This is a genomic window from Pseudomonas sp. NBRC 100443 (assembly GCF_030268185.1).
Taxonomy (GTDB): domain Bacteria; phylum Pseudomonadota; class Gammaproteobacteria; order Pseudomonadales; family Pseudomonadaceae; genus Pseudomonas; species Pseudomonas citronellolis.
In genome coordinates this window covers 1-113,200 of sequence record NZ_BSQE01000012.1, presented here as the reverse complement: position 1 = coordinate 113,200, position 113,200 = coordinate 1, and the positions used below count along the sequence as shown (strand labels likewise).

Here is a 113,200-nt window from a genome sequence, read left to right as displayed (position 1 = left end):
CCCGCGCCAGCTTCGAGCGCTTCAGCGTGCTCATGAGCCGCATCCCCGGCCTGAAGATGGACATGGTCCTCAACCCGCCGACCACCACCGATGGCGGCGCCGTGCTGGAGATGCTCGGCAGGCACGAGATGGTCACCACCGGCGCCGACTTCGACTCGCGCCACGGCAACCCGCGCGGGCTGTTCAACGCCACCCTGGCCTCTCTGCTGGGCCGCGGCGAACAACTGCAGTTCAGCTACCTCTACCCGCCCGGCGACGACAAGGAGCACTACCGCGCCTGGAACTACAGCCAGTTGCTGGGCGACAACGGCCTGCAACTGATGGCCGGCTACAGCCACTACAACGCCAGCCTGGAAGACCGCGTGGTGATCGGCCCGCTGCAGTACGCGCGCAAGCGCGAGAACGAAAGGGTCAGCGCCGGCCTGGGCATCCCCGTGCTGCTGCGCCGCGACCTGACCTGGGACGTCAACCTGCGCGCCTACACGGTCGACGACAGCAGCCGCTACGACCTGCTGGCGCCGGCCACGCCCTACAGCGTGAAGCTGCGCAGCAAGTTGCGCGTGGTGGGCGTCGATACCCTGGTCCAGCAGTTCGCCGAGAAGCAGGCGCGCGCCGGCAGCCTGGCCGTCTACAAGGGCCTGAACGCCTTCGACGCGCAGAGCACCGCGCCGGCGAAGAAGGACTTCACCCGCGTGCTCGGCTTCGGCGCCCAGCAGAACCAGTTCGGCGAACGCATGCAGGGCGTGGCCAACGTCAGCTTCCAGTGGGCCCACGACAGCCTGCCGGACTCCGAGCAGATCACCTACGGCGGCGCCAACTTCGGCCGCGGCTACCCGGACGACCAGGCCACCGGCGACAAGGGCTGGGGCGCCTCCTACGAGGTGAACTACTCGTTCCTCTGGCAGAACAGGTGGATGAACCAGCTGCAGCCCTACCTGGTGGTGGACGGCGCGCGCACCCACTACAACGCCGACGGCCAGCCCGGCGCCAAGCTCGGTTCCGGCGCCGTCGGGGTGCGTTTCTCCAACCGCAAGCAGTACGTGCTGGGGGTGGAAGTGGCCAAGCCGTTCGCCGACCGCGCCATCGACAACGACGAGCGCAGCCCGCGGCTGAACCTGACGCTCAGCTACCAGCTCCCCTGAAAGGACGCCCCGCCGCTACTGCGCGGGGCGCAGCGCGTCGATGTAGACGCCCAGGTCGTAGCCCAGGTCGCCCTGCAGGGCCTTGGCGCGCTTTTTCAGCCCGCGTGGTTCCAGGCTCTGCTCGACGTCGGCGGGCACGAAGACGATCACGTTGCCCTCCGGCACCGGGCATTCCAGGTAGTGGCGGTGGAAGCGCCCGCGCAGCAGGGCCGCGCCCAGCGGCCGGCCGTCGTCGGTGCTCCACTGGTTGATGATCAGCCAGCCGCCGGGGCGCAGCTTGTCGCGGCAGGCGCCGAGGAAGTCCCAGCCCAGGTGCGCCGGCGCGGGGCCTGTGTCGGTGTAGAGGTCGAGGAAGATCAGGTCGGCCGGCGCGCAGTTGCCCAGCTCCTCCACAGCATCGCCGATGCGCAACCGCAGGCGCGGCTCGTCCACCAGGCCCAGGTGCTCGCGGGCCAGGCGCGGGATCGCCGGGCGCAGCTCGACGGCCTCCGCCTCGTCCAGCGCCAGGTGCTTCAGGCAGGCCTGGGTCAGGCTGCCGGCGCCGAAGCCGAGGAACAGCGCGCGGCGCGGCGCGGGATGGCACAGCGCGCCCAGCAGCATGGCGCGGGAATAGTCGTACTCCAGCCAGGCCGGGTCGCCGATGCGCACGCAGCTCTGCTCCACCTCCTCGCCGAACTCCAGGTAGCGGTAGCCGCCCTGCTCCACCACGCGGATCACCCCGTAGGCGTCGCGCTCCTCGGCTATCAGCAGGTCCTCGCTCATGCCCGGCGCCCCCGGCCACGGCGACGGCGACGGGCGCCAGCGCACGGCCGGCGATGCGGAAGGGTATTGGAAGGCAGGCTCTGGTACACGCGGGCTCTCCGCAGGGCAAGGACGGCGACGGCCGCGGGCTCATGGAAGGCGAAGGATACCAGCCCCGCCGCGCTGAAGGTGGCCGCGCCCGGTGTTACCATGGGCGACTACCCGCCATTGCCCCGCGAGCCCCCGATGAGCCAGACCTGGAGCCCCGACAGCTGGAGAAGCCGCCCCATCCAGCAGCAACCCGCCTACCCCGACGCCGCGCGCCTGCAGCAGGTCGAGCAGAGCCTCGCCAGCTACCCGCCGCTGGTGTTCGCCGGCGAGGCCCGCGAGTTGCGCCGGCAGTTCGCCGAGGTCACCGCCGGGCGCGCCTTCCTGCTGCAGGGCGGCGACTGCGCCGAGAGCTTCGCCGAGTTCTCCGCGGCGAAGATCCGCGACACCTTCAAGGTGCTGCTGCAGATGGCGGTGGTCATGACCTTCGCCGCCGGCTGCCCGGTGGTGAAGGTCGGGCGCATGGCCGGGCAGTTCGCCAAGCCGCGCTCCTGCGGCGAGGAAACCGTGGGCGACCTGACCCTGCCGGCCTACCGCGGCGACATCGTCAACGGCATCGGCTTCGACGAGGCCAACCGCGTGCCGGACCCGCAGCGCCTGCTGCAGGCCTACCACCAGTCCACCGCCACCCTCAACCTGCTGCGCGCCTTCGCCCAGGGCGGCTTCGCCGACCTCCACGAAGTGCACCAGTGGAACCTCGACTTCATCGCCAACTCGGCGCTGGCGGAGAAGTACAGCCAGCTCGCCGGGCGCATCGACGAAACCCTCGCCTTCATGCGCGCCTGCGGCCTGGACACGGCCCCGCAACTGCGCGAGGTGAGCTTCTTCACCGCCCACGAGGCGCTGCTGCTGAACTACGAGGAAGCCTTCATCCGCCGCGACAGCCTGACCGGCGGCTGGTACGACTGCTCGGCGCACATGCTCTGGATCGGCGACCGCACCCGCCAGTTGGACGGCGCCCACGTCGAGATGCTGCGCGGGGTGGGCAACCCCATCGGCGTCAAGGTCGGGCCGAGCATGGGCGACGAGGAGCTGCTGCGGCTGATCGACATCCTCAACCCGGACAACGACCCCGGCCGCCTCAACCTGATCGTGCGCATGGGCGCCGACAAGGTCGGCGACGGCCTGCCGCGGCTGATCCGCACCGTGCAGCGCGAAGGCCGCCAGGTGCTGTGGAGCTGCGACCCGATGCACGGCAACACCATCAAGGCCTCCAGCGGCTACAAGACCCGCGACTTCGCGCGCATCCTCGCCGAGGTGCGGCAGTTCTTCGAGGTGCACAAGGCCGAGGGCAGCCACGCCGGCGGCATCCACATCGAGATGACCGGACAGAACGTCACCGAGTGCATCGGCGGCGCGCGGCCGATCACCGAGGCCGGGCTCAGCGACCGCTACCACACCCACTGCGACCCGCGGCTGAACGCCGACCAGTCGCTGGAGCTGGCCTTCCTCATCGCCGAGACGCTGAAGCAGGCGCGGCGCTGAGCCGACGAACGGCGCCCGCGCGGCGGGCGCCGGTTCAGACGCGCAGGTCCATGCCCTCGCGGAGGAAGCGCGGGGCGATGTAGCGGTCGTAATGGGCCTCGGAAAGCAGGAAGAACTCGCGGTCGATGGCATCGCGCAGCTCCGGCAGCGGCCGCTCGCGGAACTCCGGCAGCAGGGCCACGCCGTAGGCATCGAGGTTCTGGATCAGCCGCGAGCCGCGGGCGATCAGCTGGTAGGCCCAGCAGTACGGCGACTGCTCGGGGACGAAGCGGATCTGCCGCTGTTCCAGCTGGGCGCGCAGCCGCGGCGCGTCGAACACCTCCAGCTTGGCCACCATCACCTGCACCAGCAGCACCTCCAGGCGCTTCCACACCGCGCGCTTCTCCTCCTCGCCGTACAGGTTCCAGTTCACCACCTCGTGGTGGAAACGCTTGCAGCCACGGCACACGAGGTCGCCGTAGACGGTGGAACAGAGGCCGACACAGGGGGTCTTGATGCGCTGGGAGGACATGGGCGGAACAGCTTCTTGAGGCATAAGGCAGTGCGGCATCTTAGCCCTTTGTCTAGGCAATATCACCCTTGCCCGCCCAGCATTGCCGCTTACTTTCGGCAATGAATTCCAGTAGAATCGGCCCGCCTTTCACAAGGCGCAATGCCCGTTCGAAGCTGTTTTCAAAGCGTCACGAAGCACAGATTCCGGCAGCCGCGCGGTCTGGGCGCCCCCCTCAAGCGCCCAGTCCCCCTCGTCCCAGGCCCTCCGGCGTAAAACTTTGAAAACAGCTTCTGTCTGGAGGCTGCCGGTGCCGTCGTAGGTCCGTGGATTACCGTCCACCATGCCTGACGAATGGATCGGCGAGGTCTCCTGGATACGCGTCCCACGGGACCACTGATGAGGGAAATACTGTGCTTGAAGCCTACCGCAAACACGTAGAAGAGCGTGCCGCCCAGGGTGTCGTGCCCCAGCCGCTGAACGCCGAACAGACCGCCGGTCTGGTCGAACTCCTGAAGAACCCGCCGGCCGGCGAAGAAGAATTCCTCCTCGACCTGATCACCAACCGCGTCCCGCCGGGCGTGGACGAGGCCGCCTACGTCAAGGCCGGCTTCCTCTCCGCCGTCGCCAAGGGCGAAGCCACCTCCCCGCTGCTCAGCAAGGCCCGCGCCGTCGAGCTGCTGGGCACCATGCAGGGCGGCTACAACATCGCCACCCTGGTCGAACTGCTGGACAGCGCCGAGCTGGCCGAAGTCGCCGCCGCGCAACTGAAGCACACCCTGCTGATGTTCGACGCCTTCCACGACGTTTCCGAGCGCGCCAAGAAAGGCAACGCCGCCGCCAAGGCCGTGCTGCAGTCCTGGGCCGACGGCGAGTGGTTCCAGGCCCGCCCGGCGGTTGCCGAGAAGATCACCCTGACCGTGTTCAAGGTGCCCGGCGAAACCAACACCGACGACCTGTCCCCGGCCCCCGACGCCTGGTCGCGCCCGGACATCCCGCTGCACGCCCTGGCCATGCTGAAGATGGCCCGCGACGGCATCGAGCCGGTACAACCCGGCGCCGTCGGCCCGCTGAAGCAGATCGAAGCGGTCAAGGCCAAGGGCTTCCCGGTCGCCTACGTCGGCGACGTGGTCGGCACCGGTTCGTCCCGCAAGTCCGCCACCAACTCGGTGCTGTGGTTCTTCGGCGACGACATCCCCTACGTGCCGAACAAGCGCGCAGGCGGCTTCTGCTTCGGCACCAAGATCGCCCCGATCTTCTACAACACCATGGAAGACGCCGGCGCCCTGCCGATCGAGTTCGACTGCACCAACCTGGCCATGGGCGACGTCATCGACGTGTACCCCTACGAAGGCAAGGTCGTGCGTCATGACAGCGGCGAACTGGTCACCACCTTCGAGCTGAAGACCCCGGTTCTGCTCGACGAAGTCCGCGCCGGCGGCCGTATCCCGCTGATCGTCGGCCGTGGCCTGACCGAGAAGGCCCGCGCCGAACTGGGCCTGGCCCCGTCCGAGCTGTTCAAGAAGCCCGAAGCCCCCGCCGACAGCGGCAAGGGCTACACCCTGGCGCAGAAGATGGTCGGTCGCGCCTGCGGCCTGCCGGAAGGCAAGGGCGTGCGTCCGGGCACCTACTGCGAACCGAAGATGACCACCGTCGGTTCCCAGGACACCACCGGCCCGATGACCCGCGACGAGCTGAAGGACCTGGCCTGCCTGGGCTTCTCCGCCGACCTGGTGATGCAGTCCTTCTGCCACACCGCAGCCTATCCGAAGCCGATCGACGTCAAGACCCACCATACCCTGCCGGACTTCATCATGACCCGCGGCGGCGTGTCCCTGCGTCCGGGCGACGGCATCATCCACAGCTGGCTGAACCGCATGCTGCTGCCCGACACCGTCGGCACCGGCGGCGACTCGCACACCCGCTTCCCGATCGGCATCAGCTTCCCGGCAGGTTCCGGCCTTGTGGCCTTCGCCGCCGCCACCGGCGTAATGCCGCTGGACATGCCCGAATCGGTCCTGGTGCGCTTCAAGGGCAAGCTGCAACCGGGCATCACCCTGCGTGACCTGGTCCACGCCATCCCCTACTACGCCATCCAGCAGGGCCTGCTGACCGTCGAGAAGAAAGGCAAGAAGAACATCTTCTCCGGCCGCATCCTCGAGATCGAAGGCCTCAACGACCTGACCGTCGAGCAAGCCTTCGAGCTGTCCGACGCCTCGGCCGAACGTTCCGCCGCCGGTTGCACCATCAAGCTGCCGGAACAGGCCATCGCCGAATACCTGAAGTCGAACATCACCCTGCTGCGCTGGATGATCGGCGAAGGCTACGGCGACGCCCGCACCCTGGAGCGCCGCGCGCAAGCGATGGAAGCCTGGCTGGCCAACCCGCAACTGCTGGAAGCCGACAAGGACGCCGAATACGCCGCGGTCATCGAGATCGACCTGGCCGACGTCAAGGAGCCGGTGCTCTGCGCCCCGAACGACCCGGACGACGCCCGCCTGCTGTCCAGCGTGCAAGGCCGCAAGATCGACGAGGTGTTCATCGGTTCGTGCATGACCAACATCGGTCACTTCCGCGCCGCCGGCAAGCTGCTGGACAAGGTCAAGGGCGGCATTCCGACCCGCCTGTGGCTGGCCCCGCCGACCAAGATGGACGCCCACCAGCTGACCGAGGAAGGCTACTACGGCATCTACGGCAAGGCTGGCGCGCGCATGGAAATGCCGGGCTGCTCGCTGTGCATGGGTAACCAGGCGCGCGTACAGACCGGTTCCACCGTGGTCTCCACCTCCACCCGTAACTTCCCGAACCGCCTGGGCGATTCCACCGACGTGTTCCTGGCGTCGGCGGAGCTGGCCGCCGTGGCTTCGATCATCGGCAAGCTGCCGACCGTCGAGGAGTACATGGCCTACGCGAAGGACATCGACAGCATGTCTGCCGATATCTACCGCTACCTGAGCTTCGACCAGATCGCCGAGTTCAAGGAAGCCGCTGCGAACGCCAAGATTCCGGTCGTTCAAGCCTAAGCCTTTCGGCGTGAGGAAAGCCCTGGCCGGTACGGCGGGGCTTTGAAAGGAATGCCGTTTCTTCCCCTGGGAGAAACGGCATTTTTTATTTGGGCTCCAGGCGCCTATGGCGTTATCTGCCGAATCGCGGGCGTAGGAGCAACTGTCTTGCAAGCCGCGCCGAGGGGCTCTTCGTAGGATGGGTTGAGCTTGCGATACCCATGCGGTGGCGCTGATGGGTATCGCTTCGCTCAACACCATCCTACGGGTCTCGTGCTTGCCGGCCACGCCGGACACCCCGGTGGCATGAACACCCCCAGGCATCCGATTCCCCTTGCACCCCGGCGCCGCCCGCTGCACCCTGTGCCCCCGGCAAAGCACCGACCCGCACCATGACCGACACGCCCGACCCCACCCGTTGCCCCCTCTGCGGCCAGCGCAACAGCTGCAGCCAGGCCGACCCGGACGCCGACGGGACGCTCTGCTGGTGCTTCCAGACGCGCATCGACCCCGCCGCCCTGGCCCGCGTCCCGCCACAACTGCTCGACCGCGCCTGCCTGTGCCCGCGCTGCGCGCAGAGCCTGCCGCCCGACGACGAACCCGCCTGATGCGCCTGGACCGCTTCCTCACCAACCTGCCCCGCTTCAGCCGCCAGGACGCGCGCCTGCTGCTGGCCGCAGGGCGCCTGAAGGTGGACGGCGCAGTGGTCCGCGACGGCCGCCACGAGGTGCGCGAATTCAGCCGTGTGGAGCTGGACGGCGAGGTGCTGCAGGCCGGCCGCCCGGCGCGCTACTTCATGCTGCACAAGCCCGCCGGCTGCGTCAGCGCCACCCGCGACCCGGAGCACCGCACCGTGCTCGACCTGCTCGACGAACCGGACAAGCACGAACTGCACATCGGCGGGCGGCTGGACTTCAACACCACCGGCCTGCTGCTGATCACCAACGACGGCCAGTGGTCGAGGCGCATGACCCTGCCCGGGCGCAAACTGCCCAAGGTCTACTACGTGGAGACCGAGCAGCCGATCGAGGCGCACTACGCCGAAGTCTTCGCCCGCGGCCTGTACTTCCGCTACGAGGACCTCACCACCCTCCCCGCGCAGCTGGAGATCCTCGCACCGCGGGCGGCGCGCCTGACCCTCCATGAAGGCCGCTACCACCAGGTCAAGCGCATGTTCGGGCACTTCCAGAACAAGGTCACCCGCCTGCACCGCGAACGCATGGGCGGCCTGGCCCTGGACCCGCAGCTGGCGCCGGGCCAGTACCGCGCCCTGAGCGCCGCCGAGCTGGCCGCGCTGGGCTGAGGCCTGCCGTCCGGCATCGCGAATTGCAGGGGCGGCTCGGCCCCGACTAAGCTGCGAGGACGCCCGCGCATCGAAGGAATACGATGAAGATCCTGTCTTTCGCCCTGCTGCTGTTCAGCCTGGTCGCCCTCCCCGTCGAGGCCAACTCCAGCCACGCCTCGCCGCTCAACGACCTGCAGGCGGCGCTGAAGAAGCTCAAGCCCGGGCAGTTCCTCTGGTACCCGGAGATTTCCCCGCAGGGCCCGGTCACGGTGGTGGTCAGCCTCACCGAGCAGCGCGCCTACGTGTACCGCAACGGCATCGCCATCGGCGTGGCCACGGTCAGCACCGGCAAGCGCGGCAAGGAAACCCCCACCGGCGTGTTCACCATCCTGCAGAAGAAGGTGGAATACCACTCCGACCTGTACGACAGCGCGCCCATGCCCTACATGCAGCGCCTGACCTGGGACGGCATCGCCCTGCACGCCGGCAACCTGCCCGGCTACCCCGCCTCCCACGGCTGCATCCGCCTGCCCATGGCCTTCGCCAAGAAGCTCTACGAGGTCACCGGCTTCAGCAACACCACGGTGATCATCTCCGACGCCAGGAGCTCGCCGGTGGAGGTCTACCACCCCGGCCTGCTCGCCCCGCAGGTGAGCGAAGGCAAGGCCAGCGGCCCGGCCAGCCCGGCGGTGGAACCCTACTGGAGCGACCCGGGCGAAAGCCTCGGGCCGATCTCGGTGCTGATCAGCCGCGCCGACCGCCGCGCCTACGTGTACCGCGGCGGCACCCAGATCGGCAGCGCCCCGGTGGCCCTCGACAACCCCGGCGCGCGCACCGGCGTGGCGGCCTTCTCGCTGCTGGAGCGGCCCACCCCGGAACAGCTGGCCAGTCCTAGCCCGAACCTGCGCTGGAGCGCGGTGCAGGTGAGCAACCCGCAGGCCGGCCTGACCCCCGCCGAACAGCTCGGCCAGTTCAGCATGGACGCGCACTTCCTGCACTCGCTGCTGCTGGCCATGGATGTCGGCAGCACCCTGGTCATCACCGACCTGCCGTCCAGCCGCGAGACGCGCAGCAACCCCGACTTCACGGTGATCACCACCAACGACCGACAAGCGGTACCGGCACCGGTCAAAAAATGAGCGAGAATCCCCCTAATTTCGCGCACTTGCATGCGCAATCGAAAACAGACCTTAGGAAGTGACAAAGGGGGGAACGGCGCCATGCCGTCCATATCCACCGTCTGGGGGAAACTCCGGCCGCTGCTCGCCGTGGGCGCGCTCTACGCGCTCGGCAGCAGCCTCGCCCAAGCGGCGCTGCCCAGCGCCGAGGAACTCCACCGCCTGGCCCCGGCCACCAACCTGCAGGCCCTGCGCCTGGCGCTCAGCGCCTACCAGTGCGCCAACGCCGCGCAACTGGGCGGGCGCGACGAACTGCTGACCGTCATCGACTACTCCAAGGCCTCGCGCGACAAGCGCCTGTGGGTGTTCGACCTGCAGCGGCGCAAGCTGCTGTTCGAGGAGTGGGTGGCCCACGGCAAGAACAGCGGCGACGACCTCGCCACCTCGTTCTCCAACCGCCCGAACAGCTACCAGTCGTCCATCGGCCTGTACCAGACCGGCCAGACCTACCGCGGCAAGCACGGCCGCTCGCTGCGCCTGCTGGGCCTGGAACCGGGCTTCAACGACAACAGCGAAGAGCGCGCCATCGTCATGCACGCGGCGGCCTATGCCGATCCCAAGGTGGTCCCCGGCCTCGGCCGCCTGGGCCGCAGCCAGGGCTGCCCGGCGGTGCGCCCGCAGGTGGCGCAGAAGCTGATCGACACCCTGCAGAAAGGCAGCTACGTGTTCGCCTACTACCCGCAGCAGGAATGGCTGAGCAACTCGCAGTTCCTCGCCGGCGCCAGCTGCAGCGTGGCCAAGGCACAGAACCTGGGGCGCAGCGCCACCCTGGCCAAGCGCTGAAGCGCTTTTCGTAGGATGGGTTGAGCTTGCGTTACCCATGCGGTCATGGTGATGGGTATCGCTTCGCTCAACCCATCCTACGGGCTTCTCCGCGATGGCCGGAGGTTCCGGCGCGGTTCGCGGATAAGATCCGCTCCTACGCTGCCCCACCCGCGCCATTCCCATGTAGGAGCGCGCCCTGCGCGCGATTTCGCGGGCAGGGCCCGCTCCTACAGGTTGCCGGGAAGCACGGTATTCCTCCCCCGTAGGAGCGGACCTTGTCCGCGATAGCCGGACGTCCCGGCGCGGTTCGCGGATAAGATCCGCTCCTACGCTGCCCCACCTACGCCATTCCATGTAGGAGCGCGCCCTGCGCGCGATTTCGCGGGCAGGGCCCGCCTACAGGTTGCCGGGAAACACGGTATTCCTCCCCCGTAGGAGCGGACCTTGTCCGCGATAGCCGGAATTCCCGGCGCGGTTCGCGGATAAGATCCGCTCCTACGCCGCCCCACCCACGCCATTCCATGTAGGAGCGCGCCCTGCGCGCGATTCGCGGGCAGGGCCCGCTCCTACAGGGCCTGCACCGGGAAAAACAAACGGGGGCCGAAGCCCCCGTTTTTTACCTGACGCGCATTGCGCTCACTGCGCCGTCGCGTCCTGGCTGCCCGGGTTGACGATCACCGTGGTGGTGATGCCCGCCGCCAGCAGCACGCCTTCCGGCACTTCGTCGATGTGGATGCGCACCGGCACGCGCTGGGCCAGGCGCACCCAGTTGAAGGTCGGGTTGACGTCGGCGACCAGCTCGCGGCTTTCCGGGTTGTCGCGGTCGTAGATGGCGCGGGCGATGCTTTCCACGTGGCCCTTCAGGCGCTGGCCGCTCATCAGCTGCAGCTCGGCCGGGTCGCCCACGGCGATGTGCGGCAGCTTGGTTTCCTCGAAGTAGCCGTAGACCCAGTAGGAATTCTCGTCGACCACCGCCATCTTCGCCTCGCCAGCGCGGGCGTAGTCGCCGCGGTGCACGTTGAGGTTGGTCACGTAACCGTCCACCGAGGCGCGCACCTGGGTGCGCTCCAGGTTCAGCTTGGCGGCGTCCAGCGCGGCCAGGGCCTGCTGGTAGTCGGCCTCGGCGGCGGCGGCGGTGTTGCTGGCATCGTCCAGGCTCTCGCGGGACACCACTTCGTTGTCCATGGCGGCGCGGCGCCTGGCGTTGAGCTGGCGCATCTTCAGCGTGGCCAGGCGCGAGGCGACCTGGGCCTCGGCCTGCTTCACGGCGATGCGGTAGTGGTCGGGGTCGATCTGCATCAGCAGGTCGCCCTTCTTCACCTGTTGGTTGTCGCGCACCGGCACCTCGACCACCACGCCGGACACGTCCGGGGCGACGTTGATGATGTCGGCGCGCACGCGGCCATCGCGGGTCCAGGGGGTGTCCATGTAGTTCACCCAGAGGGTGCGGCCGATGAACACGGCGACCACCAGGATGATCAGGGTCGCCAGCAGGCTGAAGACGGATTTCAAGGTCATGGGTAACTGGCTCGTTATCGGTAGACGGTCAGGGACAGGCCGCCGAACAGGCAGGCGAACAGGCACACGCGGAACAGCGCCGGGTGCCAGGTGAAGCGGTACAGGCCGATGGAGGCGAAGACGCGGTCGATGCCCCAGCAGATCACCGCCGCGACCACGAAGAGCACGGTGAGGGTCGGCATGTAGACGCCGTGGAAGGCGATTTCCCGCGGCAGGTCGTCAAGCAGCATGGCTGGCGGTTCCTTGGCTGGCATCACGCAGCGGCGACTGCGGGTCGAGCAGCGTGGTGCGGATGAAGTGCAGGTAGCTGACCACCCGGCGCAGGGGCGAACTCTCGAAGTCCGGCGCGCACGGCTCCTCGGTGGCCTTGGTGGTGAGGATGGCATGTTCCACGGCGGCCAGGGCGCGCTCGCGGTTGGCCTCGCCCGGCTGCACGAACAGGCGGATCAGCGCGCGGCCCATGCTGCGGATGGCCTGGCGCCAGGGCATGGCCTCGGCGTAGCAGGGCTCGTCGGGCAGCCGCTCCTGCTCTTCGCGCAGCTCGATGATCGAGTGGCCCACTTCCAGCACCAGGAACATCCAGCGCAGCAGGCTGCGCTGCACGTCCGGGCGGCGCGCGGCGAGGCCGTAGGCCTGGTTCATCAGGTCGCGGGTGGCGCTCTCGAAGGTCGCGCCCAGGCCGGCGAGCCTGCCGCTGATGGCTTGCACCACGCGCATCCGCAGGTCCTTCTCCAGGCGCCGCCAGAGCCAGGCCGCGGTGGGCGGCAGGAGCACGCCGACCAGCACCGCCGCGGCGCCCTGCGAAAGCACCAGGGCGATGTACTCGTTGAGGGTGCGGCCGGCGTCGTAGACGGTCATGTTGGCCGGGATGGCGCCGAAGCAGAAGAAGATCAGCAGGCCCATGCCGTAGCCGGCGTAGGCCGGTTTCACCGAGAGGTAGGCGCCGATCACGAACACCGGGGCGATGGCCACGCACAACAGCGGGAAGCCGTCCAGGTGGGGGAACACGAAGTAGGTCTCGGCGAAACCCAGGATGGCGGCGAAGAAGGTGCCCACGGCCATCTGCGCGGCCATCTTCGAGGGGTCCGGCGCGGCCGAGACCAGCGCCGCGACGGCGGCGGCGTTGAGCACGAAGGTGCTGCCGCTGGGCCAGGCGGTCTCGATCCAGAACACCCCGAACAGCAGCACCATCACCGCGGTGCGGCCGCCGGCCACCAGCGCGCCGACCAGGTTGGCCTTGGGCGAGAAACCGAACTTCCAGTTCTCCCGCTCGTGGCGGTGCTCGGCCAGCGAGGCATGCGTCAGGGTGTAGTCGTGCAGGTCGGCGACCAGCCGGTAGAGCAGCTCGCCGGCGGTGTTGAAGTCCAGCCGCTCGGAAACGTCCTCGACCTTCTCGCGCAGCCCGGCGCGGGCCTCGCGGATGCGCTGCATCATGTCCTGGCGCTGCGCCGCGATCTGCTCGGCGAGCACCGCCGCGTCGCTGTCGGTGAGCGGCTTGCCCTTCCACGGCTGGAGCATTTCCCGCAGCAGTTCCAGGCACGGCTCCAGGGCCTCCAGCACGCGCTGGCTGTCCTGGCCGCGCAGGCGTTCGAGCAACTGGTGCAGGGCGTGGTAGCGCGTGGTCAGCACCATGAACTCATTGTTCAGCCGCGCCAGGCGGCCGCCGCGCAGGCGCATGTGCGGGTCTTCGAACATGGTCGCGGTGCGCAGCGTCTCCAGGCCCACGGCCTGGGACACGAAGTTGACGTTGGCCGCCTCGAAGCGCTGGCGCTGGCCGCCGCCGAGGTTGTCGAGGACGAACCAGGCGAAGGCGCCGAAGCGCTGGTAGAGGGCGTTGCGCATGGCCGCGGCGGAGGTCTGCGGCAGCACCACGGCGCTGACCACGGTCGAGCAGAGGATGCCCAGGCTGATCTCCAGCACCCGCCACACCGCCGACATGAAGGCGGCTTCCGGGTGCTGGGTGGCGGGCAGGCCGATCAGCGTCGCGGTGTAGCCGGCCAGCACGCAGGCGTAGGAACGGAAGTCGCGGTAGCGCGCGGCGCCGGCGGTGCAGGCGCCGACCCACAGCGCCACCACCAGCAGGAACAGCACCCGCTCCTGGGCGAACACGGCGATCAGCGCCACCATCACCGTCAGCCCCACCAGGGAGCCGAGGATGCGGTAGAAGCTCTTGGCGAACACCTGGCCGCTCTGCGGCTGCATCACGATGAACACGGTGATGGTCGCGGTGCTCGGCTGCGGCAGCTCCAGGCGCATGGCCAGCCACAGGGTGAGCATGGCGGCGGTCAACACCTTGGCGACGTAGACCCAGGTCACGCCGTCGCTGCGCGCCCACTCGAAGAAGGCGCGGCGCACCTCCTCCAGCGGCGAGCGACTCGGCAAGGCTTGGCTGCTGGCCATCTCAGCGCTCGCTCAGCGGCCGCACGGAGACGGTCTCGGGGACCATCCTGTGCTCGCCCGGCGCGTCCTTGGCCGCCATCAGGCCGCCGCCCAGGGCCACCACCAGGCCGGCGTGGGTTTCCAGGCGCGCGGCCTGCACCTGCTGCAGGGTCAGCTGCTGCTGGAACAGGCGGGTCTGGGCGTTGAGCACGTTGAGGTAGTCGGTCAGGCCGCCGCGGTAGGCCTTGGTGGCGATGTCGTAGGTCTTCTGCGCGGAGGCCACCGCCTGCTCGGCGAGGCTCTGCTGCTTCTCCATCGAGTGGGTGCGGATCAGTTGGTCGGAAACGCCCTTGAGCGCCCGCACCAGGGTCTGGTTGTACTGCGCCACGGCGGCGTCGTAGCCGGCCGACTCCTGGCCCAGCTGGGCGCGGCGGCGGCCGCCGTCGAAGATCGGCAGGGAAATCGCCGGGCCCGCGCTGTAGGTGAACTTGCGCGCGGTGATGAACTCCAGCATGCCGCCACCGACGGCGCTGTAGCCCAGGCTGGCGATCAGGTCGACGTTGGGATAGAACTCGGCGCGGGCCACGTCCACGCCCTTGGCCTGGGCGGCGACCTTCCAGCGCATGGCGACCACGTCCGGACGGCGGCCGACCAATTCCAGCGGCAGCGCGCTGGGCAGCCCCGGCTGCTTCGCCAGGGCCAGCTTCGGCCGTACCAGCGCGGCGCCGGCGCCCGGGCCCTTGCCGGCCAGGGCGGCGATCTGGTTGCGCGACAGGGCGATGGCTTCCTCGATGGCGTCGATCTTGCGCTTGGTCTCCGGCAGCGGCACCTCGGCCTCGCTGACCTCGAACTGGGTGCCCAGGCCCCCGGCCAGGCGGCGCTGGGCCAGGGAGAGAATCTGCTGCTGCTGTTCCAGCATGGCCTCGGCGATGTCCAGCTCGGCGTATTGCAGCGACATCTGGATGTAGGCGCGGACGAGGTTGCTCTCCAGCTCCAGTTGGGCCATGCGCGCCTCGGCGGCGGTCATGTAGGCCACGTTCATGTAGCGCTCGGTGTTGCTGCGCTCGCGGCCCCAGAGGTCTAGGTTGTAGGAGAAGCCCAGGGAAGCGTTGTTGTTCCAGCTGGTGGTGTCGGCCAGGTCGCCCGGGCCGTAGAAGTAGTCGGTGGGCCACTTGTGACGGGTCAGCGAAGCATCCGCGCTGACCTGCGGCGACTCGGCGGACTCGGCCACCCCGGCCATGGACAGCGCCATGCGCACCCGCGCCTCGGCCTCGGAAAGGCTCGGGCTGTTGTCCAGGGCGGTTTGCACCCAGGTGTTCAACTGCGGGTCGCCAAAGGCGCGCCACCACTGCTCGGCCGGCCACTTCGCATCGCGGTTGGCGGACTGGATGGCGGCATCGGTGGCCAGTTGGTCATTGCCCAGGCGCTGTTCCTGCGGGGCGATGCCATGGGTACTGATGCAACCGGCAATTGTTGAGAAAACGACAAAGGAGCCGACGAACGCCAGTCCTTTCACGAGGTGACGCGACACGGTTGAGGATCCTGGAGGGTGAGCTTGCTGTTTCAGCGTAGAGGATGCCGAAGAAACCATTCGGGCGAGTAAATTCTAGGGAGACGCGGCGAAACGGATAAGACGGCCAATTTGTGAATCTTTATTACCGATAATGAAATAATGTGGCCGGATGTCTCATGTGACAATAAGCCACCCTGTCGCTCCCGAGGGCTCCGAATGGACACTCTGCAAACCATGCGCGCGTTCGTCTGCGTGGCCGAGACCGGCAGCTTCACCGCCGCGGCCCAGCAGCTGGGCACCACCACCGCCTACGTCTCGCGCGCCGTGGCCAACCTGGAAACCCACCTGCGCGCGCGCCTGCTCAACCGCACCACCCGGCGCATCGCGCTGACCGAGGCGGGCCAGCGCTACCTGCTGCGCTGCGAGCAGATCCTCGCCTACGTCGAGGAGGCCGAAGCCGAGGCCGGCGACGCCCACGCCCGCCCCGCCGGGCGCCTGCGCGTGCATTCGATGACCGGCATCGGCCAGCACTACGTGATCCGCGCCATCGCCGGCTACCGCCAGCAGCACCCGGAAGTCAGCTTCGAACTGACCATGGCCAACCGCGTGCCCGACCTGCTCGACGAAGGCTTCGACGTGGCCATCGTGGTCGCCACCGAGCTGCCCGACTCCGGCCTGGTGTCGCAGCGCATCGGCGAGACCTACAGCATCCTCTGCGCCTCGCCCTCCTACATAGAGGCCCGCGGCGCGCCGCGCACCCCCAGCGACCTGGTCAACCACGACTGCCTGCGCCTGGTCAGCCCGGTGCTGGCCCTGGACAAGTGGCTGTTCGACGGCCCCAACGGCCAGGAAATGATCACCGTCGGCCCGCCGACCTTCCAGGTCAACGTCGGCGACGCCATGACCGAGGCCATCCGCTGCGGCATGGGCATAGGCGCGCTGCCGGTCTACTCGGCGCTGGAAGGCCTGGAGGACGGCTCGCTGGTGCGCGTGCTGCCGCACCACAAGCTGCAGCTGCTCAACGTCTACGCCCTATACCCGTCACGGCAGTACCTGGACGCCAAGATCAAGACCTGGGTCGGCTACCTGCGCGAGAACCTGCCCGGCGTGCTGCAGGCCGACGAGGCCGGTATGGCCCGCCCGCACCTAGCCTAGCCCGCGCCCGCGCGGCCGCGGCTTCGGCCGCGCGATAACCGCCCCGCATCCTCGCCGCCGGGGCCGCCGGGCTTGCCAAGGGCGGTGGCGGGGATGCTAGGGTTGCGCTCCCGTCTGTCAGTCGTTGCCTTCCCCACCATGAAAAAGAACGTCTTCGTCTTCAGCCGCCTGGCGCCCGAACACCTCGAACGCCTGCGCGCGCAATTCAACGTCACCGTGCTCGACCCGAAACTGGGTGACGTCGACGCCCAGTTCGCCGCCGCCCTGCCCCAGGCCCACGGCATGATTGGCGTCGGCCGACCGCTGGGCGAGAAGCAGCTGGCCCAGGCCGGGCAGCTGGAAGTCATCTCCAGCGTCTCGGTGGGCTACGACAACTACGACCTGGCCTACCTGAACCAGCGCGGTATCGCCCTGACCAACACCCCGGACGTGCTCACCGAAACCACCGCCGACCTCGGCTTCGCCCTGATCATGGCCGCCGCCCGGCGCACCACCGAGCTGGACGCCTGGACCAAGGCCGGGCAGTGGAAGCGCACCGTGGACGCGCCGCTGTTCGGCGTCGACGTGCACGGCAAGAAGCTCGGCATCCTCGGCCTGGGCCGCATCGGCGCGGCCATCGCCCGCCGCGGCCGCTTCGGCTTCAACATGGACGTGCTCTACCACGGCAACAACCGCAAGCCGGAGCTGGAGCAGGAACTGGGCGCGCGCTACTGCGGCTTCGACGAACTGCTCGGCGAGGCCGACTTCGTCTGCGTGGTGGTGCCGCTGTCCGACGCCACCCGCAAGCTGATCGGCAAGCGCGAGCTGGAGCTGATGAAGCCCAGCGCCATTCTGGTCAACATCGCCCGCGGCCAGGTGATCGACGAAGCGGCGCTGGTAGAAGCGCTGCAGGAAAAACGCATCCTCGCCGCCGGCCTGGACGTCTACGAGAAGGAACCCCTGGCCGAATCGCCGCTGTTCGCCCTGCCCAACGCGGTGACCCTGCCGCACATCGGCTCGGCCACCCACGAAACGCGTCTGGCCATGGCCGAATGCGCCCTGGAGAACTTCGAGACGGCGCTGCGCGGCGAGCGGCCGAAGAACCTGGTCAACCCGCAGGTGTGGAAGGGCTGATCGCGGACGAAGTCCGCTCCTACAGGCCACACCGGGGTGCTCTTCGTAGGATGGTGTTGAGCGAAGCGATACCCATCGCCGCGCATGGGTTTCGCAAGCTCAACCCATCCTACGAAGAGCCACCTGCCCCGCCGCAACCGGCTTCGGCTTGCGGAACACCAGCACGTTGCCGGCCATCACCAGCGCCAGCCCGGCCAGGGCCGGCGCGCTCCACTGGTAGCCCTCCATGAACGCCGAGACGTTCAGCGCCACCACCGGGAACAGCACGGTGCAGTAGGCCGCGCGCTCCGGCCCCATGCGCCCGACCAGGGTCAGGTAGGCGGTGAAGCCGATCACCGAGCCGGGGATCGCCAGGTACAACAGCGAACCGACGTAGCGCGCGCTGCCGTCGAAGGTGAAGGGCACGCCCTGCACCAGGCAGATCGCCAGCAGGATCAGTGCGCCGTAGAGCATGCCCCAGGCGTTGGTGCTCAGCGGCCGCAGCCCGGCCTTCTGCTGCAGGCTGGAGAGCAGGTTGCCGGCGGAGAAGCACAGCGTGCCCAGCAGGGCCAGGCCCAGGCCGTAGAAGGTCTCGCGGCTGGCGGCGTGGCCGGTCAGCTCCGGCCAGAACAGCAGGGCCAGGCCGAGCAGCCCCAGGGCGCCGCCGCCGGCGACGTTCGGCGCGATGCGCTGGCCGAAGAAGATACGCGCATTCAGCGCGTTCCACAGGGTGGCGGTGGAGAACACCACGGCGATCAGCCCGCTGGGGATCCACTGGCTGGCGGTGTAGAAGCACAGGAAGTTCACGCAGAACAGGCACAGGCCCTGGGCCAGGCACAGCGCCTGGCCACGCCGGCCCAGCGGCTGCAGGCGGCGGCTGAGCAGGAGAATGGCGAACAGCACCAGCGCCGCCAGGGCGAAGCGGTAGGCGATGGACAGCGGGATGGCCACCGCCCCCACCTGCAATTTGATGGCGATCCAGGTGGTGCCCCAGATGAGCACGGTGAGCAGGTAGAGCGACAGGTTCATGGCTGGCCTCCGGTCATGGGAGGCCAGTGTCCGCCCGCGCGCCCGGGCGCCGCTTGCAGATTCTTGCGCTTATTGCGACAACCGGGCTGGCAACGCGCGCGGGCGCGGGTAGAGTGGAGGCCTGAAGGAGTCGCCCCATGTCCGCCATCGAACAGCTGCAGGTCTTCCAGTCCATGAACAGTTCGCCCAACGCCCGTCTGGAGCGTTGCGCCGAGCTGGGCGACGGCCTGTCCGCGGCCATGTGGAGCAACCGCCACGACGCCCGCGACTACCTCAGCCCCGACCACCACACGCTGTCCTGCTACCTGGCCGGCGGCACCGGCACCTTCCGCCGCGGCGCCCCCGGCGCCAAGGGCGCGCCGGACAAGCTGTGCATCATGCCGGCCGGCGAGGAAGCCTCGTGGATCGTCAACGGCGACATCCGCCTGGCGCACCTGTACTTCAGCCCGGAACGCTTCGCCCTGGGCTGCGTGCAGCTGCTCGACCGCGAACCGCGCGAGCTGCGGCTGCGCGAACACACCTTTCTCGACGACCCGCAGCAGGCCGCGCGCTTCCGCCAACTGGTGCAACTGGACTGGAACGAGCCGGGCGAGCGCCTGCACACCAGCAGCCTGGCCCAGGCCATCGTCGACCATGCCCTGCTCACCCAGGTCGGCCGCCGCGACGGCCTGCGCCTGAAAGGCGGCCTGGCCCCGGCCCTGCGTCGGCGGCTGTGCGACTACATCGAGCAGAACCTCGCCGAGCCACTCAGCCTGGGCGAGTTGGCAGCACTGGCGGCGCTTTCGGAATACCACTTCGCGCGCATGTTCCGCGAAAGCTTCGGCATGCCGCCGCACCAGTACGTGCTGGCCAGGCGCCTGGCCCGCGCCTGCGAACTGCTGCGCCAGGGCAGCCTGGCGCTGAGCGAGGTGGCCCTGGCCTGCGGCTTCTCCAGCGCCAGCCACTTCGCCAACCGCTTCCGCGCGGCGCTGGGGGCTACGCCGGGGGAATACCGCGCGGCGTTCAACAGCTGAGCGACGGGGCTTTTCGTAGGAGCGAGGGGGACGCCTAGTTCTTGCTCGCGAATGGGGCTTATCCTGGCGTTATTGGTGTTTGGATGAACTCCGTCCCCTCTCCCCAGCCCTCTCCCTGAAGGGAGAGGGGGCTGTCCGTGCCGAGAGAAGGCTAGGTTTCAGCCGGTAGCTTTCGATGCTGCCGGCTAACGCCATAACATCAAACCCTGCCCAACGGTCCCCTCTCCCTTCAGGGAGAGGGTTAGGGAGAGGGAGCGGAGCCAAGCCCAGGCATCCAAGTAACCGGGAGGCCCCATTCGCGAGCAAGCTCGCTCCTACGAAAAGCCCATCCCCCCAGCAATCACCCCAAAACTGCCAACACCCCGCCCACCAGCGGCACCCCCGCCGCAGCCGGCAGCGCCAGGCGCGGCAGCCAGGCCAGCAGGGCCACCAGGGTGGTGGTGGCGAGCATCAGCAGGCAGGCCCAGTAGACCAGGCCCAGCTCGATGCCCAGCAGGTGGATGCAGTAGGCCAGCGCTAGCCCGCCGTCCACCAGCGCCACGCCGCGCAGCAGGCGCACGCGGGCCTCGCTGGGCGCGCGGCCGAACAGCTCGCGATGGTGGCGGGCGAGGCCCAGGCAGGCGGCGGTCATCGCCAGCAGGTTGAGACCGAAGACCAGCAGCATCAGGCGTACTCCCCTTCCACCCGTTCACGGCGGCGCGCCTTGGCTTCGGGCGCCGGCGGGCGGCCCAGGCGCCAGGCCAGGGCGGCGCACAGCGCGCCGGTGAGCAGCAGCGCCAGGTCGATACCGGCGAGCAACCAATCGCCACGGGCCAGGCTGCTGGTCAGGCGGCCCGGCTCGGGGCCGAACAGCCCCAGCAGCGGCAGGCCCAGGGCCAGCACGGCGGCGACCAGCGCCTGCTCGCGGGCGGTGCGGCCGCTGCCCTGGCGCCACGCCGCGTGCAGCAGCGCCAGCAACCAGACCACCACGAAGCTGGTGATTTCCCAGCGATCGCGCTGGGCCAGTTCCGGCGGCAGCAGGCGCGAGGCCGCCAGCAATCCCAGGCTGGCCAGCGGCAGGCCGCCGCAGACCGCGGCATTGAGCGTGCGCACCAGGCCCAGGCCGGCGCTGCCGCGGGCCTCGCGCTTGGCCACCCAGACCTGCAGGCCGCCGAAGATCATCCCGCAGCCGACCAGGCCCAGCAGCAGGTAGAGGATGCGCACCAGGGTGCCGCCGAACTGCGCCATGTGCAGCCCGGTCAGCCAGGCGTAGGTCTTGTAGCCATTGCCGTAGGGCGGCTGCACGTGCAACAGCGCGCCGGTGGCGGCGTCGAAGGAAACGGTGCGCTGGTCGTTGACCATGCCGCGGTCCACGGCCCGGCGGATCTGCACCATGGACGAGGCGTCGTTGGGGTGTTCGAGGTTGATCCAGCCCACCCGGCTGTCGTCGCCCCACTGCTCGCGGGCGCGCTCGACCATGCGCGAGATCGGCTTCGGCGGCTTGGCCGGGCGGCCCAGCTCCTCGCGGTCGAAGGCGTGCTGCACCTCGTGTTCGAAGCGCTCGAAGTCGCCCTTGTAGGCGACCTTGATGCCGGCCTGCATGTACAGGGTGATGAAGATCACCAGCCCGGTGTAGGCCAGCAGCACGTGGAACGGCAGGCCGATCACCCCCAGCACGTTGTGCGCGTCGAGCCAGCTGCGCTGGCGCGCCGCCTTCGGCCGCAGGGTGAAGAAGTCCTTGAAGATGCGCCGGTGGACGATCACCCCGCTGACCAGCGCCACCAGCATGAACATCCCGGCGATACCGACGATGTAGATGCCCGGGGTGCCGGCGTGCAGGGTGTAGTGCAGCTCGAAGAAGAAGCCGCCGCCGACGGTCTTCGGCAGTTCCTCGCCGGTCTGGGCGTCGATCAGGAAGGAGCGGAAGGCGCTGAGGTCGCTGGGCACCCAGCCGGCGGTCCAGTAGGGCCCGCGCTCGGTCGGCGGCAGCATCCAGTAGGCATGGGCCTTGGGCGCGCGCTCGACCAGGGCGGCGTGGACCTGGTCCACGCCCACCGCCGGCTGCTGCGCCTCGTGCAGTTGCGGCAGCATCCAGCGCGTCAGCTCCGGCTCGAAGCACGACAGGCTGCCGGAGAAGATCACCACGAACAGCAGCCAGCTGACCAGCAGGCCGCTCCAGGTATGCAGTCCGGACATCGACTGGCGCAGGCTCATGGGCGCACTCCGAAGTCGTGGGGCAGGAACGCGGCCAGCGCCAGCAGCGCGCTCAGCGCCAGCGGCACCAGGCAGGCGCGCCAGGTGCTGCGGGCGGCGAACACGTAGAGGATGGCCACCACCCAGACCATGAAGCAGCCCAGGCTGGCGAAGGCCACGCGGTCGGCGCGGGCCAGCGGCAGGTAGACGCTGAGGAAGGCGGTGCTGGTGTAGGCCAGGGCATAGCTGCCGAACAATGCGGCCAGGATGCGCGCGCTGAGTTGCGCGCCGAAGCGGCCCTTGCTGCTCATGGGCGTACCTCGGGCTGGAACGGCGGGAATCCGGACGGGTGCATGGCTGTGCTCACCTGCTGACAGAAGTTCACCCCGAACAGGGGTGGGCAAAAGCGGAAATTTATATGAAATGCGTTCGCATTTGAAAGAGATACGCAAGAACGGATGTGAATAATCCCGCGCCTCTTCCCCACCATCAGGGCATCCCAGGCCGGGCGTAGGCGCTGTGGCTGAGCGCGCCCGAGGCCGGCAGGAAGTTGTCCTGGGCGCAGCACAAGCGGGATTGCACAGAGGCCGTACGACCGTGGAAAACCTGCAGAAAAAAATCAGAAAAGTTTTCAGCGCCCCCGCCGGGCCTTTTCCATGGCCCGTTCGAGCAGTTGGAAGACCCGCGGCGACTGGCACTGGGCGACGTTGAAGCGCAGGAAGTCCGGCGCGTTCTGGCCCAGGCTGAAGACGTTGCCCGGCGCCAGCACCATGCCCTGCTCCAGCGCCGCGCGGGACACCGCGGCGGCATCCAGAGCGCCGGGTAGCCGCGCCCAGACGAACACCCCGCCGCGCGGCTCCAGCCAGGGCTGCAGGCCCAGGCCGCGCAGGCGCGCCAGGGTGTCGCCCATGGCGTCGGCCAGGCGCACGCGCAGGCTTTCTATATGCCGGCGGTAGCCGCCCTTGCGCAGCAGTTCGTGGAGCAGCTCGGCGTTGAACGGGCTGTTGCCGAAGGACGTGGCCAGCTTCAGGTCCACCAGTTGCTCGCACCACTGCGGTCGCGCCGCGATGTAGCCGCAGCGCACCGAGGCGGACAGCGTCTTGGAGAAGCTGCCGACCTGGATCACCCGCTGCAGGCCGTCGAAGGCGGACAGCCGCGGCGCCTGCTCGTGCTCGAAGTCGGCGAAGATGTCGTCCTCGACTATCAGCAGGTCATGGGCCTCGGCCAGCTTCAGCAGGCGGTGCGCCACCAGCGGCGAGAGCTGCGCGCCGGTGGGGTTGTGGAAGGCCGAGTTGGTGATGTACAGGCGCGGCCGGTGGCGCTGCAGGAGGCCGGCCAGGGCCTCGATGTCCGGCCCCTGCGGCGTGTAGGGCACGCCGATGGCCACCGCGCGATGGGCGCGCAGCAGGGCCTGGAAGTTGAAGTAGCCGGGGTCGTCCACCAGCACCTCGTCGCCGGGCTCCAGCAGGAAGCGGCAGACCAGGTCGATGGCGTGGGTGCCTCCGTCGGTGAGCACGATCTGCTGCGCGCCGACCTGCAGGCCGTAGTCGCCCAGGCGCCGCGCCAGCTGCTCACGCAGGCCGGCGTGGCCGTAGGGGCGGCCGTATTCCAGCAGGCTCGACTGCGGCTCGCGGGCCAGTTGGCGCAGGGCGCGGCGCAGCTCGTCCTCCGGCAGCCAGGACGGCGGCAGCCAGCCGCAGCCGGGCTTGAGCGAATCCTCGGCGGCTTCCAGCGCCTGGCGCGAGATCCACAGCGGGTCGATGCTGCGGTCCAGCGCCGGGCCGATCTCGGCCAGCGACAGCGGCGGCAGCCGGCCGCAGACGTAGAAGCCGGAACCGCGCCGGGCGGCGATCAGCCCCTCGGCGGCAAGGCGCTCGTAGGCCTCCACCACGGTGCTCTTGGACACCTCCAGGCTCTGCGCCAGCGCGCGGATCGACGGCAGCCGCTCGCCCGGCACCAGGCTGCGCGCCGCCAGGCGTTCGCGCACCTGGCGCATCACCCCGTCCACCCGTGTCACGGCCATGGCCACCTCGACTGTACCGATAAAAATCCAGGACAGTTTGTTCGAATTGTACTGATCTGTCACTGGCCGCCCGCCCTTCCCGGCGCCACCATCGAGACTCCCCTCTGCTCTTGGCGAATGCTCGATGAATGCTTCTTTAGGCGGTTGGTTCAGCGGTTTCCTCGGCGTGCTCATCTTCAGCGGCTCGCTGCCGGCCACGCGGGTGGCGGTGGGCAGCTTCGAACCGACCTTCCTCACCCTGGCCCGGGCCAGCATCGCCGGGCTGCTGGCCGCGGCCATCCTCTTCGTGCTGCGCCAGCGCCGCCCGGCGCGCCAGGACATCCCGGCGCTGCTGGTGGTGGCCCTGGGCGTGGTGGTCGGCTTCCCGCTGCTCACCGCCCTGGCCCTGCGCCACGTCAGCTCGGCCCACGCCATCGTCTTCGTCGGCCTGCTGCCGCTGGCCACCGCCAGCTTCGCCGTGCTGCGCGCCGGCGAGCGGCCGCGCCCGGCGTTCTGGGCGTTCTCGCTGCTCGGCAGCGCGGCGGTGGCCGGCTACGCGCTGAGCCAGGGCGGCGCCGGCAGCCTGATGGGCGATGTGCTGATGCTGGCGGCCATCCTCGCCTGCGGCCTGGGCTACGCCGAGGGCGCGCGGCTGTCGCGGCACCTGGGCAGCTGGCAGGTGATCTGCTGGGTGCTGGTGCTGTCGTTGCCGCTGATGCTGCCACTGACCCTGTGGACCTGGCCGGCCGACCTCGCCGCGGCCAGCCTGCCGGCCTGGCTGAGCCTGGGCTACGTGTCGCTGTTCAGCATGCTCATCGGCTTCTTCTTCTGGTACCACGGCCTGGCCCGCGGCGGCATCGCCGCGGTGGGCCAGCTGCAGCTGCTGCAACCCTTCTTCGGCCTGGCCCTGGCCGGCCTGCTGCTGCACGAGCAGGTCAGCCCGCTGATGGCCGTCTCGACCCTGGCGGTGGTGGCCTGCGTGGCGGGGGCGCGGCACTTCGCCCGCTGAGCCGCCTGTGGCAGCGCGTCGCGGGAAATAGGGGTATCATCGGGCGTTTGTGTATTTCCCCGGGCTTGCCGGAAGGAACCTCCGATGACCCCACCCGCCGAGCCGCCCGCGGCGCCCGCCGACCTGGCGCCGCGCCCGCGCCTGACCCTGGGTAGCCACGTGCACAGCGGCTTCGACCTGCGCAGCGGGCGCATGCAGAACATCGCCCGGCACCGCGCCGCGCTGGCCTTCCTGTACGCCGGCATGCCCGTCTCGGGGCCGATCAACCCGCGCACCGGCAGCGAGCTGCGGGTGTTCCGCGACGACCGCATCGTCCGCCTCAGCCGCCAGCCCGAGCGCGAGCAGCAACTACGCCAGCAACTGCGCCAGTTCGGCTTCAAGCCGGCGATGCGCCGCAGCGACGCCCTGGAGGAAAGCGCCGGGGAAATGTTCGAGCTGCCCGACGACGCCACCTGGCAACAGTTCATGCGCGAGGGCCTGCCGCAGTTGCGCGAGCTCGGCTGGGACGTGGACGTGCGCCCGGAGTTCGTCTTCGACCTGACGCCCATCGAGAACTGGTACGCCGAGATCGAGGAGACCGACGACCGCCAGTGGTTCGACCTGGAACTGGGCATCGAGGTCGACGGCCGCCGCATCAGCCTGCTGCCGGCGCTGATCGAGCTGATCCGGCGCATGCCGGCGCTGCTCGACCCGCAGGCCCTGGCCCGCCACCCCGACGACGAGCAACTGGTGCTGCGCCTGGACGCCGGGCGCAACCCGGTGCACAGCTGGCAGACCGCCTCGGAGCGGCCGCTGCGGGTGGCCCTGCCCTTCGGCAAGCTCAAGCCGCTGCTGGGCACCCTGTCGGAGTTCTACCTGGGCGACCAGGCGCCGGTGCGCCGCCTGCGCATGGGCGCGCCGGACGCCGCGCGGCTCTCCGAGCTGGAAGAGCTGCCGCTGCGCTGGCAGGGCGGCGACGAGTTGCGCGAGATCGCCCTGCGCCTGCGCGACTACCGCGCCCAGCCGGCGCCGCTGCCCGAGGGCCTGCGCGCCGAGCTGCGCGCCTACCAGCACGAGGGCCTGAGCTGGATGCAGACGCTGCGCGCGGTGGGCGCCAGCGGCATCCTCGCCGACGACATGGGCCTGGGCAAGACGCTGCAATCCCTGGCCCACGTGCTGCTGGAGAAGCAGGCCGGGCGCCTCAACGCGCCGGCCCTGGTGGTGATGCCCACCAGCCTGATCCCCAACTGGCTGGACGAGGCCGAGCGCTTCACCCCCGGCCTGCGCGTGCTGGCCCTGCACGGCGCGGGCCGGCGGCGCGACTTCGCGAAGATCGAGGAGCACGACCTCATCCTCACCACCTACGCCCTGCTCCCGCGCGATGCGGAAAAGCTCGGCAAGCACGCCTACCACCTGCTGATCCTCGACGAGGCGCAGAACATCAAGAACGCCGGCACCAAGGCGGCCCAGGCCGCGCGCCAGCTGAACGCGCGGCACCGCCTGTGCCTGACCGGCACGCCGCTGGAGAACCACCTGGGCGAGCTCTGGTCGCTGTTCCACTTCCTGCTGCCCGGCTGGCTGGGCGACGCCAAGCAGTTCGCCCAGCACTACCGCACGCCCATCGAGCGCCACGGCGACCAGGCGCGCCTGGCCCACCTGGCCGCGCGCATCCGCCCCTTCCTGCTGCGCCGCACCAAGGAGCAGGTGGCCTCGGAGCTGCCGCCCAAGAGCGAGTTCATCCAGCACATCGAGCTCAGCGAGGCCCAGCGCGACCTCTACGAGACGGTGCGCCTGGCCCTGGACCGCAAGGTCCGCGACGAAATCGCCCGCCGCGGCCTGGCGCGCAGCCGCATCATCATCCTCGAGGCGCTGCTCAAGCTGCGCCAGGTGTGCTGCGACATCCGCCTGGTGCAAAAGGACGCCCCGCCACCCAGCGGCCGCGCCAAGGCAGTGACCTCGGGCAAGCTGGAATACCTGCTGGACATGCTCGAGGAACTGCTCGCCGAAGGCCGCCGCGTGCTGCTGTTCTCGCAGTTCACCTCGATGCTCGCGCTGGTCGGCGAGGCCCTGCAGCAACGCGGCATCGACTACGCCCTGCTGACCGGCGACAGCCGCGACCGCCGCCAGCCGGTGGAAGACTTCCAGCAGGGCCGCGTACCGCTGTTCCTGATCAGCCTGAAGGCCGGCGGCGTGGGCCTGAACCTGACCGCGGCGGACACGGTGATCCACTACGACCCCTGGTGGAACCCGGCCGCCGAGAACCAGGCCAGCGACCGCGCCTACCGCATCGGCCAGGACAAGCCGGTGTTCGTCTACAAACTGATCGCCCGCGGCACGGTGGAAGAGAAGATCCAGTTGCTGCAGCGGGAGAAGGCCGCGCTGGCGGCCGGCATCCTAGAAGGCGCGGGAACGGATTGGCAGCTGGACGATGCCGATATCGACGCGCTGTTCGCGCCTTTGCCGAAGGCGGTTTGAGGAGGTTCGTGGGGCGGTCTGTAGGAGCGAGCTTGCTCGCGAATGGGCGTATCCCTTTGGCCACTGTTTCTGGGGCCAACTCCGCTCCCTCTCCCTAACCCTCTCCCTGAAGGGAGAGGGGACCGTTCGGAGCGCTTTGGTATTCCTGAGTCAGCCGGCAATCTCGGGCTATCCGGCTGAAACTGACCTTCCCGCTGGCACGGACAAGCCCCCTCTCCCTTCAGGGAGAGGGCTGGGGAGAGGGCGCTCTTGAACCCAGCACCTATGCCACCGGCAAACGCCAATTCGCGAGCAAGCTCGCTCCTACGAAAGCCCCCTACAACTGCGCCACATGCCCCGCCGTCTGATGCGCCCGCAGGTAAGGCAACACCGCCGCCAGCAACGGTGCCTTGAACGCCTCCTGGAAACGGTGGGCCATCCCCGGAATCAGCTTCAACTCCGCCCCGTGGATATGCGCCGCCACATGCACCCCATGCATCACTGGCAACAACGGATCGGCGGTGCCATGGATGACCAGGGTAGGCACATTCAAACGGTTGAGCAGGTCGACCCGGCTGGGCTCGGCGAGGATCGCCAGCATCTGCCTTTGCACGCCCTCGGGGTTGAAGGCGCGGTCGTAGGATTGCGCCGCCTGCTGCAGCAGTTGCTCGCGGTCGTCCTTCACCTCCGGGCTGCCCAGGGCGGCGAGCAGGTCGGCCTGCTGCTCGATGGCTTGTTCGCGGCTGCCGGCCTCGCGCCGGGCCAGAAGTTTCAGCAGGCTGTCGCTGGGCGCCGGCAGGCCCTCGGCGCCGGAACTGGTCATCACCAGGATCAGGCTGAGCACCCGCTGCGGCGCAAGGTCGGCGACGTGCTGGGCGATCATCCCGCCCATGCTCGCGCCCAGCACGTGGGCCTGCTCGACGTGCAGCCCGTCCAGCAGGCGCAGGGCATCCCAGGCCATGTCGGTGAGGCTGTAGGGCGCGCTGACCGGCAGGCCCAGGCGGTAGCGGATCACCTCGTAGGTGAGGTTGGCGCCGGGCGTGGGCACGCGCCAGGCGCTCAGGCCGACGTCGCGGTTGTCGTAGCGGATGACGCGGAAGCCCTGCTGGCAGAGGGTCTGCACCACTTCGTCGGGCCAGTGGATGAGCTGGCCGCCCAGGCCCATGATCAGCAGCAGCGTCGGGTCCTTCGGCGAGCCTATGCTCTGGTAGGCCAGGCGCACGTCGCCCAGGTCCAGGGTGTCGGTGGGCACCCGTGGGTCGCAACGATCGCCGGCAAAGGCAGTGAGGGGCGCCAGGCACGACAGTGCCAGCGCCAGTAGAAACGCACGCATGTGAAAATCCGGAATGCAGAACCCCAGTGAAAGCCGATTCTGATGAATTTCCGTGCATCGCCCTGCCACACAACCGTGACACTTTGATGAAAGGCGCCGAGCGGTCGCCGCCAGCCTGACCGGCGTCATGGCACGGGCGCGGCCGGCCCGGCATGGTTCCAGGGAAGCAGTCGTTCGCCAAGGGGCGCCCATGAGCTATCCGATCCTGCTGGTCCTGCATCTGCTGGCCGCCATCGCCTTCGTCGGCACCGTGTTCTTCGAGGTGCTGATTCTCGAACGGGTGCGCCGCCATGTGCCGGCAGACGCTCTGCGCGCCGTGGAACGCGCCCTCGGCCAGCGCCTGCGGCGGGTGATGCCCTGGGTGATCCTGACGCTCTTCGGCAGCGGCCTGGGCATGCTGAAACTGCGCTACCTGCCGCTGCTGGCCCATCCGCTGGACTCGCCCTTCGCCACCCTGCTGAGCCTGAAGCTGCTGCTGGCCGCCAGCGTGCTCTGCCACTTCTTCTGCGCCATGTACCTGATGCACAGCGGCGGGATGACCGGACGGCGCTCGCGGATCATCCACTACAGCGTCTTCGCCCACGTCCTGGGCATAGTGCTGCTGGCCAAGGGCATGTTCTACCTGAGCTGGTAGATCGGCGGCGGCACGGGCGGGTCGACAGCCGGCCGCACATGAGACAAACTCAATCCAGTTTCGGATGTAATCAAGTTTTACTCATGTTGGAAGCGGCGCCATGCTCGAGATTCGTCACCTGAAAACCCTCCACGCCCTGCGTGAAGCCGACAGTCTGGTGGAAGCCGCCGAACGCCTGCACCTGACCCAGTCCGCCCTGTCCCACCAGTTCAAGGAACTGGAGGACCGCCTGGGCCTGTCGCTGTTCATCCGCAAGACCAAGCCGGTGCGTTTCACCAGCGCCGGCCTGCGCCTGCTGCAGCTGGCCGACGCCATCCTGCCGCAGCTGCGCACCGCCGAACGCGATCTGTCCCGCCTGGCCGGCGGCACCGCCGGGCGCCTGCACATGGCCATCGAATGCCACAGCTGCTTCCAGTGGCTGATGCCGACCATCGACCAGTTCCGCGACGCCTGGCCGGAGGTGGAGCTGGACCTGGCCTCGGGCTTCTCCTTCGCCCCGCTGCCGGCCCTGGCCCGCGGCGACCTCGACCTGGTGGTGACCTCCGACCCGGTGGACATCGCCGGCATCACCTACGTGCCGCTGTTCACCTACGAGGCGCTGCTGGCGGTGGACAACCAGCACGCGCTGGCCGGCAAGCCCTACATAGTGCCGGAAGACCTGGCCAGCCAGACGCTGATCACCTACCCCATCGAGCGCGACCGCCTGGACATCTTCACCCGCTTCCTGGAACCGGCCGACGTCGAGCCGGCCCAGGTGCGCACCTCGGAGCTTACGGTGATGATGATGCAACTGGTGGCCTCCGGCCGCGGCGTGTGCAGCCTGCCCAACTGGGCGCTGCACGAATACAGCTCGCGCGGCTACGTGACGGCCAAGCGCCTGGGCGAGAAGGGCCTGTACTGCACGCTCTACGCGGCCATCCGCGCGGACATGCTGGATGCGCCCTTCATGCGCGACTTCCTGCTGACGGCCAAGGACACCTCCTTCGCCACCCTGGAGGGGGTCAGCGCGGCGAAGGGGTGAAGTCGCGAACAGCGCTTGCGCTGGCCCGAAGGGGAATAACCCAGTGGCTTGGGGGCTCGGTGTAGCGCGCCGCTCCGAGTCTGCGGAGATTTTTTGTTTCGCCCCCTCGGGCGAGTCCCTTTTGTCAATCGCCACAAAAGGAACCAAAAAGGCTTGCCCCGACATACGGGCCCGATGGAGCCGGGCTACCCTCGCGAATTCCCCCGCCACGGAGGCCCGCCCCGAGGGTACGTCCCTGTAGCCCATCGGGGCTCTCGCGACATCCATGTCGCATGACCTCCTGAGCGCCGGTTTCTCTCGGCCTTCTGAAGGGGCGTTTCGGAGTGCGCGGATGTTTCTCTGGAAGTCCCAAGAGCAAACGCGCTTTTGCTTTTCGTAGGAGCGAGCTTGCTCGCGAACCCTGGGCTCCCGCGTTCGCGGGAATGACGGGGTGGGGGTTAGGCGTTTCAGGATGACTCAGGATTCTCCGGCCACTCCGAACAGCCCCCTCTCCCGCTTGCGGGAGAGGGCTGGGGAGAGGGCGCTCTTTGTAGAGCCCCAACCCCTGCCCCAACCCCGTCGGAAATCCGTAGGGCGGATAACGCCTACGGCGTTATCCGCCGAATCGCGGGCAGGGCCCGCTCCTACACCTTTCCCGCCGCCTTGGCGTGTTCCGCGTGCCATTGCGCGTCCCGTTCGGCGATCTTGGCGAAGGAGGGCCGCGCGGTGACTTTCGCGATGTAGCGCTCGATGGCCGGGGTCTTCGGCACTATGCCGAAGTGCGTGGTCCAGGCCAGCGCCGAGCCCCAGAGCACGTCCGCCGCGGTGAAGCGTTCGCCGAGCAGGTAGGGCCCCTTCTGCAGCTGCTCGTCGATGACCTTCATCACCGTCTCGAAATCGCCATAGGGGCTGCGCGCCTGGGGCGCCGGCTCGCGGCCCAGGGAACGGTCGGTCACCGCCGGCTCGAAGCTGGAGCCGTAGAACACCAGCCAGCGCAGGTAGGGCCCGCGCAGCGGGTCGCCGATGGCCGGCGCCAGTCCGGCTTCCGGGTACAGGTCGGCGAGGTAGATGTAGACGGCGCCCTGCTCGGTCACCAGCGCCTCGCCATGGCGGATGGCCGGGACCTTGCCCATCGGGTTGATCGCCAGGTAGGCCGGCTGGCGCTGCTCGCCGGCCTGCATGTTGAGCAGGTGCAGGTCGTAGTCGGCGCCCAGTTCCTCCAGCAGCGCCAGGGTGCCGGAGGAACGGGTTTGCGGGGAGTGGTAGAAAGTGATGCGACGGTCGCTCATGGTGCTTGCCTCTGCCAATGACGGGTCGGCCCAAAAGCATAGACCGCTCGCAGCGGAACGGCGCCATCGCCTGGCGCTGGTCCCCCACGTGGGCAAAACCGCCGGAAAGACTCAGCCGCGGACGATGCCGCGCCGGTACAGGGCCTCGATGGTCTCCGGCGCCAGGCCCAGCTCCGCGAGCACCTCGCGGGTGTTCCCGCCCAGGGCCGGCGGCGCGCTGCGGTAGCTGGCCGGGGTGCGCGAGAGCTTCACCGGCGAGGCGATGCCGCGGTAGTCGCCCAGCTGCACCACCAGGCCGCGATGCGCGGTGTGCGGGTGTTCGACCACGCGGTCCACCGTGGCGATGGCGCCGCAGGGCACGCCCAGGCGGATCAGCCGTTCGGCCAGCTCGCGGCCGTCGTGGGCCGCCAGGTGGCCTTCCAGCGCCTGCTTGAGCGCTTCGCGGTTGACCGAGCGCTGGCCGTTGTCGGCGAAGCGCGGGTCCTCCAGCAGCTCGCCGGCGCCCAGGTATTCGCACAGCCTGGCGAACTGGCGGTCGTTGCCCACGGCGAGGAAGATCGGCTCGCCGCCGGTGCGGTAGCTGTCGTAGGGGGCGATGTTCGGGTGGGCGTTGCCGGTGCGCTGCGGCGTGCGGCCGGAGGCGAAGTGGTTCGGCAGGTGCGGGTGCAGTAGCGAGATGCCGCAGTCGTACAGGGCGATGTCCACCGACTGCCCGCGCCCGCTGCGTTCGCGCTCGTGCAGCGCCAGCAGGATGCCGGCCACGGCGTTCAGCCCGGTGACCATGTCGACGATCGGCAGGCCGATGCGCAGCGGCCCGCCCTCGGCCTCGCCGTTCACGCTCATCAGCCCGGCCATGGCCTGGATCGCCGCGTCGTAGCCCGGCAGCCCGCCCAGCGGGCCGTCGGCGCCGAAGCCGGATACCGCGCAGTGGATCAGCCGCGGGAAGCGCGCGCTCAGCACCTCGGTGTAACCGATGCCCCAGCGCGCCAGGGTGCCGGGCTTGAAGTTCTCGATCAGCACGTCGGCGCCTTCCAGCAGTTGCAGCAGCAACTCGATGCCCTCGGGCCTGGACAGGTCGACGGCGATGCCCTTCTTGTTGCGGTTGACGCCGCGGAAATAGGAAGCCGTGTCGCCCTCGAAGGGCGGGCCCCAGCCGCGCGTCTCGTCGCCGCCCAGGGGCTCCAGCTTGATCACCTCCGCGCCATGGTCGGCCAGGGCCTGGGAGCAGTAGGGGCCGCCCAGCACGCGGCTCAGGTCGATGACTTTCAGGCCACGCAGGGCACCGGTCTCGGGGTTCATGGCAGCTCTCTCTTGTCGATTCTTGTCGGTTGCGGGAAGTCAGGCCGGCAGTAGCTGCATGGCTTCGTCCAGGCTCATCTCGCCCTCGTCGAGCAGCCGGGCCAGCAGCGGCGCCCCGGCTTGCAGGCCCAGCGGGTCGCGCGGCAGCAGCTTGTGCTGCAGCACCAGGTGGGCCAGGGCCAGGCGCCGGCGGTCGTTGGCCTGGCGGCCGGCTTCCCAGGCCATGAAGATGGCGCTGGCGATGTGGTAGAGCGCGCTGCCGGCCTGGCGCACCTGCTCGTCCTGGCGCGCCTCGGCCACGTCGGCCATGAGTGCCACGCTGCGCTCCAGCAACGCCTCGAAGCCGGCGCGGCTGGCCTCCGGCAGGCCGCTCCCGGCCAGCAGGCTGCGCAGGTACCGGTGCAGCGGCTCCAGGGCCTGTTCGCGGGTGACGGCGCGGGCGATGTCCAGCGCGACTATGTTGCTGGTGCCTTCCCAGATGGAGCCCAGGTGGGCGTCGCGGACCAGGCGCGCGTCGCTCCATTCCTCGATGTAGCCCACCCCGCCGCGCACTTCCATGGCGTCGCCGGTGACGCGCCGCGCATCGCGGCAGGCGCGGAACTTGATCAGCGGGGTGAGGATGCGCACGCACTTCTGCGCCGCTGCGTCGCCGCCGTCGGCGCGCGGCAGCAGGGTGGCGATCTGCATGAACATGGAGCGCGCCTGCTCGGCCGGCAGCATCAGCTTCAGCAGCTGTTTCTGCATCAGCGGCATGTCGATCAGGTGCTTGCCGAAGGCGCGGCGGTGGCGGGCGATGAACAGCGCCTCGCTCAGCGCCCGGCGCATCAGGCCGGCGGCGCGCACGCCGTTGGACAGGCGCGACATGTTGACCATGTCGGCCATCTGCTGGAAGCCGCGGCCGACCTCGCCGATCAGGTAGGCGCTGGCGCCTTCCAGGCAGATTTCGCCACTGGCCATGGAGCGGCTGCCCAGCTTGTCCTTCAGGCGCAGGATGCGGTAGGCGTTGCGCGAGCCGTCCGGGCGGTGCTTGGGCAGCAGGAACAGGGTCACGCCCTTCATGCCCTCGGGCGCGCCTTCGGGGCGGGCCAGGACCATGGCCAGGTCGGCGTCGGGGTTGGAGCAGAACCACTTGTCGCCGTACAGCTTCCACTCCCCGTCCTCTTGCCGCGCCAGGGTGCGGGTGCGGGCGACGTCGGAGCCGGCGGCCTGTTCGGTCATGAACATGGCGCCCTGGAACAGCCTGTCGAAGTCCCGCGAGGCCAGGGACGGCAGGTAGCGCTCCACCAGCTCCGGCGCGCCGAACTTGCGCAGGGTGCGGGTCAGCGAGTCGGTCATGCTGACCGGGCAGCACAGGCCGAACTCGGCCTGCACGAACAGGTAGGTCAGCGCGTACTTCACCAGCGGCGGCGCGCCGTCCGGGCGGTGGCTCATGGAGGCCAGGCCCAGTTCCGAATAGGCCACGCGCTCCAGGGCAACGTAGTCCGGGTGCTTGCGGATGCTCTGCAGGTCCTCGCCGCGGCGGGTGCGCGGCGCCAGCTGCGGCGGGTTCCTGTCCGCCGACAGGGCCAGCACGTCCAGTTCGTCGCCGGCGCGGGCGCCGAGGCGTTCGAGGGTGTCGCGCCACTGCGCCAGCACCTCCGGCGGCAGGTACACCTCCAGCAGGCGCTGCAGCGAGGGGTCGCAGGCATACAGGTTGATGCCGCGGCTGTCGGGGATGTTCAGGGCGTCTTCGGGGCGGACTTCAGGCATGGCGGTCATGGCGCGTCTCCGGGTCTTGTTCTGGCGCCGAGACTAGGAGTGCCTGACGATAAGTATCCAATACAATAAAAATCATCCACGATAAGAAAAACAAATCGTAGAAACCCGGATGCCCTGCCATGGACCTCAAGCAACTGCGCTACTTCATCGCCGTCGCCGAGGAGCTGCATTTCGGCCGCGCCGCCGCGCGCCTGTTCATCTCCCAGCCGGCGCTGAGCTTCGACATCAAGAAGCTGGAGGAGCAACTGGGCATCCAGCTGCTGGTGCGCAACAACAAGTCGGTGAAGCTGACCAACGCCGGCCAGGTGCTGCTCGACGAGGCGCGCAGCCTGTTGCTGCAGGCCGAGAAGGTGAAGCGCCTGACGCTGCTCTCCGCCGAGGGCGCGGTGGGCCAGCTGCGCGTGGGCTTCGTCAATTCCATGCTCTACCGCGGCCTGCCGCGGGCCATGGCGCGCTTCGAGGCGGAGCAGCCGAACATGGAGGTGCTGCTGATGGAGATGAACACCTCGGAACAGGCCCTGGCGCTGCAACGCGGGCAGATCGACATCGGCTTCGTGCACTGGGCCAGGCTGCCGGCCGGGATCGCCTCCGAATGCCTGGTCGCCGACCCCTTCCTCTGCTGCGTACCGGCCGGCCACCGCCTGGCCGGGCAGGCGCGCATCGACCTCGCCGAGCTGCGCGACGAGGGCTTCATCCTCTTCCCGCGCAGCCTGTCGCCGCACTACCACGACCTGATCATCGCCCGCTGCGTGGACGCCGGCTTCAGCCCGCACATCCGCCACGAGGCGCGGCTGTGGCAGACCATCGCGGCCATGGTCGGCCTGGGCATGGGCGTGGCCCTGCTGCCGCAGACGCTGTGCCTGGCCTGGAAGAACCAGGTGCGCTACCTGGAGATCGAGCAGAGCGGCGCGCGCTCGGAAATCCACGCCATCCTCGCCGCGCAGGACGCGCCCCATGCGGCCCGGGCCTTCCTGGCCACGCTCAAGGCCTGCCTGGACGAGGGCGTCGATACGCAATCGCTTATCGCACCATAAGATTAAAAAACTATTGATCCGCAGGGGCGCCGCATAGACTCCGAGCCAACCCGGGGCAACACCGACGCACGCCAGTCGCCACCCCGCGCCCTCCCCCGGAGGGCGCGCGCGGGGCCTGCGCGTCGGCGACCAGAACAACAACAATAAGCAGGACCCGCCCATGCCCAGCACGCCCTCCTCCGCAGACGCAGCGCTGCACCGCAAGGCCCGCAAGGCCGGCATCGCCTCCTTCATCGGCACCACCATCGAGTGGTACGACTTCTACATCTACGGCCTGGCCGCCGCCCTGGTGTTCGGCAAGGTGTTCTTCCCGCCGGACATGGACCCGGGCCTGGCCACGCTGCTGTCCTTCGTCACCCTCTGGTCCGGCTTCGTCGCCCGCCCGCTGGGCGGCATCATCTTCGGCCACCTGGGCGACCGGATCGGGCGCAAGAACACCCTGGTGATCACCCTGATCATGATGGGCATCGCCACCACCTGCATCGGCCTGCTGCCGGTCTACGCGCAGATCGGCCTGTGGGCGCCCGTCGCCCTGGTGGCATTGCGGGTGATCCAGGGCGTCGCCGTGGGCGGCGAATGGGGCGGCGCCATCCTCATCGCCAGCGAAAGCGCGCCCAAGGGCAAGGGCATCCTCTACGCCGCCTTCGCCCAGCAGGGCTCGCCCACCGGCAACCTGCTGGCGACCCTGGTGTTCTTCGCCCTCAGCGCCCTGCCCATGCCGGACTTCATGCTCTGGGGCTGGCGCATCCCGTTCCTGATCTCCGCGGCGCTGGTGATCGTCGGCATGGTCATCCGCCTGAAGCTGGAAGAGTCCGAGGACATGAAGCGCCTGCTGCAACAGAAGAAGACCGTGAAGCTGCCGCTGGTGGAAGTGCTGCGCGAGCACTGGCTGATCGTGCTGCTCGGCGCCGGGGTGCTGCCGATCATCCACGTCACCTACTTCAAGAGCACCTTCGCCCTGTCCTGGGCCACCAAGACCCTCGGCTACAGCCAGGGCACCTTCCTCAGCATCATCGTCATCGCCCTGGTGGTGCAGTTCTTCAGCCAGCCGTTCGGCGCGCTGCTGGCCTCGCGCATCGACATGCGCAAGGCGGCCTGCCTGATGGTGCTGCCGGAGTTCATCCTGATGCCGGCGATGTTCTTCGCCGTGGAAACCAACGTCTACTGGATAGCCGCCGTGGGCATGTGCCTGGCCACGGTGCCCCATGCGATGTTCTACGGCGCGGTGGGCGGCATCCTCGCCCGCACCTTCCCCGCGCGGGTGCGCTACACCGGGCTGTCGCTGGCCTACCAGCTGTGCTCGCTGCTGGTGGGCGGCGGCACGCCGGTGCTGGCGCAGTGGATCCTCAACAGCACCGGCAGCATTGTCGGCGTGGCCATCGCCTCGGGGCTCTACGCCCTGGTCTCGCTTGCCTGCACCCTGGCGCTGCTGCGCATCACCGGCTTCCGGGCCGGCGAGCTGTCCAGCGCCGAACGCGCCGACGCCCGCGAACTGGCCGCGGGCGCCGCGGCGGAGCCCGACGCACCCGAGCGCGGCCGGCCGTTGCCCACCGGCCCGCACCCGGCCTGAATCAGGCTTCCTCGAAGTGCATCTCCGGCGGCTGCTGACGGAAGCCGCCGGTGAGCACGGCCAGGTACAGCACCCCGGCGGTGAGCCAGGCCAGGCCCAGGTAGATGGCCAGGTGGTCGAGGCTGGCCATCAGCCACAGGTCGGCGACCAGGCCGATCAGCGGGAAGGCCAGGAACAGCACCGCGCCGCGCAGGCCGCGTTCGCCGCGGGCGATCCAGTAGTGGAAGATCACCGACAGGTTGACCAGGCTGAAGGCCAGGAAGGCACCGAAGTTGATGAACGAGGTGGAGGTGGTCACGTCCATCTCCAGCGCCAGCAGGGCCACCACGCCGCACAGCACGATGCTGCCCACCGGGGTGCCGAAGCGTTCGCTCAGGGTGCCGAAGAAGGCCTTGGGCAGCACGCCGTCGCGGCCCATGGCGAACAGCAGGCGTGAGGCGCTGGCCTGGGCCGACAGTCCGGAGGTGAACTGGCCGACGATCAGGCCGATGAGGAAGAGGCTGACGAACAGGTCGCCGCCGATGTTGCGGGCGATCTCGTAGGCGGCCGAGTCGGCGTTCTGGAACTCGGTGGACGGGTGCGCGAGCTGCACGAAGTAGCTGGCGGCGATGAAGATGAAGCCGCCGATCAGGGTGATCAGCAGGATGGCGCGCGGGATGTTCTTGCGCGGCTCGTGGGTTTCCTCGGTCAGGGTGCTGACCGCGTCGAAGCCCAGGAACGAATAGCAGGCGATGGCCGCGCCGCTCATGATCAGCGGCAGCTGCACGCCTTCCTTGAAGAAGGGTTCCAGCGACCACAACGGCTTGCTGGCGTCACCCAGCACGTAGTGCACCGCCAGCAGCACGAAGGCCGCCAGCACCAGGAACTGCACCAGCATCAGCACGCTGTTGACGTTCTTCGCCAGGCGCAGGCCAATGACGTTGATGCCGGTGGTCACGCCGATGAAGGCCAGCACCCACAGCGCCTGGGGCACCGCCGGGAAGGCCGAGTGCAGGTAGGCCGCGCCGATCAGCCAGATGGCCATGGGCAGGAACAGGTAGTCCAGCAGCACGCCCCAGCCGGCGAGGAAGCCCAGCTTGGGGCTGATGGACTTGCGCACGTAGGTGTAGGCCGAGCCGGCCACCGGGAAGGCGGCGGCCATGCGCCCGTAGCTGAGGGCGGTGAAGAGCATCGCCACCGAGGCCACGAGGTAGGCCGCGGGCACCACGCCGCCGGTGGTGTCGGCGAGGATGCCGAAGGTGCCGAGGACGATGATGGGGGTCATGTAGGCGATGCCGAACAGCACCACCGAACCCAGCGAGAGGGTGCGCTTGAGTCGAGCCATTGAGTGCTTACTCCGAGTTGTGTTTGTTATGGCAGAGTCGAAATCGACGCGTGCAAAGGCGGCGCCCCTCACCCGGGAGCCGCCTGGCGGGAGGGATGCTGCCGCCGGTACTTCTTGGCTGGATCGTTGGCGCGGCCCTGCGCCTTCCGGGGCTCAGCCCGGAATCAGCAACTCGCGCAGGCCGTCGGCGTGCTCGCGCGTCTCGCCGGGCAGCACGAAGCGGCGCTCGGCGATGTAGCTGTAGTCGCGGCGCGCCTGCTGCAGGCGCGCCAGGTCCAGTTCCACGCGCATCCGGCATTCCTCGCGGCCGGCCTCGCAGAGCAGTTGGCCGAAGGGGTCGACCACTGCGCTGCCGCCGGCGAACACCAGGCCGCCGTCGCCTTCGCCGACGCGGTTCACCATCACCGCATAGGCCTGGTTCTCCATGGCCCGGCCGGTGATCGCGGTGCGGTGGGTGGGGCCGTAGGGGTCCATGTTGCCGTTGGTCACCAGGATCAGCTCGGCGCCCAGTTGGCCGAGGGCGCGGGCGCTTTCCGGGAACTCGATGTCGAAGCAGATCAGGATGCCCACCCGCACGCCCTTGAACAGCGCGGTGGCGTAGCGGTCGCCGGGGGTGAAGATGCCGCGGTCGGAGGCCCACAGGTGGGTCTTGCGGTACTTCAGGGCGATGCCCTCGGGGGTGACCAGCAGCGTGGTGTTGTAGAAGCGGCCGTCGTCGCCGGCCTCGGCGATGCCCACCACCACGGCGACGTCGAGCTCCCGCGCGGCCTGCTGCACGGCGCGCACGCTGGGGCCGTCCAGCGGCTCGGCCAGGCGGGCGACGTTGTCCTCGGTGGGGAAGCCCATCAGCTGGGTCTCGGGGAACACCACCAGGTCGGTATCCGCGGCGCAGGCGCGGATCGCCGCCAGGGTACGCCCGAGGTTGTAGGCGGTGTCGCCGTCGCGGCCGGCCAGTTGGACGAGTTCGACCTTCATTGCAGCTCCTGTCGTTCTTGTTGCGGGCTCGTTCGCCGCGCGGGGTGGATCGGCCATCCTGGCGGGAAACATGACCGCCCGGCGCAAAAGGGTCAGAATGCGCGCCGGGCCGGTGCAAGGCATTCACCGAGTATGCAGTTCGCCATCGTGCCCGGGTAATTACGCCCACGTGGTAACCCAACAGGGGTAGAGGCATGAACCTTACGCTGCAGGACATCGCCTGGCACCGCTCGGTCGGGCAACTGATCGAGACGCTGGACAAGCCCAACTTCTGGCTCGCCCTGGTGCGCCTGCTGAACGAGTATGTGCCATTCGACAGCTGGGTGGCGCTGCTCTTCAGCAACGGCCGCCCGCAAGTGTTCGCCGAATGCCCGGGCGAGGACGGCGGCCCCGACCCGCTGTTCCAGGACTACCTCAAGGGCCTGTACCTGCTCGACCCCTTCTACATCGCCAGCCGCGAGGCCCCGGGCAGCGGCCTGCTGCGCCTGGCCGACGTGGCCCCGGAATGCTTCGAGCAGACCGACTACTACCAGCGCTACTTCCGCCTCAACGTGGTGGCCGACGAGGTGCAGTTCAACGTGCAGCTCGACGCCGAGCGCACCCTGTGCCTGTCCCTGGGCAGCAAGGGCCGCTTCAGCGCCGAACAGGCCGCCCTGCTCGACCTGCTGCGCCCCTGGGTGGCCGGCCTGATGCGCCAGCGCATGGCCTTCGAACGCGAACTGCTGGAACAGGCCACCCCACCGGCGCCGCGCTGGCAGAGCCGCCTGGAAGAAACCGTGGAACGCCTGGAAACCCCGCTGACCGCACGCGAGCTGGAAGTGGGCCGGCTGATGCTCAGCGGCTGCTCCAGCAAGGAGATAGCGCGCAAGCTGGCGATCTCGGCGGAGACGGTGAAGGTGCACCGCAAGCACATGTACAGCAAGCTGGGGATCAAGTCGCAGTCGGAGTTGTTTTCGTTGTTCCTGCAGGCGCAGGGGTAAGGGGAGTTCGTAGGGCGTCGCCGGGCTTCGGTGCATAGGCCGGCGGCGGATAACCGCGAACGGTTATGCGCCCTACTACCTGCCGGCTGACGCTGCGTTATCCACCCACGCCGAACAGCCCCCTCTCCCTCCGGGAGAGGGCAACGGGACTTCGCCGACACTCCACTGCCAGCCCCGTACTCCGCTCCCCCACCCTAACCCTCCCCCGCAAGCGGGAGAGGGGACCGTTCGGCGTGAAGCGCAATCACCAAGCTCCCTGAAACCCTGTGCAAGGATCTGGCTTCCGGCGTTCGCGGGAGTGGCGTGGTGGAAGGATAACTCCGGATTCTCCATCCGCTCCGGACAGCCCCCTCTCCCTCCGGGAGAGGGCTGGGGTGAGGGCAATGGACTTCGCCGACACTCCACTGCCAACCCCGTACTCCGCTCCCCCACCCTAACCCTCCCCCGCAAGCGGGAGAGGGGACCGTTCGGCGTGAAGCGAAACCACCAAGCTCCCTGAACCCTGTGCAAGGCTCTGGCTTCCGGCGTTCGCGGGAGTGGCGTGGTGGAAGGATAACTCCGGATTCTCCATCCGCTCCGAACAGCCCCCTCTCCCTTCAGGGAGAGGGTTGGGGAGAGGGAGCTCTTGAACCCGACACCCCCAAACCACCAACCAGCCCCAATCGACCATCCCCCCAAACAGGTCCATGCTTGAACACAGGAGGACCACAACCATGACCCTCAGCGTCTTCGACATGTTCAAGCCCGGCGTCGGCCCATCCAGCTCGCACACCGTCGGCCCCATGCGCGCCACCCGCGAGTTCGTCGAGCGTCTGCGCGCGGCCAACCTGCTGACCCGCGTGGCGCGCGTGGAGGTCAACCTCTACGGCTCGCTCAGCGCCACCGGCAAGGGCCACGCCACCGACCGCGCCTGCCTGATCGGCCTGCTCGGCATCGACCCGGCGGACGCCGACCCCGCCGCCCTGGCGCCGCTGGTGGACGCCATCTTCGCCGAACACAGCCTGGCCCTGGACGGCGAGCACGTCATCGACTTCAGCCCCGGCCGCGACCTGGTGTTCCACGACGGCAGCCTGCCGGCCCACCCCAACGGCATGCGCCTGCGCGCCCTGGACGCCGCCGGCCACCTGCTGGCCGAGCGCACCTGCTACTCGGTGGGCGGCGGCTTCGTGGTCGACGAGGCCGACTTCAACACCGACCGCGCCCTGCCCGACAACCCCATGCCCTACCCCTTCCACAGCGCCGAGGAACTGCTGCGGCTGTGCCATGCCCACGGCTTCCGGCGCATCAGCGACCTGATGTGGGCCAACGAGCTGAGCCTGCGCAGCGAAGAACAGATCCACGCGGGCCTGGCGCACATCTGGGCGGAAATGCAGGCCTGCGTGCGCCGCGGCCTGGAGACCGAGGGCACCCTGCCCGGCGGCCTCAGGGTGCGCCGCCGCGCGCCCATGCTCTACCGCCGCCTGAACGAGGCCGGCAGCGGCAACCTGATCGCCAGCACCCTGGGCGCCATGGACTGGGTGGACCTCTGGGCCCTGGCGGTGAACGAGGAGAACGCCGCCGGCGGCCGCGTGGTCACCGCCCCCACCAACGGCGCGGCCGGCATAGTCCCGGCGGTGCTGCACTACTACGCCCACTACCAGGCCGACGCGCCCATGGACGCCATCGAGCGCTACCTGCTGACCGCCGCCGCCGTCGGCATCCTGTGCAAGCTCAACGCCTCCATCTCCGGCGCCGAGGTGGGCTGCCAGGGCGAGGTCGGCTCGGCCTGCGCCATGGCCGCGGCGGGCCTGGCCGAAGTGCTGGGCGGCAGCCTGGAACAGGTGGAGAACGCCGCCGAAATCGGCCTGGAACACAACCTCGGGCTGACCTGCGACCCGGTCGCAGGGCTGGTCCAGGTGCCCTGCATCGAGCGCAACGCCATGGCCTCGCTCAAGGCCATCAACGCCGCCCAGCTGGCCCTGCGCGGCGACGGCCAGCACCTGGTGTCGCTGGACAAGGCCATCGACACCCTGCGCGACACCGGCCGCGACATGATGGACAAGTACAAGGAGACCTCGAAGGGCGGCCTGGCGGTGAACGTGATCGCCTGCTGAGCACGACCGCCTGGTCGGAAATCGGACAAAACACCATTAACCATCTAGTTAATTAGCTTGCTAAGGGTATAATTCGCACTCCCACACTGCGAGATTCCCGGCATGAGACAAGCACAGCGCGCCTCTGGCGCCAGCACCTTCATTCTGGTCGGCCTGGGGGTGGTCATCGCCCTCCTCGGCCTCGCCCTGGCCGCCGGCGGCGCCCGCCTGGCCAGCCTGGGCGGTTCCTGGTACTTCCTCATCGGCGGCCTGGCCATGGCCCTGTCCGGCGTCCTGCTGGCGCTGCGCAAGCCGGCCGGCGCCTGGCTGTTCGCCGCCTTCCTGGCGGGCACCGCCCTCTGGGCCCTGGCCGACGCCGGGCTGGCTTTCTGGCCGCTGTTCTCGCGGCTGTTCATGTTCGGCGCCATCGGCCTGGCAGTGGCGCTGGTCTACCCCATGCTGGTGCGCGCCTCCGGCGGCGTCGGCGGGCGCGGTGCCTATGGCGTGGCCGCGGTGCTCGCCGTGCTGCTGGCGGTGGCCGCCGGCAACATGTTCGTCGCCCACCCCAGCGTCGCCCCCACAGGCGACGGCCCGGGGCTGACGCCGGTGGACCCGGCCCACGCGCAGAAGGACTGGACCCACTACGGCAACACCGAGGGCGGCAGCCGCTTCGCCGCGCTGGACCAGATCAACCGCGGCAATGTCGACAAGCTCAAGGTGGCCTGGACCTACCACACCGGTGACGTGGCCGAGAGCGACGGCAACGGCGCCGAGGACCAGCTCACCCCGCTGCAGGTCGGCGACAAGGTGTTCATCTGTACCCCGCACAACGACCTGATCGCACTGGACGCCGACACCGGCAAGCAGCTGTGGAAGAACCAGATCAACGCGCAGTCCAAGGTCTGGCAGCGCTGCCGCGGCCTGGCCTACTTCGACGCGACCAAGACCGTCGCCCAGCCCACCCAGCCCAACAGCACGCCGGTCACCACCGTCAGCGTGCCGGCCGGCGCCAATTGCCAGCGCCGCCTGCTGACCAACACCATCGACGCCCGCCTGATTGCCGTGGACGCCGACACCGGCGCCTTCTGCCAGGGCTTCGGCAACGACGGCCAGGTGGACCTCAAGGCCGGCCTGGGCGACGTGCCCGACTCCTACTACCAGCTCAGCTCCGCGCCGCTGATGGCCGGCACCACCGTAGTGGTCGGCGGGCGCGTGGCGGACAACGTCCAGACCGACATGCCCGGCGGCGTGATCCGCGGCTTCGACGTCATCAGCGGGCAGATGCGCTGGGCCTTCGACCCGGGCAACCCGCAGGACAAGCAGGCCCCGGCGCCGGGCAGCACCTACGTGCGCAGCACCCCCAACAGCTGGGCGCCGATGTCCTACGACGCGGCGATGAACACCGTGTTCCTGCCCATGGGCAGCTCCTCCACCGACATCTACGGCGTGGAGCGCACCAAGCTCGACCACACCTACGGCGCCTCGATCCTCGCCGTGGACGCCACCACCGGCGCCGAGAAGTGGGTGTTCCAGACCGTGCACAACGACCTCTGGGACTTCGACCTGCCCATGCAGCCGAGCCTGGTGGACTTCCCCGTGGCCGACGGCAAGCGCGTGCCGGCCGTGGTGATCGGCACCAAGGCTGGGCAGATCTACGTGCTCGACCGCGCCACCGGCAAGCCGCTGACCCAGGTCGACGAAGTGCCGGTGAAAGCCGCCAACATCCCCAACGAGCCCTACTCGCCGACGCAGCCGAAGTCGGTGGGCATGCCGCAGATAGGCGCGCAGACCCTCACCGAGTCGGACATGTGGGGCGCCACGCCTTATGACCAGCTGCTGTGCCGCATCGACTTCAAGAAGATGCGCTACGACGGCCTGTACACCGCGCCGGGCACCGACCTCTCGCTGAGCTTCCCCGGCTCCCTGGGCGGCATGAACTGGGGCAGCATCTCCACTGACCCGGTGCACGGCTTCATCTTCGTCAACGACATGCGCCTGGGCCTGTGGGTGCAGATGGTCCCCTCGGCCAACAAGGGCCAGGCCGCTTCCGGCGGCGAGGCGCTGAACACCGGCATGGGCGCGGTGCCGCTCAAGGGCACGCCCTACGCGGTGAACAAGAACCGCTTCCTCTCGGTGGCCGGCATCCCCTGCCAGGCGCCGCCCTTCGGCACCCTCAGCGCCATCGACCTGAAGACCCGCAAGGTCGCCTGGCAGGTGCCGGTGGGCACGGTCGAGGACACCGGCCCGCTGGGCATCCGCATGCACCTGCCGATCCCCATCGGTCTGCCGACCCTCGGCGGCACCCTGTCCACCCAGGGCGGCCTGGTGTTCATCGCCGGCACCCAGGACTTCTACCTGCGCGCCTACGACAGCGGCAACGGCAAGGAAATCTGGAAGGCCCGCCTGCCCGTGGGCAGCCAGGGCGGCCCGATGACCTACGTCTCGCCCAGGACCGGCAAGCAGTACATCGTGGTCACCGCCGGCGGCGCCCGCCAGTCGCCGGACCGCGGCGACTACGTGATGGCTTACGCCCTGCCCTGAACCCCGCGCCCTGAACCCCCCGCCCGCCACTCCGGCGGGCGCCCTCTTCCGGCGCGGCCCAGGGCCGCGCCTCCCCTTATCCGGTAAGTGTTCCGTCATGCGATTCCCCTCCACCTCCCTGCGCCTGCTGCTGGGCGCCACCTGCCTCACCCCGTCCCTGGCCCTGGCCGACGACCCGCTCGAACGCTCGACCCTCAGCGGCGACTGGGGCGGCCTGCGCCACGAACTGGACGACCAGGGCATCCGCTTCACCGGCGAATACAGCGGCGAGACCGTGTACAACGCCGACGGCGGCCTCAAGCGCTCGGCGCGCTACTCGCAGAACCTCAAGCTCGGCGTGCGCTTCGACTTGGGCAAGCTGTACGGCCTGGACAACGGCGGCCTGGTGCAACTGACCGTGAACGACCGCCGCGGCAACGACGGCTCCGGCGACCTGGTCGGCAACCGCCTGCCCGTGCAGGAAAACTACGGCGGCCTCTACACCCGCCTCACCGAACTGAGCTACGAGCGCAGCCTGTTCACCCCGGCGCTGGACGTGAAGCTCGGCTACATGGCCATGGGCAACGACCTCGGCGGCCTGGACAGCGGCATCCTCTGCAACTTCATGAACGCCGGTTTCTGCGGCCACCCGCTGAACATGTCCGGCGGCAGCGGCTGGAGCAACTACCCCAACGCGCACCTGGGCGTGCGCCTGAAATACAGCTTCTCGCCGGCCTGGCAGCTGCGCGTGGCGGCCTTCAACGTCGACCCCGAGAGCAACGGCAATTCCAGCCGCGCCTGGCACCTCACGCCCAAGCACAGCACCGGCACCGTGGTGCCCATCGAACTGGTCTACAAGCGCCTCGACGAACTGCCCGGCGAATACAAGCTGGGCTGGTACTACGACAGCTCCGACGCCCAGCGCATCGGCAGCGACGAGAAGGTCGCCGGGCGCGGCGGCCACTATCTGCTCGCCGACCAGGCCGTGTGGCACGCGCCGGGTCGCCCGGGGCAGAGCCTGCACCTCTTCGGCCAGGCCTCGGTGGCCAGCTCGGCGGCCTCGCCCTTCACCAAGTGGTACAGCGCAGGCGTAGTGCTCTACCAGCCCTTCGCCGGCCGCCCACGCGACACCCTCGCCCTGGGTTTCGGCCGCGCCGTGCCCAACCCGCGCAGCCGCGAAGTGCAGGAAGACAACGCCCTGGCCAACGGCCAAGCCTACCCCGAGCTGGACAACGCCGAACGCCTGGTCGAACTGAGCTACGGCTTCCAGGCCACGCCCTGGCTGCTGCTGCGCCCGGACGTGCAATACGTGATCGAGCCGGGCGCCTTCTCCGGGCAAAGCATCGACAACGCCCTGGTCTTCGGCCTGCAGGTCAAGGCCACGCTCTGATCCCCGCCGCCGACCGCCAGCGAACGGCGGTCGGCGCACCAATATTGCAGTTCGCGGCACAAGCTTTCTCAGCGACAGAAAATATCATTAGCTTGCTTTCTTTTTTCCCCGCTTCGGGCTAAGTTCGGCCTCGCAAGCCTTCCACAGCATAAGAATCCGCCCGCAACGCCCAGCCCATTGACCTCCGCCCGAGCGCAGCGGCGCAACGCCTGCCATGCTCAATGGCGGTCCGCTGCGCCATGCCGGCAGCCCACCCCCGTGATCAAGCCCGACGACTGGAGATTCCATGAACCTGTCGCTGCTAAGCCGTTACGCCTTCTTCGCCGCCTGTGTGCTCTTCACCCTGTTCAGCCTGCCCTTCCTCGGGCACGACTGGGTCTGGCCCTTCACCCTGGTGACCCTCGCCCTCAGCCTGCTGGGTGTGTTCGACCTGCTGCAGGCGCCCCACGCCGTAAGGCGCAACTACCCCATCCTCGGCAACATCCGCTACCTGGTCGAAGGCATCCGCCCGGAAATCCGCCAGTACCTGCTCGAAGGCGACCGCGAGGCCCTGCCCTTCTCCCGCGCCCAGCGCGGCCTGGTGTACGCCCGCGCCAAGCAGGAAACCGCCGACAAGCCCTTCGGCACCCTCATCGACGTCTATGAATCCGGCTTCGAATTCATCGCCCACTCCATCCGCCCGGCGCCGCTGGCCGACCCCAGCACCTTCCGCGTGATGGTCGGCGGGCCGGAGTGCAAGCAGCCCTACTCCATCTCGGTGTTCAACATCTCCGCCATGAGCTTCGGCGCCCTCAGCGCCAACGCCATCCGCGCGCTGAACAAGGGCGCGCGCATGGGCAACTTCATCCACGACACCGGCGAAGGCAGCATCAGCCCCTACCACCGCGAGTACGGCGGCGACCTGACCTGGGAACTGGGCAGCGGCTACTTCGGCTGCCGCGGCGACGACGGCCGCTTCGACGCCGAGCGCTTCGCCGCCCAGGCCGCCAGCCCGCAGGTGAAGATGATCGAAATCAAGCTCAGCCAGGGCGCCAAGCCCGGCCACGGCGGCATCCTGCCGAAGGAGAAGCTCACCGCCGAAATCGCCGCCACCCGCGGCGTGCCCATGGGCCAGGACTGCGTGTCGCCCTCCAGCCACAGCGAATTCAGCACGCCCAAGGAACTGCTCGACTTCATCGTCCGCCTGCGCGAACTCTCCGGCGGCAAACCGGTGGGCTTCAAGCTGTGCATCGGCCACCCCTGGGAATTCATGGGCATCGCCAAGGCCATGCACGAAACCGGCATCCTCCCCGACTTCATCGTGGTCGACGGCAAGGAAGGCGGCACCGGCGCCGCCCCGGTGGAATTCGTCGACCACATGGGCCTGCCGATGCGCGAAGGCCTGCTGTTCGTGCACAACACCCTGGTCGGCCTGAACCTGCGCGACAAGATCCGCGTCGGCGCCAGCGGCAAGGTGGTCAGCGCCTTCGACATCGCCAGCGTACTGGCCATGGGCGCCGACTGGGCCAACTCCGCCCGCGGCTTCATGTTCGCCATCGGCTGCATCCAGAGCCAGAGCTGCCACACCAACAAATGCCCCACCGGCGTGGCCACCCAGGACCCACTGCGCCAACGCGCCCTGGTAGTGCCGGACAAGGCCGAACGCGTCTACAACTTCCACCGCAACACCCTGAAAGCCCTGGCCGAAATGCTAGCGGCCGCCGGCCTGCGCCACCCCTCGGAAGTGGAAGCCAAACACCTGGTGCGCCGAGTGTCGTCCAGCGAAATCCGCCTGTTCGCCCACCTGCACTACTTCCTCAAGCCGGGCGAACTGCTCAGCGGCAATATCGAAGGGGAGTTCTACGAGCGCATGTGGCGCATGGCGCGCAGTGACAGCTTCGAGGCCAATGGGGCCTGATCCTGAGGAGATCGGCAGAGCGAACAGGTCGGTGGCCGGTAGCTATTGGCCAGGAGCAGATTGCCTATCCAAAATTCTCGCCCCAGCCGCCGCCCTGTTCCGTCCGATTGACAGCCCCGCGGCAACTCCCTAACGTTGCCTCGCCGCCCAACCTGGGCGGTACGGGATTGGCGTCCCGTACTCGGTAGGCGCAGGAGACTTTGTCCTGCGCCTGGCACGGCTGCACCCGCGTTATGGGAGGGCCGTGTGGGGCATCTTCGGATGCGCCGGTCCGAGTCCGGTACGCCAACCTGCACGGTCCGCCCACCCTGATTGGCGTCAGGGCGCGGAAAACCAGCCTACTCGGAGATTTTCCCATGCATATCGCATCCGCTGTTCTACCCCACCCTCTCAAGAACACCGCCCCGTCGGAGCTTTACGACGCTGCCCAATCCCGCCAATCGGCCCTGGTCAATCTGCTGCGCCTGCTGGCCGGCGCGCCGGACCTGGGTTCGCCCGCCGAGGATGTGCTGGACGGCGCCTTCTGCGCGCTGGAGTACCTGGCGGCCGATGCCGAGCGGTTGTATGCCGCCGCTGAGGAACGCGGCCGGGCGTAAGGGGCGTGACGTGAAGCGCTATCCGCCAGGAGTGGGTGGCGCTTCAATCCCGTAGGCGCAACTGTCGTGCTGACTGCGCCGAGGCGCTCTTCGTAGGATGGGTTGAGTTTGCGAAACCCATGCGGTCATGGCGATGGGTATCGCTTCGCTCAACCCATCCTACGAGGTCCAGTGTTTGCTGAAGCTCGCTCCTACGAGAAGCCGTGCGTCCTGAGACCGAGCGGACCTTGTCCGCGATAGCCGGACTCACCGGCGCGATTCGCGGATGAGATCCACTCCTACGGGCGGCCACACACCGAGCCTCTTGTAGGAGCGCGCCCTGCGCGCGAATCCCGGGCGCGTACAAAAAGCCGCATTACTGCACCAGCTTGTGTGTCGACCTCCCAAACCAGGAAGACCAGAAGCTGGACGGTGAGCCAGTAGCGCGCCATCAGGTTGACCACGGTGTAGTCGTCCTGCCCCACGCGGCTGTTGTAGCGGCTGAAGTACAGCGAGTTGCTGGAATTCCAGCTGGCACCGCCGCCCAGGGTCAGGCGGTTCCAGTCGCCGGTCAGTATGAGGGTGAGCTTTTCGGCGGTAGCGGTGGGCTGAAGATTGCCGTAAGGGGACGGTGGTTATCGGCCAGGAGCGGACAAGCCCTTTCGTGTGGCGTCTTCAGTGATCTACCTCAACACTGGCCAGGTTCGAATCCCGCAAAGTGCCTTTTTCACTCCCCTGGAGAACCCTCATGTTTCCCGAGTTCCGCGAAAAGATTTCTCGCCTCAAGACCGAGGATCCGCATTTTGCAAAGCTCTTCCATAGCCACAACGAGCTCGACCAGGAGATCAAGAACATGGAAGCGGGCATCACTCCCGCAACCCACGACACCATCGAGTCGCTGAAGAAGCAGAAGCTGCAGCTCAAGGACGATCTCTACGAAATTCTGCGCAAGAAAGATGGCTGCCAATGCGGACATGGCTGCGGCGGTTGACTAGCCCCGGGGCATAGATCCCGGCCTTCGATGCAACGCCGTTGAATCAGGCCTACGACCACAGGCCCCGACTACCACAACAGTTCGCCGATGATGGAACCCCTGCTACTAGCTGGGGTTTCATCATTTCAGCCCCTGCCCTACCTGCGGCACAACGCCGTTGAATTGATCCTGCCAAGGTCCCCTACCTCGTCTTCTTCGGATACCAGGTCACCACGTAGTAGCCAAACCACCGGTTGAATCCACAGCCGGAAGCAAACCTTTCATGAGTAGAAAATCGAACCCTTGAACCACTATGACAGAGCAGCCCAGTGCGTCCTGTTGCTCGAGTTTTCGCAGGCTCCAAAACTGGGTTCGTGGCTTTCTGGCTCGTTGATTTCTACACGTTGAGCGGCAGCTTTCGGCCAGGAGCGGACGGTCTCCAGCCATCGTAGAATTCATTCAGAGAAGAGACTCCAAGGAAGACGACATGACACTCGCCAAGGGCGATACCGTAAGGCTGATGGAGGTTGACCAATCTTCGGCTGTTTTCTCTGACTGGTTGAACACACGGACGCCAGCGTCTGGCGATATTGCTGTCGTCGAAGAAACCTGGGATTCCAAAGATGGCCGCACTGTCCGCTTGCTCTGCGAGCCGCGTGCAGGCTTTCTCGAGTGGCGAGCCACGTTTCGGGAAGCCAAGTTGGTCTACGAGGTTCTTGCGACCAACATCAGTGACGCGACTCCATGACTAACCCCTCCGTCCGCCATGGGTCGGTAGCGGCCCTTGGTCGAAGGCAGCAATCGGCCAGGGGCGGACGCTCACGATGGCCAGAATTTGAGGGTAGGAGGAACCCACGAAACTAAAAGCTATTCAACTTAACGCCTCGCAGACGTTGCGAGGCAAGACATGCATATCCGCTTGAATCGTTACCCGAACAAGGTCGAATTGATCTACACGGACGCTCACAGGCCTAATGGCCTCGATCACCTCAAGGAACAGAGCCCTATGTATGCCCGCTTTATCTTGGTCACGGTCGCCCTCATCCTCAGCGGATGCACTGCCAACCAGTACGACAACAGCAAACCCCTGGACCCAACTCAAGCCGTCATAGTTGGCCGCATCGCCGAAGGTTTCCTCACGCAACCGCACGGTCTGCAGATAGACATCCAACGTCAGGGCGAGCCCGCCACACGTATCCAGCTCAGGACCCTCGGCAACAACAAAGACGTCCACGGCCGTTTCGTTCTGGGCGAACACTTCATGTACCAGGTTCCACCAGGTACCTATGAAGTCACCGGTTGGCAGTACCAGTACTACGCTGGCAAGTCGATGGCCAGGCGCACCGCCGACCGTTTCACCGTCAAGGCTGGAGAAGTAGCTTACATCGGCAACTACACCGCTAATTCCCTGAGCTACTGTCTGACCCGCAACAGCCAGTTGGAGCCGGCCGTGGAGCCTTTGGTGAAGAAGTTCCCGATACTCAAAGACCGCCCCATCAACAACGTCGCCGAGAGCGTCCCCTTCGCCCCCTGGCCCACGTCTGATGCCCGTGACGATGGCAAAGGCCTCTGCAACTTCTGATCGAGTAGCCCCCCACGATGATCAAGCACTTCCTGGCCGCTGTAGCGGTCGCCACCTCCCTCCTCCTCGCCGGCTGCAGCACTTCCAACTTGGAGGGGCGCCCATTCTTCGACACACTCGAAGCGCCACGCGCCGACCAGGCCACCCTGTACTTCTACCGAGTCATGCCCACCATCGCAGCCAAGGTCCCGGCAACCATCACCGTCAACGGCAACACCGCCGGCGAACTGCTAGGTGGAAGCTATTTCGTCACCCACCTGCCAGCTGGCAAGTACCACATCAAGTCGTCAACCTCGCCCCTGCTTGCAAGCCGGGACAATAGCGCTTTCGATCTGCAGGTTGAGAGTGGCAAGACCTACTTCATCGCCGACCAGGAAAACACAGAGCCCTTCAAAGCCGACGGCCAGTTGCTTGGATTGGAGTCCCACGCCAACTACCAGCGTAGCCCGTTCTATTTCCGTTACGCCCTGGTAACCCAAGATGAAGCACTGCGCGCGCTTAAGTGGTGTCAGAAAAGTACACCGGTGCGCTGAGGTTGAAACTCGGGCTACTACAGCGAACGGATGGAACTCAGATAGTCTCCGGTGGCAGGCCCAAGAAATTGGGTCTTTAGGCCGCAACATGAGCGTCCGCAATGGGTCGGTAGCTGTCGCTGACAGATAACGGCCATCGGAGGTGAACTCAAGGGATGAAAGCGAAAGCTGGTGTCATTTCGACGCGATGGACGAGCATCATCTGTACATATGGCAATCTTGGTTTGGGCAGCAAGGCCTGAGCCATCTAATCTCCTGAGAAACATCATCGTTAAGGGTTTGCGCGGAGGCGTAGCTATGGATGGCCAACTTGGATGGTCCTTCAAGGAATTCTTGGCGGGTACCCAACCTCTATGGAAGTCGTTCTGGCTCTTCTACTTGCCATGCATGGCATTAGGAGTGGGGACTACAGCCCTGATACTCGCTTTCTGGGGAGCTACTGAGCAGGGAATACAGGCCCTGGTGTGGCTCTTCACTATGCCTGTATCCATTGGGCCGCCTGTTGTAGCGATTTCCTCGCTTTTGCCTCTCACACTAGCGTTGGCTGCGGGATCGATTGGGGTGTGGAGATGCGCGCCAAATGCTAGTACCAAAACTACTTCGACCATTGCTCGCTACGTCATAGTGCTTATAGCGGCCTGGACACTCCTAAAGATCACACGGGCAGCATACGGATTGATGCACATTTGGTGAGACGATCATCAAGACCTCCTTCATCATCGTCAGCCTCCACCCAATAGCGGCCTTTCAAGTTAGGCGCTCGGTTCACTCGATGCGAAGTAGACGAATAGCCAGAAGGGGATGACGACTCACATTGCCAACAAGCTGGTACAGCATCTAGCTTGACGGAAGGCTGGCAGGCTGAGAACTTGCTGGCGAACACACAATGGGACGGACTCTCATGTCGCATAAAGACCTCGAAGCCAAGAAGAGGCACCATTATGTCTGGGCGAAGTACCTGACCCGCTGGGGCAATGGGGCGCAGAAGGTTTTCTACACCACGAAAACTGGAAAAATTGCCCTCGACAGCGTACGTGCGATAGTTGCCGACAACTATTTTTACAAGACCACAACGCTTACCAGCAAGCATATTGAAGTAATCAAAGGTTTTTCCCGGAAAAGCCCCGACCATCTTCAACAACTGCACATGTCCTACCTTAATGACTTCCTGAAGATGCAGCACACTGAGACGATCTACCAAAATTCTGGCATTCAGAATCAGGAAGTCGAGCGTCATATCCATGCGGCGAAGTGCAATCTACTCGAAAATCTACACGCGTCCCACGAAAGAGAGGTGCTCCCAGTATTAGCTGCGTTGGCTGATGAACAGCTCGATATATTGCAGGATAAAAAATATATGGCCGGGTTTATGGCGTTCTTCGGTCAGCAGATATCCCGCACGAAGACCTTTCGAGATGGTGCTATCCAGGCTCTATCTAGGCGCACCGCCCTTGAAGTTGAAGTGGCCGACGCAATGGCGCACGCGTGGTGGTTTCTGAGTTACATGTTCGGAATGAATATCGGATCAAGCCTTTACGTAGATCGCCACAATGCTAGGCACGCATTATTGATAAATGATACTAACTTTCCTTTCATCACGTCCGATCAACCTGTTGTGAATGTACACTCGTGTGTTTCAGAGACTGTATTCGGCGCACCTAAAAATGCAGACTTCTTTTACCCAATTTCACCGCGAATTGCCTACATCATCTGCGATTCCGAACGGTTCACTCCGGGAAAAAATGAGGTTGATGAGGCTGCTGTCGTGGAACTCAATTCCAAAGTGGCTGCCCAAGCTATGGTGCATATCATCGGCAATACCGATAGTGCGATTCGTCCCTTCAAGATGCACATCGCGCGGCGATACCAGAAAGCACCTGGTGGCCATGGGATGGACTGATTGACCAAGCCGAACGACACAGTTTGCTGCGATGTCCTCTCGAACATCTAAGACCCAAATATAGGTAAACAGCCTTGGTGGTCCGCTTTGGGTCGGAAGCAGCCCCTCGCCAAAAGCAGTTATCGGTCACAAACAGCCTGGTAGATAGAGAGATTTACTTTTCTACCCTCGAATAACTCCTCAGCTAACCACCGCGGCCCCTCCCTGGACCGCTATCCCGCAGAACGTGGAACGAAGCCTCAGTCCCGCGCCAACACCGCCCTGACCGCCCGCAACAACACCGCATCAGCATCAGCCGCCGCACCCTGCGAACGCCAAGCCACATGCTGATCCGGCCGCACCAGCAGGCATCCCTCCTCGTCGATCTCCCGCAGCCGCGCCCAGTCGCCGTAGCTGTCTTCGTAATCGAGGCCCAGGCCGATACGGCGCACCGCCAGGTCGATACCCAGCTCGCGCCCCAGCGTCTCGGCAGCCCGGCACCAGGCATCGCCGCCGTGGCCGGTGAGCAGGGTCAGGCGGCCCTGGCCGCAGAGGTCGAGGGTGGACAGCTTGCGTCCGGCGGTGTCGTGCAGCCAGGCGTGCGGCAGGTGGGCGCCGGGCCAGGTGGTGGGGTGGTAGTAGAGTTCGCGGTCGCGGGTGTAGGCCGGTTCTTCGCTGCCGTCGGCGAGTACCGCGCCGCTGCCATAGCGCTGCCCCAGTTCCACGCCGTGGCAGCTGAACTGGTAGTGCTGCAGCTGGATGGCCTTTTCCAGGGCGGCGCGGCGTTCGCGGCCCAGCGGGCTGTCGGCGCTCAGTTCGTGCAGGCTGTTCCAGCCCTCGGCCTCGCTCTGGCCCGGCTTGAAGCCCAGGGCGTTGGAGATCGGCAGCATGTTGCGCACGCTTTCCATGGCCCGGTCCACCACCTGGCGGCCGACGGGCTGGCGCTCGGCGGAGTAACTGTCCAGCAGCCCGGGGCCGGCCTGGCCCTTGAGCACCAGGGCCAGTTTCCAGGCCAGGTTGTAGGCATCCTGCACCGAGGTGTTGGTACCCAGGCCGTTGGCCGGCGGGTGGCGGTGCACGGCGTCGCCGCAGCAGAACACCCGGCCCTCGGCATAGCGCTGGGCGACCACGTGGTTGATCTGCCACTTGCTGGTGGCCAGGATCTCCACCGGGATGTCGGCATCGCCGATCACCCGCCGCGCCCGCTCGATCACCGCGGCCTCGCCGAGGTCCGGCTCGCCCTGGGCGGGGTCGTACATGAACAGCATCACCCATTCGTTCCACGGGCGGACGCAGATGAAGGTGCCGCTGCCGACCCAGTAGTCGTTGCCCGGCTGGACCATCCAGTAGAGCACGCCCGGGCGGCTCTCGCAGTAGCGGCGCAGGTCGGCGCGCAGCCAGACGTTCACCGCGCAGCCCAGGCCCATCTCGCCTTCCAGGGGGATACCGAGCAGTTCCATCACCCGGCTGCGGGCGCCGTCGGCGCCGATCATGTACTGGGCGCGCACGGTGAATTCGCGCCCGGTGCCGCGGTCGAGAATGCGCGCGGTGACGCCCTCCCCGTCCTGGGTGAAGTCCAGCAGTTCGTTGTTGAAGCGCATCTCGCTGCCCGCGCGCAGGGCCTCGTTGGCGAGGATCGGCTCCATCAGGTGCTGGGGGATGTTGCACATGGCCGAGGGGCTGGCCAGCTCATAGTCGGACTTGCGCTCGATGGCGTTGCCCCAGGTGAGCAGGCGGCCCAGCTCCTGGCCGCTGAAGCTGGTGGCCCAGACGTTGTTGGCCATCAGTTCGTGGGGGCTGGCGGCGGCCACCACCTGCGCCTCGACGCCCGCGTCGCGGAACACCTCCATGGTGCGCTGGTTGGTGATGTGCGCACGCGGGCTGTTGGCGGTCCAGCGGTACTTGTTGACCAGCAGGTTGCGGATGCCATAGCGCGACAGCAGCAGCGAAGCCGTCAGGCCGGAGGGGCCGCCGCCGACGATCAGGACCGGGACTTCGATGACATGGGAGATGTTTTGCGGGTTCATGAGCGTGACTCCGTACTCTTGTTCTTGAAATCGGAAAGGTGCCCGCCAGGACGGGCGCACAGGCCTGGGCCCAATTCACGGAGCGCGGACAAGCCGAACCCGTGCCGCCTGCCCTGGCTGCCGGCAAATACGAAGGGAATGCGGACCGGGAGCGACGCGTGCCGGTCCCGGTGTCGAAGCTGAAACGGCCCGGGGCCGGGGCCTCCAGCGCTCTCGACGTAGCCGACGGCAGTCACGGTAATTCCGCAACGATGTTGCCGGTAGTCGCGCCAAATGGCCTTCAGCGTTCCATTATGTGAACGCTGGACGGCGGCAAGCACGGGTGCATTCAAACGCACCCGCGCGTTGATCGTTGGAGACACGTGCAACAAGGGCAGGCATGTCCATGCAGCAGCCCCCTCTCCTCCCTGAAAGGCCCGACCTTGACCCACCGGACATGCGGTATTGCGAATCCTTCTCGCCTAAATGTAATATTATTACATTACACACAGGAGGCACCATGAAACCAGGCATCCACCCCGAGTACCGCCCCGTGCTGTTCCACGACACGGCCGCCGACGTGTTCTACCTGATCCGCTCCACCGCGCAGACGGACAAGACCCACACCTACGTCGACGGCAACACCTACCCCTACATGACCCTGGACGTGTCCAGCGCCTCGCACCCGGTCTACACCGGCGAGCAGCGCAAGACCAAGGCCGAGGGCCGCGTGGCCGGCTTCAACAAGCGCTTTGCCGGGTTCGTCGGCAACAAGGGGGCGTGATGAAAGTTCTCGCCTCGCTGAAGAAGGCCAAGCTGCGCCACCGCGATTGCCAGGTGGTGAAACGGCGCGGCCGGCTGTACGTGATCTGCAAGTCCAACCCGCGCTTCAAGTGCGTACAGGGCCGGCCGAAGCCGAAGGTCCGGCATTGAGCCTGACCTGCAATCACAGGCGGTGACCGAACCGAAGCCTGGTTCGGCGCCGCCGCCTCGCCTCTTGGCCAAGACGTCTTTTCCTGGACGGTTCAGCGACATCTGCGACAAGCGCATGGCCTCCTTCTGTCCTGGGTCCTTCATGCGCCATCACGTGATTCCGTCACGCATATGAACAGCGGGTTGTCGAGAATGACACTCGTGAGGCTCATCGCTGAAGGGAAAAAGCCGGGGCGATCGATCGTTTGCCACCGAAGATGACCTCCGCTCCAGCGGCCTTCGCGACAGCGATCTGCTACGCCGCGCGAGCAGACCGGCTGGAAAGACGCACATATCGACACCTCCGGTCTTTACCCCTGGCGTGATTCGGACAAGCGCAACCTGGTCATCGGCATACCCGCGACCAAGGCATCGCAGGCCATCAACGAGTCGAGGCTGCAGTACGACGAATACGTGGTGCCTGCAAACAAACCTCTGATCGCCGCCTTCGCAACCGGCGGAGGCGCTTACAGCTGCTGGCCCAAACCCATCCTCTTCACCCCCGAGCCCGGACACGACTACGAACTCCAGCTGGAAATGCTCAAGATCAGCACTTTCAAGAGCGGCTGCGTGATCCGCGCTCGCAAGCTGAGCAACGTCGGCACCACCACCCTCGAACGCCCCGTGCTTCAGGATCTCTGCGTCAAAAGCGTCGACGGCACCTTCCGCACGGTCGGCCTGCAGGAGCAATTGGAGAAGATCCGGCAGAATGCCAAATCCGCGAACTAGCGCATCGGTCCCTGCTGGCATCCAGCAAGGTGGTTCACCATCCAGGTCTTGAGCTCATGTAGGCTACGCCATCAATGCCCCCGTCCCTGGCCGCCGAGCGGAGCGTTCTGCCAGTCACGACCGACAGAGAGCGGCCAGAAGTTAAGATGTGCATTGTGGCCGAACTCCGATCTGCTTCGGGGGCTCGGCGTCGCCAGTTAGACCGTAGAACCCAGCCAAGAAGGAACCCGCCTCCATGGCCTCCCCAGACAAACAGAAGAAGCGTGCCCGACGGGCCAAAGCCAAGGCCAAGCAGAACCGCATGGGCAAGTCGAAAGCCCATGTCGTCCATCCGCTTCTGGCCAATCCACTGATCAACGAGCCGTTCGAGGATTTCGATCTCGACTTGAGCGCCTTCGACTTCGAGAACATCGAGGAGAACGGCTTCGACCCGGCATATTTCAGCGATCTGTTCCAGGCCATGGAAGACGCCGAGGACATCAGCCTGCTCGCCATGTGCCTGGTGTTCCTGCAATACCCGCTGCTGCAGCTGGTGATCGCCGAGGAGCCGGAAGAGGCTGCGACCGATTTCATCATAGGCCTGCTGATCGTCTATCGCTCGATCCTCCACGGCGAAGACGAAGACACGGCATTGGCCTGGGTCGAAAGCGAGGCCTTCCAGCGTGCCTATAACGAAGCGTCGGTGATCCTGCAGAAGAAAAGCGCAAGCGCTTAAAGGACATCGGCGATCCTCCCGGACAGGCCCGCACGCCGAGCCGACAGCCACCCACTGAAGCGAGAATGACTATCAATTATCGTTCACGCTTCCTGGGTGGGAGGTCGTGGCTTGAGCAAGAATCAGATGGGGCTGTTGTACATGGAGCACAACAGCTGGCTGAAGGGTTGGCTGTACGGTCGCCTGGGCTGCACCAGCCAGGCGGCCGACCTGGCCCAGGGCACCTTCCCGCGCCTGGATGATCAGAATCAGCTGAACCACCTGGGTGATCGACCCGGACACCCAGACCGCGGATGCGGCGCGCTACTCGTACTACGAGCGCATCAAGACACTCGGCCTGGACAGCTTCGTCACCGCGCCCTTCCAGTTCGCCGGCCGCACCCACGAATTCACCCTCGGCGGCGAATACCAGCACCTGGACAAGGCCTTCACCTACGGCTCGGTGGACCTCGACGGCGATGGCTACGCCGACGAGCTGCCGATCGGCATCGATGGGGCCAACGACCTGCCCCGCCTGAATCTCCTTGGCCAGGCAGGGGCGCTGAAACGGCCCAGTCTATCACCGGTTGCGCAGAGCATCCGACCGCAAGGCCCCGCCGCAACCGTGGTTCGGCAGCAGGCCGTGCCACCGGGGCGTTCGGCGTGGCCGGTGAGTCCCATCGCGGACGGGGAACGTAAGAGCCACTCGCCGAGGCGCTCTTCGTAGGATGGGTTGAGCCTGCGAAACCCATGCTGCCATTGGTGATGGGTATCGCTTCGCTCAACCCATCCTACGGGGGGTAGGCGCAGGCTCTTGCCTGCAGCCTGCTGGAGCATGCGCTGCTCTTCGTAGGGGCGGGCCCTGCCCGCGATTCGCGCGCAGGGCGCGCTCCTACAGGGGAATGGCGCGGGTGGGGCTACGTAGCGGATCTCATCCGCGAACCGCGCCGATACCTCCGGCTATCGCGGACAAGGTCCGCTCCTACGGGGGAGGAATGCCGTGCCTCCCGGCTACCTTGTAGGAGCGGACTCCGTCCGCGATTCGGCGGATAACGCCATCTTTGGCACGGAGGGCCTCAACGCCGGCTCAGCGCCAGCCGCGCGGCGAACAGGAGAAAGACCGTGCCCGTCGTCCTGTCCATCCACTTGATGACCTTTTCGCGACGCAACACCCCCGCCAGCGGCCGCGTCGCGCCGATGAGGGCCAGCGACCAGAGCAGACCTATCGCCACATGGATGCCGACCAGGCCGAAGGTCCAGGCCACCAGGGGCTGGCCCTGCGGGATGAACTGGGGCAGGAACGAGACGTAGAAGACACCGACCTTGGGGTTCAGCAGGTTGCCCAGCATGCCCTTGAGGAACCAGTTGGTTTCCGCCCTGCCCCGGGTTTCGACTGACGCCAGGCTATGCCGCGGCCGCAGCAGCAGGTTCAACCCGAGCCATGCCAGGTAGGCGGCGCCGCAGTACTTCAGCGCGTTGAAGGCCAACTCGGACACGGCGATCAACGCGCCCAGCCCGAAAGCGACGGCGGCGCCCCACAGCAGGCAGCCGGCGTTGATCCCCAGCGCGGCGCGCAGCCCTTCGCGCTTGCCTTCCACCGCGGCCGTCCGGAGCACCAGGGCGGTATCCAGGCCGGGAGTCAGCGCCAGCAATGTGGCAGCGAAGGTAAAGGCAAGCAGGCTGTCGGCGGTGGACATGGGCATTCGGGACCAGAGGGTGGTGTGCGCGCACATTAGCACAGGCGCGCCGCTGGCAAGTTCCAGGCGCCGTGCGGAACGCAGCCCCCACGAAATCCCCCCGGAAATCGGCTATCGTCCCGAGGTCGCTCACATGACCGCAGGGACCGAACCCACATGCACATCGTCATCCCCGACGACTACCAACACGCCATCCAGACGCTCGACTGCTTCGCCCGCCTGGCCGGGCACGAGGTCACCCTGATCCACGACCTGGGCCCGGCGTCGCCGGACGAGCTGGCGACGCGGTTCGCCGACGCCGACGCCCTGGTGCTCACCCGCGAACGCACACGCATCGATGCCGCGCTGCTCGACAGGCTGCCGAAGCTCAAGCTGATCAGCCAGACGGGCAAGGTCTCGGGCCATCTCGACCTCGACGCCTGCACCGAACGCGGCATCGTCGTGACCGAAGGCCGCGGCTCGCCCGTGGCGCCCGCCGAACTGGCCTGGGCGCTCATCCTCGATGCGCGCCGGCAGCTGGTACCGGCCATCGAAGCGTTCAAGGCGGGCCACTGGCAGGTCAATGTGGGCCAGGCACTGGCCGGGCAAACGCTGGGCATCTGGGGCTACGGCAAGATCGGACAGCGCCTGGCGCGCTACGCCCGGGCGTTCGACATGCCGGTGCTGGTCTGGGGCAGCGAAGGCAGCCGGGCGGCCGCCACGGCCGACGGCCATCAGGCAGCGACCTCTCGCGAAGCCTTCTTCGCCGAAGCGGACATCCTCAGCCTCAACCTGCGCCTGTCCGAAAACACTCGCCATGGCGTCACCCTCGCCGACCTCACGCGGATGAAAAGCAGCGCCCTGCTGGTGAACATCAGCCGCGCCGAGCTGATCGCCCCCGGCGCATTGCTCCAGGCCCTGGACGCGGGACGCCCCGGCTACGCGGCCGTGGACGTCTACGAACAGGAACCCCTGCTCGCCCCCGACAACCCCCTGCTGAACCACCCGCGCGCGCTCTGCACCCCGCACCTGGGGTACGTGGAGAAAAACGGCTATGAGCTGTACTTCGGCGATGCCTTCGACAATGTGCTGGCCTTCTTCGAAGGCAAGCCGAAGAACGTTGCGAACCCGCAGGCGCTGGCGGTGCGGCGTGGCGAGCAGGCTGGGAGCAAGCGCCCCTAGAAAGCGTATTCCACCCCCACGGTCAGGCTGCGCCCGTTGCCGCTGAGAAAGGTCGGCTGGCTGGCATCGGCGCGGTTGCGGATCACGTAGCTGCTGGCATAGGTCTTGTCCGCCAGGTTGTCGCCCTGCACATACACACTCAGGCCCTCGCGTGCCTTGTAGGCGGCTTTGAGGCCCCAGAGCGCATAGGCGTCCTGATAGTTGTTGCGGGTGTTGGCGTGGTCGGTCGGGGTGCCCTGGGGCAGCCAGCGCAGGTTGGGCCCGACGCTCCACGGCCCGCGCCGGTAGAGCAGCTCGGCCGACCAGAGCTGGCGCGGCACGCCGGCGATCCGGTTGCCCTGGAACTCGCCGCCGCGGAAGCGGAAGTCGCTGAAGGTCCACGCCACCCGGTAGGCCAGGTCGCCGCCGATGCTGGATGCCGTCGGCAGCATGCCGTTGAGCCCCGCTTCGACACCGCGGTGGCGGGTGCGCGAGCCGTAGTTGTAGGTTCCCACCTTCACCCCGTAGGCGTCGCTGGTGGAGATCAGCTCGTCTTCCACGTCGCTCTGGTACAGCGTCAGGCTCCAGTCGGTGCGGGCGATGCGACCGGCGCCGCCGATCTCGTAGGTGGTAGCGCGCTGCACGTCGAGGTCGACCAGCTGCGCCTGCGCCGTCGCCGGGGCTGCGGGCGAGACTTCGGCGGAAACGATTTCCCAGAAGGTCGGCGCTTCGTGGCTGCGGCTGATGTTGGCGTACCAGCGCAGGTCCGGGCTGGGCGTCCAGTTCAGGCCGATCTTCGGCGTGGCGAAGTTCCAGCCCTGGTCGAGATGGCCGGCGCCATCACGCGAATCCGCATCGCGGCTGACATCGCTCCACTTCACCTCGGTCACCAGGGTCCAGTCCGCCGCCAGGTTCCAGTCCAGGCCAAGCAGCAGATCGAGGTTGGAGGCCGTGAGGTCGAAGTTGCCGAAACGCTGCATGCGGCTTCCGTTCTGGGGGTTGTTGGCGTACAGCTCGCGGGTCATGTCGCTGTAGGACCAACTGGCGCCCAGGCGGTAGCCGAACAGGCGCTGCTCGCCTTCGAGCAGCCATTGCGCACCGAGCGTGTCGCTGTCGGTCAGCGTGTGGCTGAGCGGATCAGTGAAATCGTCCTGGGTGTTCTGCCCGTAGATGCCGAAGCTCTGCTGCCAGCCCGCCCCGCTCCACTGCGTACGGTTAGCCAGCCGCAGTTGCTGGGTATCGCGGTGCGGGTCACGCTGGTAGACGTTGAGCAAGCGGTCCTGCGGCGTGTTGCCGTCGCCCAGCACGCTGCGCGGATCGTCCTTCAGACGCGCCTTGGTGATGACGTTGGGAATCTCGAAAGTCAGGTCGCTGTAGGACAGGTAGCTGCGATTCTGTACGCCGTTGCCCAGGTCCAGGCCGAAGTTGCTCTGCATTATGGTGCGATGGGAAGCGGAGTGGTGGCGATAGCCGTCGTACTCGTCGTGGCTGACGCTCACCCGTCCATCGTACCGCCCCTCATCCAGCCCGGCGGCAGCCTGCAGGCCCTGGCGGCCAAAGCTGCCAGCCTCCAGGCGGACGCGTCCGGCTTCGTCGGCGCCGGTCAGCGAGTTGAACTCCAGCTCGCCACCCAGGGTGGTGGCGCCGGGGCTGCCGGCGTTGGCGCCGCGGCGGGCACTGATCCACGACGCATTGCGCGGCTCCAGCAGGCCGATGATGAAGGAACCGTCGGCCTCGTTGAGCGGCAGCCCGTCCTGCAGCAGCAGCACGCCGCGGTTGACCGGATTGCTCTGGATGCCCGAACCCCGGATGTTCAGGCGCGGCTGGTCGGTGCCGCCGAAGAAGTCCTGGATCACCAGGCCGGGCTGGTAATCCAGCGCATCGCGCAGGGTCGCCAGGCGTGTCTCCTGCTGCGGCTCGGCGAGGTTGGTGCCGCCCGGTACGCGGGCCAGGCGCTGGCGCTCGGCCTGCGCGGACTGGCTGACCGGCGCGAGGCTTTTTTCGCTGATCTGCATCGGCTCCAGCTCGAGGCGGTCCTCCGCCGCCACCGCCAGTGGCAGCAGGCCGAGGGCCAGCAGGGGAAGTGAAAGTTTCGAGGGAAAATGGCGTTTCGGGGAAGGACAACGACTCATGACAAGCTCCGTCTGCACGAAATCTGGCTTACCAGCTCAGGTAGAACATGCCCTTGGCCAGCAGCACGATGCCGACCATGTGGCTGAAGACGCTCAGGTGGATTCGGCGGAAATACGTCGAATTCATGCGCCCGCTGTGGAGCAGGAACATGGCGCTGAAGAAGTGCCCGAGCACGCTCAGGGCGAGCAGGATCTTCAGGCTCAGCAAGGTGCCGAAGGACGATGCCAGCGGGTCCGCCAGCAACGGCAGGTAGCGCGTCCAGACCATGCCCAGGCCGGCGCCGAACAGCACCAGCAGCACCCAGGGCATCAGCCGCCGCGCACGCTTGCCGATGCCCTGCTCCACCTGGCGCATCACCGCGGCCGGCACGTGCTTGCGCACGCTTTCGAGGATCAGCACCTCGAAGAACACCGTGCCGACGAACATCAGCGCGGCGAACAGGTGCAGGGTCAGCAGGATGGGATAGATCATGGCGCGGGTGCCTCCAGGGCCAGCAGGGTCTGATGCAGCACCGTCGCCGCCTGGTCGGCGGCGTATCCGGTGAGGTCGAAGGGCTGCAACGCGCCGTCGTTGACCAGCACGAAGCGCTCCACCAGGCCGATCAGCTCGGCCGGATGGTGGCTGACGCAGAGCAGCGCCGCGCCCGAGCTGGCGAGCCAGTCGCGGCAGAGGTCGAGCAGGGATTCGCGCAGGGCCGGGTCCAGCGCGCTGAATGGCTCGTCGAGCAGCAGCAGGTCCGGCTCGATCGAGAACGCGCGCGCCAGGGCAACGCGCTGGGCCATGCCGCCGGACAGTTGATGCGGCCAGGCGCGCTCGTGCCCGGCGAGGCCGACGCGTTCCAGCCAGTGGCTGGCCATCCGCCGCGCAGCCGCACGCTCGAGGCCGCTCGCCCGCAGGGGGATTTCCAGGTTCTCCGCGACCCGGCACCAAGGCAGCAGGCGCGGCTCCTGGAAGGCCAGCACGGGGTGGCGGAATCCATTCTCCAGCCGCCCCCGGCGGGGCTTCAGAAGGCCGGCAGCCAGGCGCAGCAGGCTGCTCTTGCCGGCGCCGCTGGGCCCGAGAATGCCGACCCGCTCGCCGGGCAGCAGGCGCAGGGAGGCATCGGCAAACACCCGACGCTCGCCCAGCACCAGATCGACGCCGTGCCACTCAAGCATGGGCGGCCTCCTGCCAACGGCCCATGCGCCGCTGCAGCGGCTGCAGCAGAAGAAACTCCAGCGCGGCGACCAGCAGCAGGATCAGCAGCGTCCAGGCATACAGCCCGGCGCTATCGAAGGTGCTGCGCGCATTGGCCAGCGCGAAACCGGCGCCACTTTCCGCGCCCAGCACTTCGGCCATCACCACCAGGCGCACGCCGCCGCAGGTGGCGATCAGCAGCGCCGCGCCCAGCGGCGCGGTGAGTGAGGGGATATAGAGCCGCCGCAGCTTCTGCCAGGGGCTGAAGCGGTAGACCCGCGCCATCTCCAGCAGGCCGCGGTCGACCATCTGCATGCCCTTGACGGTGTTCACGTACATGCCCGGCGCCAGCATCAGTACACTGATCAGCACCACCATGGCCGAACCGAGACCGACCCAGAGCATCGCCAGCACCACGACCACCACCGGCGGCACCGACATCAGCAGCCAGCGCAGCGGCTCCAGCAGACCGCGCACACGGGCGTCGAGCCCGGCCAGCAGCCCCAGGCAGAAGCCCAGCAGGCAGCCCAGGCCGACGCCCAGGACGATACGCAGCAAACTGGCGCCGGCGTTCAGTCGGAAGTCGGCCTCGAAAGGCAGGCGGACCATGGCCTGCAGCGTCTGCCATGGCGTTGCCATGAGCAGCGGACCCAGGCGCAGCGCCAGCAACTGCCAGCCCACCAGCAGAAGCGCGCCGCCCAGCAAGGCCCAGCGTCGGGAAGTCATGGGTGTCATCTCAGGGTCCATAGAAGCTGGCGGGCGGCAGGGCGCCCCCGATTGCCTGCGGATGGCGCTTGGCGATCAGCCCGAACAGCGCCTCCAGCGGCCCACGCGCAGCGCTGGCGGAAACACTCTCCAGGCGCGTGACGCGGATGGACTCTTCCAGCGCCCCCACCGGCAGGTGCGGCAGGTGCCGATGGACCAGCTCCGCGCAGGCCCGCGGGTGCGCGCTGCACCAACGGGCAGACTCGGCGTAGGCGGCATCCACCGCCCGCGCCAGTTCGCCGTCCTCGGCGCGCTGCGGGCTGCTCATCAGCCCTGCCTGAGGCAGTTCGGCCTGCTGCGGGAAGGCCTGCCGCCAGGCGCTCTCCAGGCTTTGCACGCGGTACAGCGGCGCCCCGCCCTGGCTGCGGTTGCGCCAAAGCAGCAGGGACACCGCCGGCTCCACCAGCAGGGCATGATCGGCGCGGCCTGCCAGCAGCAGCGCCTGGGCGTCCTGGCCATCGCGGACCGGGCGCAGCGTCAGGTCCCTGCCCGGCTTCAGGCCGTGGCTGAGCAGCAATTCATCGACCAGGATCGCCGGCAGGTCGCGCTGGAACGGCAGCACCACCTCCTTGCCGGCCAGGTCGGCGAAACCCTTCACCTGGGGGTCGCGGCTCACCAGCCAGATGATTCCCCACACCGAGACGTTGAGCAGCCGCACGGGCTGCCCGCGCCCGGCCATCAGCGCCGGCAGGTTCACCGGGGCGGCGCTGTAGTCGAGTTCGTTCTTGGCCAGCAGCACGCGCAACTGATCGGGGTTCTGCCAGAGGCGAAACTCGACGCGCTCGGCGTACTGTTGCAGAGCGCCGCTCTCAACCATGTGCAGCAACGGGAAGCTCACCACGGCGCCGGGGCCGCCCAGCCGCAGCACCGCTTCCCTGGCTGTACCGGCGGGCGCCTGCAGGCAGGCGCCCGCCGCCAGAACGAAAGAAAGGAGCAGGCGGGGGAGCCTTCGATTGATTGACTTACGAATAAGACTTATCTTCATTCGCAGATCATTGCAGCCCGCCCGCACGCCACGAATGACAAATGTTAAGTTCGCGCCAGACCGCGGCGAATGCCTGCGATTGCTGGGCGCCATCCCCCTCTTCGCCGACCTGCCGCAGGGCCTCATAGCCAGCCTGTGCGACTCGGCCAGTCTGCTGCGCGCCGAGGGCGGCAAACTGCTGTTCCGCGAAGGCGACCCGGCCGAGCACTTCCTGCTGGTGCGGCGTGGCTGCGTGGAAATGCTGCGCTTCACCTGCGACGGCGAAGAGCATGTCTTCCAGCTGTTCCGCGAAGGTCAGCTGATCGCCGAGGCGGCCATGTTCATGCCCCACGGCCGCTACCCGATGAACGCCCGCTGCCAGGGTAGCGGCGAATTCTTCCGACTGAGCCGCAACGCGCTGCACAAGGCCTGCGAGGGCCATCCGCCATTGGCCATGCGCATGCTGGAAAGCCTCAGCCTGCGTCTCTACCGCCAGGTCAACGAGGTCGACTGGCTGACCGCCAGCTCCGCCTCCCAGCGCCTGGCCGCCTACCTGCTGGGCCTGCACCGTCGCCAGGGCGAAAGCCTGATGCTGCCGATCAGCCAGCGCCAACTCGCCACTCACCTGGGCATTCGCCCGGAATCCCTCAGCCGTCTGCTCTCCGACTGGCAACAGGCAGGGCGCATCCAGGGCCGCCTCCGGCAATGGCGGCTGTGCGACCTCACCTACCTGCAGGAATTGGCCAGTCCGGCGGTACGCTCTTTTTGAGGGGGGCGGCTTATGCTCGTAGTCACCACGATCATCGCCATGTCGCTAGTCGAGCGAGCCGTGCCGGCACGGCAACTGGGTGAAAGATCGTGCCTGGCTGAGCGCTTTTCACCTGCGCGGCCAGGAGGTTCCAGGGAGGTGCAAAGCCGTTCAATGGGCTCGCCCACGCCGGAGCCTGACTGCGCCTGACGAATTCGAGATCGGTGCAAGGGGGCTGATTGTCCAGGCTGCCGCTGGGAAACCTTCAGCCAGTGGCGGCTATCGGCCATTAGCGGTCATTTGAAATTGTTTATAAAACACAAGAGCGTTAGCATCCCAGGCAAATAACCGATGGTCGACAGCCGCGCTGCTATGACTAGCTCTGCACACATCTGCTACAACTCAAAACGCTTTAGTTTGACTTTGTCAGACATTGCCAAACATCTGCGAGAAAACTCCTCGTGGCACGTCTCAGTGACTGAGTGGAGCGGCTATGGGATTGTAGTGCCACAATTGCTAGTCCAGACTCCCATCCCTTTTCTAATTCAGATAGAGGACGATCCTGATTGGGTGCCTGGGGAAATTCAGGAAATTATCGAATGGGAAGATCTCGATCCGAACTCTGATATTGCCCAAAGAATCGCTCAATGTGATGCCAGATTAGCCGTCCAGTCGACCACGACCGACCAAGTTATTAATGATGGATCTTCGATAACCGTCTCTACGCTTGGTACGGCGATAGATCCTTCCAATTTCGAAATTTCGGACGTGCTGATCGTTTTGTGTCGAAAGATAGAAGGCGTCATTCACGATTGTGTAAACGGCGGAGTCACCGTTCGCTGATAACGCCAGACGCTCATCAAGATCGGACCTTTATGCCTTGGATGGCTGCTTTGGGTCGGTAGCTGCCTCTGGCGAAAGGCAGTTACCGACCCATTGCAGACCTTCAGAGAAAAGTTTCCATGGACAGCTAAAGTACGTACGCGGACTGACAACTTAGAGATTTCCCAACCAAATAAGGGGAAAAATGGACGTCGATTCTGAAACTGAAGAAAAGAAGAACCCCACATGGGACATTGGGTTGACGAGGGAACTAGTCACTGCGGTATTCGGGGCGGCGCAGTGGAAGAAGGCGCACCCTAGCGTAAGATCCATGACGGACAGACCTGATTTCTGCCGCTACCACTACCACGAAGCCTTAGACATGATGAGTGAATACATCGAATCCAAACTGAAAGAGACAGGCCTGTGGGGTGTCTACGAGGACTACGATGAGTTTAGTTACCTGATGCTGAAGATCAGGGCGAATATCACAGCCTTCGTCCAGAGCCTGCATGCCGTGGCGGATACCTGTTCCCACATGCTCTATTACTCACTGGCGCTGGACAAGCTCCCCAAGCCCCTCAAGGAGCGAGACATCTATGCCAAGGAAGTCCTCAAGCGCCTAGAGCAGCAACGCGATGCCGGGCATCCCGAGTACGACAAGCTCTGTAGATTATTCCGCGAGATCACAACTGGCGATGATTACAAGTACCTTAATGCCCTGACCAACACGTCAAAGCACCGCAGCATTGTCCGCTCAGAGCTGAACGAGGACGTTACTGGCAGGCGGGAAGATAAGTGGATTCTGTCCTTGGAATCGTTCTGGTACGCAGGAGAGTTGTTTAAAAAAACCAACGCTCGCGAGTTTATGCGGAAAGAGCATGACCGTACTCAGCATCTGACCGTAAACATTGGAGTGGAACTGAACGATGCCTTGAAGAAACTCCGACCTTTGAAGCCCACAACCCAGGCCATTGAAGAAATTCGGTAAAGAGTCTATGCCGCAGCAGCCGTACGGCGACCATGACTGTATGACCACAGCCAGTCCGAAGCCGTCACCGAAGAAAAAATACTAACCGGCTGCTTCTGGCCGGTTGCAGCCAATGGCGAACGGCAGATAGCCACTACCCCATGCTCCCCCACATCTTGGACCCTGTCGATGGCCGGTTCAGCGCGCAAGCCGGCCGGGAAGCTTGCCAACTTCAGAACCAGCACCTCGCTCAGCAAGGCCAGGTGATGTCAGACGAAGTCCCCCACCCACGCCAAAAACATCCTTCCCCTTCCCTCACCACCCCCATTTACATATAAAATATGATTTCATACTAATTTGACATCACCGCAAGCGGCGAGGGGTGGCGAGGCATGTGGTTCGCAAAGGGGGCGCGGGAACTGGCGGGTGAGGTGGGTGAGTTGTGTCGGCAGTGGCTGGCGGGGAATTGGCGTAGCCCGGCCGAGTATGCCGCGCTGAGCCGTCACCGCGAGCTTGCGCTGGCCTTGCAGGATGTTCAGAACCGCTGGCAGGAAGACCGCGCCACCCTCACACGCCAGGTGGAACACCACGCCTCCGTCGATGAGGCCCAACTGCAGGAACTACAGGCCGCGCTCAGCTTGCGCGAGCAGCAGCAGGCCGAAGCCGAGCAGGCGCTGAAGCGTGCCGAGGAGTGGGCCGCCGCGGTCGAAGCGGAGCGGGCGCGGCTGCTGGAGGAGCAGCAGGTGTGGGAGTTGACCAAGCAGACGCTGACCGAGGGCTGCTGGGACCTCTGCGTGGTCGATGGCAACCCCGACCATCCGGCCAACGTGATTCGCTGGTCGGATCAGTTCCGTTCGTTGATCGGCTACAACCGCCAGGAGTTTCCCGATGGCTGGGACAGTTATTTCGCCATCACCCAGCCCGAGGACCAGCAGCGGGTGATGCAGGCTTTCGGCGAGATGATGGCCGACCCCACCGGGCAGCGCGTCTATGTCGTCGAGTACCGCATGCGTCACAAGACCCGCGGCGACCTGTGGTTCCGCGAGCGTGGGCGTTGCCTGCGAGATGCCAACGGCGTGCTGTTGCGGGTGACCGGCGCGACCCGGGAAATCACCGATGAGAAGGCTGCGCAGGCGCTGCGCGAGCGGGAGCAGGTGAGCATCCAGAACACCTACGCCGAGATTTCGCAGATGGCGGGCGTGATCAAGGGCATTGCCGAGCAGACCAACCTGCTGGCCCTGAACGCGGCCATCGAGGCGGCGCGGGCGGGTGAGCAGGGGCGCGGCTTCGCCGTGGTGGCCGACGAGGTGCGCAACCTGGCCAAGCGCACCCAGGACTCGGTGCTGCACATCCAGTCGATGCTCAACAAGCAGCAGGGCCAGGGTTGACCTCAGCGAAATCGGCCCCTGCTCCATCCGAAAACTCCCACCCACATTCGCCCTTGTGAGCCTACAAACCCCATCGATAGATTCCGTTCCTGCCACGGTCGATCCCGTGGTCCGGATCGCAGTCCGGAATTGTCCAGTGAGCTGAAAAGCGCCAGCGCTCCCAGCGAAGGCGCTTTTTATCGCCTGCTGCTTGGCGCAGCTATGGCGAACCGTGCGGGGCAGGCTTCTGCCTGGCCGGGTTATTGCTCACACCGACAACCGGTACTGCGACCCCGCACGGTCCGCCGCCCTTTCCGGGCGGGCGGCTCCTTCCTCCGAAACAGGAGCAACGGAAATGCCTAAACACCCACTGTTCGTTGTACGTGCCTTGCTGTCCTCCCTCCCCTTCGCCTCCATCCCGGAGGTGCGTCATGCCTGATCGCAAGCTGGTACCGCTGCAATCCCAGGCCTTCGATGGCGTGCTGTATGTCGACCTTTCCGCCCCTGCGGAGCATCTCTACGACGTGGCCGAGCGCCGGCTGAACGCGCTGGAGGACCTGCTGCGGGTGCTGGAGGTGCACGAAGGCCACGATGTGCTGGTGCATGAAACGGCGCGGGTCGCCTCCGCCCTGGTGCCGCTGGTGGGCGAAGCGCGGCAGTTGTACGAGCTGGCGCGCAAGCGCGCACTGGCCCCCGCCAACGCGTAACCCCGCTCCACTACCTGACCAGGCCGGCGCCCGTGCCAACGGGGCCGGCCTTTTTCGTGCGGGCTCAGTCGCGGTCGGGCGCGCCCAGCGGGAACAGCGGGCGGTAGGGCCGGGCCTCGTCCACCGCCCTGGCGAACGAGGGGCGCGCCAGCAGGCGGGCGCGGTAGGCGCGCAGGGTCGGGTAGGTTTCGCCGATGGGGTGCGTCCAGTCGGCGTAGAACAGCGCGGGCGCGGCCGCGCAGTCGGCCAGGGTGAAGGCTTCGCCCGCGGCCCAGGTGCGGCCCGGCAGTTGGCCTTCCAGCCAGGCGTAGGCGCGTTCGAGCTTTTCCACCGCGTCGGCCAGGGCTTCCTGGCGCTTGGTCGCGTCGCCCGTCAGCGCGCCGCCCACGGCATGTTGCACCGGCGTCATCACGTGCAGGTCGAAGAAGCGGTCGAGAAAGCGCACGTCCAGGGCCGCCAGCGGGTCGTCCGGCAGCCAGCGCACGGGGCCGCCGTGGGTGAGCTGCAGGTATTCGATGATGATGCTGCTCTCGGCAAGGCTGCGCTCGCCGTCCAGCAATAGCGGGAACTTGCCCAGCGGCCATAGCCGCAACCACTGCGCCGCGTGCTGCGGCGTGTCGGGGCCGATGCAGCGGAATTCGAAGGGCGTCTGGTTCTCGTACATCGCCATCAGCACCTTCTGGGTGTACGAGGAAAACGGGTGACCGTAGAGCACGAGCGCCATGGCGGACCGCCTGTTTACCGAGGGGACAGAGGGCAAGTGGTAGCACAGCCGCCCGGCCCGCGCCGCGAATCCGACGGCCGACCTCACCGCCGCCCGGCGGGTGGGTCCTTGCAAGTTTCCGCCCAGCGTATATACGAAACGGTATGGCCCGGCTGCCCCTGGCATGCATCGCCCTGTCGCTGCCGATGATCAGGCGTCATGGATCATCCCCCCTTGCTGTCCCGAACGGAGAAGGCGCTTCGCCGCAGACGGTGGAATCCGCCTGAGCCATCGCCCGCCCCGCTACGGCCCGACAGGGAGATCGACCATGCAACAGCAACCGATGAAGGCACCCTTCTACCCAATCATCTACGTGCGCGGCTACGCCATGAGCCGCGGCGAGATCGACGAGACCACCGCTGACCCCTTCTGCGGCTTCAACCTGGGCTCCACGGTGATGCGCGCGGTGGCCACCGCGGGCGCGCCGCCGCGCAAGTTCGTGTTCGAATCGCCGGTGATCCGCCTGGCCAGCCAGTTCGGCTACGGCGACGTGTACGAGGATGGCTATGACATCCTCGACCCCAACTGGCTGACGCAGAAGAACAACAAGCTGGCCGCCCGCTCCATCGTCATCTACCGCTACTACGACCCGGCCTCCACGCTGCTGGGCGTCGGCAAGACGCCCAGCATGGAGCAGTTCGGCCAGGGCCTGAGCGAGCTGATCCTGCACCTGCGCGACCTGGCCTTCGCCAACCCGGCCAACGAGCTGGCGAAGAAGGAAGACTTCCGCTGCCATCTGGTGGCGCACTCCATGGGTGGGCTGGTGTGCCGCACCTTCCTGCAGAACCCGGCCTGCGGTTCGGACGATGCCCGCCGGGCGGTGGACAAGTTCTTCACCTACGCCACGCCACACAACGGCATCGACGTCGCAGGCCTCAATGTCCCGGCCTTTTCGCTACCGTTCGACATCGACAACTTCAACCGTGACAAGCGCATGCGCGAATACCTGCGCCTGCCCAAGCTGCCGAAGGGCTACGACAAGGTCGACCTGCTGCCCGAAAGCGCCCTGCCCTCCAGCCGCGTGTTCTGCATGGTGGGCACCAACCGCAGCGACTACGAGGTGGCCGCGGGCCTGTCGCGCACCTTCGTCGGCCACGGCAGCGACGGCCTGGTGCGCATCGAGAACGCCACGCTGCACGGCCTGAACGCCGACGGCACGCTCGGCGAGGAATGCGCCAAGGCATTCGCCTACCGCGCGCATTCCGGCTTCTTCGGCATCGTCAACAGCGAGGAGAGTTTCCAGAACCTGGTGCGCTTCCTGTTCGGCAACGTGCGCGTCGACATCTGGCTGGACATCGACGAGCTGCGCCTGCCCAAGGAGGTGCTCGACGCCGCCAAGGGCGACCCGGTCAACGCGCTCTACCAGATCGAGCTGCTGGCCTCGCCGCGCAGCAAGCCCTGGTACCTGTCGCGGCGCACGGCGGAAGAGGATTCCGCGGCCTGCCTCACCCAGGCGGACTGGAAGCCGGGCACGCAGTTGTACCTGTCCAGCGTGTTCCTCGCCGAATTCGGCAAGGTCGACCCCGAACTGCCCGGCCTGGCCTACAGCCTCACCCTCGGCGTGCGGGTGCCGGACTACGAGATCGACAAGCGCTTCTGGCCCAACAGCCACTACGAAGGCAGCTACCTGTACCGCGACACCGTGATCATCCAGCTGGAGCGCCCCACCGACGGCAGCGACCAGTGGACCATCCGCTACGCCTGGCAGAACACCGGGATGAACACCGCGACCATCCCGCTGCAGGCCAAGGAGCTGGACGGCAGCGGCATCCAGGTGCTGCTGCCGATCGACAGCGACGTCCACGGCAACCCCGACGCCGCCGCCATCAAGGGGCAGGTGCGGTTGATGGTCTCGACCTGGAACCCGGAGGGCAGTTGGCCCTGACGGTCGGCTGCACAAATCTTCCAGACGCCGCCCGCCCGCGCGGTATCCTGAACGACTCGCGGGCGCGGCGGAGGCGCGGCATGTACAGCGACAACTGGATCGACCTGGCGCAGGATGCCGACACCGGCATCGAGACGCTGCGCGCCCATTTCAAGGGCCACGCCTACGATCCGCACTGGCACGACGCCTACCTGATCGGCTTCACCGAGACCGGCGTGCAGCAGTTCCGCTGCCGCCAGGCGCGCAACGTCAGCACGCCGGGCAAGGTGTTCTTCCTCGAACCCGGGGAGATCCACGACGGCGACGCGCCCACCGCCGGCGGCTTCACCTACCGCATGCTCTACCTCGACCCGCAGTGGCTGGAGCGCGAAGTGGGCGCGCTGTTCGAGGAGGCCCCGGCCGATTGCCAGTTGAGCGTGCCCCAGGTGCTGTTCGACGACACGCGCATGGCCGCCGCCATCGACGCCGCCTTCCAGGCCGTGCATGGCCAGGACCTGCGCATCGTGCGCCAGGCGGCCCTCGACGAGTTGCTCGGCGGCCTCACCCAACGCCTGCACTGGCGCAAGCGCATCGACGACCACCCGCGCCTGCCTCTGGTGGCCCTGCGCGCCCGGGACTACCTGCACGCCAACCTGATGCAGGACATCGACCTCGACGACCTGGCCCGCGCCGCCGGCTGCGACCGTTTCCGCCTCAGCCGCGCGTTCAAGGAGGCCTTCGGCCTGCCGCCGCACGCGTACCTGATCCAGCTGCGCCTGGCCCGCGCACGCCAGTTGCTGGGCCGCGGCCTGGCTCCGGCGCAGGTTGCAGCCGACCTCGGTTTCGCCGACCAGAGCCATCTGGGGCGCTGGTTCCGCCGCGCCTATGGCGTTACCCCGGCGTACTACCGGCAGCGCTGCTCAAAGCTTCCAGACTGACGGCCGGGCCGCGGCGAGGATAGCGGCTCCACGTCCCACGGAGCCCTTGTCATGATCCAGGCCCTGCAGCAATGGCTGCCCTTCCTGCTGTTCGCTTTCGTCGCCGCCATCACCCCCGGGCCGACCAACCTGCTGATCTTCAGCAACAGCGCCCGCCACGGCTGGAGCGCGGCGCTGCCCATCGTCTTCGGCGGCTGCGGCGGCGCGGCGCTGGTGGTGCTGGCGGTGGGCAGCGGCCTGGGCGAGTTGCTCGCCGGGCGGCCGCAGGTGCAGGGCATCATGGCCGCCGCCGGGGTGCTGTGGCTGACCTGGCTGGCCTGGCAGATCTGGAGCAGCCCGCCGCCTGGCCTGGAAAGCGCCGTGCCGGCACGGCGCGTCGGCCTGCTGGATGCGGCGCTGCTGCAACTGGTGAACCCGAAGAACTGGACGGTGGCCCTGGCGGTGATCGGCGTCTATGCCGGCCAGGGCGACGACCGCCTGTTGCGCATCCAGTTGATGTCGCTGTTATTCTTCATGGTTGGCGTGCCTTGCCTGAGCGCCTGGGCCGGGCTCGGCGCCGGCAGTGCGCGGTTGTTGCGCTCGCCGCGGGCGTTGCAGCGGTTGAATCGGGGGTTGGCGGTGCTTCTGGTGCTGTCGGCTTGGGCTGGGGTTTTGTAGGAGGGGCTGAGCGGACCACCACAGGCAGGCCTGTGGTGTGTGGCCTGAAGAGCGCCCTCTCCCTAACCCTCTCCCTGAAGGGAGAGGGGACCGTTCGGAGTGCGTTGGTGTTTCGGCGTTAGATGGCTAGGTGGGGAAAGCCCGAGCGCCGATGTCATTCCCACTGTAGGAGCGCGCCCTGCGCGCGAATCGCGGGCAAGGCCCGCTCCGGTTCCGGGAAGCACTGCTCTTCGTAGGATGGGTTGAGCTTGCGATACCCATGCTGCCGTGGTGATGGGTATCGCTTCGCTCAACGCCATCCTACGAAAAGCACCTCGGCACAAGACAGTTGCTCCTACCATACCGGTGCGCATGGCTTCTCGTAGGAGCGAATCGAGCGAGCAGGCCTGCGGCCCCCTCACCCTAACCCTCTCCCGGAGGGAGAGGGGACCGTTCGGCGTGCGCGGGTGTTTCGGCGTTAGCCGGCAACTACGGGATTCCCAACTGACTCCATCTCCCTTCTCGGCACGGACTAGCCCCCTCTCCCTCCGGGAGAGGGCTGGGGTGAGGGAAAAACCCGAGCGCCGATGTCACACCCATGCAGCCACCTACCAGCGATAACGCAGCAACCGACCGATACGACCCAGGGTGGGCCAGCGCTGCATCAGTTGCACGAATGCGCGGGACGACCAGGCCATCCGCCGGCATTCCTCGGGGGTGTAGGTGAGGCGCTCCTCGACCAGTTGCAGGCCTGGCACCAACGCCTCCAGTTCCTTGGGCTCGTCCAGTGCCCAGTGCACCCGGGCGCCGCGTGCCCAGAAGGGCAGGAACAGCCCCAGCATGCGGATGCCGAAGCGGTTGTAGCCGTCGAAGATCAGCTCGCCCTGGGGGAAGCGCGCCAGCAAGCCGCGCAGCAATGCGCTCACCTCCGCTTCGCGCAGGTAGGGCATCAGGCCTTCGGCGACGATCAGCAGCGGGCGGCCGGTGGGCAGCGCGTCGAGCCAGGACGGGTCGCCCATGGCGCCGGGCAGCAGGGTGCAGCCTTCGCGCGCCGGGTATACCTCGCTGCGCAGCGCCAGCACGTCCGGGTAGTCCACTTCGAACCAGGCCACGCTGGGCGGCGGGTCAAGGCGGAACACCCGGCTGTCCAGGCCGCAGCCCAGGTGCGCCACGCAGGCGTCGGGGTGGGCGGCGAGGAATTCGGCGGCCCAGCGGTCGAGCTTCCAGGCGCGCAGGGCGATGCCGACGTAGCTGCTGCGGCCCAGGCGGAAGCGCGCGAAGTCGTAGTCCAGGCGCGCCAGCGCGGCGGCCGCGAAGCGGTCCTGCAGCAACGAATCGGGCAGACGGCTTTCCATGGCCTTGGCGTAGAAGGTGATCAGCAGGGTTTCCTTGACCCCGCCGAGCTGGACGCGTGGCATTGGCGGCTCCCGGGGCGGACGACGGCACCGCCCTCCCCCGCAAGCCTAGGACCGCTTCCGCCGATGCCGCAAGCGCAGCGGCGCCGTCGGCTCAGCGCAATTGCAGGCGAGCCCAGTCCCGCGGGGCGATCTCGCCGGCCAGTTGCAGGCCGCCGCGGGCGTCGCTGAACAGCACCAGCGAGGTGCCGTAGCCGGGGGTTTCCAGGTCCCGGTGGCTGAGCGCCTGGGCCAGTTGCTCCATGCATTCGCTGTGGGTGACCAGGATCAGGTTGCGGTGGCTGGCCTTGTGTTCCAGCACGTGGTTGAGCAGGTTGCCGGTGCAGTCGGCGACCCAGGCCTGGCCCAGGGTGCCGTCGCCGAACATCAGGCTGGCGGTCTGCAGGGTGCGCGTCAGCGGGCTGGCGTAGACGTCGGCGTTGTCCAGACCGAAGCGGCTGCGGTAGTCGTCGCCCAGGGCCGTGGCCAGCGCCCCGCCGCGCACCGTGATGCCGTCCTCGGCGCCCAGGCAGGGGGCGTCGGAGCGGTCGCAGCGTTCGGCGTGGCGCACCAGCACCACCACCTCGCCCAGGCGCCAGTGGCGGGCCAGGTCGTCCTCGCCCGGCAGCGGCGGGCGCTGCGCCGCGACGCTGGCCGCGCCGCACAGGGCCACGGCCAGCAGGCCGAGCAGCCCGCAGGCCAGGGCCATTACCCGTCCGGATGGACGCCGCCAGGTTTCCGGAATCTGCCTCACTTCGCCACAGGCCTCGCGCTCGATGGTTCGGAACGCACCCGGCACGCTGCCGGATGCTGGCCGCCATCCTGCACGGGCGAAGGTGAAAACTCCGCGAGGCGAATGTGAGGATTTCGTTGAGCGCCGGCCGCCGCTCGGGAGGCCAACGCTCCGCAGGGCCAGGGCCGTCGGCGGGCCCTGGCCGGGCGGGGGTCAGTCGCTGATGCCCTGGATGTCGTTGAAGGTGGACAGCAGGGTGTTCAGCGAGTCCAGGCTGCGGTCCTTGTCCGGGGACTTGGCGTGCAGTTCCCGCACCGCGCCCTCGACCGCCGCGTTGGCGGCCTTCCAGTCCTCCGGGCTCTTGCGCTTGAGCTCGGCGGCGGCGGCGCGCCACTTGGCCTGCAGGGCGTCGACCTTGGCCCGGGCGGTGGCGAAGTCGTCGGCGCCCACCGCGTCGAGCGACTCCTCGGCCAGGCGGCCGTATTCGCTGAGGTCGCCCAGCGGGCCCTGCTGGTCGTCGGCCTCCATGCCGCTGGGCGGTGCGGCGTCCTCGGCCCAGGCCGGGTTGTGTGCGACCGGAACAACAGCAACCAGCAGCGCCGCCAGCGCTGCCGCCAATACCGTCCGCGAGGAAGAACTCATCGTCTGGCTCCTTAGGCTGGCCAATGTGACTTCGAGGAGTGTAGAGGCTGGACGGTCAAATTTGCAGCCACCGGGCACGGCCTCGGCAAACCGGGAACGCCATCGAGAAAACCCTCATCAAGGAATTTCCCTACAGCACATAACGCTCAGCTCCCACGAGCCGGATCGATAGTCTTCCCGCCGTCATGGCGTTTGCCATGACAGGGTGTCGCAACCCAAAGGTCCTTCAGCACAGCAGCAGCATTCAAAGCAAAGGCGCTACCTGCGCCTAGCGTTTGCCTTGGTCATGGCTGGCCGTGCAGGGCAGGCTTCCGCCTGGCCGGATTCTCCTTGGACCTCCGGTTTGCGACCCCTGCACGGCTCGCCGCCCTCCGTGTCGCAACGGAAGCGGCGGGTTCCATCCGGTCCAAGGAGCGTAAGGAAATGCACCAGTTCCCTTCCAAGCCCGCGCCCCTCCGCGCGAAGAACGCCCGCCCGGGCATTCAAGAGCCTTTCAGGATTCGTGAGTTCAAACCCCTTCCGGAAAGCTCGCAGGCCTTCTCCGAAGTGCTTTACATCGACACGCTGGCTCCCTCGACGCAGTTGCTCGACACCGCCCTGCAGCGCCTGCGGGCGCTCGGCGGCGTGCTCGACCTGCTGGAGGAGCACCCCGCCGCCAGTGCCTCGCAGTGGGACCTGGCGCGCTGGAGCGCGACGTTGCGCATGCTCCACGCCGACACCCAGGCACTGCTCGAGGCTGCGCACCAGCGCACCCACGAGGAACGCCCGGAGTAACCGGCCCCCGCCGCGCCCGCCTCAGCGGCTGGTCTGCAGGCGGCGGCGCGCGGCGTGGCGTTCCAGGGCCAGGTCGATCAACCGGCTGACCAGTTCGCTGTAGCTCATGCCGGCGGCCTGCCAGAGCTTGGGGTACATGCTGATGCGGGTGAAGCCGGGCAGCGAGTTGAGTTCGTTGACCAGCACCTGGCCATCGCCGGTGAGGAACACGTCGACCCGCGCCAGGCCCGAGCAGCCCAGCACCTGGAAGGCTTCCACGGCGAGCTGGCGGATGCGCTCGCAGGCCGCGGCATCGATGTCCGCCGGCACCACCACCCGGGCGGCGTCTTCGTCGATGTACTTGCTGTCGTAGGAATAGAAGCCCCCACGCACCACGATCTCGCCACAGCCGCTGGCGATGGGCTCGTCGTTGCCGAGCACCGCGCACTCGATCTCGCGGCCGTTCACCGCGGCCTCCACCAGCACCTTGTCGTCGAAGGCCAGGGCCTGTTGCACGGCGGCGACGTAGCCGGCCTCGTCCTCGACCTTGCTGACACCCACCGAGGAACCCAGGTTGGCCGGCTTGACGAACAGCGGCAGGCCCAGTTGGCGCTGCGCCTCGGCGAAGGGCGTGCGCGCGGCGGTGGCGCGGGTCAGGGTGATGAAGGGGGTGATGGCGATGCCGGCGTCGCGCAGCAGGCGCTTGCTCACGTCCTTGTCCATGCAGATGGCCGAGCCGAGCACGTCGGCGCCGACGAAGGGGATGTCGGCCATGCGCAGCAGGCCCTGCAGGCAGCCGTCCTCGCCCTGGGTGCCGTGGACGATGGGGAAGATCACGTCGACGTGGTCGAGCAACTGCCGGCTACCGGTTTCCACCAGTTGCCGCTCGGCCTTGCCAGGCACCACGGCCAGCTCGCGGTTGGAGCGATTGAGCGCGATCAGCGCCGGGTTCTCCTGGTTGAGCAGGTAGTCGGAGGCGTCGTTCAGGTGCCAGCGGCCGTCCTTGTCGATGCCGATCAACACTGGCTCGAACCGCGAGCGGTCCAGGGCATCGACTATGTTCTTCGCCGACTGCAGCGATACCTCGTGCTCCGCCGAACGCCCACCGAAAATCACCCCGACACGCAACTTGCCCATGACTGCCTCCAGCTTGCTGATGGGCGCTTCTTATCATGGTGGGGGGGATTTTTATAGGAGCGGTGGTCGGGTGAGAGAGCTTGCGGAGGGTGCCTACCGGGTACGTGGGTGCTCGGGCTTGGCTCCGCTCCCTCTCCCTAACCCTCTCCCTGAAGGGAGAGGGGACCGTTTGGAGTGCGTGGGTATTCCTGAGTCAGCCGGCAGCACCGAAGGTTTCCGGCTGGAACCATTCCTCCTCTCGGCACGGACAAGCCCCCTCTCCCTTCAGGGCGGGGCGCGCAGCCGAGGGCTGGGGAGAGGGCGCTCTTGAACACAGCACCTATGCCGCCGGCAAACACCATTCGCGAGCAAACTCGCTTACGAAAAGCTGAAAGCTGAAAGCTGAAAGCCAGAAAGCCAGAAAGCCAGAAAGCCAGAAAGCCAGAAAGCCAAAAGCACGGACAGCCGGAAAAGCCGAAAAGCCAGCCCAGCCTCAAACCACCGCCAGGTGCATCTTGCGCCTTGGCGGCGGGAAGGCCGCGTCCAGCTTCGCCAGGTCCTCCCCATCCAGCCGCAGCTGCAGCGCCGCCGCATTGTCGCGGACATGCACAGCCTCCACCGCCTTGGGAATGGCGATCACCCCTTCCTGGCGGATCAGCCATGCCAGGGCCACCCGCGCCGGTGTCGCGCCGTGGCGTTCGGCCACTTCGCGCAGGGTGGCGTTGCGCAGCAGGCGGCCGCCCTGGCCGACCGGGCAGTAGGCCATCAGCGGCATGCGCTGTTCCTGGCACCAGGGCAGCAGGTCCCATTCGATGCCGCGTTCTTCCAGGCTGTATTGCACCTGGTTGGTGGCGCAGTGCAGGGCGCCCAGTTCCCGCATGTCGTCGAGGTCGAAGTTGGAGACGCCCCAGCGGCGAATCTTGCCGTCCTGGCGCAGGCGTTCGAAGGCCTCGACGGTTTCCTCCAGTGGGTACTGGCCGCGCCAGTGCAGCAGGTAGAGGTCCAGGCAGTCGGTGCCCAGGCGCTTCAGGCTGCGCTCGCAGGCCGCCGGCACGCCGCGGGCGCTGGCGTTGTGCGGGTAGACCTTGCTGACCAGGAAGACCTGCTCGCGCAGGCCGCGGATGGCTTCGCCGACCACCTCTTCCGAGCCGCCCTCGCCGTACATCTCGGCGGTGTCGATCAGCGTCAGGCCCAGCTCGATGCCTTCGCGCAGGGCCGCCACCTCGCGCTTGCGCGCCGCCCTGTCCTCGCCCAGACGCCAGGTGCCCTGGCCGATGGCCGGGACGTAGGCGCCATCGGCGAATACCACCTCTTTCATGCCTTGCTCCTTCTTCGTTCAATGCCAGGGGTCGTAGGTGCCGAAGCTCCACACGTGGCCCTCGGGGTCGCGGCAGGTGAAACCCTGGCCGCCGTAGTCCTCGTCGCGGATGTCGATGACCATCCGCGCGCCGGCGTCCAGCGCGCGGCGGTACAGGGCCTCGGCGTCGGGCACCAGCAGGTACAGGCTCTGGGTGCAGCCGCCGACGTCCTCGGGCCGGCGCATCAGCCGGCCATACTCGTTGTCCACCGCCGAGCCCAGCATCAGCATGCCGCTGCCGTCGGGCAGGCACAGCTGGGCATGGGCCACGCCGCCTTCGCCGTCGTCCACCACCAGTTGGCGGACGAAGCCGAAGGTGTCGCACAACCATTGGATGGCCGCCGGCGCGTCGCGGTAGCGCAGGCAGGGGATCAGGCGGGGATGGCTGGCCATGGCGGTCTCCTCGTGGCGCTGGGGCCCACACAGCATAGACCGCGCCCCGTCACAGGCGCAGGCGCCAGCGGCCGTTGCGGACCAGGCGCAGCACGCCCAGCGGTTCGACGTCGATGGCGTTGAACGCCGCCGCATCGGCCCGCAGCACGTGCAGCGCGGCGGCGCGCAGCACCGCGGGATGGCTGACGACGATGAAGTGGCCGTCCTCGTCGAAGGCATCGAGCCAGGCGCCCACGCGCTCGCACAACTGCACCTGGGATTCGCCGCCGTGGGGCGCGGCGACGGGGTCCGTCAGCCAGGCGGCCAGGTCCTGCGCTGCCGTGGCCTGAAGGGCCTCCAGGCTTTGTCCGCGCCAGGCGCCGTAGTCGCAGTCGCGCAGGGCTTCCACCAGCTGCGGCTCGGCGCCCCAGGCGGCGGCGGTCTGCCGGGCGCGCAGCTCGGGGGCGCAGAGCACCCGGCGCGGCGCCTTGAGCCCGGCGCGACGCTCGGCCAGGCGTTCGTCCTGGCCCGGCTCCAATGGCTCGTCGGCCTGGGCGAAGCAGCCCTGGCGCTGGGCGGCGGTGCGCCCGTGGCAGACGAAGCTCAGGCGGCTCGGCATCGAATTCTCTCCCATTCGCAGGCGCCGGGGTTTACACTGCCCGACGCTCTCGTAGCACTTTGTTACTTGGAAGGAAGCCGGTGAAAACCCGGCACGGTCGCGCCACTGTATTCGGTCCCGGCACCGAGAGTCAGACCCTTCCCCACAAAACGAACCGCCAACCGTTTCAGGACGCGCAATCCTAGGAGGTTTCCATGGCTCATTCAGCCACCCACGCCGATACCGGCACATCGCTCCCCGTCATCCCGCTTTCCGAGCTGCTGCCCTGGGCCATCTTCGGCGGCCTGCTGCTGCTCCTGGCGCTGTACTTCGTCGGCGCCGAACAGGGCGCCACCTCGATGTTCAAGGGCATGTACGTGCACGAATTCGTCCACGACGGCCGCCACCTGCTGGGCTTCCCCTGCCACTGACCCGGGGACTCCCTGACATGACTGGAAAACTCCTGCTGCGCGGGATGCTCGTCGGCGTCCTGGCGGGCCTGATCGTCTTCGCGTTCGCCTTCGTCTTCGGCGAGCCCCAGGTGGACCGCGCCATCGCCTTCGAAGAACAGATGTCGGCCCTGCACGAGGCCGAGGAAGCCACCAGCGGCGGCGCCGCCCACGACCACGAGGAAGAGCTGGTCAGCCGCGAGGTCCAGGCCAGCTTCGGCCTGCTCACCGGCGTGGTGGTCTACGGCGCCGCCATGGGCGGGCTGTTCGCCCTGGTGTTCGCCTACGGCCTGGGCCGCACCGGGCGCCTGAGCCCGCGCGCGCTGAGCGCACTGCTGGCCCTGGCGGCCTTCGTCGCCCTATACCTGGTGCCGAGCCTGAAATACCCGGCCAACCCGCCGTCGGTGGGCGACCCGGAGAGCATCCGCCAGCGCACCGCGCTGTTCTTCCTGATGATCGCGCTGTCCATCGCCGCCGCCGTCATCTCGCTGAACCTGGGCCGCCGCCTGCTCGCCGAGCACGGCGCCTGGACCGGCGCCGTCGCCGGCATCGCCGTGTACCTGGGCATCTGCGCCGTCGCCGGCCTGCTGTTCCCGGCCGTGCGCGAAGTGCCGGCGGACTTCCCGGCCGACCTGCTGTGGCAGTTCCGCCTGGTGTCCCTGGGCATCCAGGCGATCCTCTGGAGCACCGTCGGGCTGGTGTTCGGCTGGTGGATCGAATCCCGGCCGCTGAGTCAATCGCTCATAGGAAAGGCCTGACCGCCTCCGGCCAGCCATTTTCCGCCGCGGGTCCCGTCATCGGGACCCGCTTTCCTACCCCGCCATCTCCCCGCTTTTTCCAGACACCCTCCCCCATCGGCACTGTAGACAAAGCCGTCGATTCTTGAGGCCTGCAAGGCCTACATCGACCTACAAAAAACACCTTCTCGATCTGGCGAATAAGCCTACGAACCCAGCAGCAGTTTCAGATAGTTCAACTTGGTCATTCCTGGGGAAAATTTCCGCAATTCCCTTAGCGAGGCCAAGACCATGCCGCATCACAAGCTCAAGTACGTCCTAGCCACCGCCTTCGCCCTGCCCCTGAGCCAGGCCGCGGCGGACATCAAGGGCCAGGTGGGTGTCGTCCTGGAGGTTTCCAAAGGCTGCCAGGTGACCCAGGGCAGCGCCTCCAGCGAAGGCATCCTCAACTTCGGTACGCTCAACTTCCCCCGGACCAGCCCGACCTGGACCCGCGCGCTCAAGGCACGCCTGGCCGGCCCGGACGGCAACAGCCTTCAGGTCACCTGCGACCCGGTCACCACTTTCTTCAATGTCATCATCGACGGCGGCCTGCGCGGTGACCGCTCACTGCTCAACGGCAGCGGCACCGACACGGTCAGCTACTTGCTGTACCGGGACTCCGCCGGCAAGAGCCCCTATGTCATCAACAGAGGGGCAACCTTCAGGGTTCCCGCCGACGGCAAGGCCGTGGATGTGCCGATCTACGGCACCATCGCACCGAACGCCAACGCCAAGGGCAGCGGCGTCTACAGGGACACGCTGACCCTCACCCTGGAATTCTGAGGCCGCTGCCGCAATCGCCCAGGGCGAAACCGGCCGGTCCTTCCCCGCCATGACGCTTCCTCACCTGCTGCCTCGCGCCGCGGCGACCGGGCTGGCCCTGCTGCTAGCCAGCCTGCTGCAGGCGCCGGGCAGCGATGCCGCCACCCGGGCCGGCTTCCGCGTCTCCGCCAGCGTTACCCAGGGCTGCCTGGTCAACCATGCGCCGCCCGGCAACGGCGGCAACCTGGGCAACCTCGGCCGCTTGGACTTCGGCCGCCATCCGGCCACTTCCACGGCCAGGATCGGCGCCCAGCTGACGCCCAATGGCGCCATCACTCTCGCCTGCACCCCCGGCATCGCCCTGCGTATGACGGTCGATGGCGGCCAGCACGCCACCGGTGGCCTGCGCCACCTTGGCGCGGGCAACGCGCGGCTGGCCTATCGCCTGTACGCCGATGCCGGCCTCAGCCGGGAAATCCCCATCGGCGGCAACCTGAGCATCGACTACGGCAACCCCGACGACATCCGCCTGCCGATCCATGCCGCCCTCCAGTTGCCCGGCAACCAGTCCGCCGGGCGTTACCAGGACCGGCTCACCGTGACCCTGTCATGGTGAGCGCGCCAGGAGCCCCGTGATGCCCTTGCCCGATACCCGCCTGCGCTTCGTCGCGGCCCTGCTCGCCGCCCTCGCCCTGCCGGCCGCCACAGCCCGCGCCGCCAGCTCGATCCTGATCTGGCCGATCGACCCGGTGCTGGAACACGACCAGCGGGCCAGCGCGCTCTGGCTGGAAAACCGCGGCGCCCAGCCGGCCCAGTTGCAACTGCGCATCTTCGCCTGGAGCCAGGCCGGCGGCGAGGAGCACTTCCAGGCGCAGCGCGAGGTGGTCGGCAGCCCGCCGATGCTGCGCATCCCGGCGGGGGCCAGGCAACTGGTGCGCCTCACCCGCCTGGCGCCGACCGCCCCCGGCAGCGAGCGCGCCTACCGCATCGTCATCGACGAGATTCCCGCGCCGCAGGCCCAGCAGCCAGCGGCCGAGGGCAGCGACATCCGCTTCCAGCTGCGCTATTCGGTACCGCTGTTCCTCTACGGCGACGGGCTCGGCGCGAAGGACGCGACGGCCGCGCGGCTGGACTGGCGCCTGGTCGACGAAGGCGGCCGCACCTACCTGGAGGTGCGCAACCGCGGCGCGGTGCATGTCCGCCTGACGCGGGCGGCCATCGAACAGGGCGACGGTACCCTGCCGGTGGGCGACGACCTGCTCGGCTACGTGCTGGCCGGCAGCGCCATGCGCTGGCCAATGCCGCGCAAGCCCGCCAGCGGCGGGCGCCTGTGGGCCGAGATCAATGGCGTGCGCGGCGAGATTCCCGCCGCGGCGCCCTGAAGCATGGGCAGGCAGACGCGCCCCTGGCTGCCGCTGCTCACCGGCGCCACCCTGCTGTTCGAGGCGGAACGCCTGTCGAGTGCGCCGCTGCCACCGCCGCCCCGGGATGCGGGCGCCCTGTCCGACGACCAGCAACTCTACCTGGAGCTGCTGGTGAACCTGCGCACGAGCGGCCAGGTGGTGGCGGTGACGTTGCGCCAGGGCCGCTTCTGGGTCGAGGCCGCCGACCTGCGCGCGGCCGGCCTGCCGGTGCCGCGCGGCGGCCAGGTCGACGTCGGCGGCCTGCCCGGCGTCGAGGTGCGCTACGAGGCCGCCAGCCAGCGCCTGCTGCTGCAGGTGCCGCCGCAGTGGTTGCCCGAGCAGCAGCTCGGCCAGGCGCGCGCCACCGGCTACGTGCCGGCACGCAGCAGCTTCGGCGCTCTGCTCAACTACCAGTTCTACGCCAGCAGCCCGCGACGCGGCCAGGATACGAGCACGGCCTGGGCCGACCTGCGCCTGTTCGGCGGCTTCGGCGTCTTCAGCCACAGCGGCGTCTACCAGCAGGTCCATGGCGGTTCGGCACAGCCCAGCCGCTACCTGCGCTACGACAGCAACTGGCGCTACGACGACGAGGAACGCCTGCTGACCTACGAGGCCGGCGACCTGGTCAGCCGCTCCCTGGCCTGGAGCACGCCGGTGCGCCTGGGCGGGCTGCAGTTGTCGCGCAACTTCGCCATCCGCCCCGACGTGCTGACCTACCCGCTGCCGCGCTTCGCCGGCGAAGCGGCGTTGCCCAGCACCCTGGACCTGTTCATCGACGGCTACCGCAACGGCCGCTTCGAACTGCAGCCCGGCCCCTTCAGCATCGGCAACCTGCCCTACATCAACGGCGCCGGCCAGGCGGTGCTGCAGACCACCGACGCCCTGGGCCGCCAGATCTCCACCAGCGTGCCCTTCTACGTCAGCAGCGACCTGCTGCGCCCGGGCCTGAGCGACTTCTCCCTGGGCCTGGGCAACCTCCGGCGCGGCTATGGCCAGGACAACTTCGCCTACGGGCCAGGCGCCTTCACCGGCGCCCTGCGCCACGGCCTGAGCGACACCTTCACCCTGGAGGCCCAGGCCGAAGCCGCCGCCGGCCTCGCCCAGGCCGGCCTGGGCGGCATGCTGCGCCTGGGCACCCTGGGCGTGCTCAACGGCGCCATCAGCCACGGCCAGCACGGCGGCGACGGCGGAAGGCAGCTGAGCTTCGGCTACCAGTACAACGCGCGGCGCTTCAGCTTCACCGTGCAACGCCTGCAGCGCGATGCCGACTACAGCGACCTGGCCCGCTACGACGACACCCGGCAGCGCCCCCGGCGCCGCCAGGACGACGACGATGACCGCTACTGGCGCCTACGCCCCAGCCGCAGCAGCACCCAGGCCACCGCCAGCGTGACGCTGGACGACTGGGGCAGCCTGGGCGCCGGCTATTTCGACGTCGAGGCCGGCGACGGCAGCCGCACCCGCCTGCTCAACCTGTCCTGGAGCCGGCCGCTGTGGGGCGATGCCAGCCTCTACCTGTCCGCCAACCGCGAGCTGGGCAACGGCAAATGGAGCAGCGCCGTGCAACTGGTGGTGCCGTTCGACCTGCGCGGCACCCTCAGCGTCGGCGTCGAACGCAGCGCCAGCGGGGACGGTAGCCGCCGCGTCGACTACAGCGAGTCGGCGCCCAGCGAGGGCGGTTTCGGCTGGAACCTCGGCTACGTCGACAACGGCCGGGCCGACGACTGGCGCCATGCCGCGCTGAACTGGCGCGGCGACCGCCTGCAGCTCCAGGGCGGCGTCTATGGCAGCGCGCGGGAGCAGACCCACTGGGCCGACGCCAGCGGTTCGCTGGCCTGGATGGACGGCGCGCTGTTCCCCGCCAACCGCGTGCACGACGCCTTCGTGCTGGTCAGCACCGACGGCCAGGCCGGCGTTCCGGTGCGCTACGAGAACCAGCTGGTCGGCCACACCAACGCCGACGGTCACCTGCTGGTGCCCTGGAGCAGCGCCTACTACGCCGGCAAGTACGAGATCGACCCGCTGGGCCTGGCCTCCAACGTCGTGGCGCCGCTGGTGGAGCAGCGCGTGGCGGTGCGCTCCGGCAGCGGCTACCTGCTGCGCTTCCCGTTGCAGCGGGTGCTGGCCGCCAGCCTGCTGCTGCACGACAGCCACGGCCGGCCGCTGCCGATCGGCGCCCAGGCCCGCGTCAACGGTGGCCCGCCGGTGCCGGTGGGCTGGGACGGGCTGGTCTACCTGGAACACCTGCAGGCGCACAACCGCCTGCGCGTAAGCCTGCCCGACGGCCAGGCCTGCAGCCTGGTCTTCGACCTCGACCCGCAGGCCGAAGAACTGGCGCAGCTGGGCCCGTTGCCCTGCCGCTGAACCCCGGAGTCGACCATGACCATACCGCGCTACCTGCTCCCCCTCCTGGCCCTGGCGCCACTCACCGGCCTGGCCCATACCGTGACCGAGCAATGCAAACCCAACCCCGGCAACGCGAGCTTCGGCACCCACGGCTCGATGACCATCGCCAACGGCGCCCCGGCCAGGCAGCTCTCCGGCGGCGCCCAATGCAGCCTCAAGGGCTACCCGATCCGCGAAAACTGGATACGCCTGCTCCCGGAGAACCTCAACGGCGGCGTGCTGCGCAACGCCGCCACGGGCGACACCATCCCCTTCGAGCTGTACGGCGACGCCGGCCTGACCCAGCGCCTGCAGCAGGGCCTGTTCTACGACTATTCCCGCTTCCCGTTTCCCGGCGGCACGCCGGACGTCTCGCAATTCCCCCTGCACGCCCGCCTGCGCCCGGCCAACGTGGCGCCCGGCACCTACACCGCCACCATCCAGCTGCGCTGGCACTGGCGCATCTGCGTGGCCGGCCGGGTGCTGGGCGCCTGCTATTTCCCCGGCTGGGACATCACGCCCGGCGTGAGCGGCGGCTGCCTGCTGGAAGTCTGCACCTCGGCGCCGACCGACTGGGGCACGGGCGTGCTCACCAGCCTGCAACTGACGGTGCAGGTCCGCCGCGACTGCCAGCTCAACGCGCCCGCCGTGAACTTCGGCAGCGCGCCACTGATCGCCGGCTTCCGCCCGGTGCAGCAGCGCATCCAGGTGCGCTGCTCCAAGGGCACGAGCTACGACGTCGGCCTGAGCGACGGCGTCAACGCCAGCGGCGGCCAGCGGCACATGGCCAGCGGCGGCAACCGCCTGGCCTACGAGCTGTACAAGTCGAGCAGCGGCAGCGAGCGCTGGGGCTCTGCGGGCACTGAAAGGCGCCCCAGCAGCAGCGCCGAACTGAACCCCGGCAGCCTCGACGGCCTCACCTACCAGGGCTTCGACTACCGCGCGGAAATCCTCCCCGACCAGCCCACGCCGCCAGCCGGCACCTACAGCGACAGCGTGGTGGTGGATGTGCGCTTCTGAGCGGGCTCAGGGATACAGGGCCTCGGCCAGCGACCGCGCCGCGCGGCCGCTTTCCACGCCCGGCACCAACTGGCTGAACGGCAACGTCACGAAACGCCCTTCGCGCACCGCGCGCAGCCGCGAGAGCAGCGGGTGCGCGCGCAGGTAGCGGACCTTCTCCGCCGCCGGCGACCAGCGCGCATCGGCCAGCAGGATCACGTCCGGGTCGCCCGCGAGCAGCGTTTCGGGGCTGGCCGGGTAGCCGCGCAGCGCCACCGCCTCGAACAGGTTGCGCGCCCCGGCGGCGCGCAGCAGCTCGCTGACGAAGCCGCGCCCGCCCTGGCTGGCCAGGCCGGCGTCGCTGCTGTCGAGGTAGAACACCCGCAGCGGCGCGCGGCCGTCAGCCCTGGCGGCCGCCGCGCGCAGGTCGGCCTGCTGGGCGTCGATCAGCGCCTGGGCGCGCGCCTCGACGCCAAGCAGCCGGCCCAGGGTGCGCAGGTCGTCGCGCACGTTGCCGAAGCCATTTCCCGTGCGCTGAGCACAGGCCGCCTCCAGCAGGTAGCTGGCGATCCCGGCGGCGGCCAGTTCGGCGCGCCCGCGCCCGGGGTAGAAGGCCGTGGCGAAGCCGCCCACCACCAGGTCCGGGCGCAACGCATAGAGCAGTTCGGTGGACGGATAGCGCGCCGACACCACGGGCACGCCGCGGTAGCGGTCGCCCTGCAACTGCGGCCCCGGGTCGTCCAGATAGGCCACGCCCGCCAGCCGCGCCCCGGCGCCCAGTTCCAGCAGCAGGTCGGCGGCGTGCTGGTTGAGCGCGAGGATGCGCTCGGGCGCCTTGGCCAGGTGCCAGGTCTCGCCGCAGTTGCGGTAGTCCTCGGCGGCCAGGGCCGACGCCGCCACCAACAGCCCCAGCAGCAGGGCGAAGCCTTTCATGGCGCCCCCTCGATCAGCAGTTCGGCCACCGGCTCGCCGCCCGCCAGGTGCTGCTCCACCACGCGCAGCACCTGGGCCTCGTCATGCACGCCGTACCAGCAGCGGTCCGGGTAGACGGTCAGCAGCGGCCCGCGGTTGCAGGGGAACTGGCAGCCAGTGCGGGTCAGCAGCACGCCTTCGGCGGTTTCGATCAGCTCGCGCCTGGCCAGTTCGCGGCGCAGCGACTTCCACAACGGCAAAGCGCCGCGGCGCACGCAGCGCGGGCCGGTGCAGAGGAACACCTGGCGCTTGTGCGGCGGCGGCGCCGACCAGTCCGGTTGTTCCGGCACCGGGCCGACGGCGCGACATTCCAACTGCTGGCGGCCGTCGTCGATGGCCGCGCCGACCAGCCGGGCGTCCAGGCCACGGCGGCCGAGGGCCGAGGCGGTCACCCGCGGGCACGGCGCCTGGGGAAAGTCGCCGGCCAGCTGCGCCACCTCGCCACGCAGCCAGTCGAGGTAGGCGCCATCGCTGGCCGGCTCCAGGTCCACCAGCAGCAGCGCCCTGCCCGCTCGCAGTTGCGCGCGGATGGCCGGCCACAGGGCATCGAAGCCGTCGCTGGTATCCACCAGCGTCACGGCACGGTGGGTTGCCGCCAGCTCGGCGCGCAAGGCCTCACCCTGGGCGCCCGCGAGGGGGCCGACGATCAGCAGCGCCTGGTCCATGGCCACCTCAGAAGCTGAAGGTGTAGCGCAGCTCGGCGGTGCGCGGGCGGCCGAGGTTGTCCACCTGGCGGATGCCGTTGGTGGTGCGGCTGGTGGCGTAGTCGCGGTCCAGCAGGTTCTCCAGCAGCAGGCTCAGGCGGTGGCGGCGGGCGCCGTCGAGGTAGCGGTAGGCGTCGCCGTCGAGCACCCTGTAGTGGCCGTAGTCGTCGCTCTGGGGGCTGACGATGGAGCCGACGTAGCGCAGCGCCATGCCGAAGCCCCACGGGGCCTGGTCGTAGCCCAGGCGGGTGCGGGCGAAGAAGTGCGGGATGTTGTTCACGGTCACGCCCTCGCGGGTGTCCACCAGGTTGCGGGTGGCGTCGGCGTCCAGCTGCCAGTGCTCGCCCAGCCGCCACTGGCCGTTGGCCTCGATGCCGCGCACCTCGATCTCGCCGTCGCCGTTCACCCACTGGTCGCCGGCCAGGGTGATGAGGTCCTTGATCTCGCGGCGGAACAGGGTGACGCTGCCGCTCCAGGGCTGGCCGAACAGCGCGCCGCTGTAGTCCAGGCCGAGCTCGGCGTTGCGGCTGCGCTCGGGCTTGAGGTCACGGTTGCCGATCTCGCTGCCCGGCTCGTTGACGAACAGCTGCTCGGCGTTGGGCAACTTGAAGGCGGTGCCCAGCTGGCCGCGCAGCTTGAGCTGGTCGCTGAGGTCGTAGAGCGAGGTGAGCATCCACACGGTGGCGCCCTCGCCACCGCTCATTTCCTCGCGGCGCACTCCCAGGCTGGGGTGCCAGTTCGGCAGCAGGTCCAGCTGCGGGCGCAACTGCGCGTACAGGGCGTGGGACTCGGCCTTGTCGTTGTCGATGATCAGCACGTCGTCCTGGCCCTTGTACCACTGGTTGTCGCTGCCGAAGACCAGCTCGTGGCCGCCGGCCAGGCGCGCCTTGCCCTCCAGCTGCGCGCCCCAGTCGGTAAAGCCCCAGTAGTCGTTGTGGTTGAGCGTGCGGGTGCCGCCGCCGGCGAGGTTGTAGATGCGCGTGTAGCGGGTGTCCCAGTCGTTCAGGTGGGCCTTGGCGAACCAGCTGAAGTCGTCGTTCAGGCGCTGCTCGAAGGTCGCCGTGGCGATCTGCTGGATGCGGTCGTTGCTGGTGTGGTGGTTGTCCGCCGGGCGGGCGAAGTCCAGGTCGGCGTCGGCGTACTGGTAGAACAGCTCCAGGCGCGAGCTGTCGCCGAAAGCCTGGATGGCCTTGGCGCCGAACACGTTGACGTCGTAGGAGCGGCGCTTGTCGCTGACGGTGGCGGTCATGTCCTGTTCGCGGAACGGCTTGTAGCCGTCGGAGCGGTTGTGGCTGACGTAGGCCAGCAGGCCGAGGTCGCCCAGGCCGTTCTCCAGCACCTTCTCCACCCGCGCATCGCCGTTGCGCCCGCGGAAGCTGTCCAGGCCCAGGTTGACCTCGCCGGAAGCCTCGCGGCTGCGCGCGCTGCGGGTGACGATGTTGATCACCCCGGACACCGCCTGGGTGCCGAACAGCAGGCCCTGGCCGCCCTTGAGCACCTCGATGCGCTCCACCGCGGTGGTCGGCAGGGTGTCCAGGTAGAGGCCGCCGTACAGGCGGTTGTTCAGGCGCACGCCGTCGAGCAGGATCAGGGTGTCGTCGTTGCGCCCGCCCAGCAGCGAGTAGGTGCCGTAGTCGAAGGGGCCGTTCTTCGGCGCCACGAACAGGCCCGGCACGTACATCTGCAGCACGCGGGTGATGTCGGCGCTGGGGCCGGCGCGCTCGATCTGCTCGCGCTCGATGACTTCGAGCTTGCTGCCGTAGCGGGCCATCTCGGCGACGGTGGTGGACTCCACCGAAGGGGCGCTGACGATTTCATCGCGCAGGCCCAGGGGCTCGGCGTTCAGGCAGGGGCTCAGGCACAGGCCCGCCAGCCACAGGGCGCGCCGGGACAGGGGTTGGGAAAGGGGGAATTGCAAGGTGATCGCCTCGAAACGGGAATTTCGCAGGCGGCGCAGCGAGTCCCGGCGCGAGCGCGTCCGGAATCCGGCTCACGCCCGCCCACCGCGGGTTTGCCAACAACGCTCCAGGCCGGTCTCCGGGCTTGCGAGGGTTCTGGAGCATCCGCCTTCCCATGCCTGAGCACAGTGGCCTCGTGGATGCCCCGCTCGCTTACCGTTGCGGGGGCAGCGCCGGACTGATCGCCAAGGGCGACGCACCGGCTTCCCGTTTCACCTCACGCACGGCGGCGTGAGGCACCTGGAACGGCCCGCATCTGACCATTGGTGCGACGGGGCGTCAAGGGCAGCCCTTTACAGCATGCTTCCGCTTCCGGGCACAGCCCGTGATGCCTTTCCTTCCGCCGTGGAAGCTTTCCGCTATCATCGGCGGACCTTTCCCGACACCCGAAAAGGACCTCCCATGTCGGTTTCCTCCCTGGTCACCCTGCTCGTCCTCGCCGTGCTGTTCTTCGGCGTCATCGCCATCTACAACCGCCTGGTGAACCTGCGCGCCCGCTACCGCAACGCCTTCGCGCAGATCGAGGTGCAGCTCAAACGGCGCTACGACCTGATCCCCAACCTGGTGGAAACCGCCAAGGCCTACCTCAAGCACGAACGGGAAACCCTGGAGGCGGTGATCGCCGCGCGCAATGCCGCGGTGGCCGGGCTCAAGGCCGCCGCCAGCCAACCCGGCGCCGCCGCCGGCCTGGCCCAGCTGGCCAGCGCCGAGGGCGCCCTGGGCGGCGCGCTGGGGCGGCTCAACGTGACCATGGAGGCCTACCCGGACCTCAAGGCCTCGCAGAACCTGCAGCAGCTCACCGAGGAGCTGTCGAGCACCGAGAATAAGGTCGCCTTCGCCCGCCAGGCCTACAACGACGCGGTGATGGAGTACAACGCCTACCGCCAGTCGTTCCCCGCCGTGGTGCTGGCGGCGAATTTCGGTCACAAGGCCGAGGTCGCGCAGCTGGAGTTCGCCGACAGCAAACAGATCCAGGACGCACCCAAGATCGCCTTCTGACGGGCGGTGCGCGCGATGAACTTCTTCCAGCACCAGGACCGCGCCCGCCGCCAGACCGGCCGGCTGATCCTGCTCCTGGCCGCGGCGGTGGCCTGCCTGGTGACGCTCACCAGCCTGGTCCTGGGCTGGCTCTGGCGCCACATCGGCGAGCCCGCCAGCCACTGGACCTCGCCGCAGCGCCTGCCCGACCTCGAACTCTACCTGTGGGTGGCGCTGGTGGTGGTCGGCGTGGTGGTGGTCGGCGCCTGGTACAAGCACCGCCAGCTGCGCCTGGGCGGCCGCGCCGTGGCCGAGCGCCTGGGCGGCCGGCTGATCAACCTGGACGCCCGCGACGCCGATGAGCGCCGGGTGCTCAACGTGGTCGAGGAAATGGCCATCGCCTCGGGCACCCCGGTGCCGCCGGTGTACCTGCTGGAGGACAGCGGCATCAACGCCTTCGCCGCCGGCCTGACGCCGCGCGACGCGGTCATCGGCGTCACCCGCGGGACCATCGCCCTGCTCAGCCGCGACGAGCTGCAGGGGGTGATCGCCCACGAGTTCAGCCACATCCACCACGGCGACATGCGCCTGAACACCCGCCTGGTGGCGCTGCTGCACGGCATCCTGCTGCTGGGCCTGATCGGCGAGACCATGGTCCGCGGCCTGTGGGACAGCCACCGCGCCGACGACGTGGCGCGCATCCGCATGCAGCGCAGCAACGCCGGCAATGACAGCGGCTCCGGCTCGGCCCTGGGCTTCATCGCGCTGGCCTTCGTCGCCGGCCTGTGCCTGTGGGGGCTGGGCTCGGTCGGGACCTTCTTCGGCAGCCTGATCAAGGCCGCGGTGAACCGCCAGCGCGAATATCTCGCCGACGCCTCCGCCGTGCAGTTCACCCGCAACCCGGCCAGCATCGCCGGGGCGCTGAAGAAGGTCGGCGGCTACGGCTCGCTGCTCGGCGCCCTGCACCGCGCCGAGTTCAGCCACCTGTACTTCAGCGACGGCCTGGCCAACCACTGGTTCGGCCTGGCCACCCACCCGCCGCTGGAGGCGCGCATCCGCCGCATCGAGCCGGGCTGGGACGGCCTCTACTCGAAGCTGGAGCCGCGCCTGGACACCCCGCTGGTGGACCGCGAGACCTGGAACGCCGCCCTGCGCGGCTACCCCTCGGGCGCTGCATTGGCGTCGGTCGAGGCCATCGGCGAGCCGGCCGGGGCGCACCTGGCGGAAGCGCGGCACACCCTGCAGCGGCTGGATGAAAGCCTGCGGACGGCGGCGCACAAGGTCGATGGCGCGCAGGCCTTGGTCTACGGCCTGTTGCTGGACGCCGAAGCGCTGGCCCGCGCCCAGCAATTGCAACTGCTCAAGCCGCGCCTGGAGCTGGGCGTGGCCTTCCAGTTCGACCGCCTGGAGGAGCACCTGCACGCCCTCGATCCGGGCCAGCGCCTGCCTCTGCTGGACCTGGCCATGCCGGCGCTTAAGCAGCTGGACGCCACCCAGGTGACGAGCCTGCTGGGTAACATGGCGCTGCTGATCAAGGCTGACCGCCGGGTGAAGCTGCTGGAGTGGACGCTGCTGCGCATCGTCGAACGCAACCTGCGCCCGGCCCCGGCGCGCATCGGCAACCTGCCGCTGGCCGAACTGGGCGACGAGGCGGCGGTCCTGCTGGCCTTCCTCGCCGGCGTCGACGGAGCCGAAGCGGCCCATGCCGAACAGGCCTTCGCCCAGGCCTGGGCCACCCTGCCCTTCGCCATGCGGCAGCCGCCGCAGGCCGGCACCCTGCGCGACCTGGAAGCGGCGCTGCGGCGCCTGGCGCAACTGCGCCCATTGCAGAAACCGCAGCTGCTCAAGGCCATGGTCCGCTGCGGCGAATACGACGGGCGCATCAGCGTGGCCGAGGCGGAACTGCTGCGCGCGGTGGCCGACATCCTCGACTGCCCGATGCCGCCGTTGTTGGCGGATACGGCTTTTCGTAGGAGCGGATCTTATCCGCGATAGCCGGAGGTTCCGGCGCGATTCGCGGATAAGATCCGCTCCTACGCTGCCCCACCCGCGCCATTCCCATGTAGGAGCGCGCCCTGCGCGCGATTTCGCGGGCAGGGCCCGCTCCTACAGTTGTCGTGAGGCATGGAGTTTCCTCTCCGTCCGCGATTCGCCACACAAAAGAAAAGGGCCTCCGAAGAGGCCCTTTGTCATTTCGCCATCAGGCTCACGCGCCGCTGGCGACCGCGCCCCGCTCGCCTTTCGGCGCCAGGTCGAACACGCGGTACAGCACCACCAGCAGGACCAGGAAGGCCGGGCCGATGTAGAGGGCGATGCGGGTGTCCTCGAAGAACGCCATCAGCGCCACCACCAGCACCAGGAAGGCCATGGCCAGGTAGGAGCTCAGCGGGTACAGCCACATCTTGAACTGCAGCTTGCCGGCCTCGGCCGGGCTCAGGCCGCGGCGGAACTTCAGCTGCGCCAGCAGGATCATGGCCCAGGTCCAGATGGCGCCGAAGGTGGCGATGGAGGTCACCCAGGTGAACACCTTCTCCGGCACCAGGTAGTTCAGCAGCACGCCGAACAGCAGCGCGACTATGGACAGGATCAGCGCATTGCGCGGCACGCCGCCCTTGGAGGTCTTGGCGAAGACCGCCGGCGCCTGGCCGTGCTGGGCCAGGCTGTAGAGCATGCGCCCGGTGCTGAAGATGCCGCCGTTGCAGGAAGACAGCGCGGCGGTGATCACCACGAAGTTGATGATGCCGGCGGCGGTCTTGATGCCCAGGCGCTCGAAGGTCATCACGAAGGGGCTGCCCTGGGTGCCGATCTCGCTCCACGGGTAGATCGACATGATCACGAACAGCGCGCCGACGTAGAACAGCAGGATGCGCCAGAACACCGAGTTGATCGCACCCGGGATGGTCTTCTGCGGGTTCTTCGCCTCGCCGGCGGTGAGGCCGATCATCTCCACGCCCAGGTAGGCGAACATCACCATCTGCAGCGACATCAGCACGCCGGTGATGCCATGGGGCATGAAGCCGCCGTTGCTCCACAGGTTGGAAATGCCGGTAGCCACGCCGCCGTTGCCCAGGCCGAAGACGATCATGCCGCCGCCCACCAGGATCAGCGCGAGGATGGTGACGACCTTGATCAGGGCGAACCAGAACTCGAACTCGCCGAAGGCGCGCACCGCGATCAGGTTGATGGTGCCCATGCTCGCCAGGGCCGCCAGGGCCCAGATCCAGCGCGGCACCTCGGGGAACCAGATGCCCATGTAGATGGCCACCGCGGTGATCTCGGCGACGCAGGTCACCAGCCACAGGAACCAATAGTTCCAGCCGGTCAGGTAGCCGGCCAGCGGGCCGAGATAGTCCTGGGCGTAGCGGGCGAAGGAGCCGGCCACGGGGTTGTGCACGGCCATTTCGCCGAGGGCGCGCATGATGACCAGGATGGCCAGGCCGCCGATGATGTAGGAGAGCATGATGGCCGGGCCGGCCATCTGGATGGCCTTGGCGGAGCCGAGGAACAGGCCGACGCCGATGCAGGCGCCGAGGGCCATGAGACGGATGTGCCGCTCGTTGAGATCCCGTTGGAGATCGTGGGACGACATGATGGTGCAACCTCGATTTTGTTGTTGGGTATATCAGCGGCGACTCGAAGCGCAATCGGGATGAGGAAGGCCCGCGACGGAAAAAGCGCCGCCACCGCGCCGGTGGGCACGGGGAGGATTCGTCTGGGGCCTTCCGGGACTGCACACCGGAAGAGGCTGCCCGCCCTTGTGGAGCGGACGTGGGCATTGCGGGAGTGAACCACTGAGGTCGCCGCGGAGTGTTGCACAAGATTGCCGGGGCGTCTGCCCCCTTATGGTGCGAACGAGACCAAAGGCTTACCCGGCCGGCGCGGCCACCAGCAGCAGCGAGCAGGCCACGCCGGTATCCGGCCGCCGCGGCTCGCGCAGCGCCAGCAGACGCCAGCCGCTGGCGTGCAGCAGGGCCAGCCAGGATTCGAAGGTGCGGAAGTACCAGGGCATGGGCTCGCGGAACTCGTCGCCGAAGGCGCTGAAGGTCTCCAGGCGCCAGCCGTCCTCGTAGGGCTCGTCGCCGCAGGCGCTCCAGGGGTGCAGGGTCTGGATCAGCAGCCGCCCGCCCGGCGCCAGGCGCTGCTGCAGGCCGCGCAGCAGGGGCGCGAGGTCCTCGTCGAACAGGGCGAAGTTGCACACCAGCGCGTCGAACCGCCCCAGGTGCGCCCCGGCCTCGCCCACCAGCTCGGCCTGGCTCAGCACCTCGTACTGCCCTTCGCCGGCCTGGCGCGCGGCCTTGATCAGCGCTGGCGAGGCGTCGATGCCCACCACTTCGCAACCCCGGGCCTCCAGCACCCGGCACAGCCAGCCTTCGCCGCAGCCGATGTCCAGCACACGATGCGGCGAATCTTCCAGCACGGCGCGGACGATGGCCTCGTCGGTGGCCAGGCGGCGGCTGTCGATGCGTTGCTCGCGCACCACGCGGGTCCAGGCGCTGGCGTTGCTGTCCCAGCTGTGGCGGATGCGGGTGGGGTTGTCGGGCATGGTGGGGGTCCGCTGTGGGGAATGGCGCCTTTAATTCTAGGCAACGGCTTTTCGTAGGAGCGAGCTTGCTCGCGAAGGGTGTTCTGCTGGTGGCTACGGTGCTTTCGATGGACTCCGTACCCTCTCCCCAGCCCTCGGCTGCGCGCCCCGCCCTGAAGGGAGAGGGGGCTAGTCCGTGCCGAGAGAAAGGGGTGGTTCCAGCCGGAAACTTTCGGTGCTGCCGGCTAACTCCAGAGCCCCCGTTTCTGCCCAACGGTCCCCTCTCCCTTCAGGGAGAGGGTTAGGGAGAGGGCGCTCTTCGGGACCTGCACCGCAGCTATCGGGAAACTCCATTCGCGAGCAAGAACTAGGCGTCCCCCTCGCTCCTACAAAAGAAAAGCCCGCCCCTCACAACCCCTTCGGCACCGCCAGCCCCTTGGTCGAGGGCCCGCTCTTCAACGGCTGCCGGCACCCCGCATCGCCGAACGGCCCGGACAGCCGCGTCCAGCCCTCCCCCGGCGAGGTCTGGCTGCAGGTCAGGTGGCCGTCCACGCGGCTCTGCCACAGGTAGAACGGCATGGGCGCGGCATGGGCGCTCAGGCTGGCGATCAACGGCAGGAACAGCAGGAACAGGCGCATCGGGTCGTTTTCCAGGTCACTCGTCGGGCATTGTCGCGGCTTGGGCCGGACGAAGGCACGACATTCAGCAGAATTTTCCCCGCCTACTACGCTCAAAGAAAGGGGAGGCCGCTGGCACGGGGGCTTTCGCGGCACCGGGATGGGTGCCGGTCGTCACGTCGGCGGAGACCGCTTACTCAGGCTTTCGCAAGCATGGGCAGGTCGTGATATGGCGCATACGGAGCATACCGGTCAACTGCATTCTCAACCGGGCGTGCCGGAGCCTGGCTTTTCCCCGAAAAAACCCAGCCACCACCGCTTCCTGCTGCTGTTCCTGTTCGTCCTGCCACTGCTGGCGGCGATGGGCGCGGCGCTGCTCTACGAGGCGCATACCTCCAAGCTGCAGGCCCGCGAGCTGGCGCGCCTGGCCGGCGAGCTGACCTGGCAGGTCGGCGCCGGTTCCAGCGACCAGGTGGTCTACCCGAAGGACGGCCCCTTCGACCGCCGCCTGGGCTACCTGCAACTGCCGGACTTCCTGCAGCGCCTGCACGACCGCGACTTCGTCACCCTCGACCAGGCGCGCTTCTCCCCTGCCCTGCTGCAATACGCCGGCTACGGCATGTTCCCGCCCTACGCCGAGAAGGCCCAGGCCGGCGTCGACATCAGCGACTGCCGCGGCCTGCCGATCTACAACTTCCGCTACCCGCAGCGGCTCTACGCCAGCTACGACGCCATCGCCCCGCTGATCGTGCAGAGCCTGCTGTACATCGAGAACCGCGACCTGCTCGACGCCAGCCGCCCCTACCTCAACCCGGCCATCGACTGGAGCCGCTTCACCCAGGCCGCCGTGGCCCAGGCCGGGCGCCTGGTCGGCATGGGCAACCACGCCCCCGGCGGCAGCACCCTGGCCACGCAGATCGAGAAGTACCGCCACTCGGTGGACGGGCGCACCAATTCCATCCGCGACAAGCTGCGGCAGATGGCCTCGGCCAGCGTGCGCGCCTACCAGGGCGGCGCCGAGAACCTGCCGGCGCGGCGCAACGTGGTGCTCACCTACCTCAACTCGGTGCCGCTCTCGGCGCAGCCGGGCTACGGCGAGGTCAGCGGCCTGCCCGACGGTCTGTGGATCTGGTACGGCGCCGACTACCAGCAGGTCAACCGCCTGCTCTCCGCCCCCGTCGGCCAGGGCGCCGAGCTCGAGGCCCAGGGCCGGGCGCTGCGCCAGGTGGTGTCGCTGATGATCGCCCACCGCCGCCCGTCCTATTACCTGGCGCGCGGGCGCAAGCCGCTGGGCGAGCTGACCGACAGCTACCTGCGCCTGCTGGCCCAGGCCGGGGTGATCGAGGCGCCGCTGCGCGATGCCGCCCTGGCCCAGCGCCTGGAGTTCCGCGACCCGCAGAACCAGCCGACGGTGCAGCCGCTGGAGCCGAACAAGGGCGTGAGCCTGGCCCGCACCCGCCTGGCGGGGATGCTCAACGTGCCGCTGTATGACCTGGACCGCCTCGACCTGAGCTTCAGCACCACCCTGCAGGACGAGTTGCAGAACAAGGTCAGCGCCTACCTCAAGCAACTGGCCGATCCGGACTTCGCCTCGCAGATCGGCCTGTTCGGCGAGCACCTGCTGTCCAAGGACAAGACCGCCGACGTGCGCTACAGCTTCGTGCTGTTCGAGCGCACCGCCGACGGCAACCGCGTGCGCGTGCAGACCGACAGCACCGACCAGCCCTTCGACATCAACGAGGGCAGCAAGCTGGAGCTGGGTTCCACCGCCAAGCTGCGGGTGCTGTCCAACTACCTGGAGCGCATCGCCGACCAGTACCGCGCCTACAACGGCAAGCCCGCCGCCGAGCTGCGCAAGGTGCCGGTGGAGCCGCTGGACTTCATCAGCCGCTGGTCCATCGACTACCTGATCGCCAACCCCAACGCCGACCTCTCGGCCATGCTCGCCGCGGCCATGCAGCGCAAGTACTCGGCCAGCCCCTACGAGAGCTTCTTCACCGGCGGCGGCGTGCACACCTTCTCCAACTTCCGCAAGGAAGACAACGGGCGCATCCCCACCCTGCTCGAAGCGCTGCGCGAATCCATCAACCTGCCCTTCGTGCGCCTGCTGCGCGACCTGGTGCGCCACGACATGTACCAGAAGGACGGCAACAAGCTGACCGTGCTGCAGGACGACAAGGACCCGCGCCGCCAGCTGTACCTGGACCGCTTCGTCGACCAGGAGAGCCGCGTCTACCTGCTGCGCTTCTGGCAGAAGTACCGCGGGCAGAACGCCGACGAGCGCCTGGACACCTTCCTCGACGGCCTGCGCCCGTGGCCGGTGCGCCTGGCGGCGATCCACCGCTACCTGCAGCCCCAGGCCGACCAGGCGACCTTCGCCGCCTTCCTCCAGGACCGCCTGAAGCAGAGCCACTACACCGGCGAGAAGCTCACCGACAAGCGCATCGCCGACCTCTACAAGCGCTACGGCCCCGGCGCCTTCGACCTCAACGACCAGGGCTACGTGGCCCGCGTGCACCCGCTGGAGCTGTGGCTGCTCGGCTACCTGCAGCGCCAGCCGCAAGCCAGCTTCGCCGACGCGGTGGCCGCCAGCAACGCCGAGCGCAAGCAGGTCTACGGCTGGCTGTACAAGTCACGCTACAAGGCCGCCCGCGACAAGCGCATCCGCATCATGCTGGAGGTGGAGGCCTTCCTCGACATCCACCAGCAGTGGAAGCAGCTGGGCTACCCCTTCGACCACCTGGTGCCCTCGCTGGCCACCGCCCTGGGCAGCTCCGGCGACCGCCCGGCGGCGCTGGCCGAGCTGATGGGCATCATCCTCAACGACGGCATCCGCCTGCCCACCCTGCGCATCGACAGCCTGCACTTCGCCGCCGGCACGCCCTACGAGGTGAGCCTGGCGCCGCAGGCCAACGTCGGCACCCGGGTGATGACCTCGGAGGTGGCCAGCACCCTGCGCGACTCGCTGTCCCAGGTGGTCGACCAGGGCACCGCGCGGCGCCTGTCCGGCAGCTTCCGCCGCGACGACGGCAGCCCGCTGGTGATGGGCGGCAAGACCGGCACCGGCGACAACCGCATCGAAAGCTTCACCCGCGGCGGGGCGGTGAAAAGCTCGCGCTCGCTGAACCGCACCGCGACCTTCGTGTTCTACCTCGGCCCGCGGCACTTCGGCACCCTCACCGCCTACGTGGCCGGCAGCGCATCGAGCAACTTCAAGTTCACCTCGGCGCTGCCGGTGCAGGTGCTCAAGGGCATGGCGCCGATGCTGCAGCACTACCTGGAGCCGGGCACCGAGTGCCACGCGCCCCAGGACACCCTGCGGGTGAGCTGGCTATGAGGCCGCGCGCCGCCGCGGCCTGAACCCGGGAAAGGCCAGGGAAGCACGGCGCCAAGGGTTCGGCGCCGGGAGGTCCGGCCGGCCGTCAGCATGACCTGGCGCGGCGCCCCTTGCCGCGCGGGTCCGGAGCCGGAGGGCACCGCTATGCCGCGCCGCCATGGGAACCTCAGGGACCAGGAACAGGCGCTGCTGCGCCAGCGCCGCGCCCAGGCCGGCATCGACGTGCCGAGCGACTTCAGCTGGGGCCTGGCCCTCTCCGGCGGCGGCGTGCGCAGCGCCACCTTCAACTTCGGCCTGCTGCGGGCGCTGGCGAAGAACCACGTGCTCAAACGCTTCGACTACCTGTCCACGGTGTCCGGCGGCGGCTACGTCGGCGCCATGCTCGGCCGCCTGTACGGCCCCGCCCAGGGCGCCCGCGAGGTGGAGAACGGCCTGGCGGCGGACGACTCGCTGCTGCTCTGGTGGCTGCGCAACAACGGCCGCTACCTGGCCCCGGCCGGCGGCCGCGACCTGCTGATGGCCGGCGCCTCGATGCTCCGTGGCTTCATGGCCACCCAGCTGGAGATCGGCATCCTGCTGCTGTGCATCGGCATGCTCACGGTGCTGCCCCACGTGTTGCTGGCGCTGCTGGGCACGCCGCCGGTGTTCCTCGGCAACCTCTGGTCGCTGTGGTTCCTCGTCGTGCCGCTGTTATTGCTGGCCGCCGGCGCGCTGTGCTGGGCCTACTGGTTCAGCCGCGACCGCCAGGACCACGCCCTGCGCGACCTGCTCTCGGTGCTGCTGGCCCTGCTCGCCGCGCTGGCCCTGGCGGTGCAGGGCCTGTGGCCGCAGTTGCAGAGCGACATCGAGCTGGGTCCGCGGCTGCTGGCCTACGCCGTTCTGGTCGGCGCCCTGCTGATCGCCCCGCTGGGCTGGCTGCTGCGCCTGCCGCTGCGCGCCTGCCCGCCGGAACAGCAGCGCCTGCGCTTGACCCACTGGCTGGGCTGGGTGCTGCTGGGCGGCGCCGGGGTGTTGCTGCTGGGCGTCTGTGAGGCGGTCACCTGGCACTTGGTCGTGCGCCTGCGCGAGAGCGGCAACTTCACCCTCATTTCCTCCAGCGTGCTGGGCTCCACGGGCCTTGCCGTGGTGCTGCTGCGCGCCCTGCTGCCGACGCTGCTGGAGCGCCTGCGCCAGCAGGGCCTGCCCAGCGCCTACGGCAGCCAGCTGGCCAACCTGCTGGGCCTGGCCCTGCTGGCGTTCCTGCTGCTGGCCTGGCTGACGCTGCTGCAGGCCTTCCTCTACCTGGGCGGCAACCTGCTCAGCCCCGGCGCCGCCATGCAGCCCTGGCTGCCGCTGCTGTACTGGGCCCTGGTGCTGGCCGCGCTGGGCTTCTACATCGGTATCAGCGGCGCCAACCTCACCCAGCTGAACCTCGCCTCGCTGCACTACTTCTACCGCTCGCGCCTGGCCCGCACCTACGTCGCGGTGGCCAACCACGGCGGCCCCGAGGCGCGCTTTCCGGCCTCGCTGCTGGTGCCGGCCGAGCGCCAACTGATCGAGGGCATCGAGTCGCTGCGGGAGATACTGCCCGGCGACGACGTGGCCCTGGCCGACTACCAGCCGCACGCCTACGGCGGGCCGCTGCACCTGATCAACTGCTGCATCAACCAGACCCTCGACGACCGCACCCACAGCTACAACGCCGACCGCAAGGGCGTGGCCCTGACCGTCAGCGCCCTGGGCGTGGAGACCGGCACCCACGGCCCGCGGCCGCCCCAGGGCATGGAGCGCAGCAGCCTGGCGCAATGGGCGACTATCTCCGGCGCCGCGCTGAGCACCGGCATGGGCTCGCGCACCAGCGCCGGGCTGGCCGCGCTGGTGTTCATGACCGGCCTGCGCCTGGGCTTCTGGCTGCCCAACCCGACGCGCGCCGCCGAGACCGGCTGGCGCGCGCGCCTGGCCAAGTACCTGGCCACCCGCGCCGAGATGCTCGCCCAGTTCCCCGGCCTGCGCGCGCCCTTCTGGTACCTGTCCGACGGCGGCCACTTCGACAACAGCGGCGTCTACGCCCTGCTCAAGCGCGAGGTCGACCTGATCGTCGCCAGCGACTGCGGCGCCGACCCGCGCTACCTGTTCGAGGACCTGGAGAACCTGGTGCGCAAGGCCAAGATCGACTACGACGCCGACATCGAATTCATCGACCCGGCCAGCCTGGCGCGGGTCTCCGCCGGCGACGCGCGCACCCTGCTGTTCGGCACCCCGGAGTCCATCTCGCCGGATTGCGGCCGCGAATACCTGCTGCTGGCGCGCATCACCTACGCCAGCCACAGGCGCGGCACCCTGCTGGTGGTCAAGCCGCACCGCTGCGATTCGCCGCAGCTGGAACTGCCCTTCGACCTGGTGGGCTACGCCGACCGCAACCCGGCCTTCCCGCAGCAGGGCACCGACGACCAGTTCTTCGACGAAAGCCAGTGGGAGGCCTACCACCAGCTGGGTCTGGCGCTGGGCTCGGTGCTCAGCCGCGACTTCCTCCAGCGCCTGCCGGGCTGGGCCGACCTGGCCAGCATCGTCACCCTCACCGCAGTCGGCCAGCCGGCCCCGGCCAACGGCCCGAACCGCCGCCAGCGCATAGCCCAGAACGTGCGCACCACCCTCGGCGTGGGCCTTTCCGCCAGCCTGGTGGTGGCACTCTGGCAGGGCCTGGAGCAGTACCGCGGCAACATCGCCGACAGCGAGTCGAAGTACGCCAGCCAGCTGGAGGCCATCGCCGACCTCTACGCCAAGGGCAACAAGGTCAGCGACGCCCTGCGCACGCGCATCGGCCACCTGGAGAACTTCGCCAGCCGCAACGGCCTGTCGGTGGAGTTCGCCAGCGACATGCGCACCCTGTTCGAGCGCGCCAGCGCGGCCTGCGCCAATGGCACCGAGTCGGCCGACTGCAACTACCTGCGCCAGCTCACCAGCGACCCGCACCCCAACAGCCCGGTGCAGCAATACTGGTTCGGCTTCACCCCGCTGCCGGAAGACAACCCGGCGCTGGCCAGCGCCCCGCCTCCGCCACCGCCACCGCCAGCCGCGGCGCCGGCATCACCGCCTGTCAGCGCCGAGATGGTGCCACCGCCCGCCGTCACGGCCAGCGCCGCGCCTGCGCCCGAAGCAGAGCCGGTGGCCAACCCCTGCATGCGCGAAGGCAGGCGGCCGGTGGTGCTCTACACGCAGATCTACTCGGCCGACGAGCAACGCACGGCGCGGGACTTCCTCAAGCTGCTGGAAGGCAGCGGGATCAGCACCCCGGGCATCGAGAACGTGGTCAGCGCCGCCGCCCGCCGCGGCTCGCCGCCGCCCCTGCCCTGGCCGCGGCCGACCTTCATCTACCACGCCCGCCGCGACGGCGAATGCGCCCGCTGGCTGGCGCAGAAGTTCAGCGACAAGGCCGTGGCCCTGCCGCTGGCCGCCAGCCTGCAGGCCTCGCCCGGGGTCATCGAGTTCTGGCTGCCGGCGCAGGCGAAGCCCAATTGAGGTGACGCCGAAGTGCTCGCTCCTACGAGAAGCCATGTGCACCGGTATGGTCCGCGATAGCCGGGAGGTATCGGCGCGATTCGCGGATGAGATCCGCTCCTACGCCACGCCATTCCCCTGCAGGAGCGCGCCCTGCGCGCGAATCGCGGGCAAGGCCCGCGGGAGGCACGGTATCCCCCCGTAGGAGCGGACCTTGTCCGCGATAGCCGGACGTCCCGGCGCGATTCGCGGATGAGATCCGCCTACGCCGCCCCACCCACACCATTCCAATGTAGGAGCGCGCCCTGCGCGCGAAATCGCGGGCAGGGCCCGCTCCTACAGGTCGCCGGGAGGCACGGTATCCGCCCCCCGTAGGAGCGGACCTTGTCCGCGATAGCCGGACACCCCGGCGCGATTCGCGGATGAGATCCGCTCCTACGCCGCCCCACCCGCGCCATTCCCCTGTAGGAGCGCGCCCTGCGCGCGAAATCGCGGGCAGGGCCCGCGGGAGGCACGGTATCCCCCCCGTAGGAGCGGACCTTGTCCGCGATAGCCGGACGCCCCGGCGCGATTCGCGGATGAGATCCGCGCCTACGCCGCCCCACCCGCGCCATTCCCCTGTAGGAGCGCGCCCTGCGCGCGAATCGCGGGCAAGGCCCGCGGGAGGCACGGTATCCCCCGTAGGAGCGGACCTTGTCCGCGATAGCCGGACACCCCGGCGCGATTCGCGGATGAGATCCGCTTACGCCACGCCATTCCCCTGTAGGAGCGCGCCCTGCGCGCGATTTCGCGGGCAGGGCCCGCGCCTACAGGTCGCCGGGGGCCGGGCCATCCGCTCAACCTTTCCCACGCACCATCTGCACGTAGAGCTTCTCCACCTGCTCCCGCGCCCAGGGCGTGCGGCGCAGGAAGGTCAGGCTGGACTTGATGCTGGGCTCGCTCTTGAAGCAACGGATGTCGATGCGCTTGGCCAACCCCTCCCAGCCGTACTGCTCCAGCAGGCGTTCGAGGATGGTCTGCAGGGTCATGCCGTGCAGCGGGTCCTTGGGTTTCTCGCTCATGGTCGGGCTTCGTCGTCGGTGCGTAAGTGCGCGCACCTTAGCAGCAAGGCGCCAGGCGCGCAGCCCAGGCGCAGACAGGTGCCCGGCGCGCGGCGTAGAATGGCCGCCGCGACTGCCGCAGCCCCCCATACCAACAACGATTCCTCTTCGCCCGCCAGCACCCGGCCCTTCGCCGCCGGGGCCCCGCGCGTGGCCGGGGGACTCGGCCTGAGCCCCACCCTCACTCAGGATTCCCATGCACACCGCGCAAGACACCCGCACCGGCAGCTGGCTGAACGTCATCGCCCTGGCCATCGCCGCCTTCATCTTCAACACCACCGAGTTCGTCCCGGTGGGCCTGCTCAGCGACATCGGCCGCAGCTTCGACATGCGCCCGGAACAGGCCGGGCTGATGCTCACCCTGTACGCCTGGGTGGTGTCGCTCACCTCGCTGCCGCTGATGCTGGCCACGCGCAACATGGAGCGGCGGCGCCTGCTGGTGGCGATCTTCTGCCTGTTCATCGGCAGCCACCTGCTTTCCGGCGTCGCCTGGAGCTTCACCACGCTGATGCTCAGCCGCTTCGGCATCGCCTTCGCCCATGCGGTGTTCTGGTCGATCACCGCATCCCTGGCGGTGCGCGTGGCGCCGCCGGGCCAGCAGGCGAAGGCCCTCGGCCTGCTGGCCACCGGGACCATCCTGGCGATGGTCCTGGGCATTCCCCTGGGCCGCGTGCTCGGCGAGGCCATGGGCTGGCGCGCGACCTTCCTGGCCATCGCCGGCGTCTCGCTGGTGGTGGTGCTCTGGCTGGCCCGCGCGCTGCCGCTGCTGCCCAGCCAGAATTCCGGCTCGCTGCGCAGCCTGCCGCTGTTGCTGCGGCGCCCGGCGCTGGTGTCGCTGTACGTGCTCACCGTGCTGGTGATCACCGCGCAGTTCACCGCCTACAGCTACATCGAGCCCTTCGCCCGCGAGGTGGCCGCCCTGGACAGCCAGCGCACCACCCTGCTGCTCCTGCTGTTCGGCGGCGCCGGGCTGTTCGGCTCGATCCTCTTCAGCCGCTACAGCGAGCGCTTCCCGCGCGGCTTCCCGTGCCTGACCATCGCCGTGCTCGGCAGCTGCCTGCTGCTGCTCCTGCCACTGGCCCACGAGCCCCTGGCGCTGCTCGGCCTGAGCCTGTTCTGGGGCGCCGCCATCCTGTGCTTCGGCCTGGCCCTGCAGGCCAAGGTGCTGCAACTGGCCCACGACGCCACCGACGTGGCCATGGCCATGTTCTCCGGGCTGTACAACGTCGGCATCGGCGGCGGCGCGCTGCTCGGCAGCCAGGTGGTCGGCGGCATCGGCCTGGCGCAGATCGGCAACGTCGGCGGCGCCCTGGCCATGGCCGGCCTGGCGCTGTGCCTGTTCGCCTGCTGGCGCTATGCCGAGGCACTGCGCAACGGGCACAAATGAAAAAGGCCGCGGCCCCTTGCGGGACCGCGGCCTTGGCTACCGCTCAGCGGATCAGCGGCCGGCGGCGGGAGCCGAGGCCGGCAGGTGGGCCTCGCCGTACTCCGCCTCGGCTTCGTCGAAGCGCTGCTGCATGGCCCTGGACGGGGCCGGGCCGAGCAGGCTGAAGACCACGATGGCGACGCTGGCGAACAGGAAGCCGGGGATGATCTCGTACAGGCCGAGCCAGCCGAACTGCTTCCAGACGATCACGGTCACCGCGCCGACCAGCATGCCGGCCAGGGCGCCGTTGCGGTTCATGCGCTTCCACAGCACCGAGAACAGCACCAGCGGGCCGAAGGCGGCGCCGAAGCCGGCCCAGGCGTAGGACACCAGGCCCAGCACGCGGTTTTCCGGGTTGGCCGCCAGGGCGATGGCGATCAGCGCCACCAGCAGCACCATGGCGCGGCCGACCCAGACCAGCTCCAGCTGGCTGGCGTTCTTGCGCAGGAAGGCCTTGTAGAAGTCTTCGGTCAGCGCCGAGGAGCACACCAGCAGCTGGCAGCTCAGGGTGCTCATCACCGCGGCGAGGATGGCCGACAGCAGCACGCCGGCGATCCACGGATTGAACAGGATCTTCGCCAGCTCGATGAAGATGCGCTCATGGTTCTCGGTGACCGCGCCGGCCTGCTCCGGGTTGGCCTGGAAGTAGGCGATGCCGAAGAAGCCCACGGCCACGGCGCCGCCCAGGCAGAGGATCATCCAGGTCATGGAGATGCGGCGCGCGGCCGGGATCGACTTGACCGAGTCGGCGGCCATGAAGCGCGCCAGGATGTGCGGCTGGCCGAAGTAGCCCAGGCCCCAGGCCATCAGCGAGATCACGCCGATGAAGGAGGCGCCCTTGAGCATGTCGAAGTTGGCCGCGTCCTTCAGCTCGATGGCGGCGAAGGTCGGCTCCACGCCACCGGTGGCGAACAGCACGATGATCGGGGTGAGGATCAGCGCGAAGATCATCAGCGAGGCCTGCACGGTGTCGGTCCAGCTCACCGCCAGGAAGCCGCCGACGAAAGTGTAGGCGATGGTCGCGGCGGCGCCGGCCCACAGGGCGGTCTCGTAGGACATGCCGAAGGTGCTTTCGAACAGGCGGGCGCCGGCGACGATGCCCGAGGCGCAGTAGATGGTGAAGAACACCAGGATCACCACGGCCGAGAGCACGCGCAGGATGCGGCTGTTGTCCTCGAAGCGGTTGGTGAAGTAGTCGGGGAGCGTCAGCGCGTTGCCGTTGTGCTCGGTGTGCACGCGCAGGCGCCCGGCGACGAACAGCCAGTTCAGGTAGGCGCCGACGATCAGGCCAATGGCGATCCAGCTTTCGGAGATGCCGGAGAGGTAGATCGCCCCCGGCAGGCCCATCAGCAACCAGCCGCTCATGTCCGAGGCGCCGGCCGACAGGGCCGTGACGAAGCTGCCGAGGCTGCGGCCGCCGAGGATGTAGTCGGAGAAGTTGTTGGTGGAACGGTAGGCGGCGAATCCGATCAGGACCATAGCCGCGATGTAGATCACGAACGTGACCAGTGTTGGCGTGTTGACGCTCATGGGGGCTCCCCTGAAGCTTGTTTTTATCCAGGCCCGGAGGGTAGCCCGGGCCCTTGCTCGTCGGGGCCGGCGCGGTTGGCGCCGGTCCCCCTGCCGTGCCCTTCGGCACGGCGGGGCGGCAGCGGCCCTGCGCAAGCTCCGCTACCACCCCTGTCGCCCCCCGTCGCGGTTGCACCACGCGGGCGGCTGATTCTTCGGCGCCCCCTCACCGTCCCGGGGCAGCCGTCGCCACATTGCCCGGCGCACGTCCGGGGACACGCGCGGGCGGCGGATTCTAGCGCAAGGAAAAGCCCTTGTTGCACCGAATCGCCGAACGGTTGCACTCAAGGTGCAACCCGGATGGGCGAATGGCGGAATCTAGTGGCACCCTGCCCCGGCATTCTTGCGAAAAGCTCTGGACTTGTTGCGAAAAACTCCAGGACACCCGCCCTGTGCAGCCAGCGGCTAGCACTTTCGGGTCTGAAAGCACTTGATTTTCAAACCACAGGGAATGTTATGTTATAACAACATAACTTAAAGCCGCCCCACCGAGCGGCCCGCCAAGCCCCTGCCTAGAGCCTTCGCACAGCCCGGATCGCCACGGGAGGGGCGCGTTCTGCCCGAAAAAACCAAGGAGCCCCCGATGTCCACGTCCCGCCCCCTGCCCCGCTGGCCACTCGCGCCGCTGACCCTCGCGCTGTTTGCCGTTCCCGCGCTCGCCGACACCCGCCCTGCCGAGCTGCAGCCCCAGGTGATCACCGCCAACCCGCTGGGTGAGGTGCAACCCGCCGCGCCCAGCAGCGTGCTGCAGGGCGACGACCTGACGCTGCGCCAGAAAGGCAGCCTGGGCGAGACCCTCGACGGCCTGCCGGGGGTGTCCTCCACCTGGTTCGGCCCCGGCGCCAGCCGGCCGATCATCCGCGGCATGGACGGCGACCGCATCCGCCTGCTGCGCAACGGCGTGGGCGCGCTGGATGCCTCGTCGCTGTCCTACGACCACGCGGTGCCGGAAGACCCCAACGTGGTCGAGCGCATCGAAGTGGTCCGCGGCCCGGCCGCCCTGCTCTACGGCGGCAACGCCATCGGCGGGGTGGTCAACAGCTTCGACAACCGCATCCCCAGCGAGCCGGTGGACGGTGTGCACGGCCGCGGCGAGCTGCGCTACGGCGGCGCCGACACCACCCGTAGCGCCGCCGGCGCGCTGGAAGCCGGCGACGGCAACTTCGCCCTGCACCTGGACGCCGGCTCCCGCGAGTTCAACGACCTGCGCATCCCCGGCTACGCCCATTCCAGGGCCCAGCGCGCGATCGATGGCGACGATTCGAAGCACCGCGTCGAGAACAGCGACGGCCGCCAGGACAGCGGCGCCATCGGCGGCAGCTACCACTGGGACCACGGCTACGCCGGCCTCTCCTACAGCGGCTATGACGGCAACTACGGCTCCCCCGCCGAGGAGGACGTGCGCCTGAAGATGCAGCAGGACCGCTACGCCTTCGCCTCGGAAATCCGCGACCTCGAAGGCCCGTTCAGCTCGGTGAAGCTGGACGCCGCCTACACCGAGTACCAGCACAAGGAGATCGAGGACGGCGAGACCGGCACCACCTTCAAGAACGACGGCTACGAGGCGCGCATCGAGGCCCGCCACAAGCCGCTGGGCCCGCTGCAGGGCGTGGTCGGCGCGCAGGTGGCCAACAGCCGCTTCTCGGCCCTGGGCGAAGAGGCCTTCGTGCCGCACACCGAAACCGACAGCGCGGCGCTGTTCTTCCTGGAGAACTGGCAAGCCACCGAGCGCCTGGCGCTGAGCTTCGGCGGCCGCGTCGAACACAGCCGCATCGACCCCGACGCCAAGGACAACGAGCGCTTCGCCGAGAACGACGGCAGCCGCAGCTTCACCGCCGGCAGCCTGTCCTCCGGCGCGGTGTACCAGCTGACGCCGATCTGGGCGCTGGCCGCCACCCTCAGCTACACCGAGCGCGCGCCGACCTTCTACGAGCTGTATGCCAACGGCCCCCACGCGGCCACCGGCACCTACGAGGTGGGCGACGCCGATGCGGACAAGGAAAAGGCGGTCTCCACCGACCTGGCCCTGCGCTTCGACAACGGCATCCACAAGGGCAGCGTCGGCGTGTTCTACAGCCGCTTCTCCAACTACATCGGCCTGCTCGCCAGCGGCCGCTACCGCGACGAGGAAGGCGAGGTGGTCGCCGCCGACAGCGACGAGGCCCTGCCGGAATACCTGTACAGCGGCGTGCGCGCGGACTTCTACGGCGTCGAGGCACAGGACCGCATCCACCTGCTGGAAAGCCCCTACGGCAACTTCGACCTGGAGCTGTCCGGCGACTACACCCGGGCGAAGAACCGCGACACCGGCCAGCCGCTGCCGCGCATCGCCCCGCTGCGCCTGAACAGCGCGCTGATCTGGGAACTGCAGCAATGGCAGGCACGCCTGGAAGTGGAACACGCCGCCTCGCAGCACCGCGTGCCGGACGAAGAACTCTCCACCGACGGCTACACCACCCTGGGCGCCAGCGTCGGCTACAGGTTCGACATGGGCGGCAGCCAGTGGCTGGCCTTCGTCAAGGGCGAGAACCTGACCAACCAGACGGTGCGCTACGCCAGCTCCATCCTGCGCGACAGCGTGCCGGCGGCGGGTCGGGGCATCGAGGCGGGGGTGAAGGTGGCGTTCTGATGGAGCGCGGCAAGGCGCTCTTCGTAGGATGGGTTGAGCGAAGCGATACCCATCGCCGGCCCTGCCGGCGCAATCGCGGATGAATCCGCTCCTACAGGGGAATGCCGTGCCTCACCGCGAACTGTAATTGGATGGACTCACCCTCACCGAGGCGTCGAGGCGCCACGGTGGCGGTCTAAGAAGCCACCGACAGTGAGGGTGAGTCCATGAAAAAGCATACGACGATGAATAAGCCGGTGTCTGCAACCGATGTATCGGTGTGCACGACAGTCGCCGTGGATCTGGCGAAAAAGGTCTTCCAGGTGGCGGGGGAAGACGCCCAGGGTCAACTGGCGTACGAACAGCGAATCAAGTCGCGTGAAGCGTTTCAGGTGTTTCTGCAGAAGCTGCCGGAGGGCGTGACGGTGCTGATGGAGACCGGCCCTGGAGCACAAGCCTGGGCCCGGCTGCTGCAGGCGCAGGGCAACCCGGTGCGTATCCTGCCGGCCCAGCGGGTGGCCGAGCACCGGAGCGGAGCGAAGAATGATCGCAATGATGCCCACGCCATTCTGCGGGCGGGCCGGGATAGCAGTATTGCGTCGGTGCCGGTGAAGAGCGTCGCGGCACTGGCGATGCAGGCCTGGCACCGTGTCCGGCGGGGCTATGTGCGGCGGCGCACCGCCATGGGTAATCAGATCCGTGGGCTGCTGCTGGAGCAGGGTATCGCCCTGGCGCAGGGGGATGTGGGCTTGAAGCAAGGTGTCACCCGGGTGCTGGAAGACGCCCGCCAGCCGTTGCCGGCGCTGCTGCGCGAGCTGATCGACGAGATGCTGAAGGAATGGCAACGGCTGGGCGAGCGTATCGCCGCGCTGACCGGGCGTCTGGAAGCCTGTGCCGCCGCCGACCCGACAGCCAAACGGCTGATGACGGTACGTGGTATCGGTCCGATCACGGCTACGGCCTTGCTGGC

At 68.0% G+C, this 113,200-nt stretch carries 95 protein-coding genes, 1 pseudogene and 1 riboswitch (1 of these 97 cut by a window edge); of the genes and pseudogenes, 56 read left to right on the top strand and 40 right to left on the bottom strand.

The genetic code is table 11. The features are described from left to right. A protein-coding gene (locus tag QSJ95_RS17320) for a ShlB/FhaC/HecB family hemolysin secretion/activation protein (RefSeq protein WP_285644069.1) crosses the window boundary here: on the top strand, positions 1–1,142 show its 3' portion. It extends 517 nt beyond the left edge of the window; 1,142 of the gene's 1,659 nt are visible here — the last part of the coding sequence; its start codon lies beyond the left edge, outside the window; its stop codon occupies positions 1,140–1,142. 15 nt (positions 1,143–1,157) lie between these two features. Here QSJ95_RS17320 and QSJ95_RS17315 read toward each other — a convergent pair whose 3' ends face one another. After that, the gene (locus tag QSJ95_RS17315; protein ID WP_009619094.1) at positions 1,158–1,904 is read right to left on the bottom strand and encodes a spermidine synthase; all 747 of its coding nucleotides are present in this window, start codon (positions 1,902–1,904) and stop codon (positions 1,158–1,160) included. Positions 1,905–2,129: 225 nt separating this feature from the next. On the opposite strand from QSJ95_RS17315, the gene QSJ95_RS17310 reads away from it, so the two are divergent. Then, the gene (locus tag QSJ95_RS17310; protein WP_285644065.1) at positions 2,130–3,476 is read left to right on the top strand and encodes a class II 3-deoxy-7-phosphoheptulonate synthase; all 1,347 of its coding nucleotides are present in this window, start codon (positions 2,130–2,132) and stop codon (positions 3,474–3,476) included. A 34-nt stretch (positions 3,477–3,510) separates the two neighbouring features. On the opposite strand, the gene QSJ95_RS17305 is transcribed toward QSJ95_RS17310, so the two are convergent. Beyond that, complete coding sequence (locus QSJ95_RS17305; protein ID WP_009619092.1) at positions 3,511–3,987, bottom strand: DUF1289 domain-containing protein; 477 nt, start codon at positions 3,985–3,987, stop codon at positions 3,511–3,513. 392 nt (positions 3,988–4,379) lie between these two features. Between QSJ95_RS17305 and acnB the strand changes: the two genes are divergently transcribed. The 5 genes from acnB to QSJ95_RS17280 all read left to right on the top strand — a co-directional run bounded on the left by acnB (position 4,380) and on the right by QSJ95_RS17280 (position 10,214). Continuing rightward, complete coding sequence (acnB, locus tag QSJ95_RS17300; protein ID WP_285644063.1) at positions 4,380–6,989, top strand: bifunctional aconitate hydratase 2/2-methylisocitrate dehydratase; 2,610 nt, start codon at positions 4,380–4,382, stop codon at positions 6,987–6,989. 371 nt (positions 6,990–7,360) lie between these two features. Continuing rightward, positions 7,361–7,576 carry a cysteine-rich CWC family protein gene (locus tag QSJ95_RS17295; RefSeq protein WP_009619090.1) on the top strand — a complete coding sequence of 72 codons (216 nt, stop codon included), beginning with the start codon at positions 7,361–7,363 and terminating at the stop codon, positions 7,574–7,576. Continuing rightward, positions 7,576–8,271, top strand: coding sequence for a pseudouridine synthase (locus QSJ95_RS17290; protein ID WP_058072475.1), 696 nt, complete (start codon positions 7,576–7,578; stop codon positions 8,269–8,271). Before QSJ95_RS17295 ends, QSJ95_RS17290 begins: the two co-directional genes overlap by 1 nt. Before the next feature lie 83 nt (positions 8,272–8,354). Then, complete coding sequence (locus QSJ95_RS17285) at positions 8,355–9,392, top strand: L,D-transpeptidase (protein WP_069866293.1); 1,038 nt, start codon at positions 8,355–8,357, stop codon at positions 9,390–9,392. Positions 9,393–9,473: 81 nt separating this feature from the next. Next, complete coding sequence (locus QSJ95_RS17280; protein WP_043315412.1) at positions 9,474–10,214, top strand: murein L,D-transpeptidase catalytic domain family protein; 741 nt, start codon at positions 9,474–9,476, stop codon at positions 10,212–10,214. A gap of 618 nt (positions 10,215–10,832) precedes the next feature. Here QSJ95_RS17280 and QSJ95_RS17275 read toward each other — a convergent pair. From QSJ95_RS17275 to QSJ95_RS17260, 4 genes are read right to left on the bottom strand one after another with little or no spacing between them, the layout of a single operon-like run. After that, a complete protein-coding gene (locus QSJ95_RS17275; RefSeq protein WP_009619086.1) occupies positions 10,833–11,714 on the bottom strand; it encodes an efflux RND transporter periplasmic adaptor subunit in 882 nt (293 codons plus the stop codon). A 14-nt stretch (positions 11,715–11,728) separates the two neighbouring features. Then, positions 11,729–11,929, bottom strand: a complete 201-nt coding sequence (locus tag QSJ95_RS17270; RefSeq protein ID WP_024128300.1) for a DUF1656 domain-containing protein — start codon at positions 11,927–11,929, stop codon at positions 11,729–11,731. Between the two features lie 4 nt (positions 11,930–11,933). Beyond that, positions 11,934–14,114: an FUSC family protein gene (locus tag QSJ95_RS17265; protein ID WP_285644052.1), complete on the bottom strand. Its 2,181-nt coding sequence runs from the start codon at positions 14,112–14,114 to the stop codon at positions 11,934–11,936. A 1-nt stretch (position 14,115) separates the two neighbouring features. After that, positions 14,116–15,624, bottom strand: a complete 1,509-nt coding sequence (locus QSJ95_RS17260; RefSeq protein WP_411353663.1) for an efflux transporter outer membrane subunit — start codon at positions 15,622–15,624, stop codon at positions 14,116–14,118. 198 nt (positions 15,625–15,822) lie between these two features. Between QSJ95_RS17260 and QSJ95_RS17255 the strand changes: the two genes are divergently transcribed. Together QSJ95_RS17255 and QSJ95_RS17250 are read left to right on the top strand one after the other, a co-directional pair. Beyond that, positions 15,823–16,761 (top strand): LysR family transcriptional regulator, encoded by a 939-nt coding sequence (locus QSJ95_RS17255; protein WP_009619078.1) that lies wholly within the window; start codon positions 15,823–15,825, stop codon positions 16,759–16,761. Between the two features lie 138 nt (positions 16,762–16,899). Continuing rightward, complete coding sequence (locus QSJ95_RS17250) at positions 16,900–17,874, top strand: 2-hydroxyacid dehydrogenase (protein ID WP_058489065.1); 975 nt, start codon at positions 16,900–16,902, stop codon at positions 17,872–17,874. Positions 17,875–17,973: 99 nt separating this feature from the next. On the opposite strand, the gene QSJ95_RS17245 is transcribed toward QSJ95_RS17250, so the two are convergent. Beyond that, a complete protein-coding gene (locus tag QSJ95_RS17245) occupies positions 17,974–18,882 on the bottom strand; it encodes a DMT family transporter (protein ID WP_285644050.1) in 909 nt (302 codons plus the stop codon). 137 nt (positions 18,883–19,019) lie between these two features. On the opposite strand from QSJ95_RS17245, the gene QSJ95_RS17240 reads away from it, so the two are divergent. Then, positions 19,020–19,895 (top strand): helix-turn-helix domain-containing protein, encoded by an 876-nt coding sequence (locus QSJ95_RS17240; RefSeq protein ID WP_285644047.1) that lies wholly within the window; start codon positions 19,020–19,022, stop codon positions 19,893–19,895. 340 nt (positions 19,896–20,235) lie between these two features. Here the strand turns inward: QSJ95_RS17240 and QSJ95_RS17235 are convergent, their stop codons facing one another. The 4 genes from QSJ95_RS17235 to QSJ95_RS17220 form a co-directional block, all read right to left on the bottom strand. Then, positions 20,236–20,559 carry a DUF3325 domain-containing protein gene (locus tag QSJ95_RS17235; protein WP_009619072.1) on the bottom strand — a complete coding sequence of 108 codons (324 nt, stop codon included), beginning with the start codon at positions 20,557–20,559 and terminating at the stop codon, positions 20,236–20,238. Further along, positions 20,559–22,088, bottom strand: coding sequence for a PepSY-associated TM helix domain-containing protein (locus tag QSJ95_RS17230; protein WP_285644043.1), 1,530 nt, complete (start codon positions 22,086–22,088; stop codon positions 20,559–20,561). The genes QSJ95_RS17235 and QSJ95_RS17230 overlap by 1 nt, the downstream gene beginning before the upstream one ends. Further along, positions 22,085–22,378 carry a DUF3649 domain-containing protein gene (locus tag QSJ95_RS17225; protein WP_285644041.1) on the bottom strand — a complete coding sequence of 98 codons (294 nt, stop codon included), beginning with the start codon at positions 22,376–22,378 and terminating at the stop codon, positions 22,085–22,087. Before QSJ95_RS17225 ends, QSJ95_RS17230 begins: the two co-directional genes overlap by 4 nt. A 320-nt stretch (positions 22,379–22,698) precedes the next feature. Then, a complete protein-coding gene (locus QSJ95_RS17220; protein ID WP_285644039.1) occupies positions 22,699–24,090 on the bottom strand; it encodes an aminotransferase-like domain-containing protein in 1,392 nt (463 codons plus the stop codon). Positions 24,091–24,214: 124 nt separating this feature from the next. On the opposite strand from QSJ95_RS17220, the gene QSJ95_RS17215 reads away from it, so the two are divergent. Further along, positions 24,215–25,078, top strand: a complete 864-nt coding sequence (locus QSJ95_RS17215; RefSeq protein WP_058489059.1) for a DMT family transporter — start codon at positions 24,215–24,217, stop codon at positions 25,076–25,078. Between the two features lie 84 nt (positions 25,079–25,162). Next, positions 25,163–27,532, top strand: coding sequence for a DEAD/DEAH box helicase (locus QSJ95_RS17210; protein ID WP_009619063.1), 2,370 nt, complete (start codon positions 25,163–25,165; stop codon positions 27,530–27,532). A 316-nt stretch (positions 27,533–27,848) separates the two neighbouring features. On the opposite strand, the gene QSJ95_RS17205 is transcribed toward QSJ95_RS17210, so the two are convergent. Continuing rightward, on the bottom strand, positions 27,849–28,844 hold the full coding sequence (locus QSJ95_RS17205) for an alpha/beta fold hydrolase (protein WP_285644036.1): 996 nt from the start codon (positions 28,842–28,844) through the stop codon (positions 27,849–27,851). A gap of 190 nt (positions 28,845–29,034) precedes the next feature. Between QSJ95_RS17205 and QSJ95_RS17200 the strand changes: the two genes are divergently transcribed. Together QSJ95_RS17200 and metR are read left to right on the top strand one after the other, a co-directional pair. Then, positions 29,035–29,478, top strand: a complete 444-nt coding sequence (locus QSJ95_RS17200; protein WP_009619061.1) for a CopD family copper resistance protein — start codon at positions 29,035–29,037, stop codon at positions 29,476–29,478. Between the two features lie 100 nt (positions 29,479–29,578). Beyond that, a complete protein-coding gene (metR, locus tag QSJ95_RS17195) occupies positions 29,579–30,499 on the top strand; it encodes a transcriptional regulator MetR (protein ID WP_281686373.1) in 921 nt (306 codons plus the stop codon). Between the two features lie 623 nt (positions 30,500–31,122). On the opposite strand, the gene QSJ95_RS17190 is transcribed toward metR, so the two are convergent. From QSJ95_RS17190 to QSJ95_RS17180, 3 genes are all read right to left on the bottom strand, one after another. Further along, entirely contained in the window at positions 31,123–31,767 is a 645-nt protein-coding gene (locus QSJ95_RS17190) for a glutathione S-transferase family protein (protein WP_009619059.1), read from the bottom strand. Positions 31,768–31,878: 111 nt separating this feature from the next. Continuing rightward, entirely contained in the window at positions 31,879–33,066 is a 1,188-nt protein-coding gene (locus QSJ95_RS17185) for a CaiB/BaiF CoA transferase family protein (RefSeq protein WP_285644029.1), read from the bottom strand. Between the two features lie 39 nt (positions 33,067–33,105). Further along, positions 33,106–34,824 (bottom strand): acyl-CoA dehydrogenase family protein, encoded by a 1,719-nt coding sequence (locus tag QSJ95_RS17180; RefSeq protein WP_285644027.1) that lies wholly within the window; start codon positions 34,822–34,824, stop codon positions 33,106–33,108. A 119-nt stretch (positions 34,825–34,943) separates the two neighbouring features. Between QSJ95_RS17180 and QSJ95_RS17175 the strand changes: the two genes are divergently transcribed. Together QSJ95_RS17175 and QSJ95_RS17170 are read left to right on the top strand one after the other, a co-directional pair. Continuing rightward, complete coding sequence (locus QSJ95_RS17175; protein WP_281686983.1) at positions 34,944–35,858, top strand: LysR family transcriptional regulator; 915 nt, start codon at positions 34,944–34,946, stop codon at positions 35,856–35,858. A 160-nt stretch (positions 35,859–36,018) separates the two neighbouring features. Next, positions 36,019–37,428 carry an MFS transporter gene (locus QSJ95_RS17170; protein ID WP_058072491.1) on the top strand — a complete coding sequence of 470 codons (1,410 nt, stop codon included), beginning with the start codon at positions 36,019–36,021 and terminating at the stop codon, positions 37,426–37,428. Between the two features lies 1 nt (position 37,429). Here the strand turns inward: QSJ95_RS17170 and QSJ95_RS17165 are convergent, their stop codons facing one another. Both QSJ95_RS17165 and QSJ95_RS17160 read right to left on the bottom strand, forming a co-directional pair. After that, positions 37,430–38,752 (bottom strand): APC family permease, encoded by a 1,323-nt coding sequence (locus QSJ95_RS17165; protein ID WP_043267009.1) that lies wholly within the window; start codon positions 38,750–38,752, stop codon positions 37,430–37,432. Between the two features lie 153 nt (positions 38,753–38,905). Continuing rightward, a complete protein-coding gene (locus QSJ95_RS17160; RefSeq protein WP_285644024.1) occupies positions 38,906–39,727 on the bottom strand; it encodes a carbon-nitrogen hydrolase family protein in 822 nt (273 codons plus the stop codon). A gap of 194 nt (positions 39,728–39,921) precedes the next feature. On the opposite strand from QSJ95_RS17160, the gene QSJ95_RS17155 reads away from it, so the two are divergent. The 11 genes from QSJ95_RS17155 (at position 39,922) to QSJ95_RS17105 (ending at position 54,149) form a co-directional block, all read left to right on the top strand. Continuing rightward, positions 39,922–40,707, top strand: coding sequence for a helix-turn-helix transcriptional regulator (locus QSJ95_RS17155; protein ID WP_009619040.1), 786 nt, complete (start codon positions 39,922–39,924; stop codon positions 40,705–40,707). Between the two features lie 713 nt (positions 40,708–41,420). Beyond that, entirely contained in the window at positions 41,421–42,800 is a 1,380-nt protein-coding gene (locus tag QSJ95_RS17150; RefSeq protein WP_285644022.1) for an L-serine ammonia-lyase, read from the top strand. 102 nt (positions 42,801–42,902) lie between these two features. Further along, positions 42,903–45,320 carry a glucose/quinate/shikimate family membrane-bound PQQ-dependent dehydrogenase gene (locus QSJ95_RS17145; RefSeq protein WP_285644020.1) on the top strand — a complete coding sequence of 806 codons (2,418 nt, stop codon included), beginning with the start codon at positions 42,903–42,905 and terminating at the stop codon, positions 45,318–45,320. A gap of 97 nt (positions 45,321–45,417) precedes the next feature. After that, positions 45,418–46,689: a carbohydrate porin gene (locus tag QSJ95_RS17140; protein WP_285644018.1), complete on the top strand. Its 1,272-nt coding sequence runs from the start codon at positions 45,418–45,420 to the stop codon at positions 46,687–46,689. Positions 46,690–46,975: 286 nt separating this feature from the next. Further along, a complete protein-coding gene (locus tag QSJ95_RS17135) occupies positions 46,976–48,586 on the top strand; it encodes an FMN-binding glutamate synthase family protein (RefSeq protein ID WP_058070149.1) in 1,611 nt (536 codons plus the stop codon). A 356-nt stretch (positions 48,587–48,942) separates the two neighbouring features. Then, positions 48,943–49,182 carry a hypothetical protein gene (locus tag QSJ95_RS17130; RefSeq protein ID WP_058489046.1) on the top strand — a complete coding sequence of 80 codons (240 nt, stop codon included), beginning with the start codon at positions 48,943–48,945 and terminating at the stop codon, positions 49,180–49,182. A 727-nt stretch (positions 49,183–49,909) separates the two neighbouring features. Beyond that, the gene (locus tag QSJ95_RS17125; RefSeq protein ID WP_009619027.1) at positions 49,910–50,152 is read left to right on the top strand and encodes an HP1242/YdcH family protein; all 243 of its coding nucleotides are present in this window, start codon (positions 49,910–49,912) and stop codon (positions 50,150–50,152) included. 469 nt (positions 50,153–50,621) lie between these two features. Continuing rightward, complete coding sequence (locus QSJ95_RS17120) at positions 50,622–50,882, top strand: hypothetical protein (protein WP_276215848.1); 261 nt, start codon at positions 50,622–50,624, stop codon at positions 50,880–50,882. Between the two features lie 159 nt (positions 50,883–51,041). Next, complete coding sequence (locus tag QSJ95_RS17115) at positions 51,042–51,716, top strand: hypothetical protein (RefSeq protein WP_239688923.1); 675 nt, start codon at positions 51,042–51,044, stop codon at positions 51,714–51,716. A gap of 17 nt (positions 51,717–51,733) precedes the next feature. Further along, positions 51,734–52,249: a DUF2846 domain-containing protein gene (locus tag QSJ95_RS17110; protein ID WP_009619023.1), complete on the top strand. Its 516-nt coding sequence runs from the start codon at positions 51,734–51,736 to the stop codon at positions 52,247–52,249. Positions 52,250–53,150: 901 nt separating this feature from the next. Beyond that, positions 53,151–54,149 carry a DUF4238 domain-containing protein gene (locus QSJ95_RS17105; RefSeq protein ID WP_285644006.1) on the top strand — a complete coding sequence of 333 codons (999 nt, stop codon included), beginning with the start codon at positions 53,151–53,153 and terminating at the stop codon, positions 54,147–54,149. 239 nt (positions 54,150–54,388) lie between these two features. Here the strand turns inward: QSJ95_RS17105 and QSJ95_RS17100 are convergent, their stop codons facing one another. Beyond that, positions 54,389–56,155 (bottom strand): FAD-dependent monooxygenase, encoded by a 1,767-nt coding sequence (locus tag QSJ95_RS17100; protein WP_285644004.1) that lies wholly within the window; start codon positions 56,153–56,155, stop codon positions 54,389–54,391. A gap of 499 nt (positions 56,156–56,654) precedes the next feature. On the opposite strand from QSJ95_RS17100, the gene QSJ95_RS17095 reads away from it, so the two are divergent. The 5 genes from QSJ95_RS17095 (at position 56,655) to QSJ95_RS17075 (ending at position 59,256) form a co-directional block, all read left to right on the top strand. Continuing rightward, the gene (locus tag QSJ95_RS17095; protein ID WP_009619021.1) at positions 56,655–56,918 is read left to right on the top strand and encodes a type B 50S ribosomal protein L31; all 264 of its coding nucleotides are present in this window, start codon (positions 56,655–56,657) and stop codon (positions 56,916–56,918) included. Beyond that, on the top strand, positions 56,918–57,067 hold the full coding sequence (gene ykgO / locus QSJ95_RS17090) for a type B 50S ribosomal protein L36 (protein ID WP_285644001.1): 150 nt from the start codon (positions 56,918–56,920) through the stop codon (positions 57,065–57,067). Before QSJ95_RS17095 ends, ykgO begins: the two co-directional genes overlap by 1 nt. A 456-nt stretch (positions 57,068–57,523) precedes the next feature. Next, positions 57,524–57,835: a hypothetical protein gene (locus tag QSJ95_RS17085; protein ID WP_285643999.1), complete on the top strand. Its 312-nt coding sequence runs from the start codon at positions 57,524–57,526 to the stop codon at positions 57,833–57,835. A gap of 235 nt (positions 57,836–58,070) precedes the next feature. Continuing rightward, complete coding sequence (locus QSJ95_RS17080) at positions 58,071–58,550, top strand: hypothetical protein (RefSeq protein ID WP_043315445.1); 480 nt, start codon at positions 58,071–58,073, stop codon at positions 58,548–58,550. Between the two features lie 265 nt (positions 58,551–58,815). Next, positions 58,816–59,256 carry a hypothetical protein gene (locus QSJ95_RS17075; protein WP_285643996.1) on the top strand — a complete coding sequence of 147 codons (441 nt, stop codon included), beginning with the start codon at positions 58,816–58,818 and terminating at the stop codon, positions 59,254–59,256. A 349-nt stretch (positions 59,257–59,605) separates the two neighbouring features. Here the strand turns inward: QSJ95_RS17075 and QSJ95_RS17070 are convergent, their stop codons facing one another. Next, on the bottom strand, positions 59,606–60,226 hold the full coding sequence (locus tag QSJ95_RS17070) for a LysE family translocator (RefSeq protein ID WP_285643994.1): 621 nt from the start codon (positions 60,224–60,226) through the stop codon (positions 59,606–59,608). Between the two features lie 156 nt (positions 60,227–60,382). Here QSJ95_RS17070 and QSJ95_RS17065 point away from each other — a divergent pair, with 156 nt between their 5' ends. Next, on the top strand, positions 60,383–61,387 hold the full coding sequence (locus tag QSJ95_RS17065) for a D-2-hydroxyacid dehydrogenase family protein (protein WP_285643992.1): 1,005 nt from the start codon (positions 60,383–60,385) through the stop codon (positions 61,385–61,387). Here the strand turns inward: QSJ95_RS17065 and QSJ95_RS17060 are convergent. The 5 genes from QSJ95_RS17060 to QSJ95_RS17040 are packed head-to-tail and all read right to left on the bottom strand — an operon-like array spanning position 61,384 to position 66,308. Next, entirely contained in the window at positions 61,384–63,498 is a 2,115-nt protein-coding gene (locus QSJ95_RS17060; protein ID WP_285643990.1) for a TonB-dependent receptor family protein, read from the bottom strand. The genes QSJ95_RS17065 and QSJ95_RS17060 overlap by 4 nt on opposite strands. A gap of 28 nt (positions 63,499–63,526) precedes the next feature. After that, complete coding sequence (locus tag QSJ95_RS17055; RefSeq protein WP_009619009.1) at positions 63,527–63,970, bottom strand: CopD family copper resistance protein; 444 nt, start codon at positions 63,968–63,970, stop codon at positions 63,527–63,529. Beyond that, on the bottom strand, positions 63,967–64,656 hold the full coding sequence (locus QSJ95_RS17050; RefSeq protein WP_285643989.1) for an ABC transporter ATP-binding protein: 690 nt from the start codon (positions 64,654–64,656) through the stop codon (positions 63,967–63,969). Before QSJ95_RS17050 ends, QSJ95_RS17055 begins: the two co-directional genes overlap by 4 nt. Continuing rightward, entirely contained in the window at positions 64,649–65,401 is a 753-nt protein-coding gene (locus QSJ95_RS17045; RefSeq protein WP_043315096.1) for an ABC transporter permease, read from the bottom strand. Before QSJ95_RS17045 ends, QSJ95_RS17050 begins: the two co-directional genes overlap by 8 nt. 10 nt (positions 65,402–65,411) lie before the next feature. Continuing rightward, positions 65,412–66,308 carry an ABC transporter substrate-binding protein gene (locus tag QSJ95_RS17040; RefSeq protein WP_285643987.1) on the bottom strand — a complete coding sequence of 299 codons (897 nt, stop codon included), beginning with the start codon at positions 66,306–66,308 and terminating at the stop codon, positions 65,412–65,414. A 151-nt stretch (positions 66,309–66,459) separates the two neighbouring features. On the opposite strand from QSJ95_RS17040, the gene QSJ95_RS17035 reads away from it, so the two are divergent. The 5 genes and pseudogenes from QSJ95_RS17035 (at position 66,460) to QSJ95_RS17010 (ending at position 71,018) form a co-directional block, all read left to right on the top strand. Further along, on the top strand, positions 66,460–67,173 hold the full coding sequence (locus QSJ95_RS17035) for a Crp/Fnr family transcriptional regulator (RefSeq protein WP_285643985.1): 714 nt from the start codon (positions 66,460–66,462) through the stop codon (positions 67,171–67,173). Between the two features lie 330 nt (positions 67,174–67,503). Next, positions 67,504–67,995 (top strand): hypothetical protein, encoded by a 492-nt coding sequence (locus QSJ95_RS17030; RefSeq protein ID WP_141679780.1) that lies wholly within the window; start codon positions 67,504–67,506, stop codon positions 67,993–67,995. 184 nt (positions 67,996–68,179) lie between these two features. After that, complete coding sequence (locus QSJ95_RS17025) at positions 68,180–68,965, top strand: hypothetical protein (protein WP_285643983.1); 786 nt, start codon at positions 68,180–68,182, stop codon at positions 68,963–68,965. A 371-nt stretch (positions 68,966–69,336) separates the two neighbouring features. Further along, positions 69,337–70,320 (top strand): annotated as a pseudogene (locus QSJ95_RS17020) (methyl-accepting chemotaxis protein); the annotation flags it as partial. A 422-nt stretch (positions 70,321–70,742) separates the two neighbouring features. Then, complete coding sequence (locus tag QSJ95_RS17010; RefSeq protein ID WP_043267059.1) at positions 70,743–71,018, top strand: hypothetical protein; 276 nt, start codon at positions 70,743–70,745, stop codon at positions 71,016–71,018. A gap of 64 nt (positions 71,019–71,082) precedes the next feature. Here QSJ95_RS17010 and QSJ95_RS17005 read toward each other — a convergent pair whose 3' ends face one another. After that, positions 71,083–71,742, bottom strand: a complete 660-nt coding sequence (locus QSJ95_RS17005; protein ID WP_285643980.1) for a glutathione S-transferase family protein — start codon at positions 71,740–71,742, stop codon at positions 71,083–71,085. Between the two features lie 307 nt (positions 71,743–72,049). Here QSJ95_RS17005 and QSJ95_RS17000 point away from each other — a divergent pair, with 307 nt between their 5' ends. The 3 genes from QSJ95_RS17000 (at position 72,050) to QSJ95_RS16990 (ending at position 75,240) form a co-directional block, all read left to right on the top strand. Then, on the top strand, positions 72,050–73,666 hold the full coding sequence (locus QSJ95_RS17000) for an esterase/lipase family protein (protein ID WP_285643978.1): 1,617 nt from the start codon (positions 72,050–72,052) through the stop codon (positions 73,664–73,666). Positions 73,667–73,746: 80 nt separating this feature from the next. Then, entirely contained in the window at positions 73,747–74,583 is an 837-nt protein-coding gene (locus QSJ95_RS16995) for an AraC family transcriptional regulator (RefSeq protein WP_285643975.1), read from the top strand. 51 nt (positions 74,584–74,634) lie between these two features. After that, the gene (locus QSJ95_RS16990; RefSeq protein WP_061561205.1) at positions 74,635–75,240 is read left to right on the top strand and encodes a LysE family translocator; all 606 of its coding nucleotides are present in this window, start codon (positions 74,635–74,637) and stop codon (positions 75,238–75,240) included. A 587-nt stretch (positions 75,241–75,827) separates the two neighbouring features. Here the strand turns inward: QSJ95_RS16990 and QSJ95_RS16985 are convergent. From QSJ95_RS16985 to QSJ95_RS16975, 3 genes are all read right to left on the bottom strand, one after another. After that, on the bottom strand, positions 75,828–76,637 hold the full coding sequence (locus QSJ95_RS16985) for a class I SAM-dependent methyltransferase (protein ID WP_043267066.1): 810 nt from the start codon (positions 76,635–76,637) through the stop codon (positions 75,828–75,830). Positions 76,638–76,728: 91 nt separating this feature from the next. Then, positions 76,729–77,322, bottom strand: a complete 594-nt coding sequence (gene pmrG, locus QSJ95_RS16980; protein ID WP_061561201.1) for a lipopolysaccharide core heptose(II)-phosphate phosphatase PmrG — start codon at positions 77,320–77,322, stop codon at positions 76,729–76,731. A 237-nt stretch (positions 77,323–77,559) separates the two neighbouring features. After that, on the bottom strand, positions 77,560–77,988 hold the full coding sequence (locus QSJ95_RS16975) for a hypothetical protein (RefSeq protein ID WP_145923872.1): 429 nt from the start codon (positions 77,986–77,988) through the stop codon (positions 77,560–77,562). A 423-nt stretch (positions 77,989–78,411) separates the two neighbouring features. Here QSJ95_RS16975 and QSJ95_RS16970 point away from each other — a divergent pair, with 423 nt between their 5' ends. Next, on the top strand, positions 78,412–78,762 hold the full coding sequence (locus tag QSJ95_RS16970) for a hypothetical protein (protein ID WP_009618984.1): 351 nt from the start codon (positions 78,412–78,414) through the stop codon (positions 78,760–78,762). Between the two features lie 21 nt (positions 78,763–78,783). Here QSJ95_RS16970 and ddlA read toward each other — a convergent pair whose 3' ends face one another. The 4 genes from ddlA to QSJ95_RS16950 all read right to left on the bottom strand — a co-directional run bounded on the left by ddlA (position 78,784) and on the right by QSJ95_RS16950 (position 82,205). After that, on the bottom strand, positions 78,784–79,878 hold the full coding sequence (gene ddlA / locus QSJ95_RS16965; protein ID WP_058070121.1) for a D-alanine--D-alanine ligase: 1,095 nt from the start codon (positions 79,876–79,878) through the stop codon (positions 78,784–78,786). A 472-nt stretch (positions 79,879–80,350) separates the two neighbouring features. Further along, on the bottom strand, positions 80,351–81,175 hold the full coding sequence (locus QSJ95_RS16960) for an aldo/keto reductase (RefSeq protein WP_285643970.1): 825 nt from the start codon (positions 81,173–81,175) through the stop codon (positions 80,351–80,353). 18 nt (positions 81,176–81,193) lie between these two features. After that, positions 81,194–81,607, bottom strand: coding sequence for a VOC family protein (locus tag QSJ95_RS16955; RefSeq protein WP_009618981.1), 414 nt, complete (start codon positions 81,605–81,607; stop codon positions 81,194–81,196). Between the two features lie 49 nt (positions 81,608–81,656). Further along, on the bottom strand, positions 81,657–82,205 hold the full coding sequence (locus QSJ95_RS16950) for a histidine phosphatase family protein (RefSeq protein WP_058489023.1): 549 nt from the start codon (positions 82,203–82,205) through the stop codon (positions 81,657–81,659). Between the two features lie 194 nt (positions 82,206–82,399). Between QSJ95_RS16950 and QSJ95_RS16945 the strand changes: the two genes are divergently transcribed. The 7 genes from QSJ95_RS16945 (at position 82,400) to QSJ95_RS16915 (ending at position 88,982) form a co-directional block, all read left to right on the top strand. Beyond that, positions 82,400–82,615, top strand: a complete 216-nt coding sequence (locus QSJ95_RS16945) for a CbtB domain-containing protein (protein ID WP_043267075.1) — start codon at positions 82,400–82,402, stop codon at positions 82,613–82,615. A 17-nt stretch (positions 82,616–82,632) separates the two neighbouring features. Beyond that, positions 82,633–83,391 (top strand): CbtA family protein, encoded by a 759-nt coding sequence (locus tag QSJ95_RS16940; protein WP_058489022.1) that lies wholly within the window; start codon positions 82,633–82,635, stop codon positions 83,389–83,391. A gap of 270 nt (positions 83,392–83,661) precedes the next feature. Beyond that, the gene (locus QSJ95_RS16935; protein WP_009618970.1) at positions 83,662–84,195 is read left to right on the top strand and encodes a Csu type fimbrial protein; all 534 of its coding nucleotides are present in this window, start codon (positions 83,662–83,664) and stop codon (positions 84,193–84,195) included. Between the two features lie 49 nt (positions 84,196–84,244). Beyond that, positions 84,245–84,790 (top strand): Csu type fimbrial protein, encoded by a 546-nt coding sequence (locus tag QSJ95_RS16930; protein WP_009618968.1) that lies wholly within the window; start codon positions 84,245–84,247, stop codon positions 84,788–84,790. Between the two features lie 19 nt (positions 84,791–84,809). After that, entirely contained in the window at positions 84,810–85,556 is a 747-nt protein-coding gene (locus QSJ95_RS16925; RefSeq protein ID WP_267852289.1) for a fimbrial biogenesis chaperone, read from the top strand. Between the two features lie 3 nt (positions 85,557–85,559). Continuing rightward, on the top strand, positions 85,560–87,941 hold the full coding sequence (locus tag QSJ95_RS16920; RefSeq protein ID WP_285643957.1) for a fimbria/pilus outer membrane usher protein: 2,382 nt from the start codon (positions 85,560–85,562) through the stop codon (positions 87,939–87,941). 15 nt (positions 87,942–87,956) lie between these two features. Beyond that, positions 87,957–88,982, top strand: a complete 1,026-nt coding sequence (locus QSJ95_RS16915) for a Csu type fimbrial protein (RefSeq protein ID WP_058489019.1) — start codon at positions 87,957–87,959, stop codon at positions 88,980–88,982. A gap of 6 nt (positions 88,983–88,988) precedes the next feature. On the opposite strand, the gene QSJ95_RS16910 is transcribed toward QSJ95_RS16915, so the two are convergent. From QSJ95_RS16910 to QSJ95_RS16900, 3 genes are read right to left on the bottom strand one after another with little or no spacing between them, the layout of a single operon-like run. After that, positions 88,989–89,894, bottom strand: a complete 906-nt coding sequence (locus tag QSJ95_RS16910; protein ID WP_285643954.1) for an ABC transporter substrate-binding protein — start codon at positions 89,892–89,894, stop codon at positions 88,989–88,991. Then, positions 89,891–90,598 (bottom strand): (2Fe-2S) ferredoxin domain-containing protein, encoded by a 708-nt coding sequence (locus tag QSJ95_RS16905; protein ID WP_058070112.1) that lies wholly within the window; start codon positions 90,596–90,598, stop codon positions 89,891–89,893. The genes QSJ95_RS16910 and QSJ95_RS16905 overlap by 4 nt, the downstream gene beginning before the upstream one ends. Before the next feature lie 7 nt (positions 90,599–90,605). Further along, positions 90,606–92,555 (bottom strand): TonB-dependent receptor plug domain-containing protein, encoded by a 1,950-nt coding sequence (locus tag QSJ95_RS16900; RefSeq protein ID WP_502945279.1) that lies wholly within the window; start codon positions 92,553–92,555, stop codon positions 90,606–90,608. Between the two features lie 93 nt (positions 92,556–92,648). Continuing rightward, positions 92,649–92,854, bottom strand: a riboswitch (cobalamin riboswitch). Positions 92,855–92,997: 143 nt separating this feature from the next. Between QSJ95_RS16900 and QSJ95_RS16895 the strand changes: the two genes are divergently transcribed. Both QSJ95_RS16895 and QSJ95_RS16890 read left to right on the top strand, forming a co-directional pair. Next, positions 92,998–93,594, top strand: a complete 597-nt coding sequence (locus QSJ95_RS16895) for a LemA family protein (RefSeq protein ID WP_009618955.1) — start codon at positions 92,998–93,000, stop codon at positions 93,592–93,594. 15 nt (positions 93,595–93,609) lie between these two features. Then, entirely contained in the window at positions 93,610–95,568 is a 1,959-nt protein-coding gene (locus QSJ95_RS16890; RefSeq protein WP_285643950.1) for a M48 family metallopeptidase, read from the top strand. 211 nt (positions 95,569–95,779) lie between these two features. On the opposite strand, the gene QSJ95_RS16885 is transcribed toward QSJ95_RS16890, so the two are convergent. The 3 genes from QSJ95_RS16885 to QSJ95_RS16875 all read right to left on the bottom strand — a co-directional run bounded on the left by QSJ95_RS16885 (position 95,780) and on the right by QSJ95_RS16875 (position 98,734). Further along, positions 95,780–97,162 carry an amino acid permease gene (locus QSJ95_RS16885; protein WP_141766023.1) on the bottom strand — a complete coding sequence of 461 codons (1,383 nt, stop codon included), beginning with the start codon at positions 97,160–97,162 and terminating at the stop codon, positions 95,780–95,782. A 276-nt stretch (positions 97,163–97,438) separates the two neighbouring features. Then, on the bottom strand, positions 97,439–98,116 hold the full coding sequence (locus tag QSJ95_RS16880; protein ID WP_285643946.1) for a class I SAM-dependent methyltransferase: 678 nt from the start codon (positions 98,114–98,116) through the stop codon (positions 97,439–97,441). Positions 98,117–98,503: 387 nt separating this feature from the next. Beyond that, entirely contained in the window at positions 98,504–98,734 is a 231-nt protein-coding gene (locus tag QSJ95_RS16875) for a hypothetical protein (protein WP_009618948.1), read from the bottom strand. Positions 98,735–99,038: 304 nt separating this feature from the next. On the opposite strand from QSJ95_RS16875, the gene QSJ95_RS16870 reads away from it, so the two are divergent. Then, the gene (locus tag QSJ95_RS16870; protein WP_285644165.1) at positions 99,039–102,050 is read left to right on the top strand and encodes a transglycosylase domain-containing protein; all 3,012 of its coding nucleotides are present in this window, start codon (positions 99,039–99,041) and stop codon (positions 102,048–102,050) included. A 144-nt stretch (positions 102,051–102,194) separates the two neighbouring features. Next, positions 102,195–105,548, top strand: coding sequence for a patatin-like phospholipase family protein (locus tag QSJ95_RS16865; protein ID WP_285643942.1), 3,354 nt, complete (start codon positions 102,195–102,197; stop codon positions 105,546–105,548). An 815-nt stretch (positions 105,549–106,363) separates the two neighbouring features. Here QSJ95_RS16865 and QSJ95_RS16860 read toward each other — a convergent pair. Next, positions 106,364–106,588, bottom strand: a complete 225-nt coding sequence (locus tag QSJ95_RS16860; protein WP_043315070.1) for a VF530 family protein — start codon at positions 106,586–106,588, stop codon at positions 106,364–106,366. Positions 106,589–106,823: 235 nt separating this feature from the next. Here QSJ95_RS16860 and QSJ95_RS16855 point away from each other — a divergent pair, with 235 nt between their 5' ends. Next, complete coding sequence (locus QSJ95_RS16855) at positions 106,824–108,014, top strand: sugar transporter (RefSeq protein ID WP_285643940.1); 1,191 nt, start codon at positions 106,824–106,826, stop codon at positions 108,012–108,014. Positions 108,015–108,065: 51 nt separating this feature from the next. Here the strand turns inward: QSJ95_RS16855 and putP are convergent, their stop codons facing one another. Next, on the bottom strand, positions 108,066–109,583 hold the full coding sequence (gene putP, locus QSJ95_RS16850) for a sodium/proline symporter PutP (protein WP_009618943.1): 1,518 nt from the start codon (positions 109,581–109,583) through the stop codon (positions 108,066–108,068). Positions 109,584–110,205: 622 nt separating this feature from the next. Here putP and QSJ95_RS16845 point away from each other — a divergent pair. Both QSJ95_RS16845 and QSJ95_RS16840 read left to right on the top strand, forming a co-directional pair. Next, entirely contained in the window at positions 110,206–112,251 is a 2,046-nt protein-coding gene (locus QSJ95_RS16845) for a TonB-dependent receptor (protein ID WP_285643935.1), read from the top strand. Positions 112,252–112,475: 224 nt separating this feature from the next. Further along, positions 112,476–113,200: IS110 family RNA-guided transposase (locus tag QSJ95_RS16840; RefSeq protein ID WP_285644163.1), on the top strand; the 725-nt coding region annotated here is incomplete at its 3' end.

Bases quoted from the DNA above. Each gene is read 5' to 3' on its own strand.
- QSJ95_RS17315 (WP_009619094.1), bottom strand. From the start codon at position 1,904: ATGAGCGAGGACCTGCTGATAGCCGAGGAGCGCGACGCCTACGGGGTG.
- QSJ95_RS17310 (WP_285644065.1), top strand. From the start codon at position 2,130: ATGAGCCAGACCTGGAGCCCCGACAGCTGGAGAAGCCGCCCCATCCAG.
- QSJ95_RS17305 (WP_009619092.1), bottom strand. From the start codon at position 3,987: ATGTCCTCCCAGCGCATCAAGACCCCCTGTGTCGGCCTCTGTTCCACC.
- QSJ95_RS17295 (WP_009619090.1), top strand. From the start codon at position 7,361: ATGACCGACACGCCCGACCCCACCCGTTGCCCCCTCTGCGGCCAGCGC.
- QSJ95_RS17290 (WP_058072475.1), top strand. From the start codon at position 7,576: ATGCGCCTGGACCGCTTCCTCACCAACCTGCCCCGCTTCAGCCGCCAG.
- QSJ95_RS17285 (WP_069866293.1), top strand. From the start codon at position 8,355: ATGAAGATCCTGTCTTTCGCCCTGCTGCTGTTCAGCCTGGTCGCCCTC.
- QSJ95_RS17280 (WP_043315412.1), top strand. From the start codon at position 9,474: ATGCCGTCCATATCCACCGTCTGGGGGAAACTCCGGCCGCTGCTCGCC.
- QSJ95_RS17275 (WP_009619086.1), bottom strand. From the start codon at position 11,714: ATGACCTTGAAATCCGTCTTCAGCCTGCTGGCGACCCTGATCATCCTG.
- QSJ95_RS17265 (WP_285644052.1), bottom strand. From the start codon at position 14,114: ATGGCCAGCAGCCAAGCCTTGCCGAGTCGCTCGCCGCTGGAGGAGGTG.
- QSJ95_RS17255 (WP_009619078.1), top strand. From the start codon at position 15,823: ATGGACACTCTGCAAACCATGCGCGCGTTCGTCTGCGTGGCCGAGACC.
- QSJ95_RS17250 (WP_058489065.1), top strand. From the start codon at position 16,900: ATGAAAAAGAACGTCTTCGTCTTCAGCCGCCTGGCGCCCGAACACCTC.
- QSJ95_RS17245 (WP_285644050.1), bottom strand. From the start codon at position 18,882: ATGAACCTGTCGCTCTACCTGCTCACCGTGCTCATCTGGGGCACCACC.
- QSJ95_RS17240 (WP_285644047.1), top strand. From the start codon at position 19,020: ATGTCCGCCATCGAACAGCTGCAGGTCTTCCAGTCCATGAACAGTTCG.
- QSJ95_RS17235 (WP_009619072.1), bottom strand. From the start codon at position 20,559: ATGCTGCTGGTCTTCGGTCTCAACCTGCTGGCGATGACCGCCGCCTGC.
- QSJ95_RS17230 (WP_285644043.1), bottom strand. From the start codon at position 22,088: ATGAGCCTGCGCCAGTCGATGTCCGGACTGCATACCTGGAGCGGCCTG.
- QSJ95_RS17225 (WP_285644041.1), bottom strand. From the start codon at position 22,378: ATGAGCAGCAAGGGCCGCTTCGGCGCGCAACTCAGCGCGCGCATCCTG.
- QSJ95_RS17220 (WP_285644039.1), bottom strand. From the start codon at position 24,090: ATGGCCGTGACACGGGTGGACGGGGTGATGCGCCAGGTGCGCGAACGC.
- QSJ95_RS17215 (WP_058489059.1), top strand. From the start codon at position 24,215: ATGAATGCTTCTTTAGGCGGTTGGTTCAGCGGTTTCCTCGGCGTGCTC.
- QSJ95_RS17210 (WP_009619063.1), top strand. From the start codon at position 25,163: ATGACCCCACCCGCCGAGCCGCCCGCGGCGCCCGCCGACCTGGCGCCG.
- QSJ95_RS17205 (WP_285644036.1), bottom strand. From the start codon at position 28,844: ATGCGTGCGTTTCTACTGGCGCTGGCACTGTCGTGCCTGGCGCCCCTC.
- QSJ95_RS17200 (WP_009619061.1), top strand. From the start codon at position 29,035: ATGAGCTATCCGATCCTGCTGGTCCTGCATCTGCTGGCCGCCATCGCC.
- metR (WP_281686373.1), top strand. From the start codon at position 29,579: ATGCTCGAGATTCGTCACCTGAAAACCCTCCACGCCCTGCGTGAAGCC.
- QSJ95_RS17190 (WP_009619059.1), bottom strand. From the start codon at position 31,767: ATGAGCGACCGTCGCATCACTTTCTACCACTCCCCGCAAACCCGTTCC.
- QSJ95_RS17185 (WP_285644029.1), bottom strand. From the start codon at position 33,066: ATGAACCCCGAGACCGGTGCCCTGCGTGGCCTGAAAGTCATCGACCTG.
- QSJ95_RS17180 (WP_285644027.1), bottom strand. From the start codon at position 34,824: ATGACCGCCATGCCTGAAGTCCGCCCCGAAGACGCCCTGAACATCCCC.
- QSJ95_RS17175 (WP_281686983.1), top strand. From the start codon at position 34,944: ATGGACCTCAAGCAACTGCGCTACTTCATCGCCGTCGCCGAGGAGCTG.
- QSJ95_RS17170 (WP_058072491.1), top strand. From the start codon at position 36,019: ATGCCCAGCACGCCCTCCTCCGCAGACGCAGCGCTGCACCGCAAGGCC.
- QSJ95_RS17165 (WP_043267009.1), bottom strand. From the start codon at position 38,752: ATGGCTCGACTCAAGCGCACCCTCTCGCTGGGTTCGGTGGTGCTGTTC.
- QSJ95_RS17160 (WP_285644024.1), bottom strand. From the start codon at position 39,727: ATGAAGGTCGAACTCGTCCAACTGGCCGGCCGCGACGGCGACACCGCC.
- QSJ95_RS17155 (WP_009619040.1), top strand. From the start codon at position 39,922: ATGAACCTTACGCTGCAGGACATCGCCTGGCACCGCTCGGTCGGGCAA.
- QSJ95_RS17150 (WP_285644022.1), top strand. From the start codon at position 41,421: ATGACCCTCAGCGTCTTCGACATGTTCAAGCCCGGCGTCGGCCCATCC.
- QSJ95_RS17145 (WP_285644020.1), top strand. From the start codon at position 42,903: ATGAGACAAGCACAGCGCGCCTCTGGCGCCAGCACCTTCATTCTGGTC.
- QSJ95_RS17140 (WP_285644018.1), top strand. From the start codon at position 45,418: ATGCGATTCCCCTCCACCTCCCTGCGCCTGCTGCTGGGCGCCACCTGC.
- QSJ95_RS17135 (WP_058070149.1), top strand. From the start codon at position 46,976: ATGAACCTGTCGCTGCTAAGCCGTTACGCCTTCTTCGCCGCCTGTGTG.
- QSJ95_RS17130 (WP_058489046.1), top strand. From the start codon at position 48,943: ATGCATATCGCATCCGCTGTTCTACCCCACCCTCTCAAGAACACCGCC.
- QSJ95_RS17125 (WP_009619027.1), top strand. From the start codon at position 49,910: ATGTTTCCCGAGTTCCGCGAAAAGATTTCTCGCCTCAAGACCGAGGAT.
- QSJ95_RS17120 (WP_276215848.1), top strand. From the start codon at position 50,622: ATGACACTCGCCAAGGGCGATACCGTAAGGCTGATGGAGGTTGACCAA.
- QSJ95_RS17115 (WP_239688923.1), top strand. From the start codon at position 51,042: ATGCATATCCGCTTGAATCGTTACCCGAACAAGGTCGAATTGATCTAC.
- QSJ95_RS17110 (WP_009619023.1), top strand. From the start codon at position 51,734: ATGATCAAGCACTTCCTGGCCGCTGTAGCGGTCGCCACCTCCCTCCTC.
- QSJ95_RS17105 (WP_285644006.1), top strand. From the start codon at position 53,151: ATGTCGCATAAAGACCTCGAAGCCAAGAAGAGGCACCATTATGTCTGG.
- QSJ95_RS17100 (WP_285644004.1), bottom strand. From the start codon at position 56,155: ATGAACCCGCAAAACATCTCCCATGTCATCGAAGTCCCGGTCCTGATC.
- QSJ95_RS17095 (WP_009619021.1), top strand. From the start codon at position 56,655: ATGAAACCAGGCATCCACCCCGAGTACCGCCCCGTGCTGTTCCACGAC.
- ykgO (WP_285644001.1), top strand. From the start codon at position 56,918: ATGAAAGTTCTCGCCTCGCTGAAGAAGGCCAAGCTGCGCCACCGCGAT.
- QSJ95_RS17080 (WP_043315445.1), top strand. From the start codon at position 58,071: ATGGCCTCCCCAGACAAACAGAAGAAGCGTGCCCGACGGGCCAAAGCC.
- QSJ95_RS17070 (WP_285643994.1), bottom strand. From the start codon at position 60,226: ATGTCCACCGCCGACAGCCTGCTTGCCTTTACCTTCGCTGCCACATTG.
- QSJ95_RS17065 (WP_285643992.1), top strand. From the start codon at position 60,383: ATGCACATCGTCATCCCCGACGACTACCAACACGCCATCCAGACGCTC.
- QSJ95_RS17060 (WP_285643990.1), bottom strand. From the start codon at position 63,498: ATGAGTCGTTGTCCTTCCCCGAAACGCCATTTTCCCTCGAAACTTTCA.
- QSJ95_RS17055 (WP_009619009.1), bottom strand. From the start codon at position 63,970: ATGATCTATCCCATCCTGCTGACCCTGCACCTGTTCGCCGCGCTGATG.
- QSJ95_RS17050 (WP_285643989.1), bottom strand. From the start codon at position 64,656: ATGCTTGAGTGGCACGGCGTCGATCTGGTGCTGGGCGAGCGTCGGGTG.
- QSJ95_RS17045 (WP_043315096.1), bottom strand. From the start codon at position 65,401: ATGACTTCCCGACGCTGGGCCTTGCTGGGCGGCGCGCTTCTGCTGGTG.
- QSJ95_RS17035 (WP_285643985.1), top strand. From the start codon at position 66,460: ATGACAAATGTTAAGTTCGCGCCAGACCGCGGCGAATGCCTGCGATTG.
- QSJ95_RS17030 (WP_141679780.1), top strand. From the start codon at position 67,504: ATGGTCGACAGCCGCGCTGCTATGACTAGCTCTGCACACATCTGCTAC.
- QSJ95_RS17025 (WP_285643983.1), top strand. From the start codon at position 68,180: ATGGACGTCGATTCTGAAACTGAAGAAAAGAAGAACCCCACATGGGAC.
- QSJ95_RS17010 (WP_043267059.1), top strand. From the start codon at position 70,743: ATGCCTGATCGCAAGCTGGTACCGCTGCAATCCCAGGCCTTCGATGGC.
- QSJ95_RS17005 (WP_285643980.1), bottom strand. From the start codon at position 71,742: ATGGCGCTCGTGCTCTACGGTCACCCGTTTTCCTCGTACACCCAGAAG.
- QSJ95_RS17000 (WP_285643978.1), top strand. From the start codon at position 72,050: ATGCAACAGCAACCGATGAAGGCACCCTTCTACCCAATCATCTACGTG.
- QSJ95_RS16995 (WP_285643975.1), top strand. From the start codon at position 73,747: ATGTACAGCGACAACTGGATCGACCTGGCGCAGGATGCCGACACCGGC.
- QSJ95_RS16990 (WP_061561205.1), top strand. From the start codon at position 74,635: ATGATCCAGGCCCTGCAGCAATGGCTGCCCTTCCTGCTGTTCGCTTTC.
- QSJ95_RS16985 (WP_043267066.1), bottom strand. From the start codon at position 76,637: ATGCCACGCGTCCAGCTCGGCGGGGTCAAGGAAACCCTGCTGATCACC.
- pmrG (WP_061561201.1), bottom strand. From the start codon at position 77,322: ATGGCCCTGGCCTGCGGGCTGCTCGGCCTGCTGGCCGTGGCCCTGTGC.
- QSJ95_RS16975 (WP_145923872.1), bottom strand. From the start codon at position 77,988: ATGAGTTCTTCCTCGCGGACGGTATTGGCGGCAGCGCTGGCGGCGCTG.
- QSJ95_RS16970 (WP_009618984.1), top strand. From the start codon at position 78,412: ATGCACCAGTTCCCTTCCAAGCCCGCGCCCCTCCGCGCGAAGAACGCC.
- ddlA (WP_058070121.1), bottom strand. From the start codon at position 79,878: ATGGGCAAGTTGCGTGTCGGGGTGATTTTCGGTGGGCGTTCGGCGGAG.
- QSJ95_RS16960 (WP_285643970.1), bottom strand. From the start codon at position 81,175: ATGAAAGAGGTGGTATTCGCCGATGGCGCCTACGTCCCGGCCATCGGC.
- QSJ95_RS16955 (WP_009618981.1), bottom strand. From the start codon at position 81,607: ATGGCCAGCCATCCCCGCCTGATCCCCTGCCTGCGCTACCGCGACGCG.
- QSJ95_RS16950 (WP_058489023.1), bottom strand. From the start codon at position 82,205: ATGCCGAGCCGCCTGAGCTTCGTCTGCCACGGGCGCACCGCCGCCCAG.
- QSJ95_RS16945 (WP_043267075.1), top strand. From the start codon at position 82,400: ATGGCTCATTCAGCCACCCACGCCGATACCGGCACATCGCTCCCCGTC.
- QSJ95_RS16940 (WP_058489022.1), top strand. From the start codon at position 82,633: ATGACTGGAAAACTCCTGCTGCGCGGGATGCTCGTCGGCGTCCTGGCG.
- QSJ95_RS16935 (WP_009618970.1), top strand. From the start codon at position 83,662: ATGCCGCATCACAAGCTCAAGTACGTCCTAGCCACCGCCTTCGCCCTG.
- QSJ95_RS16930 (WP_009618968.1), top strand. From the start codon at position 84,245: ATGACGCTTCCTCACCTGCTGCCTCGCGCCGCGGCGACCGGGCTGGCC.
- QSJ95_RS16925 (WP_267852289.1), top strand. From the start codon at position 84,810: ATGCCCTTGCCCGATACCCGCCTGCGCTTCGTCGCGGCCCTGCTCGCC.
- QSJ95_RS16920 (WP_285643957.1), top strand. From the start codon at position 85,560: ATGGGCAGGCAGACGCGCCCCTGGCTGCCGCTGCTCACCGGCGCCACC.
- QSJ95_RS16915 (WP_058489019.1), top strand. From the start codon at position 87,957: ATGACCATACCGCGCTACCTGCTCCCCCTCCTGGCCCTGGCGCCACTC.
- QSJ95_RS16910 (WP_285643954.1), bottom strand. From the start codon at position 89,894: ATGAAAGGCTTCGCCCTGCTGCTGGGGCTGTTGGTGGCGGCGTCGGCC.
- QSJ95_RS16905 (WP_058070112.1), bottom strand. From the start codon at position 90,598: ATGGACCAGGCGCTGCTGATCGTCGGCCCCCTCGCGGGCGCCCAGGGT.
- QSJ95_RS16895 (WP_009618955.1), top strand. From the start codon at position 92,998: ATGTCGGTTTCCTCCCTGGTCACCCTGCTCGTCCTCGCCGTGCTGTTC.
- QSJ95_RS16890 (WP_285643950.1), top strand. From the start codon at position 93,610: ATGAACTTCTTCCAGCACCAGGACCGCGCCCGCCGCCAGACCGGCCGG.
- QSJ95_RS16885 (WP_141766023.1), bottom strand. From the start codon at position 97,162: ATGTCGTCCCACGATCTCCAACGGGATCTCAACGAGCGGCACATCCGT.
- QSJ95_RS16880 (WP_285643946.1), bottom strand. From the start codon at position 98,116: ATGCCCGACAACCCCACCCGCATCCGCCACAGCTGGGACAGCAACGCC.
- QSJ95_RS16875 (WP_009618948.1), bottom strand. From the start codon at position 98,734: ATGCGCCTGTTCCTGCTGTTCCTGCCGTTGATCGCCAGCCTGAGCGCC.
- QSJ95_RS16865 (WP_285643942.1), top strand. From the start codon at position 102,195: ATGCCGCGCCGCCATGGGAACCTCAGGGACCAGGAACAGGCGCTGCTG.
- QSJ95_RS16860 (WP_043315070.1), bottom strand. From the start codon at position 106,588: ATGAGCGAGAAACCCAAGGACCCGCTGCACGGCATGACCCTGCAGACC.
- QSJ95_RS16855 (WP_285643940.1), top strand. From the start codon at position 106,824: ATGCACACCGCGCAAGACACCCGCACCGGCAGCTGGCTGAACGTCATC.
- putP (WP_009618943.1), bottom strand. From the start codon at position 109,583: ATGAGCGTCAACACGCCAACACTGGTCACGTTCGTGATCTACATCGCG.
- QSJ95_RS16845 (WP_285643935.1), top strand. From the start codon at position 110,206: ATGTCCACGTCCCGCCCCCTGCCCCGCTGGCCACTCGCGCCGCTGACC.